General features: G+C 66.8%; 86 protein-coding genes and 2 pseudogenes (1 of these 88 running past the window's edge). 66 read left to right on the forward strand and 22 right to left on the reverse strand.

Annotated elements, in window-relative coordinates; translation table 11 throughout:
* Together infB and rbfA are read left to right on the forward strand one after the other, a co-directional pair.
* Nucleotides 1–900: the 3' portion of a translation initiation factor IF-2 gene (gene infB, locus ACR65J_RS02320; protein ID WP_440165675.1), read on the forward strand. 2,022 nt of this gene lie to the left of the window's left edge; 900 of the gene's 2,922 nt are visible here — the last part of the coding sequence; its start codon lies beyond the left edge, outside the window; its stop codon occupies nucleotides 898–900.
* A gap of 254 nt (nucleotides 901–1,154) precedes the next feature.
* Nucleotides 1,155–1,664 (forward strand): 30S ribosome-binding factor RbfA, encoded by a 510-nt coding sequence (gene rbfA / locus ACR65J_RS02325; RefSeq protein ID WP_440165676.1) that lies wholly within the window; start codon nucleotides 1,155–1,157, stop codon nucleotides 1,662–1,664.
* A gap of 91 nt (nucleotides 1,665–1,755) precedes the next feature.
* Here rbfA and ACR65J_RS02330 read toward each other — a convergent pair whose 3' ends face one another.
* Nucleotides 1,756–2,883 (reverse strand): ScyD/ScyE family protein, encoded by a 1,128-nt coding sequence (locus tag ACR65J_RS02330; protein WP_440165678.1) that lies wholly within the window; start codon nucleotides 2,881–2,883, stop codon nucleotides 1,756–1,758.
* 173 nt (nucleotides 2,884–3,056) lie between these two features.
* On the opposite strand from ACR65J_RS02330, the gene ACR65J_RS02335 reads away from it, so the two are divergent.
* Both ACR65J_RS02335 and trxA read left to right on the forward strand, forming a co-directional pair.
* Nucleotides 3,057–3,560, forward strand: coding sequence for a nucleoside deaminase (locus ACR65J_RS02335; RefSeq protein ID WP_440165680.1), 504 nt, complete (start codon nucleotides 3,057–3,059; stop codon nucleotides 3,558–3,560).
* A gap of 2 nt (nucleotides 3,561–3,562) precedes the next feature.
* Nucleotides 3,563–4,000: a thioredoxin gene (gene trxA, locus ACR65J_RS02340; RefSeq protein WP_440165682.1), complete on the forward strand. Its 438-nt coding sequence runs from the start codon at nucleotides 3,563–3,565 to the stop codon at nucleotides 3,998–4,000.
* Nucleotides 4,001–4,018: 18 nt separating this feature from the next.
* On the opposite strand, the gene ACR65J_RS02345 is transcribed toward trxA, so the two are convergent.
* On the reverse strand, nucleotides 4,019–5,173 hold the full coding sequence (locus ACR65J_RS02345) for a pyridoxal phosphate-dependent aminotransferase (protein WP_440165684.1): 1,155 nt from the start codon (nucleotides 5,171–5,173) through the stop codon (nucleotides 4,019–4,021).
* A gap of 137 nt (nucleotides 5,174–5,310) precedes the next feature.
* Between ACR65J_RS02345 and truB the strand changes: the two genes are divergently transcribed.
* From truB to ACR65J_RS02395, 10 genes are all read left to right on the forward strand, one after another.
* Complete coding sequence (gene truB, locus ACR65J_RS02350; RefSeq protein ID WP_440165686.1) at nucleotides 5,311–6,243, forward strand: tRNA pseudouridine(55) synthase TruB; 933 nt, start codon at nucleotides 5,311–5,313, stop codon at nucleotides 6,241–6,243.
* A 2-nt stretch (nucleotides 6,244–6,245) separates the two neighbouring features.
* Complete coding sequence (locus ACR65J_RS02355; RefSeq protein ID WP_440165688.1) at nucleotides 6,246–6,599, forward strand: hypothetical protein; 354 nt, start codon at nucleotides 6,246–6,248, stop codon at nucleotides 6,597–6,599.
* A 19-nt stretch (nucleotides 6,600–6,618) separates the two neighbouring features.
* Nucleotides 6,619–7,071 carry a hypothetical protein gene (locus ACR65J_RS02360; RefSeq protein WP_440165690.1) on the forward strand — a complete coding sequence of 151 codons (453 nt, stop codon included), beginning with the start codon at nucleotides 6,619–6,621 and terminating at the stop codon, nucleotides 7,069–7,071.
* 135 nt (nucleotides 7,072–7,206) lie between these two features.
* Entirely contained in the window at nucleotides 7,207–8,190 is a 984-nt protein-coding gene (locus ACR65J_RS02365; protein WP_440165692.1) for a bifunctional riboflavin kinase/FAD synthetase, read from the forward strand.
* A 54-nt stretch (nucleotides 8,191–8,244) separates the two neighbouring features.
* Nucleotides 8,245–9,099, forward strand: coding sequence for a tryptophan 2,3-dioxygenase (gene kynA / locus ACR65J_RS02370; protein WP_440165693.1), 855 nt, complete (start codon nucleotides 8,245–8,247; stop codon nucleotides 9,097–9,099).
* On the forward strand, nucleotides 9,096–10,355 hold the full coding sequence (locus tag ACR65J_RS02375) for a kynureninase (RefSeq protein WP_440165695.1): 1,260 nt from the start codon (nucleotides 9,096–9,098) through the stop codon (nucleotides 10,353–10,355). Before kynA ends, ACR65J_RS02375 begins: the two co-directional genes overlap by 4 nt.
* 200 nt (nucleotides 10,356–10,555) lie before the next feature.
* Complete coding sequence (rpsO, locus tag ACR65J_RS02380; RefSeq protein ID WP_285245402.1) at nucleotides 10,556–10,825, forward strand: 30S ribosomal protein S15; 270 nt, start codon at nucleotides 10,556–10,558, stop codon at nucleotides 10,823–10,825.
* A gap of 244 nt (nucleotides 10,826–11,069) precedes the next feature.
* Complete coding sequence (locus tag ACR65J_RS02385) at nucleotides 11,070–13,328, forward strand: polyribonucleotide nucleotidyltransferase (protein ID WP_440165697.1); 2,259 nt, start codon at nucleotides 11,070–11,072, stop codon at nucleotides 13,326–13,328.
* A gap of 113 nt (nucleotides 13,329–13,441) precedes the next feature.
* Nucleotides 13,442–14,785 (forward strand): M16 family metallopeptidase, encoded by a 1,344-nt coding sequence (locus tag ACR65J_RS02390; RefSeq protein WP_440165699.1) that lies wholly within the window; start codon nucleotides 13,442–13,444, stop codon nucleotides 14,783–14,785.
* A gap of 152 nt (nucleotides 14,786–14,937) precedes the next feature.
* Nucleotides 14,938–15,414, forward strand: a complete 477-nt coding sequence (locus tag ACR65J_RS02395) for a DUF1579 domain-containing protein (protein WP_440165701.1) — start codon at nucleotides 14,938–14,940, stop codon at nucleotides 15,412–15,414.
* Between the two features lie 63 nt (nucleotides 15,415–15,477).
* On the opposite strand, the gene ACR65J_RS02400 is transcribed toward ACR65J_RS02395, so the two are convergent.
* On the reverse strand, nucleotides 15,478–15,759 hold the full coding sequence (locus tag ACR65J_RS02400; protein ID WP_440165702.1) for a hypothetical protein: 282 nt from the start codon (nucleotides 15,757–15,759) through the stop codon (nucleotides 15,478–15,480).
* A 140-nt stretch (nucleotides 15,760–15,899) separates the two neighbouring features.
* On the opposite strand from ACR65J_RS02400, the gene ACR65J_RS02405 reads away from it, so the two are divergent.
* Nucleotides 15,900–16,982, forward strand: coding sequence for a helix-turn-helix transcriptional regulator (locus ACR65J_RS02405; RefSeq protein WP_440165704.1), 1,083 nt, complete (start codon nucleotides 15,900–15,902; stop codon nucleotides 16,980–16,982).
* A 13-nt stretch (nucleotides 16,983–16,995) separates the two neighbouring features.
* On the opposite strand, the gene ACR65J_RS02410 is transcribed toward ACR65J_RS02405, so the two are convergent.
* From ACR65J_RS02410 to moaA, 4 genes and pseudogenes are all read right to left on the reverse strand, one after another.
* The gene (locus tag ACR65J_RS02410) at nucleotides 16,996–17,187 is read right to left on the reverse strand and encodes a hypothetical protein (RefSeq protein WP_440165865.1); all 192 of its coding nucleotides are present in this window, start codon (nucleotides 17,185–17,187) and stop codon (nucleotides 16,996–16,998) included.
* Between the two features lie 15 nt (nucleotides 17,188–17,202).
* Nucleotides 17,203–18,666 (reverse strand): annotated as a pseudogene (locus tag ACR65J_RS02415) (HNH endonuclease signature motif containing protein); the annotation flags it as partial.
* 120 nt (nucleotides 18,667–18,786) lie between these two features.
* Nucleotides 18,787–19,053, reverse strand: coding sequence for a MoaD/ThiS family protein (locus tag ACR65J_RS02420; protein WP_440165706.1), 267 nt, complete (start codon nucleotides 19,051–19,053; stop codon nucleotides 18,787–18,789).
* Between the two features lie 5 nt (nucleotides 19,054–19,058).
* On the reverse strand, nucleotides 19,059–20,186 hold the full coding sequence (gene moaA / locus ACR65J_RS02425) for a GTP 3',8-cyclase MoaA (RefSeq protein WP_440165708.1): 1,128 nt from the start codon (nucleotides 20,184–20,186) through the stop codon (nucleotides 19,059–19,061).
* A gap of 118 nt (nucleotides 20,187–20,304) precedes the next feature.
* Here moaA and ACR65J_RS02430 point away from each other — a divergent pair, with 118 nt between their 5' ends.
* The 8 genes from ACR65J_RS02430 (at nucleotide 20,305) to ACR65J_RS02465 (ending at nucleotide 27,467) form a co-directional block, all read left to right on the forward strand.
* Complete coding sequence (locus tag ACR65J_RS02430; protein WP_440165711.1) at nucleotides 20,305–22,008, forward strand: molybdopterin-dependent oxidoreductase; 1,704 nt, start codon at nucleotides 20,305–20,307, stop codon at nucleotides 22,006–22,008.
* A gap of 23 nt (nucleotides 22,009–22,031) precedes the next feature.
* Nucleotides 22,032–23,267, forward strand: coding sequence for a molybdopterin molybdotransferase MoeA (locus ACR65J_RS02435; RefSeq protein WP_440165713.1), 1,236 nt, complete (start codon nucleotides 22,032–22,034; stop codon nucleotides 23,265–23,267).
* Complete coding sequence (gene moaC / locus ACR65J_RS02440) at nucleotides 23,255–23,746, forward strand: cyclic pyranopterin monophosphate synthase MoaC (RefSeq protein ID WP_440165715.1); 492 nt, start codon at nucleotides 23,255–23,257, stop codon at nucleotides 23,744–23,746. The genes ACR65J_RS02435 and moaC overlap by 13 nt, the downstream gene beginning before the upstream one ends.
* Complete coding sequence (locus ACR65J_RS02445; protein ID WP_440165717.1) at nucleotides 23,743–24,267, forward strand: MogA/MoaB family molybdenum cofactor biosynthesis protein; 525 nt, start codon at nucleotides 23,743–23,745, stop codon at nucleotides 24,265–24,267. The genes moaC and ACR65J_RS02445 overlap by 4 nt, the downstream gene beginning before the upstream one ends.
* Entirely contained in the window at nucleotides 24,257–24,721 is a 465-nt protein-coding gene (locus tag ACR65J_RS02450) for a molybdenum cofactor biosynthesis protein MoaE (RefSeq protein WP_440165718.1), read from the forward strand. The genes ACR65J_RS02445 and ACR65J_RS02450 overlap by 11 nt, the downstream gene beginning before the upstream one ends.
* Nucleotides 24,722–24,806: 85 nt before the next feature.
* Entirely contained in the window at nucleotides 24,807–25,577 is a 771-nt protein-coding gene (gene dapB / locus ACR65J_RS02455; protein WP_440165720.1) for a 4-hydroxy-tetrahydrodipicolinate reductase, read from the forward strand.
* Nucleotides 25,578–25,580: 3 nt separating this feature from the next.
* Nucleotides 25,581–26,054 (forward strand): hypothetical protein, encoded by a 474-nt coding sequence (locus ACR65J_RS02460; RefSeq protein WP_440165722.1) that lies wholly within the window; start codon nucleotides 25,581–25,583, stop codon nucleotides 26,052–26,054.
* Nucleotides 26,055–26,495: 441 nt separating this feature from the next.
* On the forward strand, nucleotides 26,496–27,467 hold the full coding sequence (locus ACR65J_RS02465) for a TM2 domain-containing protein (protein WP_440165724.1): 972 nt from the start codon (nucleotides 26,496–26,498) through the stop codon (nucleotides 27,465–27,467).
* Nucleotides 27,468–27,626: 159 nt separating this feature from the next.
* Here the strand turns inward: ACR65J_RS02465 and ACR65J_RS02470 are convergent, their stop codons facing one another.
* Nucleotides 27,627–28,862, reverse strand: coding sequence for a heparan-alpha-glucosaminide N-acetyltransferase domain-containing protein (locus tag ACR65J_RS02470; protein ID WP_440165726.1), 1,236 nt, complete (start codon nucleotides 28,860–28,862; stop codon nucleotides 27,627–27,629).
* 156 nt (nucleotides 28,863–29,018) lie between these two features.
* Here ACR65J_RS02470 and ACR65J_RS02475 point away from each other — a divergent pair, with 156 nt between their 5' ends.
* From ACR65J_RS02475 to ACR65J_RS02505, 7 genes are all read left to right on the forward strand, one after another.
* Nucleotides 29,019–29,513 carry a hypothetical protein gene (locus tag ACR65J_RS02475; protein ID WP_440165729.1) on the forward strand — a complete coding sequence of 165 codons (495 nt, stop codon included), beginning with the start codon at nucleotides 29,019–29,021 and terminating at the stop codon, nucleotides 29,511–29,513.
* 58 nt (nucleotides 29,514–29,571) lie between these two features.
* A complete protein-coding gene (gene dapA, locus ACR65J_RS02480) occupies nucleotides 29,572–30,480 on the forward strand; it encodes a 4-hydroxy-tetrahydrodipicolinate synthase (RefSeq protein ID WP_440165731.1) in 909 nt (302 codons plus the stop codon).
* Between the two features lie 40 nt (nucleotides 30,481–30,520).
* Nucleotides 30,521–32,212, forward strand: a complete 1,692-nt coding sequence (locus ACR65J_RS02485) for a ribonuclease J (RefSeq protein ID WP_440165733.1) — start codon at nucleotides 30,521–30,523, stop codon at nucleotides 32,210–32,212.
* A 140-nt stretch (nucleotides 32,213–32,352) separates the two neighbouring features.
* Nucleotides 32,353–35,241: an FtsK/SpoIIIE family DNA translocase gene (locus tag ACR65J_RS02490; protein WP_440165736.1), complete on the forward strand. Its 2,889-nt coding sequence runs from the start codon at nucleotides 32,353–32,355 to the stop codon at nucleotides 35,239–35,241.
* A 17-nt stretch (nucleotides 35,242–35,258) separates the two neighbouring features.
* Nucleotides 35,259–35,903, forward strand: coding sequence for a CDP-diacylglycerol--glycerol-3-phosphate 3-phosphatidyltransferase (pgsA, locus tag ACR65J_RS02495; RefSeq protein ID WP_440165738.1), 645 nt, complete (start codon nucleotides 35,259–35,261; stop codon nucleotides 35,901–35,903).
* On the forward strand, nucleotides 35,900–36,379 hold the full coding sequence (locus tag ACR65J_RS02500) for a CinA family protein (RefSeq protein WP_440165740.1): 480 nt from the start codon (nucleotides 35,900–35,902) through the stop codon (nucleotides 36,377–36,379). The genes pgsA and ACR65J_RS02500 overlap by 4 nt, the downstream gene beginning before the upstream one ends.
* A gap of 167 nt (nucleotides 36,380–36,546) precedes the next feature.
* Nucleotides 36,547–36,999: a helix-turn-helix domain-containing protein gene (locus ACR65J_RS02505; RefSeq protein ID WP_018771597.1), complete on the forward strand. Its 453-nt coding sequence runs from the start codon at nucleotides 36,547–36,549 to the stop codon at nucleotides 36,997–36,999.
* 74 nt (nucleotides 37,000–37,073) lie between these two features.
* Here ACR65J_RS02505 and ACR65J_RS02510 read toward each other — a convergent pair whose 3' ends face one another.
* A complete protein-coding gene (locus tag ACR65J_RS02510) occupies nucleotides 37,074–37,616 on the reverse strand; it encodes a MarR family winged helix-turn-helix transcriptional regulator (RefSeq protein ID WP_440165742.1) in 543 nt (180 codons plus the stop codon).
* Nucleotides 37,617–37,657: 41 nt separating this feature from the next.
* Here ACR65J_RS02510 and ACR65J_RS02515 point away from each other — a divergent pair, with 41 nt between their 5' ends.
* The 6 genes from ACR65J_RS02515 (at nucleotide 37,658) to dapF (ending at nucleotide 43,235) form a co-directional block, all read left to right on the forward strand.
* Nucleotides 37,658–37,882 (forward strand): DUF3046 domain-containing protein, encoded by a 225-nt coding sequence (locus ACR65J_RS02515; protein WP_224025609.1) that lies wholly within the window; start codon nucleotides 37,658–37,660, stop codon nucleotides 37,880–37,882.
* Nucleotides 37,883–38,109: 227 nt separating this feature from the next.
* Nucleotides 38,110–39,165, forward strand: coding sequence for a recombinase RecA (recA, locus tag ACR65J_RS02520; RefSeq protein ID WP_440165858.1), 1,056 nt, complete (start codon nucleotides 38,110–38,112; stop codon nucleotides 39,163–39,165).
* 72 nt (nucleotides 39,166–39,237) lie between these two features.
* Nucleotides 39,238–39,786 carry a regulatory protein RecX gene (locus ACR65J_RS02525; RefSeq protein ID WP_440165744.1) on the forward strand — a complete coding sequence of 183 codons (549 nt, stop codon included), beginning with the start codon at nucleotides 39,238–39,240 and terminating at the stop codon, nucleotides 39,784–39,786.
* A 3-nt stretch (nucleotides 39,787–39,789) separates the two neighbouring features.
* Nucleotides 39,790–41,346, forward strand: coding sequence for a tRNA (N6-isopentenyl adenosine(37)-C2)-methylthiotransferase MiaB (gene miaB, locus ACR65J_RS02530; RefSeq protein ID WP_440165746.1), 1,557 nt, complete (start codon nucleotides 39,790–39,792; stop codon nucleotides 41,344–41,346).
* A gap of 3 nt (nucleotides 41,347–41,349) precedes the next feature.
* Complete coding sequence (gene miaA, locus ACR65J_RS02535; RefSeq protein WP_440165748.1) at nucleotides 41,350–42,246, forward strand: tRNA (adenosine(37)-N6)-dimethylallyltransferase MiaA; 897 nt, start codon at nucleotides 41,350–41,352, stop codon at nucleotides 42,244–42,246.
* A gap of 44 nt (nucleotides 42,247–42,290) precedes the next feature.
* The gene (gene dapF / locus ACR65J_RS02540; protein ID WP_440165750.1) at nucleotides 42,291–43,235 is read left to right on the forward strand and encodes a diaminopimelate epimerase; all 945 of its coding nucleotides are present in this window, start codon (nucleotides 42,291–42,293) and stop codon (nucleotides 43,233–43,235) included.
* Here dapF and ACR65J_RS02545 read toward each other — a convergent pair.
* The gene (locus ACR65J_RS02545) at nucleotides 43,207–43,830 is read right to left on the reverse strand and encodes a class I SAM-dependent methyltransferase (protein ID WP_440165752.1); all 624 of its coding nucleotides are present in this window, start codon (nucleotides 43,828–43,830) and stop codon (nucleotides 43,207–43,209) included. The genes dapF and ACR65J_RS02545 overlap by 29 nt on opposite strands.
* Nucleotides 43,831–44,266: 436 nt before the next feature.
* Here ACR65J_RS02545 and hflX point away from each other — a divergent pair, with 436 nt between their 5' ends.
* Nucleotides 44,267–45,844: a GTPase HflX gene (gene hflX / locus ACR65J_RS02550; protein WP_440165754.1), complete on the forward strand. Its 1,578-nt coding sequence runs from the start codon at nucleotides 44,267–44,269 to the stop codon at nucleotides 45,842–45,844.
* Nucleotides 45,837–47,894 (forward strand): ATP-dependent DNA helicase, encoded by a 2,058-nt coding sequence (locus ACR65J_RS02555; protein ID WP_440165756.1) that lies wholly within the window; start codon nucleotides 45,837–45,839, stop codon nucleotides 47,892–47,894. The genes hflX and ACR65J_RS02555 overlap by 8 nt, the downstream gene beginning before the upstream one ends.
* 62 nt (nucleotides 47,895–47,956) lie before the next feature.
* Here ACR65J_RS02555 and lexA read toward each other — a convergent pair whose 3' ends face one another.
* On the reverse strand, nucleotides 47,957–48,688 hold the full coding sequence (gene lexA / locus ACR65J_RS02560) for a transcriptional repressor LexA (RefSeq protein ID WP_440165759.1): 732 nt from the start codon (nucleotides 48,686–48,688) through the stop codon (nucleotides 47,957–47,959).
* A gap of 355 nt (nucleotides 48,689–49,043) precedes the next feature.
* On the opposite strand from lexA, the gene ACR65J_RS02565 reads away from it, so the two are divergent.
* From ACR65J_RS02565 to ACR65J_RS02600, 8 genes are all read left to right on the forward strand, one after another.
* A complete protein-coding gene (locus ACR65J_RS02565) occupies nucleotides 49,044–49,394 on the forward strand; it encodes a LysM peptidoglycan-binding domain-containing protein (RefSeq protein WP_440165761.1) in 351 nt (116 codons plus the stop codon).
* A 165-nt stretch (nucleotides 49,395–49,559) separates the two neighbouring features.
* Nucleotides 49,560–50,678, forward strand: coding sequence for a histidinol-phosphate transaminase (locus ACR65J_RS02570; RefSeq protein ID WP_440165763.1), 1,119 nt, complete (start codon nucleotides 49,560–49,562; stop codon nucleotides 50,676–50,678).
* A 61-nt stretch (nucleotides 50,679–50,739) separates the two neighbouring features.
* Nucleotides 50,740–51,366, forward strand: a complete 627-nt coding sequence (gene hisB, locus ACR65J_RS02575) for an imidazoleglycerol-phosphate dehydratase HisB (RefSeq protein ID WP_440165765.1) — start codon at nucleotides 50,740–50,742, stop codon at nucleotides 51,364–51,366.
* Nucleotides 51,363–52,124, forward strand: coding sequence for an imidazole glycerol phosphate synthase subunit HisH (gene hisH, locus ACR65J_RS02580; RefSeq protein ID WP_440165767.1), 762 nt, complete (start codon nucleotides 51,363–51,365; stop codon nucleotides 52,122–52,124). The genes hisB and hisH overlap by 4 nt, the downstream gene beginning before the upstream one ends.
* On the forward strand, nucleotides 52,125–52,283 hold the full coding sequence (locus ACR65J_RS02585; protein WP_440165769.1) for a CG2302 family histidine operon protein: 159 nt from the start codon (nucleotides 52,125–52,127) through the stop codon (nucleotides 52,281–52,283).
* A gap of 84 nt (nucleotides 52,284–52,367) precedes the next feature.
* Nucleotides 52,368–53,114 carry a bifunctional 1-(5-phosphoribosyl)-5-((5-phosphoribosylamino)methylideneamino)imidazole-4-carboxamide isomerase/phosphoribosylanthranilate isomerase PriA gene (gene priA, locus ACR65J_RS02590; RefSeq protein WP_440165771.1) on the forward strand — a complete coding sequence of 249 codons (747 nt, stop codon included), beginning with the start codon at nucleotides 52,368–52,370 and terminating at the stop codon, nucleotides 53,112–53,114.
* Nucleotides 53,115–53,135: 21 nt separating this feature from the next.
* Nucleotides 53,136–54,020, forward strand: coding sequence for an SseB family protein (locus tag ACR65J_RS02595; RefSeq protein WP_440165773.1), 885 nt, complete (start codon nucleotides 53,136–53,138; stop codon nucleotides 54,018–54,020).
* Between the two features lie 57 nt (nucleotides 54,021–54,077).
* A complete protein-coding gene (locus tag ACR65J_RS02600) occupies nucleotides 54,078–55,376 on the forward strand; it encodes an MFS transporter (protein WP_440165774.1) in 1,299 nt (432 codons plus the stop codon).
* Nucleotides 55,377–55,467: 91 nt separating this feature from the next.
* On the opposite strand, the gene ACR65J_RS02605 is transcribed toward ACR65J_RS02600, so the two are convergent.
* Nucleotides 55,468–55,854 carry a DUF1844 domain-containing protein gene (locus ACR65J_RS02605; protein WP_440165775.1) on the reverse strand — a complete coding sequence of 129 codons (387 nt, stop codon included), beginning with the start codon at nucleotides 55,852–55,854 and terminating at the stop codon, nucleotides 55,468–55,470.
* 400 nt (nucleotides 55,855–56,254) lie between these two features.
* On the opposite strand from ACR65J_RS02605, the gene infC reads away from it, so the two are divergent.
* From infC to ACR65J_RS02625, 4 genes are all read left to right on the forward strand, one after another.
* Entirely contained in the window at nucleotides 56,255–57,277 is a 1,023-nt protein-coding gene (infC, locus tag ACR65J_RS02610) for a translation initiation factor IF-3 (RefSeq protein WP_440165777.1), read from the forward strand.
* Between the two features lie 118 nt (nucleotides 57,278–57,395).
* Entirely contained in the window at nucleotides 57,396–57,590 is a 195-nt protein-coding gene (rpmI, locus tag ACR65J_RS02615) for a 50S ribosomal protein L35 (protein ID WP_009358635.1), read from the forward strand.
* Nucleotides 57,591–57,708: 118 nt separating this feature from the next.
* Nucleotides 57,709–58,098 (forward strand): 50S ribosomal protein L20, encoded by a 390-nt coding sequence (gene rplT, locus ACR65J_RS02620; protein ID WP_018763610.1) that lies wholly within the window; start codon nucleotides 57,709–57,711, stop codon nucleotides 58,096–58,098.
* 69 nt (nucleotides 58,099–58,167) lie between these two features.
* Nucleotides 58,168–59,094 carry a TrmH family RNA methyltransferase gene (locus ACR65J_RS02625; RefSeq protein WP_440165780.1) on the forward strand — a complete coding sequence of 309 codons (927 nt, stop codon included), beginning with the start codon at nucleotides 58,168–58,170 and terminating at the stop codon, nucleotides 59,092–59,094.
* Nucleotides 59,095–59,234: 140 nt separating this feature from the next.
* Here ACR65J_RS02625 and ACR65J_RS02630 read toward each other — a convergent pair whose 3' ends face one another.
* Entirely contained in the window at nucleotides 59,235–59,510 is a 276-nt protein-coding gene (locus ACR65J_RS02630) for a GlsB/YeaQ/YmgE family stress response membrane protein (protein WP_159632311.1), read from the reverse strand.
* A gap of 170 nt (nucleotides 59,511–59,680) precedes the next feature.
* Nucleotides 59,681–60,889, reverse strand: a complete 1,209-nt coding sequence (locus ACR65J_RS02635; protein WP_440165781.1) for an MFS transporter — start codon at nucleotides 60,887–60,889, stop codon at nucleotides 59,681–59,683.
* Nucleotides 60,890–61,052: 163 nt separating this feature from the next.
* Between ACR65J_RS02635 and ACR65J_RS02640 the strand changes: the two genes are divergently transcribed.
* Nucleotides 61,053–61,508, forward strand: coding sequence for a (deoxy)nucleoside triphosphate pyrophosphohydrolase (locus ACR65J_RS02640; protein WP_440165783.1), 456 nt, complete (start codon nucleotides 61,053–61,055; stop codon nucleotides 61,506–61,508).
* Between the two features lie 30 nt (nucleotides 61,509–61,538).
* Here ACR65J_RS02640 and ACR65J_RS02645 read toward each other — a convergent pair whose 3' ends face one another.
* The 3 genes and pseudogenes from ACR65J_RS02645 to ACR65J_RS02655 all read right to left on the reverse strand — a co-directional run bounded on the left by ACR65J_RS02645 (nucleotide 61,539) and on the right by ACR65J_RS02655 (nucleotide 63,863).
* Nucleotides 61,539–62,657 carry an Rv2578c family radical SAM protein gene (locus ACR65J_RS02645; protein WP_440165785.1) on the reverse strand — a complete coding sequence of 373 codons (1,119 nt, stop codon included), beginning with the start codon at nucleotides 62,655–62,657 and terminating at the stop codon, nucleotides 61,539–61,541.
* Between the two features lie 107 nt (nucleotides 62,658–62,764).
* A complete protein-coding gene (locus tag ACR65J_RS02650; RefSeq protein ID WP_440165787.1) occupies nucleotides 62,765–63,421 on the reverse strand; it encodes an SIMPL domain-containing protein in 657 nt (218 codons plus the stop codon).
* Nucleotides 63,421–63,863: pseudogene (locus ACR65J_RS02655) on the reverse strand (hypothetical protein). Before ACR65J_RS02655 ends, ACR65J_RS02650 begins: the two are co-directional and overlap by 1 nt.
* Before the next feature lie 201 nt (nucleotides 63,864–64,064).
* On the opposite strand from ACR65J_RS02655, the gene pheS reads away from it, so the two are divergent.
* Nucleotides 64,065–65,126 (forward strand): phenylalanine--tRNA ligase subunit alpha, encoded by a 1,062-nt coding sequence (gene pheS / locus ACR65J_RS02660; RefSeq protein WP_440165789.1) that lies wholly within the window; start codon nucleotides 64,065–64,067, stop codon nucleotides 65,124–65,126.
* 2 nt (nucleotides 65,127–65,128) lie between these two features.
* Nucleotides 65,129–67,672, forward strand: coding sequence for a phenylalanine--tRNA ligase subunit beta (gene pheT / locus ACR65J_RS02665; protein WP_440165791.1), 2,544 nt, complete (start codon nucleotides 65,129–65,131; stop codon nucleotides 67,670–67,672).
* Nucleotides 67,673–67,751: 79 nt separating this feature from the next.
* Here pheT and ACR65J_RS02670 read toward each other — a convergent pair whose 3' ends face one another.
* From ACR65J_RS02670 to ACR65J_RS02680, 3 genes are all read right to left on the reverse strand, one after another.
* Nucleotides 67,752–68,606 carry an IS3 family transposase gene (locus ACR65J_RS02670; protein WP_440165793.1) on the reverse strand — a complete coding sequence of 285 codons (855 nt, stop codon included), beginning with the start codon at nucleotides 68,604–68,606 and terminating at the stop codon, nucleotides 67,752–67,754.
* On the reverse strand, nucleotides 68,603–68,929 hold the full coding sequence (locus ACR65J_RS02675) for a helix-turn-helix domain-containing protein (RefSeq protein ID WP_440165795.1): 327 nt from the start codon (nucleotides 68,927–68,929) through the stop codon (nucleotides 68,603–68,605). The genes ACR65J_RS02670 and ACR65J_RS02675 overlap by 4 nt, the downstream gene beginning before the upstream one ends.
* A gap of 261 nt (nucleotides 68,930–69,190) precedes the next feature.
* On the reverse strand, nucleotides 69,191–70,156 hold the full coding sequence (locus ACR65J_RS02680) for a quinone oxidoreductase family protein (protein WP_440165797.1): 966 nt from the start codon (nucleotides 70,154–70,156) through the stop codon (nucleotides 69,191–69,193).
* A gap of 155 nt (nucleotides 70,157–70,311) precedes the next feature.
* Here ACR65J_RS02680 and argC point away from each other — a divergent pair, with 155 nt between their 5' ends.
* From argC to ACR65J_RS02730, 10 genes are all read left to right on the forward strand, one after another.
* Entirely contained in the window at nucleotides 70,312–71,343 is a 1,032-nt protein-coding gene (argC, locus tag ACR65J_RS02685; RefSeq protein ID WP_440165800.1) for an N-acetyl-gamma-glutamyl-phosphate reductase, read from the forward strand.
* Entirely contained in the window at nucleotides 71,340–72,506 is a 1,167-nt protein-coding gene (argJ, locus tag ACR65J_RS02690) for a bifunctional glutamate N-acetyltransferase/amino-acid acetyltransferase ArgJ (protein WP_440165803.1), read from the forward strand. The genes argC and argJ overlap by 4 nt, the downstream gene beginning before the upstream one ends.
* 55 nt (nucleotides 72,507–72,561) lie before the next feature.
* Nucleotides 72,562–73,521 carry an acetylglutamate kinase gene (gene argB, locus ACR65J_RS02695; protein ID WP_440165805.1) on the forward strand — a complete coding sequence of 320 codons (960 nt, stop codon included), beginning with the start codon at nucleotides 72,562–72,564 and terminating at the stop codon, nucleotides 73,519–73,521.
* Complete coding sequence (locus tag ACR65J_RS02700) at nucleotides 73,518–74,771, forward strand: acetylornithine transaminase (protein WP_440165807.1); 1,254 nt, start codon at nucleotides 73,518–73,520, stop codon at nucleotides 74,769–74,771. The genes argB and ACR65J_RS02700 overlap by 4 nt, the downstream gene beginning before the upstream one ends.
* A gap of 26 nt (nucleotides 74,772–74,797) precedes the next feature.
* Complete coding sequence (gene argF, locus ACR65J_RS02705; RefSeq protein ID WP_440165861.1) at nucleotides 74,798–75,799, forward strand: ornithine carbamoyltransferase; 1,002 nt, start codon at nucleotides 74,798–74,800, stop codon at nucleotides 75,797–75,799.
* On the forward strand, nucleotides 75,799–76,329 hold the full coding sequence (locus ACR65J_RS02710) for an arginine repressor (protein ID WP_440165809.1): 531 nt from the start codon (nucleotides 75,799–75,801) through the stop codon (nucleotides 76,327–76,329). The genes argF and ACR65J_RS02710 overlap by 1 nt, the downstream gene beginning before the upstream one ends.
* 45 nt (nucleotides 76,330–76,374) lie before the next feature.
* Entirely contained in the window at nucleotides 76,375–77,580 is a 1,206-nt protein-coding gene (locus tag ACR65J_RS02715; RefSeq protein WP_018763590.1) for an argininosuccinate synthase, read from the forward strand.
* Between the two features lie 5 nt (nucleotides 77,581–77,585).
* Nucleotides 77,586–79,013 carry an argininosuccinate lyase gene (gene argH / locus ACR65J_RS02720; protein ID WP_440165811.1) on the forward strand — a complete coding sequence of 476 codons (1,428 nt, stop codon included), beginning with the start codon at nucleotides 77,586–77,588 and terminating at the stop codon, nucleotides 79,011–79,013.
* 95 nt (nucleotides 79,014–79,108) lie between these two features.
* Entirely contained in the window at nucleotides 79,109–79,657 is a 549-nt protein-coding gene (locus ACR65J_RS02725; protein ID WP_440165813.1) for a pyridoxine/pyridoxamine 5'-phosphate oxidase, read from the forward strand.
* 21 nt (nucleotides 79,658–79,678) lie between these two features.
* Nucleotides 79,679–80,416, forward strand: coding sequence for a maleylpyruvate isomerase family mycothiol-dependent enzyme (locus ACR65J_RS02730; protein ID WP_440165815.1), 738 nt, complete (start codon nucleotides 79,679–79,681; stop codon nucleotides 80,414–80,416).
* Nucleotides 80,417–80,511: 95 nt separating this feature from the next.
* Here ACR65J_RS02730 and ACR65J_RS02735 read toward each other — a convergent pair whose 3' ends face one another.
* Both ACR65J_RS02735 and ACR65J_RS02740 read right to left on the reverse strand, forming a co-directional pair.
* Complete coding sequence (locus ACR65J_RS02735) at nucleotides 80,512–81,006, reverse strand: methylated-DNA--[protein]-cysteine S-methyltransferase (RefSeq protein WP_440165817.1); 495 nt, start codon at nucleotides 81,004–81,006, stop codon at nucleotides 80,512–80,514.
* The gene (locus ACR65J_RS02740) at nucleotides 81,003–82,481 is read right to left on the reverse strand and encodes a DNA-3-methyladenine glycosylase 2 family protein (RefSeq protein WP_440165819.1); all 1,479 of its coding nucleotides are present in this window, start codon (nucleotides 82,479–82,481) and stop codon (nucleotides 81,003–81,005) included. The genes ACR65J_RS02735 and ACR65J_RS02740 overlap by 4 nt, the downstream gene beginning before the upstream one ends.
* Nucleotides 82,482–82,610: 129 nt before the next feature.
* Here ACR65J_RS02740 and ACR65J_RS02745 point away from each other — a divergent pair, with 129 nt between their 5' ends.
* Genes ACR65J_RS02745 through tyrS form a run of 3 tightly spaced genes read left to right on the forward strand, consistent with a single transcriptional unit; the run spans nucleotide 82,611 to nucleotide 86,928 of the window.
* The gene (locus ACR65J_RS02745; RefSeq protein WP_440165821.1) at nucleotides 82,611–83,300 is read left to right on the forward strand and encodes a DNA-3-methyladenine glycosylase; all 690 of its coding nucleotides are present in this window, start codon (nucleotides 82,611–82,613) and stop codon (nucleotides 83,298–83,300) included.
* A 51-nt stretch (nucleotides 83,301–83,351) separates the two neighbouring features.
* Nucleotides 83,352–85,580 (forward strand): HelD family protein, encoded by a 2,229-nt coding sequence (locus ACR65J_RS02750; RefSeq protein ID WP_440165823.1) that lies wholly within the window; start codon nucleotides 83,352–83,354, stop codon nucleotides 85,578–85,580.
* A gap of 34 nt (nucleotides 85,581–85,614) precedes the next feature.
* Entirely contained in the window at nucleotides 85,615–86,928 is a 1,314-nt protein-coding gene (tyrS, locus tag ACR65J_RS02755; RefSeq protein WP_440165825.1) for a tyrosine--tRNA ligase, read from the forward strand.
* Nucleotides 86,929–87,323 lie beyond the last annotated feature (395 nt).

Genomic DNA, 87,323 nt, shown 5'->3' on the forward strand with positions numbered 1-87,323 from the left:
GTCGGCGACACCATCGTGGCAGGCACGGCCCACGGCCGCGTCCGTGCGATGTTCGACGACGACGGCAGCGCCCTGACCGAGGCCGGCCCGTCCCGCCCCGTCCAGGTGCTGGGTCTGTCCAACGTGCCGCGCGCCGGCGACACCTTCTTCGTGACCGCTGACGAGCGCACCGCCCGCCAGATCGCGGAGAAGCGTGAAGCTGCCGACCGCAACGCCGCCCTGGCCAAGCGCCGCAAGCGCATCAGCCTGGAAGACTTCGACCAGGCCGTCGCCGAAGGCAAGATCGACACCCTCAACCTCATCCTCAAGGGTGACGTGTCCGGTGCCGTGGAAGCCCTCGAAGACGCACTGCTCAAGATCGACGTTGGCGAAGGCGTGCAGCTGCGCGTCATCCACCGCGGTGTTGGTGCCATCACGCAGAACGACGTCAACCTGGCAACGGTCGACTCCGCCGTCATCATCGGCTTCAACGTCAAGCCCGCCGAGCGGGTTGCCGAACTGGCAGACCGCGAAGGCGTGGACATGCGCTTCTACTCCGTCATCTACGCAGCAATTGATGACATCGAGATGGCACTCAAGGGCATGCTCAAGCCGGAATACGAAGAAGTCCAGCTCGGCACCGCCGAGGTCCGCGAAGTCTTCCGCTCCTCCAAGTTCGGAAACATCGCCGGCTCGATCGTCCGCTCGGGCATCATCCGCCGCAACGCCAAGGCCCGCATCAGCCGCGACGGCAAGATCATCGGTGACAACCTCACCGTTGAGACGCTCAAGCGGTTCAAGGACGACGCCACTGAGGTCCGCACGGACTTCGAATGTGGTATCGGTCTTGGGTCGTACAACGACATCACCGAAGGCGACATCATCGAGACCTTCGAGATGCGCGAGAAGCCGCGCGTCTAAGCTGGTTCTCAAACCAGTGGCTGGGCGCCTCCGAGTTTTGGGGGCGCCCCGCCCCTACGCTGGGCGGCAAAGGATCTTGCGATCCTTTGCCGCCCAGCTCCGGTAGGCCCGATGCCACTCCCGGGCGCCCCCAAAACTCTCCGGCATCTTCCTTGGCTCACCACGGCGAGCAGCACCTTAGGCGACCTTATCCGCCCAATTTGCTGCGCCGTCGTCGTAGGTCCCTAATTTTTTTCTTCTTATAGGAGTTGTTCATGGCTGATCCGGCACGTGCTGCCAAGTTGGCGCAGCGGATTAAGGTTGTTGTTGCTGAGGCTCTGGGCCGGAAGGTCAAGGATCCGCGGCTGGAGGGCATTACTGTCACCGATGCCCGCGTGACCAATGATCTGCAGCATGCCACTGTTTACTACACCGTCCTGGGCGACCAGACCGTCCAGGCTGATGCCGCCAAGGGGCTTGAGAAGGCCAAGGGTGTGCTTCGGCAGGAGGTGGGCCGGAACATCACCGTTCGCCTTACCCCCACCCTCGAGTTCGTGGCCGACCAGATTCCGGTCAACGCCTCCAACCTGGAGGAGCTGCTCCGGGAGGCCCGCAAGCGGGACGCAGAGGTTGCCGCCCTGGCAGCCAACGCGCAACACGCCGGCGACGCCGACCCGTACAAGACCGATGCATCCGGTGAGGTGGATATCGACGAAGACGACTTCGACGAAGAGGACCTGGACCTCACCGACGACGAGGACCTCGACGAGGACGGCAACAAGTAAAGACGCAAACAAGGGCCCGGGAGCCAGTCCCGGGCCCTTGGCATTTAATTCCTGTTGCTCCTATGGCTCCTGACTCCTGCTTGGCCTGGCGCTACCGGAGGTCCGCCTTGATCACCTTGCCCGCGGGCGGCTGGGACGGGTCACCCAGGGCGTCGATGGTCGCGTAGAGGGTATGGTCGCTGATGTCCACATCCGCCGGCATGTTCACCGTCAGGAACCGGGAGCGGTCCCCGTTACAGGTGAACTTCAGGATTTCGCCGCCGAACAGCGACGCCACATAGACATCGCCGTTGCCCGCAATCGCCAGGCCCGTCGGGCTGAGGATGTCCTCTGCCCAGAGGTCGGTGTCGCCGTTCCACGGATTGATCCTGAAAATGGCACCGCGGGCCCCGAGCTCAGGTCCTTCCGGGCCACCCGGCAGGGACGTCACGTACAGCATCCCGTCAGGTCCGATCCCCACATCCGTGGGAACCGGTTCAAAGGCATACTCATGGCCAACCACGCACGCGGGCACCTCCACCGTGTTTCCCATCATGTCCGTCGGAATCCGCAGGCCTGCCGGAACCACGGCCGGCCGCGGGGGCAGGACCGCGACGGTGTCGATGTCACCGTTCTTCAGGTTCACCTTGAGCACGGCGTTCATGCCTGCATCCGCAACATAGGCTGTGTTGCCACGTACCGCCAGTGCATACGGATGGGAATCCACGATGCCCTTGTAGGTGGCGGGAGGGAACTTCGGCCACGCCGCGAGGCACCGGGCGCTGACATCGTCGCCAAATCCGTAGTGCTGGTCTCCGTCGGGGTTGTGGCGCCGCTCGTAACCGGCAAAGTCGGCGATGGTGTCCACATCACCCCCGGCGTCGATGGACTTCAGGTATCCGTGCAGCCCGGCGGGGTCGCCCTGGCCGGCCCCCACGCTCTCCAGGAAGTACGTCGTGTTCCCGCGGGTGTCAGCGCCTGCTACCTCCCAGCCCTGGGAGGTACCGCTGGAAAGGTCTTCGGTGGTTCCGTCGCGGGCGATGCGGGTGAGCTTCCCGGCGAAATCCTGGGACACCTGGACCGATTTTCCGTGTCCGGCCGTGACGTGCAGCGGCGAGACGAAACCACCCGCCAGAACGTCATAGTCCGGCGTCTTCGAGGAAGCTGCGGCAGGGCCTGCGGACGCTATGGCAGCGGCCGAGGCCGCCATACAGGCTAAGAGTGCGAGTCTTTTCTTCATGGGGTACTCCGGGGTGCGGGGCCCTTGCGGGCTGGATATGGAAGCCTCGGTAGAGGCGAAATACATCCCCGGGCGCAAGCGTAGGCCCCTACCGGCTGGTAGTGGTTACGGGCATCCCCCTTTTTGGCCCCCTTTCCATCCCCCCATGGGGCTCCCGTGGCTAGGATCGTGCTATGAGTTCCGAGGATGCCAGTATCAGCCCGCCTGACCACCCTGAGTTGAGCCGATACCTTGAACAGGCCGTGGACCTTGCCACGCAGAACGTCGGCGAGGGCGGCGGCCCCTTCGGCGCAGTGGTGGTAACGCCTGACGGGCGCGTCCATGCCGGCGTTAACAGGGTGACCCGGGACAACGACCCCACCGCCCACGCCGAGGTGGTGGCCATCCGGGCAGCGGCGGCGGCAACAGCGGACTTCGACCTCACCGGCTCTGTCCTGTACGCAAGCTGCGAGCCGTGCCCCATGTGCCTGGCCTCCGCACTGTGGGCCAGGATCGGCCACGTCTACTTCGCCGCGGACCGGCACGGGGCCGCAGCTGCAGGCTTTGATGACGCGCTCTTCTACGACTACTTCAGCGGCGCCGCGCCGGAGCTGATGCCGGTCACCAGGGGTGACATCCCGACGTCGGACGTCCCCTTCCAGGCGTGGCGCGCCTTTGACAGCAGGAAGGAATACTAGCCATGGAACCTACACTCCTCAGCTGCCCCGCGTGCGGGAAGACCAACCGGGTGCCGGCGCAGGCTGCGGGCCACCCCCGCTGTGGCAACTGCAAGGCGGACCTGCCGTGGATAGTGTCCGCAGGCGACGCTGACTTCGCTGCGGTGGCGGAGCAGTCGTCAGTTCCGGTGCTGGTGGATTTCTGGGCAGCGTGGTGCGGACCCTGCCGGATGGTCAGCCCGGTCCTCGACAAGCTGGCCCGGGAGCGGCCAGGGAAGATCAAGCTGGTGAAAGTGGACGTGGACAAGTCGCCCGGCCTGTCGCGGCGGTTTGACGTGCAGGCCATCCCCACGCTGATGGTGCTCGTGGACGGGAAGGTCGCGGCACGCCAGGCCGGCGCCGCCCCGGCGGAGGCCCTCCGCACGTGGCTGGACCGGGCACTGGCCGGCGCACGCAGCTGACCCTGGCCGCCGCCGGTTTTACCGGGCGGCAGGAAGCCGGGACAGCCCGTCCAGCAGGTCCTGCTTCCGGCCGCACAGCGCGATCCGGACCCACCCCTCGCCGATGGATCCGAAGGCGGTTCCGGGGGCCAGCGCCACGCCGGAGTCGGCAAGGAACCGCCGGACCCAGCTCCGGACATCGCCGCCGGCCACGTGGGACATGTCCGCCCACAGGTAGAACGCGCCCTGCGCCGGCAGGTAGCGGATCCCCTTCGAAGCCAGGACCGCGGAGGCGGCATCCCGGTTCTCCCGGTAGTGCTGGTGCGCGTGCCGCACGTAATCCTGCGGGCCGGTGAGGGCCGCGAGCGCCGCATACTGCGGGGCAGACGCAACGCAGGAAACGATCGATTCCATGACGTTGTCCATCTTCTGCTCAAGCCCCGGCGGGCAGACGAGTGCCCCGATCCGCAGCCCCGTCAGCCCGTAGGTCTTGGACAGCGTCAGCGACGTGAAGACGCGGGCATCCTCTGCGGTGCCGCCATCGAACCTTGCCGGACTGACGTGGGGCACATCGTAGGTAAACGCCTCATAGCATTCGTCCGAGATCACCCAGATGTCGTGCCGCCGGGCCAGGTCCACCAGCTCCCGGACCAGGTCCTTGCTCAGCACAGCGCCGAGCGGGTTGGACGGGGAGTTAAGAACCAGCACCCGGGTGCGGCTGGTGATGAGGGCCTCGACGTCGGCAACCCTGGGCTGGAAGCCATGGTCCGGGTGCAGCGGATAACCTACCGGAACGGCATTCAGCAGCCGGCTGGTCATGGCAAAGGTGGGGTAGCCCGGGTTCGGGATCAGGATCTCGTCACCGGGGGAGAGCAGCAGGCTCATGGCGAAGTGCAGGCCCTGCTGGGCGCCGGACACCACATACACCCGCTCCGCGCCGACGTCCACGCCCTGCTCCTCCCGGAACCTTGCGGCGAACGCTTCCCGCAGGGCCGGGATCCCGGCGTTGGGCGTGTAGTTGGTCTCGTCCCGGTCCAGGCACGCGATGCCCGCGTCCAGGACGTGGCGGGGGAGGGGAAAGCCGGGCTCCCCGATGCTGAGCACCACGGCGCCGGGAGTTCGCCAGGCGGCCTCGGTAATCTCGCGGATCTGGTTGACGGGCACGTCGCGGACATGGGCGGCAAGCTCAGGCATGCCAGCCATCCTAGCCGTCCCCTGCCCTGCCTCCGCCCCGCCCGGTGACGTGGCCGCCGTGGTGGGCCGCCGCCGTCGTCCACGCCCGGCTCCATGCCTGGACAGGGGCCCCAACCTGCGCCGATATACTGGGAGGCGTGCTTTCTGGACTGGTGATAGTGGACAAGCCGCAGGGATGGACCAGCCATGATGTGGTTGGCCGGATGCGGCGCCTCGCAGGGACCCGGAAAGTGGGGCACGCAGGAACCCTTGATCCCATGGCCACCGGAGTCCTGGTGCTTGGCATCAACAAGGCCACCCGGCTGCTGACCTACATCGTGGGCACCTCCAAGACCTACACCGCCACCATCCGCCTGGGCCAGTCCACGGTGACCGATGACGCGGAGGGCGAGGTCACGGCCACCGCCAGCGCGGCCGGCACCACCGAGCAGGAGATTTACGACGGCGTCGCGGCGTTGACCGGCGATATCCAGCAGGTGCCCAGCAGCGTCAGCGCGATCAAGGTGAACGGCGAACGCGCCTATGCCCGTGTGCGGTCCGGCGAGGACGTCAAGCTCGCCGCGCGCCCCGTCACCATCCACCGGTTCGACGTGCACGGCGTCCACAGGGACGCAGCGGCAGGCGTGGTGGACCTGGACGTGACGGTGGAATGTTCTTCCGGGACGTACATCCGCGCCCTGGCCCGGGACCTGGGCAATGCCCTTGGCGTGGGCGGCCACCTCACAGCGCTCCGGCGGACCCAGGTGGGCCCCTACTCACTTGACCAGGCGCGCACCCTCGAACAGCTCGCCGACGAGCTCGACGTCCTGGACATGTCCCTCGCTGCCAGGGCACTGATGCCCAACCGCGAGCTCACCGCCGAAGAAACCACCGAAATCTCCTTCGGCCGGCGGATCGCAGCAGGCGCGGCAGCCGGCACTCCCGGTGCCGCCACCGCCGAGCACCCTGCCGCGGCCTTCGCGCCCGATGGCAGCCTGGTGGCCCTGCTGGCCGACGCGGGCAGTTACGCCAAGCCGGTCCTCGTCTTCACGCCGGGCAACGGTGCCGCAACCGCACCCGCGGAGGCGTAGGCATGGACGCATATTTTTGGATCATCCTGGTGGTCGGCCTGGTGTCCACGGTGGTGTGCCTGGGCACGGGAATCCTGAAGAAGGCACCGAATGACGTCACCATCCTGTCGGTCGTGGCCGTTGAGGTGGCCCTGGTGGTCTACCTGGTGGGTTCGATCGTCCGCGTGATCGCCGGCGAACCGATCGCCGGGGAGGCCTGGGAGTTTTGGGGCTACATGGCCACCGCCATGCTCCTGCCGCCCGCGGCCATTTACTGGGCCATCCTGGAGCGCACGCGATGGAGCAACTTTGTCCTGGCCGCCGTCGGCGTCACGGCGCTGGTGATGGCTGCCCGAATGAACCAGATCTGGTACTGAAGTGGAAGAAGCAGCAGAAATGAAAGACCAGCAGGCCCAGGCGGCCACCGGAAGAACACCCGTCCGCAACACCCGCAACACCGGACCCGGCCGCCTCCTGATCGCGGTGTACGGCGTGTTCGCCATCTCGGCCACTGCCCGTGCCGGCTACCAGATCCTCACCAAGTTCTCCGAGGCGCCCCTGGCCTACCTGCTGTCCGCCTTCGCCGCCCTCGTGTACATCCTGGCCACGGTGTCACTGGCCAAGGCCGGAACCACGTGGTTCAAAGTCTCGGTTGCGGCCGTACTGGTTGAACTGGCCGGCGTCCTGGTAGTGGGGACCCTGAGCATCCTGGACTCCGTGCAGTTCCCGCACGAGACCGTCTGGTCGCTGTTCGGCCGCGGCTACGGCTTCATCCCCCTGCTGCTGCCCATCCTGGGGTTGGTGTGGCTCTACCGGCGCCGGCCATCGCAGGCAAAAGCTGCGCAGTGACGGGCGACGCCATGCAGCAACGGGCAACGCTGCGCAGTGAATAAGCTGCACAGTGAATCCGGGTAACCTTGAAGAGTTCCGCGGCCGGAAGGGTCCCGGAACGTTGATGCTTTCAGGCAGCTTAAGGCGAGGGTGATGGTTTACATCTGGAACGATCCGTCCGATGTCCCGGCGGACTTCGGCCCATCTGTTGTCACTTTCGGCAACTTCGACGGCGTTCACCGCGGACACCAGCAGGTGCTGTCCCAGCTGATCCGGTCGGCCCGCCTGGCCCATGCCAAGGCTGTGGCCGTCACGTTCGACCCCCACCCGGCAGTCATCCACCGGCCGGAGGCCGCGCCGGAGCTCATCATGGGCCTGGACGACAAGCTGGAGGCCCTGGGGGAGCTGGGCCTGGACGCCATCCTGGTGGTCAAGTACTCGCTGGACCTCGCCAGCCTCACGGCCGAAGAGTTCGTGGAGCAGTACCTCGTGGACTGCCTGCACGCCAGCCATGTGGTCATCGGCCATGATGCCCGCTTTGGACGGGGCAATTCCGGCGACCTGGACACCATGAAGGCACTGGGTGAAAAATTCGGCTTCGATGTGCAGGTGATCAGCGAATTCGGGGCCGAAGGCTACCCCCTCCACGACGACGACGGCACGGACCGCCGCTGTTCCTCCACCTGGGTGCGCGAAGCCCTGCAGGCCGGAGACGTCACCACCGCAGCGTCGGTCCTGGGCCGGCCGCACCGGATGCGCGGCGAGGTGGTCCACGGCGCCGCCCGGGGCAGGGCACTGGGCTTCCCGACGGCAAACCTCGCCTCCAACGCGACAGGGTTGATCCCCGCCGACGGCATTTACGCCGGGTGGCTGGTGGACCAGGCCGGCAAGCGCTGGCCGGCAGCCATCTCCGTGGGCTCGAACCCCACCTTCGACGGCGTCAGCCGCCAGGTCGAGGCCCACGTGATTGACCGGCCCAAGGAAGCCGTGGAGGACTTCGATCTGTACGGCCAGACGGTGATCGTCGAATTCGTGGAACGGCTTCGCGGCATGGTGGCCTACCGTGGCCCTGAGGCCCTGGTCGATCAAATGCGGCTGGACGTAGCCCAGGCCCACTTGCTCCTGGGCGGCCGCTGACTGCAGCGCCCGCCGGGTTCGCAGCAACCGGGTGACAACAACGAAAGGCAGGACGTGTCCGTCGAGAAGAACACCCGCAAGCTGGATGAGGGGATTGTCCGCGACTTCAGCTCGCGGATGAGCTACGCCTCCTACCTGCAGCTTCCCACCCTGCTCAGTGCACAGCAGCCGGTCAGCCAGCCCGAACACCATGATGAGCTGCTGTTCATCATCCAGCACCAGACCACGGAGCTGTGGTTGAAACTGGTCCTGCATGAACTCCGCAGCGCATCCGCCTGGCTCCGCGGCGACGATCTCGGCTCGGCGCTCAAGGGCATCGCCCGGGTCAAGCACATCCAGAAGACCCTCACGGAACAGTGGTCCGTGCTGGCCACCCTGACACCCACCGAGTACGCGCAGTTCCGCGGCTTCCTGGGCAACTCGTCAGGTTTCCAGTCGGCGCAGTACCGGGCCGTCGAATTCGTCCTGGGGAACAAGAACCGCAAGATGCTGCCGGTCTTCGAGTCCGATCCTGAAGCCCACGCCATGCTCGAGGAACTGCTCGCTGCTCCCAGCATCTACGACGAGTTCCTGGCCTACCTCTTTCGGCAGGGGTTCGATGTGCCGCGTTCCGTCCTTGACCGGGACGTCACCCGGGCCCATGAGTTCGCCCCGGAACTGGTCCCGCTCTTCAAGCACATCTACGAGAACGCTTCCGATAACTGGGCGGCCTACGAGGCGTGCGAGGAACTGGTGGACCTGGAGGACAATTTCCAGCTCTGGCGGTTCCGGCACCTGCGGACCGTCCAGCGGACCATTGGCATGAAGACCGGCACCGGCGGATCCAGCGGTGTGACCTTCCTGCAGAAGGCCCTGGAACTGACTTTCTTCCCGGAACTATTCGCGGTCAGGACGGAGATCGGACAATGAGCATCCACCAGGAAAACGCCACCGGCGTGACAGCGGAAACGCTCCGGCAGCGCGCCGGGGAGCTGGACCGGAAGGATGCACTGGCGCACTACCGGGACCATTTCATCGGCACGGACACGCCCCTGTCCTACCTGGACGGCAATTCGCTGGGCAGGCCCCTGAAGCGGACCGCGGACGATGTCGCCGCCTTCATCCGCGATCAGTGGGGCGGCCGCCTGATCCGCGGCTGGGACGAACAGTGGCTGAACATGCCGCAGGCCATCGGGGACCAGCTGGGCCGGTCCGTCCTGGGGGCAGCGCCGGGACAGACCATCATCGCCGACTCCACCACCGTGGTGCTGTACAAGCTGATCCGTGCTGCCCTCGCCGCCGTGGCGGACCCTGACCGGAACGAACTGGTGCTGGACACCGAGAACTTTCCCACGGACCGCTACCTGGTGGAGGGCATCGCCCTCGAAGAAGGCCTGACCCTCCGCTGGATCGAACCGGATCCCGCCGGCGGGGTGACCCTTGAACAGGTGCGCCAGGCCACCGGGCCGCGCACCGCCGTCGTCCTCCTCAGCCAGATTGCCTACCGCTCAGGCCACCTTGCGGACCTGCCGGGCATTACCGCGGCAGTGCACGACGCCGGGGCCCTGGTGGTGTGGGATCTTTGCCATTCGGCCGGGTCGGTGGAGATCGACCTGGACGGCGCGGACGTGGACTTCGCAGCGGGCTGCACCTACAAGTACCTCAACGGAGGCCCCGGCTCCCCGGCGTTCGCCTACGTCAACGCCCGGCACCTGCCCTCGCTGAACCAGCCGATCTGGGGCTGGATGGGCCGTAAAGACGCTTTCGAGATGGCCGCCGGCTACGAACCGGCCACGGGCATCCGCGGGTTCCTCAGCGGCACTCCCGCAATCTTCGGCATGATTGCCATGCAGGGCACCCTGGACCTCATCGAAGAAGCCGGCATGGCCGCGATCCGGTCGAAGTCCGAAGACCTCACCGCCTTCGCCGTGGAGGTCTTCGACGCGTGGCCGGCACCCCTGGGAGCCGAACTGGCCACGCCACGGAACCCGGGTGAGCGGGGCGGGCACATCACGGTGGACCACGCGGACTTCACCAAGGCCACCGTCGAGGCCCTGTGGGACGGGGACGTCATCCCTGACTTCCGCTCGCCGCACGGTATCCGGGTGGGCCTGTCACCCCTGAGCACCAGCTTCGCCGAAGTGCTTCACGGCATGGCCGCCATCCGGGACAGGCTGCAAGGCTGAGCGCCCGCAGTGATCCTGCCGCGCGTGTTTCGACAAGGTTAGGGCCGGCCCGGTAAACTGGACGATGGATCCGGCTGCAGTCCGTGGCGGCTGGTTCCTGTTGGTGGCGGCCCCTTCCGGATTACCGGGGCGGACGATCACGGCAGACCCGGCAGTGAGTTACTGACCTGGGCCCTCACGGCACATCCCAAGGAGTTATTGTGGCACTTGACGCCGCTGTAAAGCAGTCCATCATCAAGGAATACGCAACCGCCGAAGGCGACACCGGTTCACCCGAGGTCCAGGTTGCCGTCCTGACCCAGCGGATCAAGGATCTGACTGAGCACATGAAGGAGCACAAGCACGATTACCACACCCAGCGCGGTCTGCTGGGCATGGTTGGTCGCCGCAAGCGCATGCTTGGCTACCTGAAGAAGACTGACATCGCCCGCTACCGTTCGCTCATCGAGCGCCTCGGCCTGCGCCGCTAGTCTGGCTTTGGGGCAGCCCGGCGCCATCCTGGACCGGGCTGCTCCGTAACAACCAAAAACTAAACAGGAGGATCAACCGCATCACGCATTCGCGGTCCTCGGTAGTGATCCCCGGGAACGGCTTCGTTGACAGAAGCCCGGCCCGTGGGTCTCGACTGACGACCGGGTGCAGGGCCAGTAGACAGATGCTGGCCTGGGTTGATGCGGCTGGACTTCCGTAAACCAGAAACGGAGGTGACTCTCTATGGAGGGTCCCGAAATCCAGTTCTCAGAAGCCGTCATTGACAATGGCCGCTTTGGCAAGCGTGTAATCCGCTTCGAAACCGGCCGCCTTGCCAAGCAGGCGGCCGGCGCAGCAATGGTGTACATCGACGAAGACACCGCCCTGCTGTCAGCAACCACCGCCGGCAAGCACCCGCGTGAAGGCTTCGACTTCTTCCCGCTGACGGTCGACGTCGAAGAGCGCATGTACGCCGCCGGCCGCATCCCGGGCTCGTTCTTCCGCCGCGAAGGCCGTCCGTCCACCGAAGCCATCCTGGCCTGCCGCCTGATGGACCGCCCGCTGCGTCCGGCCTTCATCAAGGGCCTGCGCAACGAGGTCCAGATCGTGGTCACCGTCCTGGCCATTAACCCGGACGAGCTCTACGACGTGGTGGCCATCAACGCCTCCTCCATGTCCACCCAGCTGTCCGGCCTGCCGTTCTCCGGCCCCATCGGCGGCGTCCGCGTTGCCCTGGTTGCGGACGAGAACGGGTCCCAGTGGGTTGCTTTCCCCAAGCACTCCCAGCTGGAAAACTCCGTGTTCAACATGGTGGTCGCAGGCCGCGTAGCCGGTGACGACGTCGCCATCATGATGGTCGAGGCCGAAGCCACGGACAACTCCTGGAACCTCATCAAGGAACAGGGCGCCACCGCCCCCACCGAAGAGGTCGTGGCCGAGGGCCTTGAGGCTGCCAAGCCGTTCATCAAGGCACTCTGCGACGCCCAGGCTGACCTGGCCGCACGTGCTGCCAAGCCCACCGTCGAGTTCCCGGTCTTCCTTGACTACGAGGGCGACGCGTACGCCGCCGTCGAATCCGCTGCCGCTGACAAGCTCGCCGCCGTCTTCCAGATCGCCGACAAGCAGGAACGCGACAACGCTTCCGACGCACTGAAGGACGAGGTCCTCGCCGGCCTCGCCGGCCAGTTCGAAGGCCGCGAGAAGGAACTGTCCGCAGCATTCCGCTCGGTCACCAAGCACGTGGTGCGCCAGCGCATCCTGAAGGACCAGGTCCGCATCGACGGCCGTGGACTGACGGACATCCGCCAGCTCACCGCCGAGGTTGAGGTCCTGCCCCGCGTCCACGGTTCTGCCATCTTCGAACGCGGCGAGACCCAGATCATGGGTGTCACTACGCTGAACATGCTCAAGATGGAACAGCAGATCGATTCGCTGTCGCCGGTGACGCGCAAGCGCTACATGCACAACTACAACTTCCCGCCGTACTCCACCGGTGAAACCGGCCGCGTGGGCTCGCCCAAGCGCCGCGAAATCGGCCACGGTGCCCTGGCCGAACGTGCACTCGTGCCCGTCCTGCCGTCCCGCGAGGAATTCCCCTACGCCATCCGCCAGGTATCCGAAGCCCTCGGTTCCAACGGTTCGACGTCGATGGGTTCCGTCTGTGCCTCCACCCTGTCCCTGCTGAACGCCGGTGTGCCCCTGAAGGCCGCCGTCGCCGGCATCGCCATGGGCCTGGTTTCCGACCAGGTGGACGGCCAGACCCGCTACGCAGCCCTGACCGACATCCTCGGTGCCGAAGACGCCTTCGGTGACATGGACTTCAAGGTTGCCGGTACTTCCGAGTTCGTTACGGCCATCCAGCTGGACACCAAGCTCGACGGCATCCCGGCCTCAGTCCTGGCCGCAGCGCTGAAGCAGGCCCGCGAGGCCCGCCTGCACATCCTCGAGGTCATCAACTCGGCCATCGACACCCCGGACGAGCTCTCCGAGTTCGCGCCGCGCGTCATCGCCGTCAAGATCCCCGTGGACAAGATCGGCGAGGTCATCGGTCCCAAGGGCAAGATGATCAACCAGATCCAGGAAGACACCGGCGCCGACATCTCCATCGAGGACGACGGCACCGTCTACATTGGCGCCACCAACGGTCCGTCTGCCGACGCAGCACGTTCCGCCATCAACGCCATCGCGAACCCGCAGGTTCCGGAAATCGGCGAGCGCTACCTGGGTACGGTCGTCAAGACCACCACCTTCGGTGCCTTCGTATCGCTGACTCCGGGCAAGGACGGCCTCCTGCACATCTCGGAACTGCGGAAGATCGCAGGCGGCAAGCGCGTGGACAACGTTGATGACGTCGTTTCCGTGGGCCAGAAGATCCAGGTGGAGATCACCAAGATCGATGACCGCGGAAAGCTTTCGCTTTCCCCAGTGGTAGCCGAGGAAGAGGCTTCGGCCGACTCCGAGCGCGTCCACGCCACGGAGCCTGCTGAAGGCGCTGAGGTCTAACAAGCCCGGGCTTCCCGGCACAAGCATGGAACGGCGGGACCGGTGGATGATCCACCGGTCCCGCCGCTGTTACGATGGCAGCCAGATCCGGCTGCCCGTCCTGAAAGGCATCAATGACTGTTGTACCCCTGCCGCTTGAGCAGAACCACGCCGGCGACACCCTGGTCCACGGCTCCGACGGCGGGTCCGAGGTCCGGCGTTCCGTGCTGCCGGGAGGGGTGCGGGTACTGACTGAAGCGATGCCGGGCCAGCGGTCAGCCACCATCGGGTTCTGGGTGGGCGTAGGTTCCCGCGACGAAGCTCCGGGCCAGCACGGGTCCACCCACTTCCTTGAACACCTGCTGTTCAAAGGCACCAAGCGCCGCACGGCCCTGGAGATCGCCTCCGCCTTTGACGAGGTGGGCGGTGAATCGAACGCGGCCACCGCGAAGGAAAGCACCTGCTATTTCGCACGGGTCCTCGATTCGGACCTGCCCATGGCCATCGACGTGATCGCTGACATGATCACCGGCGCTGTGCTGGATCCTGCCGAAATGGAGCAGGAGCGGGATGTCATCCTCGAGGAAATCGCCATGGACAGCGATGACCCCACCGATGTTGCCCACGAGCACTTCGTGGCCAAGGTCCTGGGCAGCCACCCGCTTGGCCGCCCCATCGGCGGCACCCCCGCGGCCATCAAAGCCGTTGCCAGGGACTCCGTATGGGAGCACTACCGCCGGTACTACAAGCCGGAGGAACTGGTCATCACCGCCGCGGGCGGGCTGGACCACGACGTCGTCTGCAGCCTTGTGGTGGATGCACTCCAAGCCGCGGGGTGGTCGCTGGAGCCGGATGCGGCGCCGGTACAGCGGCGTCCCACCGAACGTGCCCTCATCACGGGAACCGCCGGCCTGCACGTGGTCAAGCGTGCGGTGGAGCAGGCAAACATCATCATGGGATGCCCCACCATTGTCGCCACCGACGAACGCCGCTACGTCATGAGCGTCCTGAACGCGGTGCTGGGCGGCGGCATGTCCTCCAGGCTGTTCCAGGAAGTGCGCGAGAAGCGCGGCTTGGTGTACTCCACCTACTCCTTTGCCTCGTCCTATGCCGACGCGGGCTACTTCGGCATGTATGCGGGCTGCACGCCGTCAAAGGTCCGGCAGGTGCTGGACCTGCTGGCGGTGGAGCTGGACAAGCTCGCCGAACACGGAATCTCCGACGACGAGCTCCGCAAGGCCGTGGGACAGCTCGGCGGCGGCATCGTCCTGGCCCTGGAAGACACGGGCTCCCGGATGTCCCGGCTGGGCAGGGCCGAACTGGTGTCCGGCGAATACCAGGACATTGACGAGACGCTGCGCCTCATCAAGTCGGTTACGGCAGAACAGGTCCAGGAATTGGCTGCCGAACTCGCCGCGGCCCCGCGGACCGTCACGGTGGTTGGCCCGTTCGAGGAGACCGAGACGTTCGGACTGTAGCGAACCGGCGTTCCTGGACACCCGGCGGTGCAGGAAGCTGGGGGTGCCGGAAGCTGGCGCCGCCACCCCTAAGAGTCCATCCTGAGTTTCAGGAGATTGTTTCGGCAGGGGTGGCGATGGGCGGTTCAGGCATGGAGCAAGGACATCCGGGCTTGTCCGGCTTTCTGGGCCACTGGCGGGGCCGGACGCAGGTCGCTGCAGGCCCTTGGGGGCCCGCACGCAGCGTTGACGCGGAGGTGACCTACAGCCGGGTGGCCGGGGGACTTGGCGTGGTGCAGAGCTACCGACACGTTGAACCTGATGGCAGCCATTTTGAAGGCCACGGCATCTTCACGGTGGACCCGGTCCACCATGATGTGCTCTGGTACTACGTGGACAGTACCGGCGTGCCGCCCGGCACCGCCGCGCGCTGCACCTGGCGCAACGGCGTCCTCCGCGTCGAACGCCACAGCGACGCCGGCTGGACACGCCACTCCCTCGTGGTGGACCACGATGTGCTGACCCACGTCACCGAGTTGCGTTCAGTTGCCAAGGACGACGACGGCGGCGCGGCAGGTGGGAACGCCGCTGCGGACGGACGAAGCGCGGCCTACAGGCCGTTCATGCGCTCAGTCTTCCAGCGGGCCTGAGCTATTCCGCCTGGTCTGAGTTATTCCGCCTGGGCTGGGCCGCTTCCACGGGGCAGGCGCGGTTCAGTGCGCAGCCTCGATGATGCGCGTCCTGGGTGCTCCAGCGAGGGCAGGGGCGTTGGCAGGGGAGCGCCAGACATGCTCATGGAGGTTCGCCAGCAGCCGCTCTGCCTTGTCCAGGTCCGCGAAGTCCAGCTCCACCACAATGTAGTGGGGGTCTCCGACTGGCTGGCCAATCCTGTGTGCCAGCACGCCCGAGGCGGCCCGACCCACCGGATCCCGGTCGAATGCCGATTTCCAGGTGGGGAAGTCGGTGATGGAGTGTTCGATCTGCAGTGTGTACATGGAATAGCCCTTCTTCCGTTAGCCAAGACGAGATGTATGAGACTGCCCAAGGTAGGCGGACGCGCGTCCACCGGGTATCCCAGAATTCTGGGTGGCCCGTCCACCAGTATCGTTGCGGCAGGCCGGTGCATACTGGGGGCATGAAGAGGGCCGGGGCGGTGGATCGCAGCCTGGAACGCATGCGGGTTCTTTCCGGTTCCGGCCTGGACCACCAGGCCCTCCGGGGGACCGTGCTCGCAGAGCTGGCCAGGATGATGCCCTTCGATGCGTTCGTATGGCCGCTCTGCGACCCCCGCACCACGGTGGGAATGGCGCCCCGCGCCAGGATTCCCTGCCCCCGGGAGTTGCCGGCACTCATCCGGCTCAAATACCTCTCCGGGCCCGCGCGGTGGACTGCGTTGATGGGCTCGTCGTCCCCGGCACAGAGCCTTCAGCATGCAACCGAGGGCGACCCCGCGCGCCACCTGGCATGGAGGGGAGTGATGAAGGACTACGATGTCCGGGACGTGCTGTCAGTTGTCTTTGCCGACAAGCATGGGTGCTGGGCATGGCTCGATCTGTGGCGGACGGGCCGTGCGGCTCCCTTCACCGGGGACGAAACCACGTACCTTGCCCAGGTGGCAGCGGAATTGACTCCGGGACTGCGGCGCTCCATCGCCCGGCAGTTCCAGGCAGGAACCGGCCAGTCGGAACTGCCGGAACAGGCCGTCCTGACATTGGATGAAGATCTGTCAGTGGCCGGCCAGACCGCATCGGTCGCCGGATGGCTGCGGTTGCTGCAGCCCGGGCCGTCCCCCCACCATCATGTGCCTGCCGAGGTGTTGAATGTTGCGGCCCAACTGCTCGCAAGGGAAGCCGGCGTGGATACCCACGACGCGAAATCAAGGGTTCATATCGGCCAAGGCCGCTGGGCCCTGTTGCGTGCAACCCGGATGGACCCGGGACAGCGCGATTCCGTGCCGCCGCTTGCTGTAACCGTCCAGGGCTGCCCACCGTCGGAACGGCTGGACATGTTTGCCAGATCGTTTGGCCTGACACCCCGTCAGTGGGAGCTGCTGCTGTTGGCCGCCGCCGGCGTGGACACCGGAACGATGGCGGACGTCCAAGGGGTGACCCCCTACACAGTGCAGGACCAGTTCAAGCAGATCTTCCAAGGCTGCGGAGTCCATAGCCGGGCGTCACTGCTGGCCATGGCGTTGGGAACCCGTGGCGGGAGGGCGTAGGGGCGGACGCCCCCTATGGCCAGGACTGCATCATGTTCCAGCAGTCCTTCAACGGATCAGGCGGGAGCACGAACGGGCGCGAGTAGAACTCCTCCCAGAGGGGATCGTCGACCGGGATGTCGTCCGCCTCAAGGAACTCTTCCGGGGCCGGTTCGCTGCCATGCGGGTCCATGTCAAGTAGTGCGGCGTCGGCATCCGGAAGCACATCCACAAGGTCCAGCGCTGGTGGCCAGAGTGGTGGTTCGGGGTCGGGGTGCTCTGGGTTGTAGTGGCGTCCTGTTGGTGAGGTCCAGCCGGGTGGTTCATTCTTGTTGGCCGGGTCGGGTGTCCATCTGCTGTGGTGTTTGAGTCAATGGTGTTTGGCGCAGAGCTGTGCGAGGTTGCTGGTTCCGGTGGTGCCGCCGTGTTCCCAGGCGGTGAGGTGGTCGGTGTCGTTGTCGCTGGTCTTGTTGTTGCAGCCGGGGAAGGTGCATTTGGTATCCCGCATCCTGATCCAGCGTTTGATGGCCTCGGTGAGCCGGTAGTTATTGCGGCCGATCTCCAATGGTGCCCCGTCCCTCGGGTCGACCAGGACCCGGTAGAACGACTCGGCCCCGTCCGCGACCAACTTCCTGGCCATGGAGGCCGGGACGGGTCCGAAACCATCCAGTGTGGCGGGTTCGTCGGTGAGGCCGAGGAAGGAGAATACGGGCACCATCACCAGGACATCGGCCCGCGGGGCAGGGACGTGCCCGATCCCGGTGACAGCCTGTGTGCCCTGAAGGCCGGGACTGGGCCCGTCTTCTTCGGGGTGGGCGGCGGTGTCCCCGGTTCCTGGCTTCATGCCGGCCCCCAGGAGCAGGGAGGCGGCGATGTCGGGGCGGAGCTGGGTGAGGGTGCGCTCTTCGTCGGGGCCTTGGAGGCCGCGGGCGGTGGCGGTGGTCCGGTTCCAAATGGCGCAGGCGGTGTCCCCTGGCAGGTAGAGCGAAACCCAGGCCATGCCATCCCGGTCGGGGGTGTATTCCATCCGCCGGTCCGCGACGCCTTTGGCGTGGCGTTTCTCGATGGAGTCGGGGTGGTGGCGTTCCCTCCAGGCACTGACCTTGGCCCGGAACCGGGACGGGACGAGCTCGCCGGGGGCGGCGCCGCGGGCGGGGTGGGGTGCGTTGGGGTCGAAGAAGTGCGCCACGAGTGACGCCGCACCCTCACCGGTGAGGCCTTCGGTCTCATCGGCCACGATTCGGGCGTGCTGCCAGGACACCGCCCCGGCCGACAGTGCCTCAAACACGGGCGGCAGGGAGCAGATCCGCCGGGACTGGCCCACGAACGCGCCTGCTGCGGCGGAACTGATGGTTAGGACCCCTGCGATCTCCTCGACAACTGACATTTCGGCGTAGGTGCCGTCCTGAACGGAGGCGTCCGGCGGAGTCATGGCCTGCTGGAACCCCGCGGCGTCGGCGGCGTCCTGTGCCTGTCCGGCCGCGAGTTGCGCTGTGAGCCGGGACCGGAGTTCCATCCGTTCCAGCCGGATCTCATACCGTCGCTGCAGCACATCAACACCGGGACCTACACCGGCGCCGACGGCCAGGAATGCGTCCTCCCGATCCAGTGCGTTAAGGGCATCGAGGGCATTCAGACCATCGGGGGCGGCAACGCAGGCGTGAACGCCCTCCGAAGCCACCCCCATCCCGCTGCCGATTCCCATGGAAACATCATCCAACGGGGGTCTGACATTCAAAGCCCAAACAATTTCAGCCGGAACAATCTCAGCCGGAACAGTCAAAGCCGGACAATCAGGCCGGGGCCGCCCAAGGGCCCTTGACCATCAACCGCCGGCGAAAGGCGGCAGCACGTCCACCACGTCGTCGGGACCCAGCACCGTTGCCTGGTCCCGCACGGCCACCTCATTGAGCAGGAAGCTGCTCCGGGAAAGGAGCCGGGGCAGCGGCGGGGTGCCGGCCGGGGGCTCGGCGCGCTGAACGGCGGCGACGGCTGTCAGCAGGTCCGCCACAGTGGCGCCCTCGGGCAGGTGGAACTTTTCTTCCTCGAAACCCGCGGCGGCGCGTGCGGCAGCGAAATAACGTACCAGCATCCGTTTCAGCCCCCGATGGCGCTCATGCTGCGGTCCGGCTGGACGAAGTCCGGAGCGTCCAGTCCCACGTGGTCCATGCCGTGGGCCTTTGGTTTGATCCACATGGCGTCCTGCCACCGCTGCGCCAGCTCGTCATCGCCGGCGCCCGCGCGCAGCAGGCCGAGCAGGTCGAACTCCTCGCGGGAAAACAGGCAGCTCATGATCTGGCCCTCGGCGGTGATCCTGGTGCGCCGGCAGTCTGAGCAAAATGGCTCGGTAACTGAGGCGATAATCCCTACCGTCCCCAGGACGGGACCTTCCGGACCCGCAGAGCCGGCCGCCCGCCGTCGTACTTCAAAACGCTCCGCAGGCGCGCCGTCACGCGCCCGGGGATCGGGGGTGAGGACGTAATCCCGGGACAGCAGTCCGCGGATCTCGGCCGCGGTGATCATATTGCGGCGCGTCCAGCCATGGTCCGCGTCGAGCGGCATCTGTTCGATGAACCGCAGTTCGTACCCGCGCTCCAGCGCCCAGGCCAGCAGCTGCGGCGACTCCGCGTCGTTGATGCCCCGCATCAGGACAGCGTTCAGCTTGACCGGACCCAGGCCCGCGGCCCAGGCGGCGTCCACCCCGGCCAGGACCTGGTCCAGGAAGGGGCGCCGGGTCAGCTTGGTGAACGTTTCCTCGTGCAGTGAATCCAGCGACACATTGATGCGGGTCAGCCCGGCATCCTTGAGCGCGGCCGCCTTCTTGGCCAGGCCAACCCCGTTGGTGGTCATGGAGATGGGCAGGTCCGGGTGGTTGGTTCGCAGGGCCGCGATGATGTCCACGAGGTCATGCCTGACCAGCGGCTCGCCGCCGGTCAGCCGCAGTTCCCGGACCCCCAGCTGCGCCACGCCAACCTTGACGATCCGCACGATTTCCGCCGCGGACATCACGGCCTGCTTGGCGAGCCACTCCAGTCCTTCGGCAGGCATGCAGTAGGTGCAGCGGAGATTGCACTTGTCCGTCAGGGACAGCCTCATGTCCGTGGCGCGGCGGCCATACCGGTCCGCCAGCCCCGCCGGGGCATCCGCGGGCCGTCGTGCGGGAACACCCGGCAGCGGCGATGCTGCTTCCTCCCGCGGCTGCGGCATGCCTAGCTGGACACTCATGAATTCAGGCTACGCCACGTTGCGCCGCTCATCACACCTGTGACCGGCGCGGAAGCACCGAAGAGGATTTCTTGACAGCTTCCACGCCGGAACCGCCTGCGAATCTATGCTGGAAGTTGTGAGGAGTTCCCGGCAAAAACACGGGGCGGACGACGCCGGCGCCGGCCTTGGGGAGCGTGCGCAGAGTCCCGTCCGGCACCAGGCAGTCCGGCGCACCGGGACATGGTGGGCTGCGGCTGCCGGGATCGTTGCGGCGGCCGGCGGGGTAGCGGTCGGTGAGCTGCTGGCGGGGTTTGCCAGCCCCTCCCTTTCGCCGCTGACCGCGGTGGGCGGGGCTGTCATCGACGCCGTCCCGCCCGGCGTGAAGGACTGGGCCATCTCCCTCTTTGGCACGGCCGACAAAGCTGCGCTCCTGGCGGGCATGGCGCTGGCCATTGCCGTGCTGGCAGCACTTGCCGGCGTCCTTGAACGCCGCCGGCGGTTCTCCGGGGCTGCCGTGATGGGCATCTTCGGCCTGGCCGGAGTCGCAGCGGTCCTGACACGGTCCCAGGTGACCCCGGCGGCCCTCATGCTTCCGCTCCTGGCCGCGGCAGCCGCCGTCGTGCTGTTGCGTTTCCTGGCCAGGCGGCTGCAGGCATGGGAAGACGCAAGACCCGAAAACGCAGGCCATGAAGACGCAGTGCCTAAAGCCGTACTGCCTGAAGACGCAAGACCCGAAGACGGAGTGCTGGCGGGAAGCGCCGCGGCTGCCGGTTCCCGCCGCAGCTTCCTCCAGGCCCTTGGCGTCGCCGCCGGAGCCACTGCAGTGGGCGGAGCGCTGGCGGGAGCCTGGCGCGGAGCCGCCGTCGCGGTCAGCGAAGCCAGGGCACGCCTTGTCCTTCCGGGGCCTGCTTCCCCGGCGCCGCCAATTCCGCCCGGCGCAGCCCCGGGCGTGGCCGGCATGCCGCCGCTGGTTACTCCGAACCCGGATTTCTACCGGATCGACACAGCCCTCGCGGTCCCGGCGGTCAACCCGGATACCTGGTTCATTAAAGTCACGGGAATGGTGGCCCGGGAAGTCCAGCTCTCCTTCGCCGACCTCCTGGCGAAACCCCTCACCGAGCGCCACATCACCATCGCCTGCGTTTCCAACGGGGTGGGCGGGGACCTGATCGGCAATGCCCGCTGGTTGGGCTGGCCGGTGCGCGAACTGCTGGCCCTTGCCGTGCCCCAGCCGGGGGCGGACATGGTCCTCTCCCGAAGCACCGATGGCTGGACTGCCGGAACGCCACTGGACGTCCTTACCGACGGCAGGGACGCCCTGCTTGCCGTGGGCATGAACGGGGAACCGCTGCCGCTGGAGCACGGGTTCCCGGTCCGCCTGGTTGTTCCCGGCCTTTACGGCTACGTTTCGGCCACGAAATGGGTCACCGAACTCAAGGTGACCAGGTTCGCTGACGACGCCGGCTACTGGACGCCGCGGGGCTGGTCAGCGCGCGGGCCCATCAAGACGTCGTCGCGCATCGACGTGCCACGCAGCGGGCGCCCGGTCAGCGCAGGAACAGTGGTTCTGGCGGGCGTTGCCTGGGCCCAGCACACCGGCGTTGGGAAGGTGGAAGTGCGGATCAACCGGGGACCGTGGCGGGAAGCAGAGTTGGCCCCGGGCATCTCCGTTGACACGTGGTACCAGTGGAAGCTGGCCGTGGACCTCACCCCGGGGCAGTATGAGGTCCAGGTCCGCGCCACCGACCTGACGGGTGTGCCCCAGGACGAAACGGCGCGGCCACCCGCACCCGACGGAGCCACCGGATTCCACACCGTTAGAGTGGACGTGACATCCTGACGGCCGCGACCAAAGGCGTACCCATGACCAGCCACCCCCACGGCAACGCCGAACGTGCGCGGCCGGTCGCCGACCATGCCGCCGCCGTCGCAGAACTCCTCCAGTCGGTCCGCCTGGCCGGGCGCACCGAGACCCTGCCGCTCAGCCGGGCCCTGGGTCGCGGCCTGGCGCACGATGTCGCCGCACCGCTCAGCCTTCCCCCTTTCGCCAATTCCCAGATGGACGGTTATGCCGTCCGTTCCGTGGACATTCCCGACGGCGGTGCGGACTTGCGCGTCATGCCGCCGGTACCCGCCGGCTCAAGCCCGCAGCCGCTTGCAGCGGGAACCGCCGCCCCCATCATGACCGGTGCCATGATTCCGGCCGGGGCTGACGCCGTCGTGCCCATTGAAAAGGCGGTGCCGGACCGCTTCCTGGAGCCTGGCCAGGATGGCCGGGTGACACTGCCGGCCACCGCCCGGGGAACGTTCGTGCGCGCTGCCGGCACCGATATTGCGGCGGGGGAGCGGGCCCTGGCCGCCGGGACCTGCCTGGGGCCGGCGCAGCTGGGGCTGCTCGCCGCCTTTGGCATGGCCGAGGTCGAGGTGCACCGGGCGGTGGCCGTCCTGCTGGTCACCACCGGCGACGAAGTGGTCGCACCGGGCCGGCCACTGCCGGAGGGCAAGATCTACGACTCCAACGGGACCCTCCTGGAAGCGGCCATGCAGCAGGCGGGGCTGGTAGTCCGGCGCGCCGGGGTCTCCTCCGACAACCCCGCGGAACTGCTGGCGCTGCTGCGCGATCAGGGCCAGGACGTGGACCTGATCGTGACCACCGGCGGGGTCAGCAAGGGCGCCTATGAGGTGGTGCGCCAGGCCATGGCGGACCAGCCCGTCGACTTCCTGCACGTCGCCATGCAGCCCGGCGGCCCCCAGGGTATAGGGACGTTCGACGGCGTCCCCTTCCTTGGGTTTCCCGGCAATCCGGTCAGCTGCCTCGTGTCTTTCGAGATGTTCCTCCGGCCCGCACTCTCGGCGATGCTCGGGGCGCCTGCGCCCAGGCTGCCGTTGCGCGCCCGCCTGGCCCAGCCCCTGGGATCTCCAGGACACAAGCACCAGGTCCGGCGTGGAAGCCTGCAGCCCGACGGGACCGTGAAGCTGGAGGGCGGCGAGGGCTCGCACCTGATGCATGCCCTGGCGCGGTCCAACGTCCTGGTCCACGTCCCTGCCGGCGTAACGGAGCTCGCCGCCGGCGACGAGGTGGAAGTATGGATGCTGTGAACGCAGAACAGACCCCAGCACTGACGCACCTGCGCCAGGATGGCAGCGCCCAGATGGTGGATGTTTCCGCCAAGGCAGAAACTACCCGCGAGGCCACAGCCACCGCCACCGTCCGGACCACCGTCGAGGTGATGCAACTCCTGGGTACCGGCGGGCTCCCCAAGGGTGACGCGCTGGCCGTCGCACGCGTGGCCGGCATCATGGCCGCAAAGAAGACCCCGGAGCTGGTCCCGCTCTGCCACCCGCTGCCGCTGTCAAAGGTGACGGTTGACTTCGACCTTGGTACGGAGGCCGTCACCATCCACGCCACCGTCAAGACCCGGGGAGTCACCGGAGTGGAAATGGAAGCACTGACCGCCGCCTCCGTGGCGGCCCTCAGCGTCTACGACATGATCAAGGCAGTGGACAAGCATGCCGTCCTGACAGACATCAAGGTCCTGTCCAAGAGCGGCGGAAAGAGCGGAGACTGGGCACTGTGACCTCACCCTTCAGCGCGGCCGCACCGCATGTGCACGGCGACGTTCAGGGGCGGAAGGCGGGCGTCGTCATCGCCTCGACCCGCGCCGCCGCCGGCATTTACGACGACGAAACCGGCCCCGTGATCGCGGACTGGCTTACCGAACATGGCTTCGACGTGTTCCCGGCCATGGTGGTGCCCGACGGTGAGCCCGTGGGGGCTGCCATCCGCGCGCTCCTCACCCAGCGCCCCGCCGTCGTGATCACCAGCGGCGGCACCGGCCTCAGCCCGGACGACCGGACGCCGGACGTCACGCTGCCGCTCCTGGACCGGGAAATCCCCGGGATCATGGAGGCGGTTCGCCGTGCCGGGGCTGCCAAGACCCCCTTGGCTGCCCTGAGCCGGGGATACGCCGGCGCCGCCGGAAAGACCTTTATTGTGAACCTGCCCGGTTCGCCCAAGGGCGTCATGGACGGGCTCTCCGTCCTTGACCCGCTGATCGGGCACCTCTGCGACCAGCTGGAAGGCGGACATGGGCACTGAAGCATTTGAAGTAGTCAGCGCGGTCCTGAGTGCGGAGCCCATCTCCGTGGACCAGGCCATCGCAGCGGTGGAAAGCGATACTGCCGGAGCGGTGGTCAGCTTCAGCGGCGTGGTGCGCAACCACGACGGCGGCAAGGCCGTCGAGCGCCTCAGCTACAGTGCGCACCCCACGGCACACCAGGTGATGGCCGACGTCGTCGCCCGCCTGGTTGCCGAGCAGGACGCTGAGGGGGAGGCCGGCACCGGCCAGCCTGTCCGCATCTGGGCGGCCCACCGGATCGGGATGCTGGAGATCGGGGATCCGGCACTGGTATGCGCGGTGTCCGCGGCGCACCGCGGGCAGGCTTTCGCTGTGTGCTCCGAACTGGTGGACCGGATCAAGGAACAGGTTCCCATCTGGAAGGAACAGTTCTTCTCGGACGGCACGGTGGAATGGGTGGGCGCAGGCAGCTGATGCTTGCGCTCGCCGCACTTCTCTGCGAGGTAACGCACGCCGCCCGGTTCCTGCCCCAACCCGTCCCGCCGGTAGGGTTAATGCCATGACCGAACAACACTCCGTTCCCAAGCTGGTGGCCGTCCTTGGAGCCACTGGACGCATGGGCGCCGAGGCCGTCAAGGCCATTGACGCCGCCCCCGACATGAAACTCGTAGCAGCCCTGGGACGGGGTGATTCGCTGGAGCAGCTGACTGCCGCAGGTGCCCAGTACCTGGTGGACCTCACGGTCCCCGAAAGCACCGAAGCGAACGTCCGCTTCGCCGTCGAGCACGGCATCCACGCCGTGGTGGGCACCACCGGATGGGATGCCGGACGGCTGTCTGCGCTGGAAGCCCTCCTGGCGGAGCATCCGGATACCGGTGTTCTCATCGCCCCCAACTTCGCCCTCGGCTCGGTGCTGGCCTCTGCCTTCGCCGCGAAGGCGTCCAAATACTTCGAGTCGGTGGAGATCATCGAGCTGCACCACCCGGACAAGGTGGATGCCCCTTCCGGCACTGCGGTCCGCACCGCCCAGCTCATCGCTGCCGAACGCAGCGCGGCCCAGGTGCCGCCCAGCCCGGATGCCACCACCAGTGAACTTGCCGGCGCCCGCGGTTGCGAGGTGGACGGCGTCCGCGTCCACAGTGTCCGGCTCCGCGGCCTCGTGGCGCACCAGGAAGTCCTGCTGGGCGGTCCGGGCGAGCAGTTGACCCTCCGCCACGATTCCTTCGACCGGGCCTCGTTCATGCCCGGCGTGCTCCTGGGCGTGCGCAACGTTGCGGCACACCCGGGCCTGACCGTCGGCCTGGACGGTTACCTGGACCTGGGGCTCTAGGCCGTGGACGGGTTCCTTGCAGGCTTCAGGAAGAACCGCACCAAGATCTGGGTAGGCGCGGTGACCCTGCTGCTGGTCTTCTACCTGGTTGTGTCCTTCCAGCGATCCCTCCTGCTCCTGGCGGACAGCAACCTGACAGCCAAGGCCATTGGTGCCGCCTACCTGGTGCTGCCCGTGGTTGGCGCCTGGGCCCTGATCCGCGAGCTGATGTTCGGTGCGCGGACCGAGCAGATGGCCAAGGTCCTGGAAGCCGAAGGCGGGTTGCCTGTAGATGAGCTCCCACGCACGCCCGGCGGCCGGATCGTCCGGGCCGCGGCGGATGCGGAGTTCGAAAAGTACCGGGCCGAAGCCGAGGCCGCTCCCGACGACTGGCGTTCCTGGTTCCGGCTGAGCTGTGCCTATGACGCCGCCGGGGACCGCAAGCGTGCGCGGGCATCCATGCGTGACGCCGTGAGGCTCTTCACCGCCGCGTCCTGATACCCCGCGGCGCCGGCCCTGCCCCGCGGCGCCGGCCCTGCTCCGGGAAGACCTGGGGGCCGCGGTTTCCTGCGCGTTCATTCGCCGTGGACTGCGATGGGCATTTCTCCCCATCGCAGTTCCCTGCTGTCCGCGGTAGGTTGATTTAGTAAAGACTCTTTAGCTTTGGGGGAAAGCATGAGGTTGCCCATGTCCATGCCATGGGCGTGGAACAGCAGCACCCCAAAACCTGAACCATAAAACCTGCATCCCACGGACTGCTCGCTGTCAGCCGCTCCCACTCCCGCGGCGCCGCACCCCTCTCTTACGGCGGCCCTGGACGCGAAGGTTCCTGATACTGCTCGACGCCGCCGTGGGCCCACCGGCGTACCTGCCCCGTGCGCCCCTGCACCCGCACCCTTACCTGCACCCTTTCTCGCACCCTGGACAGAAGGACCATCAATGAGCCATCCGAATTTCCCCCATCCGCCCCAGAGCGGACCGGCCGCCCCGCCCATTCCGCCGGCGCCGTCCACCTTCGGGGGACAAAGCACCTTTGAGGGGCAGTACCCGGCAGTCCCGCAGGGGGAGTATCAGCCCGGCCCCTATGGCAGTGCCCCCTACTCCGACAGGCCACGGAAGTCCTTTATGACCACCTGGATCCTGTCACTGTTGCTGGGCACCTTCGGCGCGGACCGCTTCTACCTGGGCAAGATCGGCTCGGGCGTCGCGAAGCTGTTGACTGCGGGCGGCCTTGGTATCTGGGCCATCGTGGACCTGATCATCACATTGACGGGAAACACCAGGGACAGGGATGGACGCCCGCTGGAGGGCTACCCGGAGAACAGGAAGAAGGCCTGGATCATCACCGCCGCCGTCTGGCTCGTGGGCATCATCACCGGGATCCTGCTGACCATCATGTCCATCGCCATGATCGGTGCTGCCCTCGACAACCGCAAGATCCCCGTGGCTCCCGAACTTCCGTCGGCTTCCCAGGCTGCGCCCGCACCTTCCAGTGGATCCGCCCCCGCCAACGGATCCGCCGCCGGTGCAAACTCCTTCGTCGCCACTGTGTCCGAAGGCAACACCGTGAAGGTCAGCGTCCTCGATTCCATTTACACGGCTGAAATTCCGGGCATGACCTACATGCAGCCGAAGAACGGCGGTTTCCTGGCGGTCAAGGTGTCCTGGGAGACGCTGACCGGAAGCAGCTTCTCCAGCCCCTCGAACTTCGAGGTCTATGACGCCGAGGGCAAAGAGGGCGAACTGGTTTATCTCGACGATGGACTGGGGGCGCTGCCCACCGATGAGGTCGGTGCCGGCGACGCCCGCCAAGGTGTCATTGCGTTCGACGTGAAGAAGGGTCCCGTCAAAGTGGTCATCAATGACGACTACGGCGACCCCGCCGGTACTCTCACCCCCACGGTGAACTAGCCGGACCCAAGCGACGGCAGGACACGCCAAGCAGCCGGTTCCGACCCACAGCATGCAAGGTAACCCGCGGCGCCACCCACATGGTGGTTCCGCGGGTTCCTTGTCGTTTCCACGGAAGCTGCCCGGCGAGCTGCGCGCAGTTCCCGTCGCTGGGACGGCTCACTGCAGGGCTTTGAAGCCGCCCCGGCCCACCAGGCTGGCCGCATGGCTCGCCCATTCCAGCGGTCCGCGCCACGACAGCCGTGCAAACACAATGCCCAGAGTGATGGCGGTGGCTGCCTGGGCAAAGTACATCCCGTCCTCGGTCCAGCCGGCGGGCAGGGGTTTCAGGTAGAAGCCGGAAACCACCCATACGTGGATGGTGTACAAGGTCAATGTCATGGCGCCGGCTCCCCTCAGAGGCAACAGCAGGTCCAGGTCCACCCACTCGGCGAGGCGCCCCAGGAGCAGGCACGCGCCAATGGCGGCCGCCGCCACTGCCGAGGTGTGCAGCAGGTCAAGCGGAGTTCCCGAATGCGGTGCGGCCGACGCCAGCCACCACCAGGAGTCCTGTTGGGAAATGCCGGTCAGGTTCACCTGCAGCACGCTGCCCAGTGGGTAGCCCGGTGAATTGAGCACCTTTTCCAGCGCTGCCCGGCCGCCCCAGTCCTCCATGGCCGCTGTCCCCAGGGTCTTTGCTGCCACGGCCACCACGGTCCCGCCGACCAACAGCACTACGGGGACCAGCGCCTTGGAGAAGACCAGGCGGCCGATCGCCAGCCCCACCAGCAGGTAGGACAGCCACTGGAACACGGGGTAGTAACCGGTGAAGAACACGTCGGCGAGCAGCCTGGAAGGCGTTGCGAGGTCTTCCCAGCCCGGGTTGTGGCCCAGCTTCAGGGGTGGTTCGGGGGCAAGGAGCCAGGGGCGCAGAAGATATGCCAGGACAGGCGAGGCAAGGATCCAGCCGGCCGCCCATGCACAGAGCGGCTTCACGCCCAGCCCCAGGAAGGGGAGGATGCACAGGAACAGCACGGCGTAGTGGACCAGGATGATGGCAACGTTCACCTCCAGGCCACCCAAGGTAAGTCCGACGGCGGCAATCACCAGGGCCCGCAGCGCTACGCCGCGCCGGGCGGCAGAGAGCCCGGGGCCCTCCAACGGCTTGTCCTTTCCAGTGGAGAGGGCAAGCCCCACGCCGGCCAGCACGGCGAAGAGGGCAGCGGCGCGCCCCGAGAAGGTGAGGCCAATCCACGTTGGCGTGAGGTTTGCATTCGATTCGAACGTCGGCAGGAGGTGGGTGGCCATCATGCCCAGCAACGCCACGCCCCGGGCGGCGTCGATTCCCCGGAGACGCCCCGGTTGTTGCCTGCCTGGGGCCTTGCGGGACCGGGTGGCCGGGGTGCGGGACGTCATGACCAGATCGTCTCACACGCGCTTGCACGGTGGCTTGTCACAGCAGGGCGCACCCTCGGGCAGGGTCCGACGCGCCAGGCCCTCCCGCACCGCGCTCCTGTCGAAAGCGCACAAGACCTCCTTGTGTTCGAATATATGTTCGAATACCATGGCCGTATGGAGATGATGTCATCCGGAGCCCCCGCGCCCCGGGGAGGAGCCCCTGCATCCAACGGGCAGGGACGCCAGCAGTCGGGACCCGCCCAGGCAGAACGCCCGCAGCCGGGCGATGTGCGGGCCGGGAGCCTCCCGGGAGGTTTCGGTCCGGCCGGCTTGCCGTCAGGAGAACCTGACGCCGGGGGTGGGCCCCTGAAGGCGATGAGTCCGGGAGTGGTGGACTACCTGTTCCGGCAGCTGGTCTCCGGGCGTCCGGCGGAGGACGTCGCGTGGGAACGGGAAGGCATCAGCCTGGCGGCCCAGCCGGAGGGGGCGGAGCTGGCGCGCAGGCTCTCGGAGACGGACCTCGATGCCCTGACCCCCACGGAGTTGTTCCATTACGTGCGGGCGGCGCAGAGGCTCGCCGCCTGGGCAGAGGACCTGCGGCAGTCCGCAGTGGGCCGCTATTGCCATGCAGGGGCGGACGCTCCACGGCCAGGGCGGCATCGTATTTGACGCTCGTCACGTCCGTGGCATTGTCCTAACCAGCCGGGGACAGGGTAACGTTTTTTCCATGGCTGACTCTTCCGCGCACATCCCTGCCCTCGGTACCCTCCTGACCGCCATGGTCACGCCGTTCACCAAGGACGGCGCAGTGGATTACGACCAGGCAGCAGCACTGGCCAGCAAGCTGGTCGACGACGGCTGCGACGGGCTGGTGGTCACCGGCACCACCGGTGAAACGTCCACGCTGACGGACGAAGAGAACCTTGGCATGTTCCGCGCCGTCAAGGACGCTGTGGGCGGCCGTGCGGCCATCATTGCCGGTACCGGCACCAACGACACCGCGCACTCGGTCCACCTTTCCCAGCAGGCTGCTGCCCTCGGCGTCGACGGCCTCCTCCTGGTGACCCCTTACTACAACAAGCCCAGCCAGGCCGGTGTCCGCGCCCACTTCGAGACCATCGCCTCCGCCGTGGACGTGCCCGTCATGCTGTACGACATCCCCGGCCGGTCCTCCATCGCGATCGAACCCGACACGATGATCCGGCTGGCACAGCATCCAAACATCGTCGCCGTCAAGGACGCCAAGGCAGACCTCACTGCGGCCACCCGCGTCATGGCGGAAACCGACCTCCTGTTCTACTCGGGCGATGACGGGCTGACCCTTCCCTGGATGGCGCTGGGCGCCGTCGGCCTGGTGGGTGTCACCACCCACGTCGCCACCCGCCGCTTCCGCGAACTCATCGACGCCGTCAACGCCAACGACCTTGGGACTGCCCGCAAGATCAACTTCGAGCTGCAGCCCGTGGTCCGCGCCACCATGACCCGCGTCCAGGGTGCCGTGGCGGCCAAACAGATTCTTAAATGGCAGGGAGTCCTGCCCAACTCGATTGTCCGTTTGCCCCTCGTGGAGCCGGACGAAACCGAGATCGAAACCATCCGCGGGGATTTGGCGGAAGCGGGGCTGGTCTTCTCCTGAGGCTAAGACCGGCACCCTTCCGCCTGGAAAGAAGTGCACTATGACCCAAACTGCCCTTACCGGCCTCGTCACCCCTCCGCGCCTGCCCCAAGGCACGCTGCGGATCGTTCCGCTTGGCGGGCTGGGGGAGATCGGCCGGAACATGGCCGTGTTCGAAATCGACGGCAAACTGCTGATCGTGGACTGCGGCGTCCTCTTCCCTGAGGAAACCCAACCCGGCGTTGACCTGATCCTCCCCGACTTCTCGTACATCGAGGACCGGCTGGACGACGTCGTGGCCGTGGTCCTCACACATGGCCACGAGGACCACATCGGCGCAGTGCCGTACCTGTTGCGCCTGCGGAATGACATCCCGCTGGTGGGCTCCCAGCTGACACTGGCCCTGATCGAGGCGAAGCTGCAGGAGCACCGCATCCGGCCCTACACGCTGACCGTTGAAGAAGGCCAGGTGGAGAAGTTCGGGCCGTTCGAATGCGAGTTCGTTGCCGTCAACCACTCCATCCCCGATGCCCTTGCCGTGTTCATCCGTACTGCCGGCGGCACGGTCCTGCACACCGGCGACTTCAAGATGGACCAGCTGCCGCTGGACGGACGCATCACCGACCTGCGCCACTTCGCCAAGCTGGGCGAGGAGGGCGTGGACCTCTTCATGTCCGACTCCACCAACGCCGACGTGCCCGGGTTCACCACGGCCGAGAAGGAAATCGGGCCCACCCTGGAGCGGCTTTTCGGCCAGGCCACCAAGCGCATCATCGTGGCGTCCTTCTCCTCCCACGTCCACCGCGTACAGCAGGTCCTCGACGCCGCGGCCAAGCACAACCGCAAGGTTGCCTTCGTGGGCCGCTCCATGGTCCGCAACATGGCCATCGCGGAGAAGCTGGGCTACCTGGACGTCCCTTCCGGGCTGATCGTCGACATCAAGAACATCGACAACCTGCCGGACAACCGCGTGGTCCTCATGTCCACCGGCTCCCAGGGCGAGCCCATGGCGGCCCTGTCCCGGATGGCAAACGGCGACCACCGCGTGGTGGTGGGCGACGGCGATACCGTCATCCTGGCCTCCAGCCTCATCCCGGGCAACGAAAATGCCGTGTTCCGGATTATCAACGGCCTCCTCAAGCTCGGCGCCGACGTGATCCACAAGGGCAACGCCAAGGTCCACGTATCCGGCCACGCAGCAGCCGGGGAACTGCTCTACTGCTACAACATCCTCGAGCCGCTCAATGCGATGCCCGTGCACGGCGAGACCCGCCACCTGATCGCAAACGGCAAGATCGCCATCGAGTCAGGCGTGCCGGAAGCCAGCGTCATCCTTGCCGACAACGGCACGGTCATCGACCTCCGCGACCACCAGGCGGACATTGTGGGCCAGGTGGAGGTTGGATTTGTCTACGTTGACGGCTCCAGCGTGGGCGAAATCACCGACGCGGACCTCAAGGACCGCCGCATCCTGGGCGACGAAGGCTTTATCTCCATCATCACGGTCATCCACCGGGCCACCGGCAAGGTGGTGTCCGGGCCCGAGATCCACGCCCGCGGCGTTGCCGAGGACGACTCCGTCTTCGACGACATCATCCCCAAGATCAACGCGGCACTGGAAGAAGCAGTCCAGAACCACGCCGACCACACCAGCCACCAGCTCCAGCAGGTGGTGCGCCGCGTCGTGGGCACGTGGGTCAACCGCAAGCTGCGCCGCAAGCCGATGATCATCCCGGTGGTGCTCGAGGCCTGACGGTCCTTGCCAACGGCTCCGGCCCGCACCCCCGCCGCAGGCAGGAGTACGGGCCGGAGGTTTTTAACGGCGGGCACCAGGGGGCCGTTCCGGCCCCGATATCCCCGGAATCACAGCATGCTTCCGGTAGCGTGGCTACTATGGCCACACGTACTACTTCCGCGCCCAAAGGTACCGGCAGGGGCAGCTCCGGCAGCAAATCCGGAAGCTCCACAGCCCGCGGAACCGGGTCCACTGCCGGCAAGGCAGGGCGCGGCGGCTCATCCAGCACCGCACGCACCCGCCAGCTTCCCGCCGTCGAACACCACCAGCCGTGGCTGCTGCGCGTGGTAGGCGGAGCATGGCTGGGCGTGGGCCACCTGGTGGGCGGGGGAGTGCGCCGCATCGGCCACGATGTCAGTGACCTTCCGGCCGAGGAACGCCGCGACGGCGCAGCGCTGTTCAACTTGGCGCTGGGCGTTTTCATCGCCACCTTCGCCTGGTGGGGCCTGACGGGCTGGTTCCCCGACGCCGTCTACGCCGTGGTGAACGGCACCTTCGGCTGGATTTCCCTGCTGCTTCCGCTCATGCTGTTCGTCTGCGCATTCCGGTTGTTCCGGCAGCCCTCCGATGGCCGGGGCAACAACAGGGTGGGCATCGGCTTCCTGATCATGACGTTCGCCGGCTGCGGCCTGGCGCACATCCTGGGCGGCCAGCCCACCGTGGCCGACGGCTTCGACGGTCTCCGCAAAGCGGGTGGCATGCTCGGCTTCCTGGCCGCCACGCCGCTGGCCGCCATCCATCCCGCCGTGCCCGTGGCCCTCTACGGCCTGCTCGCTTTCGTCTCCCTGCTGATCATCACGGCCACCCCGTTCACGGCCATTCCGCGCCGCATCCGCGGAGCCTACGAGCACCTTATGGGCATCGACCTGATGGACCAGGAACGCGCCGACGTCCACGACCGCAGCTACCTCGAACGGACGGCCCCCGCCGCGCCCCGGAAGAAGAAGCGCAAGTTCTTCGGGAAGGACGAGGAGTCCGAGGCAGGACTTGAGGGCTACGTGGGCGACGAAGCGTTTGAGCACGCCGTCGTTGACGACGACGAGCCGGAACCTGCCCGGCCCGCGCCCGGGATGCGGCGGCCCACCCAGGCTGAGATCGCCGTCGAAAAAATCAAGGCGGCCCAGGGCCTGGGCGCCGCTTCCCAGGCGCCACCGCCGGACAACGCCACCGAGGCCATCCCGCTGGTCATCCCCGGCGCTGCTGCTCCCGGCAAGCCGGCAGCCGCGCCCACCGTGCCCTCCAACCCCGTGGCCCCGGCGCCGCCCCCCGTCCCCATCCCGCAGCGCACCGAGCAGCTCTCCCTCGCCGGCGACGTCACGTACACCCTCCCTGCCTCGGACTTCCTGACCCCCGGGTCCATCCCCAAGGAGCGCACCGAGGCCAATGACGCCGTCGTCGCTGCCTTGACCGATACCTTGACGCAGTTCAACGTTGACGCCACCGTCACCGGCTTCAGCCGCGGCCCCACCGTCACCCGGTACGAAATCGAACTGTCGCCCGGCACCAAGGTGGAGCGCGTCACCGCCCTGTCCAAGAACATCTCCTACGCTGTTGCCTCCAGCGATGTCCGCATCCTCAGCCCCATCCCGGGCAAGTCCGCCATCGGCATCGAAATCCCCAACACGGACCGCGAAACCGTCTCCCTGGGCGATGTCCTCCGCAGCCAGAATGCACGCCGCACGGACCATCCGATGGTGATGGGCGTGGGCAAGGACGTGGAGGGTGGCTACGTGGTGGCCAACCTGGCCAAGATGCCGCACCTCCTGGTGGCCGGTGCCACCGGTGCCGGTAAGTCATCGTTCGTGAACTCGATGATCACGTCCATCCTGATGCGTGCCACGCCCGATGAGGTGCGCATGGTCATGGTGGACCCCAAGCGCGTGGAACTGACTGCCTACGAGGGCGTCCCGCACCTGATCACGCCCATCATCACCAACCCCAAGAAAGCCGCCGAAGCACTGCAGTGGGTGGTCCGCGAAATGGACGCCCGCTACGACGACCTCGCCAACTACGGGTTCAAGCACATCGATGACTTCAACAAGGCCGTGCGGGCCGGCAAGGTTATCCCGCCTGAGGGTTCCAAGCGCGTCATCCGGCCCTACCCGTACCTGCTGGTGATCGTGGATGAACTTGCCGACCTCATGATGGTGGCACCGCGCGACGTTGAGGACTCCATCGTCCGCATCACCCAGCTTGCCCGCGCCGCGGGCATCCACCTGGTGCTGGCCACCCAGCGTCCGTCCGTGGACGTGGTCACCGGCCTCATCAAGGCCAACGTGCCCTCGCGCATGGCCTTCGCCACGTCCTCCGTCACCGACTCCCGCGTGGTCCTGGACCAGCCGGGCGCCGAAAAGCTCATCGGCCAGGGTGACGCGCTCTTCCTGCCCATGGGTGCCTCCAAGGCGATGCGTGTCCAGGGCGCCTGGGTCACGGAGTCGGAGATCCACAAGGTGGTGGAGCACGTCAAGGGACAGTTGCAGGCCGTCTACCGTGACGACGTTGCGCCTGAAGCGGAAAAGAAGCAGATCGACGACGACATCGGGGACGACCTCGAAGTGTTGCTGCAGGCCACGGAACTGGTGGTCACCACGCAGTTCGGCTCCACCTCCATGCTGCAGCGCAAGCTCCGTGTCGGGTTCGCGAAGGCCGGCCGCCTCATGGACCTCCTTGAATCCAGGGGAGTGGTGGGACCCTCCGAGGGTTCCAAGGCGCGCGACGTGCTGGTCAAGCCGGACGACCTCGCCGCCGTCCTCGCCGCCATGAAGGGCCAGGAAGCCCCCGCAGCGCCGGACTCGCAGACCGCCGCGCTGAGCGACAACGCCAACGCCAACATCGCCCAGGGCGGCTACGCCGAGGACCTCGTGGCTGCCGACCTGGACAAGAGGAAGCAGAACGTCGAATACTACGACGGCTCGGGCTCCGCTCCCGGCGGATACGGCGAAGACGACGACGGCTCCGAAGACGCCTGGTCCCTCACCGGGCGCTAGGCCGGTAGCCTAGAAACGTGACTAGTACCGATGCAACCGCCGCCGGCCAGGGCCGTGCCGGGGTCTGGAACCTTCCCAATGTCCTGACCATGATCCGCATCGCGCTGGTCCCGTTTTTCGTGTGGTTCCTGGTGGCAGACGCCCCCGGACTGCACAGCACCTCCGGTCCGTGGCGCTGGGCGGCGGTGGCGGCTTTCGCCGTCGCCATCTACACAGACAAGCTCGACGGCGATATCGCCAGGAGCCGGAACCTCGTCACCGATTTCGGCAAGATCGCCGACCCCATCGCCGACAAGCTCCTCACCGGCTCCGCGCTGGTCATGCTGTCCCTGCTGGGCGAACTGCCCTGGTGGGCAACCCTGGTGATCCTTGTGCGCGAATGGGGCATCACTGCCCTGCGCTTCTTCGTTATCCGGTACGGCGTCATTCCTGCCTCCCGCGGCGGCAAGCTCAAGACCGTGGTGCAGACCGCAGCGATCTTCCTCTACCTCCTGCCGTTCGGGGCGTTCGCGCCCTGGATGTCCTGGGTGGCGTTCGCCGTCATGATGGCCGCGGTGGCGATCACGCTGTGGACCGGCGTCGAATACGTGGTTGAAGCCCTGCGCCTGCGTGCCAATGGCAAGCGCCAGGCAGGGACCGCGGAAGGGCGGGAACAGGCATGAGCAATCTTCACCAGCTGGCCGCGCAGGCCGTCCGGCAGGCCCTCGAGTCGGGACGGACCGTTGCCACCGCTGAATCTTTGACCGCCGGTATGGTGTCCGCGGTCCTGGCCGACACACCGGGAGCCTCCGGAATGCTGCAGGGCGGCGTGGTGGCGTACCAGAACTCCGTGAAGGACGCGGTGCTGCACGTCCCCGCCGACCTGCTGGCCCGCGTTGGGTCTGTCGACCCGGACGTCGCCCGGGCCATGGCAGCCGGCGCGCGCTCTGCCCTCGGTGCCGACGTCGGGCTTTCCACCACGGGCGTCGCCGGCCCTGAGGCCCACGACGGCAAGCCTGTTGGGCGGGTCTACATCGGAATTGCCACAGCTGCCGGCACCGCCGGTTTCGAGTACTCCTTCACCGGCAGCAGGCCGGACATCCGCGCCGCCGCCTGCGCCGCAGCCCTGGAAAGACTCCTCGAGGCCTTGTCCGCCTGACCCCGGCAGACTGCCAAGTTACCGCGCGTAAAGTTGCCGGGAACAAAAGCCGGTACCGATTAGTTATTACATTGTGTCGCTTCCGGAGAGCGGAGGCGCCTAGGATGAAATGACCAAGACGGGTTCGCCGCGGCGGACCTGACCAATGAGGGAGCAAGGCGATACAGATGGTAAAGCAGCCCGTATCCGTAAACGGCGTTGTCCGCTGGAAGGATGTGGGCCTCGCCGAACAGGCTAAGAGCGAACAGAAGGAGCGCAAGATGGTAGTACTTCGTCACGAAATCGGTGATGTCCTGCGCGATGTCCGCCAGCGTCAGGGGCGCACGCTCCGTGAAGTTTCGCACAGCGCCCGTGTCTCCCTGGGATACCTCAGCGAAGTGGAGCGCGGCCAGAAGGAAGCATCGTCAGAGCTTCTGTCTTCGATCTGCTCGGCACTGGATGTTCCGTTGTCAAGCATGCTCCGCGAGGTCAGTGACCGCGTGGCAGTAGCCGAAGGCGTCGCAGTTCCGGACACCGTACCGCAGGAATTCTCCCAGCGTTACGGCCGTGACCTGGAACGGGACCTCAACACTGAACTGAACGACGAACTGTCCACAGGCCTCCTCTCCGGCGCCCGATAAAGGCAGCCCCACCTGAGGGTGGCCCTGGAGACACGAGGAAGCCCCCGGCCACGCCGGGGGCTTCCTGCTGTTTCCTAGTCCTCCTGTGCGTGCTCCTGTGCCGAAGATGCGTCCGCGCCTTCCCTGGCGAACCCGTCACGTTCATAGGTGGAGTTCAGCTTGGCCATGCAGCGGGCCAGTTCCTGCAGGTCCTCCACCGGCCACTCGCGCAGCCGCTCCTGGAAGACCTGGCGCCGGGCGTCCTGCACCTGGTGCATCTTTTCTTCGCCTTTCGGCGTCAGCCGGATGGACTGCGCCCGGCGGTCCAGGGGGTCCGCCTCCTTGGATACCAGGCCCAGGCTCTCCAGGAACGCAATCTGCCGGCTGACCGACGGCTTGCCCACCCCGATGTTCATGGCAAGCTCGGTGAGCCGGATGGGTCCTTCCCTGCGGATAACCGTCAGGAGCCCGTACGCCGCAGGCTCCATGTCCGGGTGGACCTCGCGCGAAAGCTGGTTGGAAATGGCCCGTGCCCGCCGCCAGAAGAGGCTGATCTGGTGTTCGACATTCTGCAGCGCGGTGTCGGCGGCATCGTTGCCTGTGTCCTGCAGCGGCGGGAGATCCGGGGAGTTGCTCATGGCAACAATTCTAGGGTCCACAGTCATGAGAGGATTTACCGATGCGAATCAGCGAGTACTGGCGTCTCATGGATGACGAGTTCGGCGCGGGGTACTCCCGCGTGCTGAGCAGTACCCTGGTCCTTGCCGGCGTGGGCGGGCGCACCGCCGACCAGGCCCTGGCCGCCGGAGTCGAACCCCGCAGGGTGTGGCTTGCGGTCTGCGATGTCCAGGATGTGCCGGCGGAACGGCGCCTTGGCCGCGACATCGCCCCACGCCGCGATTAGCAGCGGGGCGCCGCCCTGATCCGGTTGGCCTTGATCCTGCCGCCTGACACGCCGCAGGAGCTCCACTCTTCGAATACCTGTTCGGATAACGCTATGCTTTTTCCATCGGGTTTATCCACATAGCCGTCGTCCTCCGGCCGGAATGTCAGTGGGTCCCCTTAGCGTCAGAGATGACCAATACAACGGCCGCGAAGGCCACCATCGAGAAAGCATTAGAGGTGTCAACCATGGCGGCAGCCCCGGATCGTGCAAAGGCGCTGGAAGCAGCGCTTGCCCAGATTGACAAGCAGTTCGGCAAGGGCTCGGTCATGCGCCTGGGCGACGAAGTCCGCGCGCCGATCGAAGTCATCCCCACCGGCTCCATCGCCCTGGACGTCGCCCTTGGCATTGGCGGGCTCCCGCGCGGCCGGGTCATCGAAATCTATGGTCCTGAATCCTCGGGTAAGACCACCGTTGCCCTGCATGCTGTGGCAAGTGCCCAGCGCGCCGGCGGGATCGCGGCCTTCATCGACGCCGAGCACGCCCTTGACCCGGACTACGCCGCCAAACTGGGCGTGGACACCGATGCCCTCCTTGTTTCACAGCCGGACACCGGCGAGCAGGCCCTGGAGATCATGGACATGCTGGTCGGCTCCGGCTCGCTGGACATTGTGGTCATCGACTCCGTTGCCGCCCTGGTGCCGCGCGCCGAAATCGAAGGCGACATGGGCGACAGCCACGTCGGCCTCCAGGCGCGGCTCATGAGCCAGGCCCTGCGTAAGATCACCGGCCGCCTGAGCCAGACCAAGACCACCGCCATCTTCATCAACCAGCTCCGTGAAAAGATCGGCGTCTTCTTCGGTTCCCCGGAAACCACCACCGGTGGTAAGGCCCTGAAGTTCTACGCGTCGGTCCGCATTGACGTCCGGCGGATCCAGACCCTCAAGGAAGGCGCCGATTCGGTCGGCAACCGGACCAAGGCCAAGATCGTCAAGAACAAGATGGCTCCGCCTTTCAAGGTGGCCGAGTTCGACATCATCTACGGCCAGGGCATCTCCCGCGAAGGCGGCATCATCGACATGGGTGTGGAGCACGGCATCATCAAGAAGTCGGGCTCCTGGTTCACCTACGATGGCGACCAGCTGGGCCAGGGCATGGAGAACTCGCGCCGGTTCCTCCGCGACAACCCGGAGCTGGCTGCCGAGCTTGAGCGCCTTATCAAGGAGAAGCTCGGTGTCGGGGTCAAGCCCGCCGATGATGAATCCAAAGATGCGCCCAAGCTGAAAGCCGTCGACGGGTTCTAGCCCTTGACCGGACCACGAACACGGCGGGCCCGTTCCGGCACCTCTTCAACAGGGGTGTCGGACGGGTCTTCCGTGCCTGAGGACCCGCAGGCCGCGGACGCCGAACCGGACCCGTTCACGGTCGCGCAGGCAATCGTGTACCGACAGTTGACTGCGGCGCCCAAGAGCAGACTGCAGCTTGCCCGGAAGCTGGCCGAACGGAACATCCCGGAACACGTCACCGAGGCTGTACTGGACAAGTTCCAGGAAGTCCGCCTGATCGACGATGCAGAATTCGCTGACATGTGGGTCCGGAGCCGCGCCCAGTCCCGAAAGCTTGCCAAGGGTGCGCTCCGGCGCGAGCTGGCTGAAAAGGGCATCGACCAGGAGACTGCTGCTTCGGCCCTGGAACAGCTGACGGACGCCGATGAGGAAGCTGCCGCCCGTGCCCTGGTGGAGCGCAAGCTGCGGCCCGGGACCGACCTGTCCGTCCCGGGGGAACGGGACAAGGCCGTCCGACGGCTGGCATCCATGCTGGCAAGGAAGGGTTACCAGCCTTCCCAGGCATTCCGGATCGTCAACGATATCCTCGATTCCCGGCAGGAACCCGACAGCGACCCCGTCCAAAGCCGGTACCCTTAACGGGTGAGTTTGACCATTCCTTCCCCCCAAGCCGGCGCCACCCCCTCCGTCGAAGCCGGGGCCGTGCCGCAAGCCGGAACCCTGCCCCGCACATACCAGGTGCGGACCTTTGGCTGCCAGATGAACGTCCACGACTCCGAGCGGATGGCCGGCATGCTCGAGGACGCCGGCTACGTCCCGGCCGCGGGTGAGCATGCCGACGTCGTGGTGTTCAACACGTGCGCGGTCCGGGAAAACGCGGACAACAAGCTCTACGGCAACCTGGGCATCCTGGCCCCCGTGAAGGCAGCCAACCCCGGCATGCAGATCGCCGTGGGCGGTTGCCTGGCGCAAAAGGACCGCGAAACCATCCTCAAGAAGGCGCCGTGGGTGGACGCAGTCTTCGGTACCCACAACGTCGGTGCCCTGCCCGCCCTCCTGGACCGGGCGCGGCATAACAATGAAGCGCAGCTGGAAATCCTCGAGTCCCTGGACGTCTTCCCGTCAACACTGCCCACCAAACGCGACTCCGTTTACTCGGGCTGGGTGTCCATCTCGGTCGGCTGCAACAACACCTGCACCTTCTGCATCGTTCCGGCGCTCCGGGGCAAGGAAAAAGACCGCCGGCCCGGCGACATCCTCGCCGAGATCCAGGCGCTGGTGGATGACGGTGCCATCGAAGTGACCCTGCTCGGCCAAAACGTCAACTCCTACGGGGTGGAGTTCGGGGACCGGCAGGCCTTCTCCAAACTCCTGCGTGCGTGCGGAGAGATCGAGGGGCTGGAACGCGTCCGCTTCACCAGCCCGCACCCGGCTGCCTTCACCGATGACGTCATCGACGCCATGGCAGAGACGCCCAACGTCATGCCTCAACTGCACATGCCGCTACAGTCGGGGTCCGACCGCATCCTGCGGGAGATGAAGCGTTCCTACCGGTCCACCAAATTCCTGGGCATCCTGGACAAGGTCCGCGAGAGGATTCCGCACGCCGCCATCTCCACCGACATCATCGTCGGCTTCCCGGGCGAAACGGAAACGGACTTCAAGGCCACCCTGGACGTGGTGGAAAAGTCCCGCTTCGCCACCGCCTTCACCTTCCAATATTCAAAGCGCCCCGGCACGCCCGCGGCCGACCTGCCCGACCAGCTCCCCAAGGCCGTGGTCCAGGAACGCTTCGAACGCCTCACCGCCCTGCAGGACCGGATCGCCGCGGAGGAAAACCGGAAACAGTTGGGCCGCCGGCTCGAAGTCATGGTGACCGCACAGTCCGGACGCAAGTCGGAGGAAACGCACCGGCTGTCCGGCCGGTCGCAGGACCAGCGGCTGGTCCACTTCTCGGTTCCCCAGGGTGCACCCGCTCCCAGGCCCGGGGACCTCGTCACTGTCACCATCACCGAAGCCGCGGCCTTCCACCTGGTCTCCGATCCCACCCTCGAGGACTACAGCCTTCGCCGGTCACGGGCAGGGGACGCGTGGGACCGGTCCCAGGCCGACTCGTGCGGGGCACCCGCACCCGGCTCCGGGGAGGCACGCAAGGGTGTCTCCCTTGGCATGCCCTCCCTGCCGCTGCGCACCCGCTGACAGGTGGCTGCCCCGCCCGTCATCTCCGTCGTCGGTCCCACCGGCTCCGGCAAGTCCGACCTTGCCGTCAACCTCGCCCTCGAGCTCGACGGCGAGGTCATTAACGCCGATGCCATGCAGTTCTACCGCGGCATGGACATCGGCACTGCCAAAATCACGGTGGCCGAGCGCAGGGGAGTGCCCCACCACCTCCTGGACATCCTTGACGTCGCCCAGGAAGCCAGCGTTTCAGACTTCCAGCTCCAGGCCCGCGAAATCATCGACGACATCCATGGGCGGGGCAAGCGCGCCATCCTGGCCGGCGGATCCGGGCTGTATGTCCGGGCCGCGCTGGACGTCCTGGAATTTCCGGGGACCGACCCCGCGCTCCGTGCCCGGCTTGAGGAGGAGCACGCGGAACTCGGTACTGAGGCACTCCTGGCCAGGCTCCGGATGGTGGATCCCACATCTGCCGCCCGGGTCTCCGATGCCCGGCGCATCATCCGTGCCCTTGAGGTAAAGGAGCTCACCGGCCGGCCCTTCAGCTCCTTCATGCCCCGGCGGGAGTACCACCGGCCAGCCGTCCAGGTGGGCCTCAGCGTGGACCGCGAAGTGCTGCGGGACCGGCTGGCGGCACGGGTGCACCGGATGGTGGACGCGGGCCTGCTGGACGAGGTCCGGATGCTCGACGCACAGGGACTGCGCCGCGGCAAAACCGCGTCCCGCGCCCTGGGTTACTCGCAGTTCCTGCGGGTCGTCGACGGCGCCTCCACCGTCGAGGCCGCCGCGGAAGAAACCATCGTGGCCACCCGGCAGTTCGCCAGGCGGCAGCTGACATGGTTCCGTGCCGATCCACGCATCACCTGGCTCGACTGGCAGGATCCGGAGCTCGTGGACAAGGCAGCGGAGTTGTGCCGGTAGCTGCGGTTTCAGGACCGGCAGCCTCCGCCGCTACGCTTGGAATCATGAATGCAACCCCCGCAGAAGCTCCCGGATCCGCCCTGCGCACCCTGAGCGGGCTCCGCTTTTCCAAGGGGCACGGCACCGGCAACGACTTCGTCCTGGTGGCTGATCCCGAGGGGACGCACGTCATCGACGCCGACCAGGCCGCGGCGCTGTGCGACCGGCACCGCGGGATAGGGGCCGACGGCCTGATCAGGGCCGTCCCCTCCCGCTTCCTCGCTGAAGGCCGGGAACTGCTCGGCGGCGCCCCGGACGCGGAATGGTTCATGGATTACCGCAACGCGGACGGCTCGCTCTCCGAAATGTGCGGCAACGGGGTCCGGGTATTCGTCCACTTCCTGCAGGCCGAGGGCCTCATTGACCTGCCCGACGGCGGATCGCTCACCATCGGCACCCGCGGCGGCGTCAAGACTGTGGTCCGGACCGGAGAAGGCTACGCGGTGGACATGGGACCCTGGGAGTTCATTTTCCCCGGTGAGGCCAGCGCCAAGGCCATGGATTCCCTGGTCACCGCCGACGGGTTGGAGGTTCCCCGGCCGGCCCTCTCCGTGAGCATGGGCAACCCGCACACCGTGGTGGCCCTCGCTGAACTGGCGGAGCTCACGGGCACCAGGCTCTTCACCGCGCCGACAGTCGATCCGGTACCCGCGAACGGGACCAACGTGGAATTCGTCGTTCCGGCAGAACCGCTGGTCCATGAGGGCGTGGGCTCCGTGACCATGCGGGTGCACGAGCGCGGCGTGGGGGAGACCCAGTCCTGCGGGACCGGTGCCTGCGCCGCCGCCGTCGCCATCAGGCATTGGGCGGGGGCAGAAGCCCCCGACGCCTGGCAGGTCCACGTTCCCGGCGGAGTGGTGGGCGTGAAGTTCTTCGCGGGTCCCGCCGGCCACGAGCATGTGGAGCTCAGCGGGCCGGCCGTCATTGTGGCGAGTGGGACGCTTTCCTGACCTTCAGGATCCGAAAGGACTTTGACGTGGACTCTCGGGTCACGGTGAAGGAGCTGTCCAGTTCGGCCGCCAGCCAGCGCTGCAGGGAATCAGAACCCAGGTTCTTCTGCACCACCAGCCAGGCCGTTCCGCCCTCTGCCAGGCGCGGCAGCCACAGTTTGAGCAGGGCGTGCAGTTCATCCTTGCCGATCCTGATGGGCGGGTTGGACCAGATGGTGTCGAAGCGGATGTCCGGATCGACAGCCTCAGGGGTGCTGGCGGCGACGTTCGACAGTCCCAGCGCGGCGGCGTTCTCGTTGGTCAGGGTAATGCAGCGCTCGTTGACGTCCACGGCATAGACCTTAGAAGCGGGGGCCAGCAGAGCCATGGTGAGCGCCACCGGACCCCAGCCGCACCCGATATCCAGGAGGTTGCCCTGGAGATGCGGGCGCGGAACTTCGGCCAGGAGCACCGCGGTGCCCTTGTCGATGCCGTCGGGGCTGAAGATGCCCGTGGAGGTCTGGAGCCGTCGCGCCTCACCGGCCAGTTCCACCGTCAGGGGCTTCCGGGTAAAGGGGCCGGCAGGGGACGTGCTGAAATAGTGTGCGGACTCCATAACTCGCCAGAGTAGTTCCCCCCGCAGCGTAATGGGAAACCGGCCTGGAGGCCCTCTGCTAGGCTGGAAGGCATGTTCCTGATCTTCGAGTAGCCGGTACGGGCCGCGCCCGTCCCGCAGCCTGTCCTCCAGCGACAGTCCGTCCCGCAGCGACGCAGGTTTCCATGCCTTCCGCTTTTGCGCACCGGCCAGACCATTCCGTCTGCCCGGCCGCCGGACAATACTCGAAAGTCAGCCCATTGCTGCATTTCCCGCCATTCTCCGGCCTTTCCCAGCCCTGCCGCGCCCTGACGCGGCATCCGTGCCCCGGCATCGCAGCCGGCGGCGAAACAACCAGGAGAACTGCATGACCGCAGGCCGTCAACCCAGCGCGAATACTTACCAACTTCCAGCCAATCAGCACTATTCTGGAACTGCCGAATCTTCAAAGGAGACCATGACCAGCCAGCCCAACACCGGTTCCGATCCAGCCGCCCAGGACATGAGTCCGCAGGAGATCCAGGCTGTCATCGACCGGATCCTCGCCAAGGACGTTCCCGCCAGAAATGCCGGCACGCCCGGCAGTGAAGGCGGCAGTGGAAAAGCGGTGCTTGGCAAGGCGCAGGCCATTTCCCGCCTTGACGAGGAACACTCAACGTACGACGGCGACCAGCAGGACCTCGAGGAACGGCGCGCGCTGCGCCGCAGGGCGGGCCTGTCCACCGAGCTTGAAGACGTCACCGAGGTCGAATACCGGCAGCTGCGCCTGGAGCGCGTCGTCCTGGCCGGACTCTGGTCCGAGGGCACCCTTGCCGACGCGGAAAACTCGCTGCGTGAGCTGGCCGCCCTGGCCGAGACCGCCGGGTCGGAAGTCCTTGACGGGTTGGTGCAGCGCCGCGACAAGCCGGACCCCGGGACCTTCCTCGGCTCCGGCAAAGCCCTGGAGCTGAAAGACATCGTCACGTCCACGGGCGCGGACACCGTGGTGGTGGACGCCGAACTGGCGCCTTCCCAGCGCCGTGGCCTTGAAGACATCGTCAAGGTCAAGGTCATTGACCGCACGGCCCTGATCCTGGACATCTTCGCCCAGCATGCCAAGAGCCGCGAAGGCAAGGCCCAGGTGGAACTGGCGCAGCTGGAATACCTGCTTCCCCGCCTGCGCGGCTGGGGCGAGTCGATGTCCCGCCAGGCCGGTGGCCAGGTGGGCGGCGCTGCTGCCGGCATGGGCTCCCGCGGTCCCGGTGAAACCAAGATCGAACTGGACCGGCGGCGGATCCGTACCCGCATGGCAAAGCTGCGGCGCGAAATCGCCGCCATGAAGCCGGCACGCGAGACCAAACGGGCCAACCGCCGTCGTAATGAAGTGCCCTCCGTGGCAATCGCCGGATACACCAACGCCGGCAAGTCCTCGCTGCTCAACCGGCTCACGGACGCTGGGGTCCTGGTGGAGAACGCGCTGTTCGCCACGCTGGATCCCACCGTGCGCAAGGCCGAAACCGCTGACGGCCTGGGGTACACCCTGGCCGATACCGTCGGATTCGTCCGATCGCTGCCCACCCAACTGGTGGAAGCCTTCCGCTCCACCCTGGAAGAGGTGGCGGACTCTGACCTGATCCTGCATGTGGTGGACGTTTCGCACCCCGATCCCGAAGGGCAGATCGCTGCGGTCCGGAAGGTTTTCAGCGAAGTTGATGCCCGCAAGGTGCCGGAGATCATCGTCTTGAACAAGGCTGATGCTGCCGACCCCTTCGTGGTGGAGCGGCTGAAGCAGCGCGAGCCACGGCACGTAGTGGTCTCGGCCCGGACAGGGGAGGGCATTCCGGAACTGCTGAAGGCCATCAGCGAATCCATCCCCCGGCCATCCGTGAAGATGGAGTTGCTCATTCCGTACGACCGCGGAGACCTGATCAGCAAGCTGCACGAGTCCGACGCCGAAATCCTCAGCCTGGACCATGTTGAGGCGGGTACCAGGGCGGCGGTGATGGTCCGGGAGGGCCTCGCGTCCGAGCTGGAACCATTCATCGTCAATGACTGACGTCGCGGCCGGCGAGGCTGCGCAGACGGCCGGCGAGCAGTTCGTCATCGAACTGCTCGACCGGGCCGTTGCCGGCATGGGTGGACAAAGCCGCACCGGACAACATGAAATGGCCCGCCAGGTGGCCCGGGCCATCGAAACGGGCAACCACCTATTGGTCCAGGCAGGCACCGGCACCGGCAAATCGCTGGCGTACCTGGTGCCGCTGATCGCCCATGCCCTGGAAAGCAACAAGCCGGCCCTGGTGTCCACGGCCACGCTTGCCCTCCAGACGCAGATTGTGGGCAGGGACCTGCCCCGGCTCCTGAAGAACATCACGCCCGCCCTGGACCGGCCGGTCAAGGTTGCCCTGGTCAAGGGTCGGTCCAACTACGTTTGCCGCCACAAGCTCGAGGGCGGGTTCCCGTCGGAGGAACCATCGGAAGGGCAGCTCTTCTCCCTGGGAGAGGACACCAGCGTTCCACATTTCGCCGCCTCCGTGGGCGGGCCGTCGTCGCAGCTTGGCAAGGAAGTAGTGCGGCTCCGTGAGTGGGCCGAAAAGACAGCCACCGGCGACCGGGACGAACTCCTGCCCGGCGTGACCGACCGTGCCTGGCGGCAGGTTTCCGTGACGTCGATGGAGTGCCTTGGGGCCCAAAAATGCCCCATGGCCGCCGAGTGTTTCAGCGAGCTCGCCCGGCAGGACGCCGCCGAGGCCGACGTGGTGGTGACCAACCACGCCATGCTGGCCGTCAGCGCGTTCGAGGGACTCGCAGTCCTGCCCGAATACGACGTCGTGGTGGTGGACGAAGCGCACGAACTGCAGGACCGTGTCACCGGGGCCGTATCCGGACAGTTGTCCGTGGCCATGGTCCACGCTGCCGCTTCGGGCGCCCGGAAACATACAGCCATCACCGTCGATGCCCTGAACGCCGCAGCGGCGAACCTTGAGCTGGCCCTCGCCGGCGCGCCGAACGGCCTGCTTCCCAACGGCCTGAACGATGAACAGCTGGACTGCGTGGACCAGTTGCGTGAAGCGTGCCGGGCTGCGTTGTCCGATTCCAAAGGGGACAGCAACGCCACAGCCGACGGCGGCCGGCAGCTGGCCCGGTCGCGCCTGATGCTCATCCTGGAACTGTGCGAGCGGCTCATCGCCGCCCGGGAAAACCGGGAAGTGGTGTGGTTTTCCCGTGCCAGCACCTTCGATCCCGGCCAGGGATACTCACCGCCCGACGACAGCGCGCCGGTGCTGATCAACATAGCGCCACTGTCCGTCGCCGGCAGGCTGCGGGAAGGGCTTTTCGCCGATCACACTGTTGTGCTGACCTCCGCCACCCTGGCCATCGGCTCCGCCTTTGAACCTGCGGCAGGGGGACTTGGCCTGATCGGTGACGGCGCGCCCAGCTGGACGGGCGTGGATGTTGGGTCGCCTTTCGACTATCCCAAGCAGGGCATCCTGTACGTGGCAGGCCACCTGCCCAAGCCCGGCCGCGGCGTTTCCCCGGAGGCCCTGGCAGAACTCGAAGCGCTCATCAAAGCCTCCGGTGGGGGTGCCCTCTGCCTGTTCTCTTCACGGCGGGCCGCCGAAGAAGCTGCCGATGCCCTCCGGCCCAAGCTCGATGTGACTGTCCTCTGCCAGGGCGAGTCGACCATGACCGCACTGGTCAAGCAATTCGCCGACGAACCCGACACCTGCCTCTTCGGAACCATGTCCCTGTGGCAGGGCGTCGACGTTCCTGGAGGATCCTGCCGGCTGGTAGTGATAGACCGCATTCCGTTCCCGCGGCCGGATGATCCACTGATGACGGCGCGTTCGCGTGCCGTGGCGCAGGCAGGGGGCAACGGCTTCATGTCCGTTTCGGCCACCCACGCTGCCATCCGGCTGGCCCAGGGTGCCGGACGGCTGATCAGGTCAACCGGAGACAAGGGTGTGGTGGCCGTCCTGGACTCGCGGCTGGCCACCGAACGCTATGCAGGATTCCTGCGCGGCGCACTGCCCCCGTTCTGGGCCACTACGGACCGCGCCAAGGCGCTGGCCGCGCTTACCCGGCTTGGTGCCGACGCATCCTGAGAACTGTGGCGCACGGCCGGCATGAATGCTGGCTGTGGAACCCAGGCTAGAGCGAACGCTGGCTAGAGGGAACGCAGGACTGAGACGACCTTGCCCATGATGGTGGCGTGGTCACCCAGGATCGGTTCGTACTGGGTGTTCTGGGGGAGCAGCCAGGTATGGCCATCGCGCTGGCGGAAGGTCTTCACGGTTGCCTCGTCGTCCAGGAGTGCAGCAACAATGTCGCCGTTGGCAGCGTCAGCCTGGCGCCGGACCACCACCCAGTCGCCATCGCAAATGGCGGCGTCCACCATGGAGTCACCGGCCACCTTGAGCATGAAGAGCTCGCCCTGGCCGACCAATTGGCGTGGCAGCGGCATGACATCTTCCACAAGCTGTTCGGCGAGGATGGGCCCGCCGGCGGCAATCCGGCCCACCAGGGGAACCATGGCCGTATCCAGTGCCGTGGGCAGTTCCGTCACCGTGGCGCCGCCCGTGGCCTGCGGTGCAGGAGACGTGCCGGCACCTTTACCGCCGCCGTCGAGCGTGAGCGGCATCAGTACTTCCATGGCGCGCGGCCGCTTGGGGTCGCGCCGCAGGTAACCCAGCTTCTCCAACTGGGAAAGCTGGTGGGTCACGCTGGACAGGCTGGCAAGACCAACCGTGTCGCCGATCTCGCGCATGGAGGGCGGATACCCGTTCTCATTGACCGAGCGCTGGATGGTCTCGAGGATCTTCTTCTGCCGGGGGGTCAGGCCCTTGGCGGTCCTCTTGGATTGCGGGGCGGTCCTGCCCCCGGCGGCTGCTGCTGCCATGTTCGCCAATGCCTTTCGCTTGCCGCCGGATCCTCCGCGGGCGGCTGTTCCACAGTGCCGCCGGAAGGACTCCCACTGTCATTGTCAGACCCTGCTGATCAACTGCAGTAGTGGTTGTTCTTTCGTTTCAAAGCTAGGCCAGCCACATTGCTTTTTCAAACATTTGTTCTAGCGAGTCTCGACATTGTTCGTTGATAGGTGCTAAAACTTAACCAGCAAAGTTCGAACATGTGTTCTAACCAGCAGATGACCCATTCGAATACGCGGCCGGGATAGGTTCCCGGCGCAGTATGAGCGGTGGGGCAGCAGTCGGCGGGCACCCGGGCAGCACGGCAAGTCCAGGAGGGCTTAGTTCATGTCAGCTTTATCTGTTCACCAGGTTTCACACTCGTCCGCACCCCTGCGGCTGACCCGCCGGGGGAGGATCGTCCTGATCGGAGTACCGCTTGTACTGGTGGCCGTACTCCTGCTGTCGCTTTCGGGGCTCTTCCACTCCCCGGCCAAGGCATCGGACTCCGTGGCGGATCTTGCAGTGACGCCCACGGTCACGGTGACGGTGCAGTCGGGTCAGTCGCTCTGGGCCATTGCCGGCGCCGTAGCTCCCGACCGGGACGCCAGGGACGTTGTGGCGGACATCGTCCAGCTCAACAACCTTGCCGCGGGCACCGTCCTTCCGGGCCAGCAGCTCTTCGTCCCCACTCACTGACCGTCCCCGCCCACTGACCGGCGCCAGCCCTGAGTTCGTGGCCTCTGCCAGGGCGGCCTGCCTGGCTGGCTGGCAAGCCCTGGAGCGGGCGGTCGCGGGACATGCCGAGGGCGAACAGGAACCGTCACATTTTCCGGTGGTTGCCGCGGCCACTAAACTGTTCAGGTGAACGACCAGCTAGAACGTCTGAACCGGCTTCCCCTCCGCAGCAACCTCCGCGGGCTGACCCCCTACGGCGCGCCCCAACTGGACGTCCCCATCCTGCTGAACGTCAATGAAAACACCCATGGTGTTCCCGCTGACGTGCGTGCCGCCATCAGCGCAGCCGTCACTGAGGCCGCTGCGGGCCTCAACCGCTATCCGGACCGCGAGTTCACCGCACTCCGGAAGGCCCTGGCCGAATACCTCGGGCATGGGCTCGACGAAACCAACCTGTGGGCAGCCAACGGCTCCAACGAGGTCCTGCAACAGATCCTCCAGGCCTTCGGCGGTCCAGGCCGCACCGCCCTCGGTTTCCCGCCCACGTACTCCATGTACCCCCTGCTGGCCAGTGGAACAGACACCCAGTACATCACCGGTGAACGGGCGGAGGGCTATGACCTCAGCGCAGAGTCCGCCGCCCGGCAGGTCAAGGAACTGCAGCCGAACATCGTCTTCCTCTGCTCGCCCAACAACCCCACCGGGACGGGACTTGGGCTGGACGTCGTGGAAGCCGTCTATGACGCCGGGGCGGACAGCCAGTCCATCGTGATCGTTGATGAGGCCTACCATGAGTTCGCGCACGACGGAACGCCCAGCGCGCTGACCCTGTTGCCCGGCCGGGAGCGGCTCATCGTGTCCCGCACCATGAGCAAGGCCTTCGCCCTGGCGGGGGCCCGGCTCGGCTACATGGCTGCAGCCCCCGAGGTCACTGACGCCCTGCGGTTGGTCCGCCTGCCGTACCACCTGTCCGCCATCACCCAGGCCACCGCCCTCGCCGCCCTTGAGCACCGCGAAGCGCTGATGGCCGACGTGCAGGACATCAAGAAGCAGCGGGACCGCATCGTGGCCGAGCTGACCAGGATGGGACTCAAGCCTGCCGCGTCGGACTCCAACTACGTGTTCTTCGGCGGCCTGGAAAATCCGCACCAGGTCTGGCAGGAACTGCTGGACGCCGGCGTACTCATCCGCGACGTGGGCATCCCCGGCCACCTCCGCGTCACGGCAGGCACTGAGGCGGAAACCACAGCCTTCCTTACCTCCCTGGAACGCATCCTTGCGGGCCACGCTGCGCTGCACGCCTAGACTTGATACTGCGGCGCTGGACGCCTTGAACCACTTCTTCTCCCACTAAGGATCCTTCACCATGAGTTCAACCGGATCGAATACGGCTGCAGCCCGGACCGCCCGCATGGAGCGTGCCACCAGCGAGTCCTCCGTACTCGTGGAGATCAACCTCGACGGAACCGGAGTGTCGGACATCGATACCTCCGTGCCGTTCTACGACCACATGCTGACGGCCCTGTGCAAGCACTCCCTGATCGACATGACGGTCAAGGCCACCGGCGACACGCACATCGACGTCCACCACACCGTGGAGGACGTCGCCATCACCTTCGGCGAGGTCCTGCGGACCGCCCTGGGCAACAAAGCCGGAATCCGCCGGTTCGGCGAAGCCACCGTGCCGCTGGACGAGGCCCTGGCCAACGCCGTGGTGGACGTGTCCGGCCGCCCCTACCTGGTGCACGGAGGTGAGCCGGCCGGCCAGGAATACCACCTGATTGGGGGCCACTTCACCGGGTCCCTGACCCGCCACGTCTTCGAAGCCATCACGCTGCACGCCGGCATCTGCCTGCACATGAACGTGCTGGCAGGCCGGGACCCGCACCACATCGTCGAGGCACAGTTCAAAGCTTTTGCCCGCGCCTTGCGCGCCGCGGTTGAACCGGATCCCCGGGTTGAGGGCGTCCCCTCCACCAAGGGGGCGCTGTGAGCGGGCAGGTACTGAAGGACGGGGCAATCATTGACCCGTCCGCGTCGCGCAGGCTGCCGTCGCCGCAGGGCAAGCCCACCGTCACGGTGCTGGACTACGGATCCGGGAACGTCAGGTCCGCAGTGCGTGCCCTGGAACGTGCCGGCGCAGAAGTCATCCTGAGCGCCAAGCCGGAGGACGTACTGAACGCAGACGGCCTGGTGGTGCCCGGCGTCGGCGCGTTCGAAACCGTGATGCGCGAACTCAAGGCCGTGGACGGCATCCGGCTCATCGGCCGGCGCGTGGCAGGGGGCCGGCCGGTCCTCGGCATCTGCGTGGGCCTGCAGGTCCTGTTCGAAGCCGGTGTGGAACACGGGACCGAGGCCGAGGGCATCGGCGAATGGCCCGGCAAGGTTGAGGCACTCCGCGCTGAAGTTGTTCCGCACATGGGCTGGAACACGGTCAAGGTCCCCGAAGGCTCCAAACTCTTTGCCGGCGTCGAAAACGAACGGTTCTACTTCGTCCACTCGTACGGCGTGCAGGAATGGAACTTCGACGTCATCCAGCCACGGATGGCGCCGCCCCTGGTTACCTGGTCCGAGCACGGCGGACCGTTCATCGCCGCCGTCGAAAACGGCCCGCTCTGCGCCACCCAGTTCCACCCCGAAAAGTCCGGCGACGCCGGTGCGCGGCTCCTGCGCAACTGGGTGGAAGGCCTGCGCAAGCCGGCCGCCGCCGACCCCGGCGCCCCGGCGGCCGACGCCGGCAGTGACGCCTAGATGTGGCCCGTACTTCTGACCGGCCTCGCCGGCCTGCTGATTGGCGGCGGCATCTCGTTCCGGCAGCAGCGCAAGCCCCTCTGGACCCAGGTGGCCTTTTATGTCCTGGCCGCCATGTCGCTGGTCGCCGCCTACCTGCTCACGCTGCCGGCCAGCTGATGCAGGGGCTCCGCGGCACTGCCTGAACGCGCCGAATTCCACCCGCCTTTGCCCGAAACCCAAGAACCAACACCGAGGATGAGTATGACCACCGCACATGACCTGCCGGTACTAGAGCTCCTGCCAGCCGTCGACGTCGTCAACGGCCAGGCCGTCCGGCTGGTCCAGGGCGAGGCGGGCAGCGAAACCAGCTACGGAACCCCCCTCGAGGCGGCACTGAACTGGCAGCAGCAGGGTGCCGAATGGGTTCACCTGGTGGACCTTGACGCAGCTTTTGGGCGCGGCTCCAACGCCGACCTGCTCCGCGAGGTGGTGGGCAGGCTGGACATCAAGGTAGAGCTCTCGGGCGGCCTCCGCGATGACGAGACCCTGGAAGCAGCCCTCGACCTGGGCGTGGCACGCGTCAACCTGGGGACCGCAGCATTGGAAAACCCCGAGTGGACAGCCAGGGCCATCGAGCGCTTCGGCGACAAGATCGCCGTCGGCCTTGACGTCCGGGGGACCACCCTGGCCGGCCGCGGCTGGACGAAGGAAGGCGGGGACCTGTGGGACGTGCTGGGCCGCCTCGAAGACGCCGGCTGCGCCCGCTACGTGGTGACCGATGTGACCAAGGACGGCACCCTGCAGGGCCCGAACGTTGAACTCCTGCGCCAGATGGTGGAGAAGACCGGCAAGCCCGTGGTGGCCTCCGGCGGCATCTCCAGCCTGGACGACCTCAAAGTCCTCCGCTCGCTGGTCCCCCTGGGCGTCGAAGGTGCCATTGTGGGCAAGGCACTCTACGCCGGAGCGTTCACGCTGCCCGAAGCCCTCGACGTCGCCGGCCGCCGCTAGGCCCCGGAAAGCAGCCCGGCCATGCCCAGCTCCGAAGAACCGGTAAGCCCTCCCGCCCGCCAACTGCCCGGACACATCGCGGCGGCGCTGGCCGGCGCCGGTGGTGCCACGGATTCCGCGGGACAGTCATGGGCCGGCCGCAGCCTCGCCGGTGAGGACGCGAAGATCCATAACTTCGAGGACGACGACGGAACGGCCGACGCCGGCTACCTCGCCGCAATTGCCGCGCTCCGCGGGGGGCGGGGCGACGAGGCGGATGTCGTTGCGTCACTGGCCACGGCCCGGGTTTTCATTCCCATCGTGGCGCAGCTTGCTGAAGAGGCAGAAACAGAACACGGGCTGCACGCCGACAAACAGGCGGACATGGCGCTGGTGACGCTGAAGGCCGCCGACGGCAGGACCGCGCTGCCGGCTTTTACGTCAGCCGCCGCATTGTCCGCCTGGCACCCCGAGGCGCGGCCGGTAGCGGTCTATGCTGCCCGGGCAGCGCTCTCGGCCGTTGCCGAGGGTGCCGAACTCCTGGTCCTGGATCCGGGCGCCGACGTGACGTTCGTGGTGCGCAGGCCCGGCGTTTGGGCCCTCGCCCAGCAGCATGACTGGACCCCCTCCTACAGTGACCAGGAGTTGGCCGCCGAGATGGGCAACGCTGCCGCCGGCTTCGCGGCCGTCCGCGGCATCGAGCTGCTGCCGGGCAGGGGAGTGGCCGCCAGGGCCGCTGACGGCTCAGTGGTCCCCGGCGGAGGTGCCGGTCCTGAACTGCAGGTGGTGCTCTACCTTGAAGACGGACTCGACGCTGCCGGTGTCCAGGAGCTGGTGGCCGGCCTGCAGTCCGAGTGGTCACGGAATGTATTGTTTGGAGAGCGCGTCGACTCCCTTGAAATCAAGCTGAGGCGCGCTCCCGACTAACCGCTGCAGGGTGGGTGATCCCCGCCGGTACAGCGGAATACCCTGAAGGACCGCTTCGTGAATTTCGCTCTCTACCGGGAGTTGCTCGCCATCCGGCCAATCCGGCGGCTGCTGCTGGTGGGCATGGTTGCCCGCATCCCGCATTCAGCCGCAGGGGTCCTGCTGACCCTGCACATCGTCCTCACCCTCGGCCAGGGCTACGCCGCAGCCGGCGCTGCAGCGGCGGTCATGACCATCGGCATCGCCCTCGGGGCGCCGTGGCGGGGGAGGCGCGTGGATACCGTGGGACTGCGGACCGCCCTCATCCCCTCGGTCATCTCAGAGACCGTGATCTGGTCCATCGTGCCCCACGTGTCCTACCAGTGGCTCCTGCCGCTGGTCTTCGTGGGCGGCCTGCTCACGCTGCCAATCTTCAGTGTGGTGCGGCAATCCCTGGGGGTCCTGGCCGAGGGTGACCAGCGGCGCACCGCATTCGCCCTCGATGCCATCACCACGGAATTCGTGTTCATGATCGGCCCGGCCGCCGGCGCCGTCGTAGCCACCAGCGGCCACACTACTGCGGGCCTGACAGTGGTGGGCGTGGCTACGTCCCTCGCCGGGCTGTTCCTCATGTGGTTCAACCCGCCCACCCGCAGCCGGGACCAAACGGTCGAATGCGTCGAGGACGAACAGCACGCTGCGGAAGTCGCCGTCGTCTCCACTGCTCCGGCGCATGCCCAGGAAGCGGTCGCGGAGCTGGCCCCTGCCGGCGCGGCCACCAGCGCGGCACAGCGCGGCCTGCGGGGAAGGCTGGCCGGCGGCTTCGCCTGGTTCACCGCCACGGTCGCGGCACTCTTCGCCGTCGCCGCGGGCGCGGGCATGGTCCTCAGCGGCACCGACGTCGGCATTGTCGCAGCCCTGGAAACCGGCGGCCACCAGAGCGAAATCGGGATCGTCTTTGTCTTCTGGTGCGCTGCCTCCGTGCTGGGCGGCCTAATTTACGGCGCCATGCACCGGCCCATTCCACCTGTCTTCCTGCTGCTGGGCATGGCCGCGCTGACCCTGCCCATGGCCTTCGCCCACGACACCTGGACGCTTTCCTTCGTCTCCGTCCTTCCGGGCCTGCTCTGCGCCCCCGTGCTGTCCGCGGCCTCCGAGAAGGTGGCGGACCTGGTATCGGAGGAGCGGCGCGGGGAGGCGATGGGCTGGTACGGCTCCGCGCTGACCGCCGGTGTTGCGCTGGGTTCGCCCCTCGCCGGGGTCTTCATCGACATCATGGGTCCCTCCGGCGGCTTCGTGTCCGTCGGTGCCGCCGGCGTGCTGCTCTGCCTGGTGGGCCTGGCGCTCCAGCAGCGCCGCCGCCGCGCCGCCGCGTGAGCCTCCCCGTCCACCGGGGAGTTAAAGCGCGACGGCGGGACGACCTGCAAAGGCCGTCCCGCCGTCGGACGCTGCTTGGGGGAGTTGCTCCCTAGTTCACGGCTCCGGTGTACTTTTCACCCGGGCCCTTGCCCGGTGCGTCAGGAATCAGCGACTCTTCACGGAAAGCCAGTTGCAGGGACCGCAGGCCGTCGCGCAAGGGTCCGGCGTGCTGGGATCCGATCTCCGGAGCTGCCGCGGTCACCAGGCCGGCCAGTGCGGTGATCAGCTTCCGGGCCTCGTCGAGGTCCTTGAGTTCCGCTGCGTTGTCCTCTGCGGCCAGGCCAAGCTTTACCGCGGCCGCGCTCATCAGGTGCACGGCGGCCGTGGTGATGACCTCGATGGCGGGAACTTCGGAGATATCGCGGATCTGTTGTGAAACGTCTGCGCCTGCTTCGCCCGGCTCGAAGACGTATGAATTACTGTCTGGGGTGCTCATACTGGTAAGCTTGACACAGACCGACTGGATGTCGTTATTTCAGGGATTGTCCCGGACGATCAGGTTCCCAACAGCGCTTCGCAGCGTTGACGGGAATTTTTTCTGTAGAATGGCATCCAGTTTGCAAGCGGAGTTCTCTCCCACCCGCGTCAGCCGTTGTCCCACCTGTTCCCTTGGAACCTGCAGGGACGCAAGGTTGCCGGGTACCTGGTTGGGCATGGGCCGGCATTTGCCGGGACTGTGCACGTGCAGCCCTTTGCGGGGTTGCCGGTCCAACCTCTCTGAGGCCTTCGATTGCTCCGGCAATTGGGGGCCTTCTTCATTTGCCGGACTCCACATCAAACACAGGAGCTTTAACATTAGCGAGCCAAGAATCAATGAGCGTATCCGCGTCCCCGAGGTGCGGCTGGTCGGCCCTGCAGGTGAACAGGTAGGAATCGTCCGTATTGAGGATGCCCTGCGCCTGGCTGCCGAGTCCGACCTTGATCTCGTTGAAGTTGCACCTCAGGCGAAGCCTCCGGTGTGCAAGCTGATGGACTTCGGCAAGTACAAGTACGAGGCCGCGGTCAAGGCACGTGAGGCCCGGAAGAACCAGACGAACACTGTTCTAAAGGAAATCCGCTTCCGCCTGAAGATCGACACCCACGACTACGAGACCAAGCGCGGCCACGCCCTGCGCTTCCTCGGCGCCGGGGACAAGGTCAAGGCCATGATCCAGTTCCGTGGCCGTGAGCAGCAGCGTCCGGAGATGGGCATCCGCCTGCTCCAGCGCTTCGCCGACGACGTCGCCGAAGTCGGCGTGGTGGAGTCCAGCCCCCGTATCGACGGCCGCAACATGGTCATGGTGGTTGGCCCGCTGAAGAACAAGGCTGAGGCCAAGGCGGAAGCACGCCGGGCAACCCAGCGCGCCGAGGCCAAGGCCCAGAACGAAGCCAAGGCTGCGGGACGCGTCGACACCTCCGGCCAGGACCAGGCCCCCATGACCCAGTCACTGGCGGACCTCCTGCCGGAAGGCTTCACCGTGTCCACTGAACCGGAGGCCACGGCCGCGGACAGCGCCCCGGTTGAAGCGCCTGCTGCCGCTCCTGAGCAGGAAGCCCCCAAGGCTCCGGCACCGAAGCAGGAAGTTCCGAAGCAGGAGGCCCCGAAGGCTCCCGCTCCCAAGCAGGAAGCTCCCAAGCAGGAGGCTCCGAAGCAGGAAGCCCCCAAGGCCGCAGCTCCCAAGGCTGCTGCACCGAAGGCGGCCGCTCCGGCGCCCAAGCCTGCAACTGCCGCAAAGCCGGAAGCAGCCGCACCGGCTGCGCCGAAGCCCGCCGGTGTGCCTGCGCCGCCGAAGCCGGTGGCCAGGCCTGCTGCGCCGAAGCCTGCTGCCCGCCCTGCCCCCAAGGCAGTGCCGAAGCCGGCCGGTAAGAAGACCAACTAGTTCACCGCTGCCGGGGCACGTCCCCGGCAGTCAGCAACCAGCATGCTGCCCGCAGGGGTGGCTGCGCGATAGAACTGCCGGCCTCCGGGCCCGCAGAAACGTAAGGAGATCGGTTCCCATGCCGAAGATGAAGACCCACAGTGGTGCTAAGAAGCGCTTCAAGCTGACCGGCAGCGGCAAGCTGCGCCGCCAGCAGGCCAACCGCCGCCACTATCTGGAGCACAAGTCCAGCCGCCTGACCCGCCGCCTTGCCGGCGACAAGATCGTCTTCAAGGGCGACGCCAAGGTCATCCGGAAGATGCTCGGCATCTAGTTTCCAAGTTTATTGATGGACCGCTTACCGGTGGTCCGTCACCTGCCAAACAGCCTTCTCAGGCCGCCGGAACACCGGCAACAGATGCTTGGGATCAGATTTTCGAAGGAGTACGCACGTGGCACGTGTGAAGAGGGCGGTCAACGCCCACAAGAAGCGCCGGGTTGTTCTTGAACGGGCGAAGGGTTACCGCGGACAGCGTTCGCGCCTGTACCGCAAGGCCAAGGAACAGCTGCTGCACTCGTTTGTGTACAGCTACGGTGACCGCAAGAAGAAGAAGGGCGACTTCCGCCGCCTGTGGATCCAGCGCATCAACGCTGCGTCCCGCGCCAACGGCCTCACCTACAACCGCCTCATCCAGGGCCTGAAGGCCGCTGAGGTCGAGGTTGACCGCCGCATGCTGGCCGAGCTTGCCGTTTCTGACGCCAACGCCTTCGCCGCACTGGTCCAGGTGGCCAAGGACTCCCTGCCGGCAGACACTTCCGCCAAGAAGGTTGCCGCAGCCTAGCAGCCGCTGCCGCCCCTCGCCGAAGGGGCCAGTTCAGGAACTGGAAGCGTCAGCTACTACAGTTCTTGTATGAACGAAACCGGGCGCCCGCAAGATCTTCCATTGTCCAACCCCCGAGCCGATCGGGTCAGGGACGTGGCAAAGCTTGCAGGGCGCCCGGCCCGTTTAAAGCGCGGCCAGTTCCTTGCTGAAGGGCCACAGGCCGTCCGGGAAGCCCTCAAGCTCCACCAGCAGCGCCTCGCGGCGGGAGCGCCCGGAGTGGTCACCGAGGTATTCGCCAGCGAAAGCTGCCTGGGCCGCTTCCCCGAATTCGATGAGCTCGCCGAAGGCACCAACGCGCGACTCGCCACCGATGAGGTCCTGGCGGCCATGGCGGACACCGTCAACCCGCAGGGGATCGTGGCAGTCTGCAGGTTCGTGGACGTTGCCTTGGCGGATGTGCTCGACGCCGGCCCACGCCTGATTGCTGTGCTGTGCCAGGTCAGGGACCCGGGAAATGCAGGCACCGTGCTGCGGGCGGCTGATTCGGCCGGCGCCGACGCCGTCATTTTCACAGCGTCCAGCGTTGACATCTACAACCCCAAGGCCGTCCGCTCCACCGCGGGGTCGCTCTTCCACCTTCCGGTCGTCCTGGCCGCAGATCCCGCGGAACTGGCTGCCGCCTGCAAGGCCCGTGGCATCGGCGTCCTCGCAGCCGACGGTTACGGGCAGCTGGACCTGGATGTCCTGCAGGACGAGAACGCGCGCCGCAGGCTCACCGGTGCAGGCCCCGAACCCGCCTTTGACCTCGCTGCACCGACCGCGTGGTTCTTTGGGAACGAGGCCCAGGGACTCTCCGATGAGGAGCTTGGCCTGGCGGACCACCGGGTTGCGGTTCCGGTGTACGGTGCGGCCGAGAGCCTCAACCTTGGAACGGCAGCCACCGTGTGCCTCTACGCCAGCGCCCGTTCCCAGCGCCGTCCCGAGACTGCCGCCGGGCAGGTCCGCGCCGGGTAGCGAAGCCCGACGGCGGCCGGCGGCCCGCGCCCACACGGATTCCCGGTTCGTCCCTGGACGTCCGCGGGGCAGCATTGCTGCCGGCCACAAAGAAAGGCCCCGGAAATCCGGGGCCCGATGGTTGTTGCTGGACAGAGTTATCAGGGAGCGCGGCTGGCTTTTCCGCGTCCGGTGACGGCCCCGTAGATGCCGGCGACAACCAGGCCACCGACGATAGCGAGAATCCAGGTGCCGAGGTCGAAGAAGGCAAGATCGCCCTTGTTGAACAGGAGGCTGCCAATCCAGCCGCCAACGATGGCTCCAACGACACCCAGGATGAGGCTGGTGACCCAGCCGCCGCCGACCCGTCCGGGCATAACGGCTTTAACGATGGCCCCGACTATCAGGCCCAGAATAATCCAAGCAAGAAAACCCATGTCTCCTCCTCATTGTGACCGGGATTAATAGTCCCGATGAGCCTCAAGCTAACATAAGCACCCGGCAAAGTCAGTAGCCCCAAAAAGGGCGTTGCCGCATCGTTAGGAGCCTTAGCCGGCCGGGAGTTTGGTTGCTGCCGTGGCCGCGGAGACACGCGGCGGCCGCCGGCTTAGCCCGCCAGCGGCCTCTTGCGTTCCAGCAGGCCGCTGAGGAGGGCGACGCCGAAACCGAGGACGGCCAGGACGGCGCCGACGAGTGCCGGGGCAACAAAACCCCACCCGAGGGCGATGACCACTCCACCAAGGAACGCGCCGAGTGCGTTGGCGACGTTCAGCGCGGCATGGTTGAGGGACGATGCCAGCGACGGTGCATCCGGCGAGGCGTCGAGCAGCCGGGTCTGCAGGGCGGGGATCAGCATGGAACCGGAAGCTCCCACCACGAACACCATCACCATGGCGCTCCACGGCCAGTGGGCTGCCACCGCGTAAACCACCAGGGCAACGGCAATTGCCGGGAGGACACGGTAGAGGGTGCCCATCACCGATTTGTCGGCCAGCCTGCCCCCGACGATGTTCCCGGCAACCATGCCCAGCCCGTAGAGCGCCACCACCAGGGGAAGCAGCCCCGACGGGATGCCGGCCACGGCCGTCATGGTGTGCGCGATGTACGTGTAGGTGGCGAAGAAGCCGCCGAAGCCCACGATGCCCACCAGGAGGGCAAGCCAGACCTGGATCCGCCTGAGGGCGCCAAGTTCGCGGCGGATGCTGGCATCGGGGTGGGCGTGCTGGAACGGGACGAACTTCCACACCATGGCCAGGGCCAGCAGGCCGATGGCGCCCACCAGCACAAACAGCAGGCGCCACCCGAAGGTTTGGCCCAGCCACGTGGCGAACGGTACGCCCACCACATTGGACACGCTGAGCCCGGCCATGACCATGGAGATGGCCCAGCCCCGCCGGGTGGGGGGAACCAGGGATGCGGCGATGACTGCTGCAACTCCGAAGAACGCCCCGTGCGGCAGCCCGGCGGCAAAACGGGACACGAGCATCGACCCGTAGTCAGGGGCGATGAACGAGGTCAGGTTGGCCACGGTGAAGAACAGCAGGAGGCCCAGTGCCAGTTTCTTCCGGGGCAGCCTGGCGCCAACGGCGGCGAGGAGGGGAGCGCCTACGACTACTCCCAGTGCGTAGGCGGAGATCAGGTGGCCCGCCTCGGGAGTGCTGATCCCCAGGCCCTGTTCCACTTCCTTCAGCAGGCCCATCATGGTGAACTCGGTGACGCCGATGCCCACCCCGCCCATGGCCAGGGCAAAGATGGCCATGCCGACGTTGGGGGTCTTGGTGCGGGCTGCCGTGGACGGGGAAAGGACGCTGCTCATATGCCTGCTTCTCAAACGGTGGAACTGGAAAGGGGACGGGACGCCACGGCAATGGGGCAGGAAGGTCCGGACAGTGAGGCCAACCCCAGACGGGCAGGACCTATTCCCTGGGGATGGGAATACTGTTCCGGGCTATTCCCATTGTGGCCCATAGAATGGGCCGGTGACTGGACTGATTCAGGTAGTGGGCGGAGCCGTGGTGGACACGCTGGCCAATCCAACGGCACTGCTGGTGGCGCGGCGGAGCGCTCCGGAGCACCTGGCCGGGCTGTGGGAGTTCCCCGGGGGCAAGGTGGAACACGGCGAGGCTCCCGAAGCAGCGCTGGTACGGGAACTGGTGGAGGAACTGGGAATCCGCGTCCGGCTGGGGGCAGAGCTGCCCGCGGAAACACCGGCCGGCTGGGCCCTCAATGACCGGGCCAGCATGCGGGTCTGGTTCGCCGAGGTAACTCATGGCGAAGCCGCGCCCCTTGAGGACCACGACGAACTGCGCTGGATCCAGCTGCAGGACCGCGGGGCGGTGCTTGGCCTGGCGTGGATCCCGGCCGATTATCCGATTGTGCATGCGCTCCTGGACGCCGTAGCGGCGCTGGTGCCTGGGTCGCCGGCGCTGGATTGAACCCCTGACACCACCAGGCCCTGAAGCCGGCTAGAAGAGCGCGTCCTGCACCGCGGGCCGGGATGCCGAAGTAGACGCTGCCGGGGAACCAGCAGGGGAGCCTCCGGTAACCGTGGTGGGAATGATCCCGGCCGGGTACTCCGCTTCCTCGACCCGGGGATCGTCCAGGTCCCGGTGGCTGAAGCCGGAGGAATGCGAGAAGCCGTGGCGTGCCTTGAAATAGCGGACCTTGCCGGCAAGCCACATCCGGTACTCCTTGGACGCGTAGGAGCCGGTCCCGTAAAGCCGCCGGTAGCGCCCGGCCAGTTCGGGGTGGTGGGTGGCGATCCACTTCATGAACCATTCCCTGGTGCCCGGCTTCAGGTACAGCGCGCCCGCGGTGACGCCGGTTGCGCCGGCGGCAGCGAGCGAACCGAACAGCGCATCGAGGGCTTCGTCGCTGTCGGAGAGCCACGGCAGGATGGGCATCGCCATGACCCCGCAGGGGAGTCCGGCCTCGCGAAGGCGGGACACCAGTTTGAGCCGGGCCCTGGGTCCCGGCGTGCCGGGCTCAATGGCCTCGGACAGATCTTCATCAGTCATCGCCAGAGAGATGCCAAGCCCTACCGGTACCTGCGCAGCAGCGCTCTTGAGCAGCGGGATGTCGCGCGCCAGCAGGGTCCCTTTGGTGAGGATGGACAGGGGAGTTCCGGACTCCGCGAGAGCGTTGATGATTCCGGGCATGAGCTTGTACCTGCCCTCGGCCCGCTGGTAGGGATCGGTGTTGGTGCCCAGGGCCACCTGTTGGCGCGTCCAGGAGGCCTTGTTCAGTTCCTTCCGGAGGATCTCTGCTGCGTTGACCTTCACCACCACCTGGCTGTCAAAATCCATGCCGGCGTCGAAGTCCAGGTAGGTGTGGCTCTTGCGGGCAAAGCAGTACACGCAGGCGTGGCTGCAGCCGCGGTAGGGATTCACTGTCCATTCGAACGGCATTTTCGATCCCGCAGGGACCCTGTTGAGCACCGATTTGGCAGTGACCTCGTGGAACGTGATCCCGGCGAACTCAGGGGTGGTGACGGAACGGACCAAGCCTGCCAGCGGCAGCAGCGCCGGACCGGGTCCACCAGGGGCGTCCGGTGTGGGCACCAGTGCTTGCGCTTCCCATCTCATGACACCCATTCGAAAACATGTTCGAATTTAAGTCAAGGCGCCGCGCACTCCAAACCAGTCGAAACAACGCCTCGACGCGGCGGATACAGCTGCAGGCGGCAAGGGGGCTAGGGCCGCAGTTCCCACGTGACGGTAACGGCTGCCTCAACCCGGTTCACGCCCGGTTCCACCGAGGGCCCTTCCGTGGCGGATGCCCGCTGGATCCCGGCCAGCGGGAGCGGCCCCGGTGCCGGGCGCGTGTCGGTGACAGTGAGCACCCGCCCTAACGTGGCTGAGGCCAACGCGGCATACTGCCCGGCAGAGCTGAGCGCGTCCTTCCATGCGGCGTCACGGGCCTGCGCCCGGACCACGGAATCGTCCGAAAGGACCAATTGCAGGCTGTTCAAACGGACATCGTCTCCGGCGGTGCGGACAGCCTCGGAGACGACTGCGGACGCGCTGCCGAGGTCCCGTAGCCTGCCCGCCACGCTGCTTGACGCCACGTAGCCCACAAGCCGTTGGCCTTCGCCGTCCCGCCAGGCCAGGTCGGCCCGGACGGCCAGGCCGGCCGAGCGGATGTCGTCCGCGGCAACGCCGCGGCTGCGGAGGACCGAGGCAACTGCCGCCAGGCCCTGTCCGGCTGCCTCATACGCTTCCGCGACCGATTCGGCGCGGCATTCCACTCCGACGGAAACCAGCATCAGGTCGGGGGCTGCTTCCGCCCATCCGGTCCCTGTGGCGGTGACGGTCCCCGGCTCGGCCCGGACATGCGCTTCACGCTCCATCAGGCACCCCTCTCCGCGGTGAGCGGGTAGCCGCCGGCGGCCAGGCCTGCCCGCCGCTCGAAGATGTTCGCCGTCCCCGGATTGCCGGTGCGCAGCACGGACCAGCCGGCGGCTACCAGGTACAAGGGGATGAAGGGCAGCCCCAGGCACCACGCGTACTGGCTGCAGTGCCGTTCCTCGTGTCCCAGGAGCGCTGGCCGGGACAGCAGGTCCGCAGCCGTGCTGCGGCACAGCACCACGTTGCCCAGGGTGTAGGCGCCGGCAAAAGGCAGGCGCCAGCGGCGATGATTAGTCCGCGGGGACCGCGGCAGATGCTCGTCCTGGCGGCGAGGGCGACGGCGAGCCCGGCCAGGGTGCTCCCGTTGAGGAGGTTTGCTGCCCGCCTGAGCCGCTGGGCCGTCGTCGGGCCATCAAGGGCACCCGCGCGCTGCCGCAAAGTCATGAGGCCATGGTAGCCGGAGGGTTCTACTAGACTGGAGGGCAGTGGCCGCCGGTCCTGCCGGCGAGCCCTGACCTGGTCATTGAATGACACTGACGTTCAGCGCATTCATCCATGACCTGCCAGCGACGGACGCGCCGCGCGGGAAACCGCGCATGGCTGCCCCGGCCGCCGGCAGCCACGACTCGTAGCTAAGAACAGTAGATGACTGAAACTTTGCCGGGCGCCGCCATCCCGAACCCCACGGATGAGGCCGCCATCAACGCCGCTGTAGACCAGGCCATCACCGCCATCGCCGGTGCGGCCACCCTTGACGAGTTGAAGGCGGTGCGGCTTGCCCACAGCGGCGAGAAATCACCGCTCAGCCTGGCCAACCGCGAAATCGGCCGCCTGCCCAAGGACCAGAAGGCGCTCGCCGGAAAGCTGATGGGTGCTTCCCGCGGCCGGGTCAACAAGGCGCTCGCCGAGCGGACCGCGGTGCTCGAAGCCGAGAACGACGCCCGGATCCTGGTCGAGGAAACCGTGGACGTCACGGCCGCCCCGCGCCGCCGCCGCGCCGGTGCACGCCACCCGCTGTCCACGCTGCAGGACCGTGTGGCGGATATCTTCGTGGGCATGGGCTGGGAAATCGCCGAAGGCCCGGAGGTCGAATCCGAGTGGTTTAACTTCGACGCCCTGAACTTCAAACCGGACCACCCTGCCCGCGAAATGCAGGACACCTTCTTCGTGGAGCCGCCCGAAGCCCACCTGCTGATGCGTACCCACACCTCCCCGGTGCAGGTCCGTTCCATGCTGGAGCGCGAGGTGCCCATCTACGTGCTCTGCCCGGGCAAGGTGTTCCGCACGGACGAGCTGGACGCCACCCACACCCCGGTGTTCCACCAGTTCGAAGGCCTGGCCATCGACAAGAACCTGTCCATGGCGGACCTGCTCGGCACCCTGGAACACTTCACCCGCCAGATGTTCGGCGAGGAGGCAAAGGTCCGCCTGCGCCCCAACTACTTCCCGTTCACCGAGCCGTCCGCCGAGCTGGACATCTTCCACCCGGGCGCCAAGGGCGGCCCGCGCTGGATCGAATGGGGCGGCTGCGGCATGGTCAACCCCAACGTCCTGCGCGCCGCCGGCATCGACCCGGACGTCTATTCAGGTTTTGCCTTCGGCATGGGCATCGAGCGTGCCCTCATGTTCCGCAACGAGGTTGCTGACATGCACGACATGATCGAAGGCGATGTACGGTTCAGCGAGCACTTCGGGATGGAGATCTAACAGTGCGTATCCCACTTTCCTGGCTGCGGGAATTCGCAGCAGTACCGGCCGGTGCAACGGCCGAAGACGTCATGGAAGAACTGGTCAAGGTCGGCTTTGAAGAGGAAGCCGTCCACCGTCCCACGGACACCCTCCAGGGCCCCGTGGTGGTGGGCCAGGTCCTGAGCCTGGTCAAGGAACCGCAGACCAACGGCAAGACCATCAACTGGTGCCAGGTCCGCGTTGTCCCCGAAGGCAAGGAACAAACCCTCACCGGGGACGGGATCGACCCGTCCGGCGTCCAGGGCATCATCTGCGGCGCGCACAACTTCGTTGAGGGCGACAAAGTGGTGGTCACGCTTCCGGGCGCCGTGCTGCCCGGCGACTTCCGCATCTCCGCCCGCAAGACGTACGGCCACCTTTCCGCCGGCATGATCGCCTCCGTCCGCGAACTGGGCATCGGCGAGGACCACGACGGCATCCTGGTGCTGTCCCGCATCGGGCTGGACCCCGAGGTGGGCACCGACGCCATGGAGCTCCTGGGCCTGTACGACCAGGCGGCCGAGATCAACGTCACCCCGGACCGCGGCTACGCCTTCTCCATCCGCGGCGTGGCCCGCGAGTACGCGCACGCCACCGGCACCGCGTTCACGGATCCCGCATCCAGGGTCCAGGCACCGGCTGAACTTTCCGGCGGTTACGGCGTCAAGATCAACGACGACGCCCCCATCTACGGCAAGGCCGGCTGCGACCGCTTCGTGGCCCGTACCGTCAGGGGCGTGGACGCCACCCGGCCCACCCCGCCATGGATGGTGTCGCGGCTCCGGCTCGCCGGCATCCGCTCCATCTCGCTGCCCGTTGACATCTCCAACTACGTCATGCTCGAACTGGGCCAGCCCACGCACTGCTACGACCTGGACAAGCTCTCCGGCGACATCGTGGTGCGCCGCGCGTCCGCAGGGGAGAAGATCACCACCCTGGACGGCAAGGAGCGCACCCTTGACGCCGAGGACCTGCTCATCACCGACGACTCCGGTGCCATCGGCATCGCCGGCGTCATGGGCGGTGCGGCCACCGAGGTGTCCGATTCGACGTCGAACATCCTGGTTGAGGCGGCGCACTTTGACGACGTGTCCATCGGCCGCTCCCGGCGCCGGCACAAGCTGCCGTCCGAGGCGTCCAAGCGCTTCGAGCGCGGCGTGGACTGGCAGGTGGCCGGTATCGCCGCCCAGCGGGTGGTTGACCTCCTGGTCGAACTGGCCCGCGGCACCGCGGATGACGCGGGAACCGACGTCGGAACCGCCCCGGAGACCGTCACCATCGAGCTGCCCGCCGGCTTCGCTGCCGCGCGGATCGGCATCGACTTCACCGAGGACCAGATCGTCACCTCCCTTGAGGACCTGGGTGCCATAACAGTGAAGCACGACGCCGGCTGGACGGTTACGCCGCCGAGCTGGCGCAGCGACCTGGAGACCAAGGAAGACCTCACCGAGGAAATCGCCCGGCTGGTGGGCTACGACAAGATCCCCGCCACCCTGCCGGTGGCCCCTCCGGGCCGTGGACTGACGCGCGTCCAGCAGCAGCGCCGCCGGCTCATCCAGGCCCTGGCGGACGCCGGACTCACCGAGGTGCTGTCGTACCCGTTCGTGTCCAAGGCAGCCAACGACACCTTTGGCGTGGCCGACGAAGGAGGGGAGCGGACCGCCCTCAAGCTGGCCAATCCGATCAGCGAGGAGCACGGCTACCTGCGCACGTCCATCCTGCCCGGACTGATCGAGGTGGCCAAGCGCAACCACTCCCGCGGCTTCCGGGACCTTGCCCTGTTCGAATCCGGCCTGGTGTTCCTGCCCGAGGAGACAGTGGGCACTGCCTCCATCCCGCCGCTGGGCGCCAAGCCTGCCGATGAGGTGCTCGACGGACTGTACGACGGCGTCCCCAACCAGCCGTTCCACGTCGCGGCAGTCCTCACTGGCCACGATTCCCCGGCCGCCGCCTCCCACACGCCCCGCGTGTGGGACTGGGCCGACGCCCTGGACGTTGCCCGGCTTGCCGGCGACGTGCTGGGCGTGGACTTGGTGGTCAGCCAGGGCAGCCACCAGGCGTTCCACCCCGGCCGCACCGCCCGGCTGGCGCTGCGCACGGGGGAGACCGTTGGCTACGCCGGTGAGCTGCACCCCAAGCTGCTGGCAGCCTCGGACATGCCCGCCCGTTCGGTGGCACTGGAACTTGATGCGGACGCCTTGTTCGAGGCCGCACCTGACGTGATCGTGGCCCGCCACATCTCCACGTTCCCGGTGGCCACCCAGGACGTCGCACTCGTGGTCCCGGCCGAGGTGCCCGCAGACGACGTCCTCGCCGCCCTGCGTGAAGGCGCCGGCGAGCTGCTGGAAGACGTGGCGCTGTTCGACGTCTACGCCGGCAAGGGTATTGAGGACGGCAAAAAGTCGCTGGCCTTTGGCCTTCGGTTCCGGGCAGCCGACCGCACGCTGACCGCTGACGAGGCCTCGGCAGCGCGTGAAGGCGCAGTAGCCCTGGCCGCCGAACGCTTTGGAGCTGTCCAGCGCTAGCTGGGCTTTCGGAAAGCCAAAAGTCCCCGCAACCTTGAGATGAACTGGTCCCCGGAAGTTGGACTGGCTAAATAAGAGCCTAAGCCGCGAGGGTTTGGGTCCGGTATTGCACCGGGCTCAGGCCCTTGAGCTTTGTCGAGATTCTTTCGGTGTTGTACCAGCGGATGTATTCGTGCAGTGCCGCTGCCAAGGCGTCGGTGCTGAGGTATCGCACGTGATGGAAGAGCTCTTCCTTGAGGTGGCCGAAGAAGTTTTCCATCACGGCGTTGTCGTAGCAGTTGCCCTTGCGTGACATCGACTGGCTCGCGCCGGCTTCCTGTAAAAGTTTTCGCCACGAGACGTGCTGGTACTGGAAGCCCTGGTCCGAATGCACGAGTGGCTGCTGGTTATCCTCAAGGCAGGTAAGGGCCTGGCGCAGCGAATTATTGGTGAGCTCCAGATTCGGAGACGGGCTGATCGAGTAGGAGATGATCTGTCGGTCGAAAAGATCCATGACCGGCGAGAGGTAGAGCTTACGGTCGCCGACGCTGAACTCCGTCACATCCGTTACCCACTTCCGGTTCGGGGCATCAGCCTCGAACTCCCGGTTCAACACGTTTGGAGCAACCCGGCCCTGCCCGCCCTGGTAGGAGTTGTAACGCTTCTTCCGCCGGACCTTGCACACCAGGTCCAGGGACCGCATGAGCTTCAGAACTGTCTTTTTCGCGACCGTCCACCCTTGCTTAACCATCTCGGTGTGGACCCGCCGGTGCCCGTACCGGCCATGGTTCTTCTCGAAAATTTCCGTGACAGCGGCCTTGATGGCCTCCTGCGGATCAGGGCCTTGGATGCGTGCCTGATGATAGAAGAACGTCGATCTGGCAAGAGCTGCTGCCTGCAGCAGGACCGGAAGCGGGAAGTCAGCCTTGAGAGCGATGAGGGCTTGGACCTTCACCGTCGTTCCTGCGCCCTCAAGGCCCGCAATTTTCCCAGGTAAGCCACTTCCGCCCGCAAACGCTCGTTCTCCCGCCGCAACCGCTCCAGTTCCGATACCTCGGCCGGCCGAGGGGCATCAGGTGCCTTAGGCCTGCCCTTGGGCTTGGACCGCAACGCGTTCGGTCCCTCGCGGCGATACGCCCGGGCCCACGTCTTCAGTAGCGTGGGCGAGGACAAACCAACCTCCGCCGCGAGATCCGGGGCAGTCTCACCGGCGATAAACCGTTCAACCAGCGCGAGCTTGAATTCGAACGAGTACACCTGTTTCGTCGGCTTGGCCACCAGCGCTCCTCGACCATGGATCTTCCACCGCCGATAGAGAACCCTTACCGGCGGGCGGGACACCCCCAGCAACGTCGCTGCCGCACTATCCGCGATGCCCTTCTCAAACCACGCTACAGCGGCCTCACGCTGAACCTCAGACAAAGAACTACGTGCATGCATAGAACTGCTCCCCGGAAGTCGGAACTGAATTTCTCAGTCCAACTTCCGGGGAGCAGTTCAGAGAGGTTGCGGGGACTTTCTGTTGGTCCGTAGGTCCTGTCAGGGCACCAGGAGGACCTTGCCGGTGGTCTTGCGGCCCTCGAGGTCGCGGTGCGCCTGCCCGGCCTGGCTGAGCGGGTAGCGTGCGCCGATCCGGACCTTGAGGCTGCCGTCGGCAGCGGCGGCAAAAAGTTCGTCTGAGCGCCAGCGCCGCTCCGCAGCATCCCGCAGATAATTGCCAATGGTGGGGCGCGTGAGGAAGAGGGAGCCCCCGGAGTTGAGGCGCTGCGGGTCAAACGGCGGGACGGGGCCGGAGGCAGCGCCGAAGAGCACCAGCATCCCCCTGACACGCAAAGCGGACAACGAGCCGTCGAAGGTATCCTTTCCCACGCCGTCGTAGACGACGTCGACGCCGGTTCCGCTGGTGATGTCCCTGACCCGCTCCGCGAAGCCGTCGTAGCGCAGCACGTGGTCCGCGCCGGCGTCGAGCGCAAGCTGTTCCTTCTCGTCGGTGGAGACCGTGGTGATGACTTCCGCACCACGTGCCTTGAGCAGCTGGGTCAGCAGCAGCCCCACGCCGCCGGCGCCGGCATGCAGCAGGACCTTGTGGCCGGGCTCCACCTTGAACGTGGAATTCATCAGGTAGTGGGCGGTGATGCCCTGCAGGGGGAGGGCGGCGGCGGTGAAAACATCCACGCCTTTCGGTACCGGCAGGGCGGCATCCTCATCCACCAGGGCATAGTCTGCGTAGCAGCTGACGCCTTCCGCGGTAGCTACCCGGCTGCCCACGGCGAAGCCGGTCACGCCCTCGCCTACTGCCTCGACCGTGCCCGCGGCCTCCGAACCGGGGGTGAAGGGGTAGTCGACTTTGTACGTGCCGCTGCGCTTGTAGGTGTCGATGAAGTTGACGCCGGCCGCCCCGACCTTGACCAGCACCTGCCCCGGGCCTGGAGCAGGTGGCTCCACCTCCGTGTACTCAAGGACTTCCGGTCCGCCTGCCTGCCGTGCGACGATTGCGTGCGTCATGGCTCTCCTTTCGCGGGTCCCGGCGTCTCCGGCCCCGGCTGCCGAAACCATCCTAGGGACACCCACGGCCGGCGCGACAAGTGCCGCGATGCCCGGACGTGTTCGCATGCATAATTATCAGTGCCGATGCATAACTATTGCTGTATAGTCGGAGTATGACTATTTCTGTTGCGGTTTCGGGAGCCAGCGGCTACGCCGGAGGAGAGGTCCTCCGCCTCCTCGCCGGGCATCCCGGTGTGACCATTGGCGCAATCACAGCCCACAGCAACGCCGGTTCCCGCCTTGGTGAACTCCAGCCCCACCTGCACGGACTGGCCAGCCGCATCCTCGAGGACACCACGGTGGAAAACCTCTCCGGACACGACGTCGTCTTCCTCGCGCTGCCGCACGGTGCCTCCGCAGAGATCGCCGCCCAGCTGCCGGACGGGACTGTGGTCATCGACGCCGGCGCCGACCACCGCCTCGAAGATCCCGCCGCCTGGGAAAAGTTCTACGGCTCCGCCCACGCCGGCACCTGGCCCTACGGGCTTCCCGAACTGCCCGGCCAGCGCGAAGCGCTCAAGGGCGCCAAGCGCATCGCCGTCCCCGGCTGCTACCCCACGTCCGCCCTGCTGGCCCTGACCCCCGGGTTCGCCGCGCACCTGCTGGAGCCCGACGACGTCGTGATCGTTTCCGCATCCGGCACCTCAGGCGCGGGCAAGGCGGCCAAGGTCAACCTGATCGGCTCCGAAGTGATGGGTTCAATGAGCCCTTACGGCGTAGGCGGCGGGCACCGGCACACGCCGGAAATCGAACAGGGCCTGTCCAACGCGGCGGGGGAACAGGTCACCGTTTCCTTCACGCCCACCCTTGCACCGATGGGCCGCGGCATCCTCACCACCGCCACCGCGAAGGTCAAGCCCGGCACCACGGCCGCGCAGCTGCGCCTGGCCTGGGCCGAGGCGTATGAAGACGAGCCGTTCGTCCACCTGCTGCCCGAAGGCCAGTGGCCGACCACTAAGTCGGTCCAGGGGTCCAACTATGCAGTCATGCAGCTGGCATTCGACGCCCACACGGGCCGTGCCATCGTCACCTGCGTGATCGACAACCTCACCAAAGGCACCGCCGGCGGCGCCGTGCAGTCCATGAACATCGCACTCGGCCTGCCGGAAACCGCCGGCCTCAACCTGCAGGGAGTAGCCCCGTGACCATCACAGCACCCCAGGGATTCCGCGCCGCCGGAGTCACTGCCGGACTCAAGGCCTCCGGCAACCCGGACCTCGCCCTCGTCGTCAACGACGGCCCCTCCAAGGCCGCCGCCGCCGTCTTTACCAGCAACCGCGTGGCAGCAGCCCCCGTGCACTGGTCCCGCCAGGTGGTCTCCGACGGCCGGGTGGACGCCGTCATCCTCAACTCCGGCGGCGCCAACGCCTGCACCGGCCCCACCGGGTTCCAGAACACCCACAGCACAGCGGAAAAAGTGGCGAAGGTCCTCGGCATTTCTGCCACCGACGTGTTCGTCTGCTCCACCGGCCTGATCGGTGAGCAGCTCCCCATGGACAAGATCCTGCCAGGGGTGGAGGCTGCCGCGGCCGAGCTCAGCACCGACGGCGGTCCGGCCGCCGGCACCGCCATCATGACCACTGACAGCGTGCCTAAGTCAGCGCTCTTCATCGGCACCGACGCCGACGGCCAGGAATTCAGCATCGGCGGCATCGCCAAGGGAGCCGGCATGCTGGCTCCCGGCCTGGCCACCATGCTGGTGGTGCTCACCACTGACGCCGACGTGCAGCCGGAAATGCTCGACGTCGTCCTCCGCGATGCCACCCGCGTCACGTTCGACCGCGCCGACTCAGACGGCTGCATGTCCACCAACGACACCGTGGTCCTGCTGGCCTCCGGCGCCTCCGGGGCCGTGCCCTCCGCCGAGGTTTTCGGCGCAGGACTGACACAGGTCTGCGCGGAGCTGGCACGCAAGCTCATTGCGGACGCAGAGGGCGCCAGCCATGACATCGCCATCCGGACCTTCAACGCGGCCAGCGAAGCGGACGCAGAGACGGTCAGCCGCTCCGTGGCCCGCTCCAACCTCTTCAAGGCCGCCATCTTCGGCAAGGACCCCAACTGGGGCCGCGTGCTCTCCGCCGTGGGCACTACCGACGCCGCCTTCGAAGCGGACAAACTCAACGTGGCCATGAACGGGATCCAGATTTGCCGCAACGGCAGCATCGGCGATGACCGCTCCCTAGTGGACCTGGAACCGCGCGAAGTGCTGGTGGAAATCGACCTCCAGGCAGGCGACGCCGAAGCCACCATCTGGACCAACGACCTCACCCACGACTACGTGCACGAAAACAGCGCCTACTCCAGCTAGGAATCCCTGCCAACGCGGGATCCGCCGGGCCCAAACCGCCGTGGAAAGTGACACCATGAACACCCAGACGCGTGAAACCACCAGCATGTCCGCTGCCCAGGACAAGGCAGGAACCCTGATCGAGGCCCTGCCCTGGATCCAGCGGTTCGCGGGCACCACCATGGTGATCAAATACGGCGGAAACGCCATGGTCAACGACGAACTCCGGCGTGCCTTCGCAGAGGACATCGTCTTCCTCCACCACGTGGGCATCCACCCCGTGGTGGTCCATGGCGGCGGCCCGCAGATCAACGCCATGCTGGGCCGGCTGGGCATCGAATCCGAATTCAAGGGCGGCCTGCGGGTCACCACCCCTGAGGCGATGGACGTGGTCCGCATGGTCCTCACCGGCCAGGTGGGCCGCGAACTGGTGGGCCTGATCAACTCCCACGGCCCCTACGCCGTCGGCATGTCAGGCGAGGACGGCGGGCTGCTCCGCGCTGTCCGCACCGGGACCGTGGTGGACGGCGAAGAAGTGGACCTCGGGCTGGTAGGCGAGGTGGTCGGCGTCGACCCCGCAGGCATCATGGACATCCTCGCCGCGGGCCGCATACCCGTGATTTCCACGGTGGCACCTGAAATCGTCGACGGCGGTGAGAGCGTGGTGGGGACCGCGCGGTTCCAGCCCACAGGCCAGGTCCTGAACGTCAACGCGGACACCGCAGCGGCCGCGGTGGCCTCGGCCCTTGGCGCTTCCAAGCTGGTGATCCTGACCGACGTCGAAGGCCTCTACGCCAACTGGCCGGATAAATCCTCCCTGATCTCCTCGCTCACGGCGACGGAGCTGCGGGAGATGCTGCCCCGCCTCGAATCCGGGATGATCCCCAAGATGGCCGCGTGCCTCAAAGCCGTCGACGAGGGCGTGGAACAGGCACACATCGTGGACGGGCGCCTGCCCCACTCCATGCTTCTTGAAACATTTACGACGGCGGGCATCGGCACCCAGGTCGTCCCGGACGAGGAGATCAACGCATGAACACCGTGGAAAAATCATCAGTGAACGAGTTGGTGGAAACCACAGGCCACGCCGGCTCCGAGTGGCTGTCCCGCTACTCCAGCTCGCTGATGAACGTGTTCGGCACGCCGCAGCGGGTCCTGGTCCGCGGCGCCGGCTGCCTGGTGTGGGACGCCGACGGCAAGGAATACCTGGACCTCCTGGGCGGTATTGCCGTGAACGCACTGGGCCACGCCCACCCGTTCGTGACCTCAGTCATCGCCAGCCAGCTGGCCACCCTGGGCCACGTGTCCAACTTCTTCACCAGCCCCACCCAGGTGGCGCTGGCCGAAAAACTCCTGGAACTGGCCCACGCCCCCGCCGGCTCCAAGGTGTTCTTCAGCAACTCGGGCACCGAAGCGAACGAGGCCGCCTTCAAGCTGGCCCGCCGCAACACCGGCGAAGGCCAGGTCAAGCGGACCAAAATTATCGCCCTTGAAGGCGCCTTCCACGGACGGACCATGGGGGCTTTGGCACTGACCGCGAAGGAAGCCTACCGGACTCCGTTCGAGCCGCTTCCCGGCGGCGTGGTGCACATCCCCTTCGGTGACATCGCCGCGCTGGAGGCAGCGGTGGATGACACCGTCGCCGCCGTCTTCCTGGAGCCGATCCAGGGCGAGGCAGGCGTCCGTCCGCTGCCGCCCGGATACCTGAAGGCCGCGCGGGAAGCTACCAGCAACGTGGGCGCCCTACTCATCCTGGACGAGGTCCAGACCGGCATCGGCCGGACCGGAAAATGGTTCGCCAGCGAGGATGCGGGCATCGTCCCCGATGCCATCACCCTGGCCAAGGGGCTGGGCGGGGGCTTCCCCATCGGTGCCATGATCACCTTTGGTGAGCAGACGTCGTCGTTGTTGTCCGCAGGCCAGCACGGCACCACCTTTGGCGGAAACCCGGTGGCTACCGCGGCGGCCCTCGCCACCCTCCACGCCCTCGAAAGCCAGAACGTGCTGGCCAACGCGGCGGCGGTGGGGGAGCACCTGCGCTCATCGCTGGCCGCCGTCCCCGGCGTCACCGAAGTCCGCGGCGAAGGACTCCTGATCGGCTTCGACCTGGACGCTGATGTCGCCCCGGCCGTGGTGCAGGCCGCCCTCGACGCCGGCTTCATCATCAACAGCCCGGGCCCGCGCACCATCCGCCTGGCCCCGCCGCTGATCCTCACCACGGCACAGGCCGACACCTTCCTCGCCGCTTTCCCGGCAATCCTCCAAGCAGCTAAGGACGCCCAGTGAACCCCACAGCTTCATCCCTTGGTACCGTGCCTGGCAGCACCCGTCACTTCCTCAAGGACACCGACCTCTCCCCGGCCGAGCAGGCGGAGGTCCTGGAACTCGCTGCCCGCATGAAGGCTGCCCCTTACAGCGTCCAGCCGTATGCCGCGGAGGGCAGCGGCCGCAAGACCGTGGCCGTGATCTTCGACAAGACCTCCACCCGGACCCGGGTCTCCTTCGCCACCGGTGTCGCCGACATGGGCGGCAACGCCCTGATCATCAACCCGGGAGAAGCGCAGATCGGGCACAAGGAATCCGTGGAGGACACCGCCAAGGTGCTTGAGCGGATGGTCTCCACCATTGTGTGGAGGACGGGTGCCCACGCAGGCCTGGTGGCCATGGCGGAGAACTCCAAGGTGCCGGTCATCAACGCCCTGTGCGACGACTACCACCCGTGCCAGCTGCTGGCGGACCTGCTCGCCGTCAAGGAACACAAGGGCGACCTCAAGGGGCTCACCATGAGCTACCTTGGCGATGCGGCCAACAACATGGCGAACTCCTACCTGCTGGCCGGGGTCACGGCCGGCATGCACGTCCGCATCGCCGGGCCGGAGGGTTACCTGCCGGCTGGGGAGATCGTGGCGGCCGCCGAGGAGCGTGCGGCGGAAACCGGCGGCTCCGTGCTCATCACCAGCGATGCCAAGGAAGCGCTGCAGGGTGCAGACGTCGTGGCCACCGACACCTGGGTGTCCATGGGCCAGGAAGCCGAGAAGGAAGCCCGGATGCAGTTGTTCCGGGACTACTCCGTGGATTCGGACGCCATGGCACTCGCCGCGGACGACGCCGTCGTGCTTCACTGCCTGCCCGCGTACCGCGGCTACGAAATCTCCGCCGACGTCATCGACGGCCCGCAGTCCATCGTCTGGGACGAGGCCGAAAACCGGCTGCACGCCCAGAAAGCGCTGATGGCGTGGCTGATGCACCGCTCCGGCCTGGCCTTCGTGGAGGGCCTTTCCCCCGTTGAAGGTACAGGGGAGAGCACGTTCTAGTGTCCGCCCAGCCGTCCTCTCCGGGCACCAGCCCGGCCACCAAGACCGCCCGGCAGGCGCGCATCACCGCCATCCTTACCGGGCAGTCCGTGCGTTCCCAGGCGGAGCTTGCGGCGCTGCTGGCGGACGACGGCGTCCAGGTCACCCAGGCGACGCTGTCCCGCGACCTCGTGGAGCTGGGCGCCGTCCGCGTCCGCGGGAAGGAGGGCGTCCTGGTGTACGCCGTCCCCGGCGAGGGCGGGGAACGGGGCGCCAAGAGCGGCGTCACCCAGGAGATCCTGGATGCCCGGCTCGCCCGGCTGTGCAGCGAACTGCTGGTCACCGCCGAAGCGTCCGCCAACATCGCAGTCCTCCGGACGCCGCCTGGAGCTGCGAACTTCCTGGCCCTGGCCATCGACCATTCGGTGATGCCGTCCATCCTGGGCACCATCGCCGGTGACGATACCGTCCTGCTGGTCTCCCGCGACCCGCTGGGTGGCCCGGACCTCGCCGCCCGCTTCCTGCAACTCGCCGATGAAGCCGGGCAATAAGCTTGAAGACAACGAACCAAACAACCCCAACAAGGAGCATTTAAAGTGACTGAACGCATTGTGCTGGCCTACTCCGGCGGCCTGGACACGTCCGTCGCCATCGGCTGGATCGGTGAAGCCACCGGTGCCGAGGTCATCGCCGTGGCGGTCGACGTCGGACAGGGCGGCGAATCGCTGGAAACCATCCGCCAGCGCGCCCTGGGCTGCGGCGCCGTCGAAGCCTACGTCGCGGACGCATCGGACGAGTTCGCCAACGAATACTGCGTGCCCACCCTGAAGGCCAACGCCCTCTACCAGGGCCACTACCCGCTGGTTTCCGCCATCTCCCGCCCGGTCATCGTCAAGCACCTGGTGAAGGCTGCCCGCGAATTCGGCGCCACCACGGTTGCACACGGCTGCACCGGCAAGGGCAACGACCAGGTCCGCTTCGAAGTGGGCATCCAGACCCTGGGCCCGGACCTGAAGTGCATCGCACCGGTCCGCGACCTCGCCCTGACCCGCGACAAGGCCATCGCCTTTGCCGAGGAAAAGGGACTGCCCATCGAGACCACCAAGAAGAACCCGTACTCCATCGACCAGAACGTCTGGGGACGCGCCGTCGAAACCGGCTACCTCGAGGACATCTGGAACGCCCCCACCAAGGACATCTACGACTACACCGCCACCCCGGAGTTCCCGCCGGCACCGGATGAAGTCACCATCTCCTTCGAAGCCGGCGTGCCCGTCGCGATCGACGGCGTCAAGGTCACCCCGCTGCAGGCCATCAAGGAACTGAACCGCCGCGCCGGTGCACAGGGCGTAGGCCGCATCGACGTCGTCGAAGACCGCCTGGTGGGCATCAAGTCCCGCGAAATCTACGAGGCCCCGGGCGCCATGGCACTGATCACGGCACACAAGCACCTCGAGGACATCACCATCGAGCGCGAGCAGGCCCGCTTCAAGGCCACCGTTGGCCAGCGCTGGGCCGAGCTGGTGTACGACGGCCAGTGGTTCTCCCCGCTGAAGCGCTCCCTGGATGCCTTCATCGAGGACACCCAGAAGTACGTCTCCGGCGACATCCGCATGACCCTGCACGGCGGCCAGGCCATCGTCAACGGCCGCCGCTCCGACACCTCGCTGTACGACTTCTCGCTGGCCACCTACGACACCGGTGACACCTTCGACCAGTCCCAGGCCAAGGGCTTCATCGAGCTGTGGGGCATGTCCGCCAAGGTTGCCTCCGGCCGCGACATCCGCGTCGCAGGGAAGTAGCCCGCGTGGCTGAGCAAAAAACGGAGGCAACCAACGCAGGTGCCCTGTGGGGCGGCCGGTTCGCCGGCGGCCCCGCGGACGCCCTCGCAGCGCTGAGCAAGTCCACGCACTTCGACTGGCGGCTGGCCCGCTACGACATCGCCGGTTCAAAGGCGCACGCCCGTGTGCTGCACAAGGCCGGGCTGCTGGACGACGCCGAGCTGGAAGGCATGCTCGCGGCCCTGACGCAGCTGGACGAGGATGTGGCCTCCGGTGCGTACCTGCCGGCGGAATCCGATGAGGACGTGCACGGTTCGCTGGAACGCGGCCTGATCGAGCGCGCCGGCGCCCAGCTGGGCGGCAAGCTCCGCGCAGGCCGGTCCCGCAACGACCAAGTGGCAACCCTGGGCCGGATGTTCCTCCGCGACCACGCACGGATCATTGCCCGTGGTGTCCTGGCTACCGTGGACGCGCTCGTGGAGCAGGCCAAAGCACACCACGGCGTCGCCATGCCGGGCCGTACCCACCTGCAGCACGCCCAGCCCGTCCTGCTCAGCCACCACCTCCTGGCCCACGCCTGGGCCCTGCTCCGCGACGTGCAGCGGCTCCAGGACTGGGACAAACGGGCAGGCGTTTCGCCCTACGGTTCAGGCGCACTGGCCGGATCCTCGCTGGGCCTGGACCCGGAAGCAGTGGCTGCCGACCTCGGATTCTTCTCCGCCGTGCACAACTCGATCGACGGCACCGCATCCCGCGACGTCTTCGCCGAGTTCGCGTGGGTCTGCTCGATGATCGGCGTGGACCTGTCCCGGATCTCCGAGGAAGTCATCTTCTGGGCCACCAAGGAGTTCTCCTTCGTGACCCTGGATGATTCGTACTCCACGGGGTCCTCGATCATGCCGCAGAAGAAGAACCCGGACGTCGCCGAGCTGGCCCGTGGCAAGGCGGGGCGCCTGATCGGCAACCTGACCGGGCTGCTGGCCACGCTCAAGGGACTGCCGCTGGCGTACAACCGGGACCTGCAGGAGGACAAGGAGCCGGTGTTCGATGCCGCCGACACGCTGGAGCTGCTGCTCCCGGCCGTGTCCGGCATGATCGCCACCCTGACGTTCAACACGGAGCGGATGGAATCGCTGGCCCCGCAGGGCTTCGCGCTGGCAACGGACATCGCCGAATGGCTGGTCCGCCAGGGCGTGCCCTTCCGCGAGGCCCACGAGCTGTCCGGTGCCGCCGTGAAGCAGGCCGAGTCCCGCGGCGTTGAGCTGTGGGACCTGACCGATGAAGAGTACGCCGCGATCTCGGAGCACCTCACCCCCGAGGTCCGCACCGTGCTCTCCACGGAGGGTTCGCTCAACAGCCGCAACTCCCAGGGCGGTACGGCACCGGCCGCCGTCGAACGCCAGCTGGCAGCGCTGGAAGGCGAACTGGCCGGGGTCCGCGAGTACGCCAAGTAGTCCCCCGCGAGATGGCACTTCGCAGCAGTATTCTTCATTAACACTGGCGCGAAGTGCCCTCTCGCGGCGTTTAATGAGGCCGCTAGGCTGGGGCCATGAGCGAAACCTTCCGCAAGTTCCTTCGCACGCTGCCCGACTTTCCATCCGACCTGCCCGGTTTCGATCCGGACAACGCACCGCAGGACCCGGCATTGCTCTTCAAGCAGTGGCTGGACGAGGCACTGGACGCGGGGGAGCAGCAGCCGCACGCATTCAGCCTGGCCACGGTAGGTTCGGGGTCCGGCAGCGGGGCACAGCCTTCTTCGCGGATGCTCATCCTGAAGAACATCGACGACGACGGCTGGCACTTCGCCACGTCCCGCACCTCCCGCAAGGGCCGCGAACTGTCGGAGTCCCCACGCGCGGCGATGAATTTCTACTGGCCCGCCTTGGGCCGGCAGGTCCGCGTGGCGGGGGCTGTGACCGAACTCTCCGCCGAGGCCTCGGCCGTCGACTGGCACGAGCGGCCCAGGGCCGACGGCAGCGACAATCCGGACTGGCAGCTCTACGCTGTCCAGCCGGCCGAAATCGAGTTCTGGCAGGCCAGCAACGACGGCCGGCACGTCCGCCACCGTGTCGGGCCGGACGGAAGCCCGCTGGATTGACCGCTCGGCTAGGCTGGCCGCATGACCTCACCTTCGCCTGCCGAACTCCTCGCCGAACTGCACAAGGCCGCGGACACGCTGTCCGCCGGGCTGGACCGGATTCCGGCCGGCGGCGTGAAGGCTCCCTCCACCCTTCCCGGCTGGAGCCGGGGGCACCTCCTGGCCCACATCGCCGGAATCTGCAATGCCTTGGCCCGCCAGGTGGAACACGGCCGCCGCGGCGAGACGCTGGAGCTGTACGACGGCGGTGTGGACGGCCGCAACAGGGCCATTGATCTGGCCGCAGGGCACAGCCTTGAGCAGCACCGGGAGGACGTCGCGGCCGCGTTGCAGCGGGCACTGGCGGCCTTCGATGCGCTGGGGGAGGACGAATGGCAGACGCGCATCGCCTTCCGCGACGGCGTGATCTTCGACGCCGGCCTGGCGCTCTGGCGTGAGCTGGTCATCCATACCGCGGACCTGGACACCGGTGCGGGACCCGAAACATGGAACAGGGCATTCTGCTCCCACCTCTTCGACTTCCTCGCCGCCCGCGTGCCGGCGGAAACCCGGCTGGTCCTGCAGCCCGTGGCACTCCCGCCGCTGACCCTCGGAACCGGCGGCAGCACCGTCGTCGTCAGCGGAATGGTGACGGACATCGCCGCCTGGCTCGCGGGCCGGCAGCCGTCCCTGGACAGCCTGCGGGCCACGGCCGCCGGGGACGGCACCGATCTTCCCGGCCTGCTGCCCTGGCCGTCGGCCATGCCGGACCCCAAGTAGCGGTTCGGCCTCCCTCCGCGAGATGGCGCTTAACCGCAATGCGGGCGCCCCATACTGCGGCTAAATGCCAACTCGCGGGCAGGGGGCGGGAGCGGTCAGGCGGCCTCGCGGGCCAGCAGGCTCTCCTTGATGCGCAGGCCCCAGCGGAAACCGCCCAGCGAGCCATCAGTCCGGATGACGCGGTGGCAAGGCACGAACAGGGCAGCCGCGTTGAACGCGCAGGCACTGGCGGCGGCCCGCACGGCGCGCGGATTGCCGGCCAGGGCGGCGTACTCCGAGTAGGTGACGGGTGAGCCCGGCTTGACCTGCCGCAGCACATCCCAGGCGTGGGCGCGGAACGGTCCGGACTGCTGGCGGACCGGCACCGCCATGGCCGGGGCGGGGTCACCGGCGTAGAAGGCCTCCACGGCGGATGAGATCCCGCCGAGGTCCGTTGCCTCTTCCACGGCGTCAGGCCGCAGCGCAGGATGGACCTGGCCGGTCAGTTCAGACAGGCTGGCCGTCCATCCGGACGCAAGGACCACGCCGTCGTGGGCGAGGACAGTAAATGGACCGTCCGGCGTGGACAGCTGCAGCAGTTGGGCTTTCATGGCGTCCCTTTCGCGGGAATGGTGGTTCTTGCGGCGGGCCGGGCGGCGGCACGCCAGAGGTGCATGGTGGCGTAGGAGCGCCACGGGCTGGTCTCCCGGAAGTCCGGGCTCAGGTCGTTGGTCCCATTATCGAGGGTGCGGATCCCGTTCCGCACGGCGGCGTCGTTGGCAAGGAAAACGTCCGGGGCGCCCAGGACCCGCATGGCGACGTACCCCACGGTCCAAGGCCCGACGCCGGGGAGCGGCAAAAGTGCCGCGGTGAGGCTTGGGAGGTCGCCGCCGTAGCCGAACTCCAGGCGCCCGTTGGCCATAGCGTCCGCAGCGTGCAACAGCGACTCGGTCCGGCGCTTTGGACCGCGAAGCAGGTGTTCCGCCGCCGAGATTTCCGCCGAAGTGGGAAACAGCCGGTCCAGGCCGTCGCCGGGTGCGCTGCTGGGACCGCCCGCCGCCGACAGTTGGGTCAAGGCCGTCCGGGCTGCCGCCACCGTGATCTGCTGGCCCACCATGGCCCGGATCAGAAGTTCCTGCGGATCCACAGCGCCAGGCAGGCGCATCCCTGGTGCGGCGGCAACGGAGCCGGTAAGCCTGGAATCGGCGGCAAGCGTGCCGTCGATCGCCTCCGGGTCCGAGTCCAGGTCGAACAGCCTGCGGACGCGGCTGAGCAGCGCCGGAAGGTCGCGGAGGTCCACCGCGCCGATGGTGAGGGTCAGCGGCCGTTCCCGGGCGCCGTCGTCGTACTCCACCCTGAAGCGCGCGTCGCCGTGGGGGAGCCGCAGCGTCCGGGCATAGGAAGTGGATGTGCCGTCCTCGACGCCAGGGATGGCGCGGACCGCCAGGAAGGAGAAGATGCCCGGGTCGAAAGGCGGCCGGTAGGGCAGGCCCAGGGTCAGGGCTGTGGCACCAGTGCCGGGCGAAGGGTGCCGGACCGTCCGCCGGAGCGCAGTGGGAGTCATATCGAACACCTCGGCGATGGTCTCGTTGAACTGCCTGACGCTGCTGAAGCCTGCCGCAAAGGCGACGTCGGCGAGCTTCATCGATGTTGAAACCAGCAGGGTGCGGGCAGTCTGGGCCCTCGCGGCGCGGGCCAATGACAAGGGGCCGGCGCCAAGTTCCTGGCCGAGGATCCGGTTCAGCTGGCGCGGCGAATACCCCAGGCGGGCGGCAAGGCCCGACACCCCGTCGCGGTTGATGACGCCATCGTTGATCAGGCGCATCGCACGGCCCGCCACGTCCTGCCGCACGTTCCAGGCCGGGGTGCCCGGCACCGCCTCCGGCAGGCAGCGCTTGCAGGCGCGGTAGCCTGCCTCGTGCGCCGCGGCGGACGTCTCGTAAAACGTCACGTTCGATGCCTTGGGGGTACGGGCAGGGCATGACGGGCGGCAGTAGATCCCCGTGCTGCGGACGGCCGTAAAGAACTGGCCGTCGAAGCGGGTATCGCGGGCATCGATTGCCCGGTAGCGCTGCCAGAAGTCCATTCCTCCATCCTGCCAGCCGCCGGACACTGCTACTAGCGGAAATCGGACATGGCCGTGGGAGTGAAAAACCAGCGCGGGGCCCGGTTCAGGGTTCGGATGAAACGGGCGCCATCTGGGTAAGGTCAACCAATGAACCAAAGCACTGGGGCAATGGAACGACTGCGGGACTTCCTGTCCGCGGACGCCCGCGAACTCGCACCGCAGCTGCTCGGTGCCGTGCTCACCCACGAGTCCCGGGACGGCACCGTGTCCATCCGGCTCACGGAGGTGGAGGCCTATATGGGGCCCGAGGACTCCCTGCATCCGGACCCGGGCTCCCACACCTACCGCGGCCCCACGCCGCGCAACGCCCCCATGTTCGGGCCGGCCGGGCACCTCTACGTCTACTTCACGTACGGGATGCACCACTGCACCAACATCGTGTGCGGTCCGGCCGGCGTCGCGTCCGCCCTGCTGCTCCGGGCAGGAGAAGTAGTGGACGGGCTGGAGCTGGCCCAGCGGCGCCGTCCGACGTCGAAAACTCCCGCTGACCTTGCCAGCGGGCCGGCCCGCCTTGCCAAAGCCCTGGGATTGACGACGGCGGACAGCGGCCGCGACGCGCTGGTTCCGCCTTTCGGACTGGAGCTTCCCTCCGTTCCCGCCGGGGCGGTCAGTTCCGGTCCCCGGGTGGGGGTGGCCGGCGCCGGAGGCACGGACGAATACGCCTGGCGGTACTGGCTCACCGGCGATCCCACCGTGTCCAAATACAAGGCAGCGAAGCCGCGGACCCCGAAGCAGGCAGCCGGTGGGCCGCCCGGTGCCGCGTTTCACCAGCGTTAACGGAAATGGTTGTAGAATGGACGGTCTGTCTTTTGCGATAGGGGAACGTTAATGCTTGACGCCGAATTGGCCCACGAACGGGAGTATGTAGCCGGCCTGTACGCCCGGCTGGAGGAACTCCGGGAGGAAAAGCGCCGCCAGCTGGCGCAGGTCCGTCGTGCCGGAGCCGTGGGCACCATGCAGAACGTTTCGGAACGTGACGCCTTCGCGGCACTGTATGAGGACCGCCTGGCGCAGCTGGACGCGGTGGATGACCGGCTGGTTTTTGGCCGCCTGGACCTGGACTCCGGCGAAGCGCAGTACATCGGCCGCATCGGCTTGACCACGGAGGACCTGCAGCGGCTCATGGTGGACTGGCGTGCCCCCGAAGCCGGACACTTCTATCAGGCCACGGCCTTTGACCGGCAAGGCGTGCGCCGACGCCGGCACCTGATCCTCCAGGGCCGCGAAGTGAAGGCCATCGAGGACGACGTCCTGGATGCCGGGATGCTGACGGACGATGAATCCCTCCAGGGCGAAGGCGCCCTCCTGGCCGCGCTGAACTCCAAGCGGACCGGCCGCATGTCGGACATCGTCAGTACCATCCAGTCGGAGCAGGACCGGATCATCCGCTCCTCGATCTCCGGCGCCGTCGTCGTCCAGGGCGGGCCCGGCACGGGCAAGACCGCCGTGGCCCTGCACCGCGCCGCCTACCTGCTCTACACCCACCGTGACCGCCTCAAAAGTGCGGGCGTGCTGCTGGTGGGGCCGTCGTCGTCGTTCATGAAATACATCGAACGGGTGCTGCCCTCGCTGGGTGAGACGGGCGTGGTCATGGCCAGCGTCGGCCGCCTGATGCCCGGCATCCACGCCGTGCCCGAAACAGACGCCGACGTCGCCGCCATCAAGGGGCGCCTGGACATGGCCGCCATCGTGGCCAACGCCGTCTCCAACCGCATGCGCGTCCCCGCCCAGAACCGGATCCTTGAGGTGGATGGCCGCAAGCTCACCCTCACGCCCCGGCAGGTCCGCCGCGCCCGGGAACGCGCCCGCGCCACCGGCAAGCCGTACAACGAGGCCCGCGTGACGTTCGTGAAGATCCTGCTGCGCGAACTGACAGAGCAGATGACCGAACTCGTTGAGGCCGGGAACATCGGCAATAACGCGGATCGTTCGTACCTGGCCGAAGACGTCCGGACCGCCCGCGACGTGCGGATCGCCCTGAACCTGTGCTGGATGCCCATGACGCCGGAGAAGCTGATCTCGGATCTCTTCAGCAAGCCGGAAATCCTGGAGTTCTGCACCCCCAACATGAGCCCGGCCGAGCGGGCCCTGCTGCAGCGCCCCGCCGATGCTCCGTGGACCGAATCCGATGTCCCGCTGCTGGACGAGGCCGCCGAACTGCTCGGCGAGCTGGACCCCGCGGCAGGGCGGGGGCTGGCACAGCAGGAGCACGACCGTGTCCGCGACCTGGCCAATGCAAAGCAGACCCTGGTGAACATGGAGGCCGCCGGCGTTGATCCGTTGATGTCCGCTGAAGAACTGGCGGAGCAGAACCGCGAGCAGGAATCCCGGCAGACGGCGGCCGAACGCGCCACGAGCGACCGCACGTGGGCCTTCGGGCACATTGTGGTGGATGAGGCGCAGGAGCTCTCGCCCATGCAATGGCGGCTGCTGGTGCGCCGCTGCCCGCTGAAGTCCTTCACCATCGTGGGCGACATCGCCCAGACCAGCTCCGTTGCCGGCGCCAATTCCTGGCAGGGGGCGCTGGCCCCGATGTTCGGTGACCGCTGGCAGCTGGAGGAATTGACCGTCAACTACCGCACGCCGTCGCAGATCGCCGAGGCCGCCGTCCGTATGGCCAACGCCGCGGGCCTGGTGGTCTCAGCGCCCAAGGCCGTCCGCGAGGGCCGCTGGGAGCCCATCATCGACGAAGTCTCCGCCGGCGGCATCGTGGACCGGCTGGTCGAGGTTCTTCCGGAGGAACTTGAAGCGCTCGACGGCGGCCTGCTCGCCGTGATTGCCGACGGTGACCTCCTGCCCCAGGCAACGGCGGCCCTCCGTGCCGTCTACGGTCGCAGGATCGGAACCGGTGCCGGCAGCTACGAGCAGGACATCGTGGTCATCAGCCCGCGCGAGGCAAAGGGCCTGGAGTTCGACGGCGTCGTGGTCCTGGAACCGTCCGTAATGCTCAACCACGAACACGGCAAAGTGGGGGACCTCTACGTGGCAATGACCCGCGCCACGCAACGGCTGCGGCTGATTGCGGCGCAACCCGTGCCCGCCGGAATTGCCGGCTGACAGGGCCACCGGCGTTACTGCTAACTTAGGAAGCGTGCCAGAACTGAACAACCTCGAACCGCAGCGCAACGACCCCACTTTCGCCAACATTTGGCAGGAACTGAAGTGGCGTGGGCTCGTCCATGTCTCCACCGATGAAGCCGAGCTCGAAAAGCTCCTCGCCAACGGGCCGGTCACGTACTATTGCGGCTTCGACCCCACCGCGCCGAGCCTGCACCTGGGCAACCTGGTACAGCTCCTGGTCATGCGGCGGCTTCAGCTGGCTGGACACAAGCCGCTCGGCCTGGTGGGCGGGTCCACCGGCATGATCGGGGACCCGCGTCCGACGGCGGAACGCACCTTGAACACCAAGGACACCGTGGCGGAGTGGGTTGGCTACCTCCAGGCCCAGGTGCAGCGCTTCCTCAGCTTCGACGGGGACAACGCTGCCAGGATGGTGAACAACCTGGACTGGACGGCGCCGCTGAGCGCCATCGACTTCCTGCGTGAAGTGGGAAAGCATTTCCGCGTGGGCACCATGCTGCGCAAGGACGCCGTGGCATCCCGCCTGAACTCGGATGAAGGCATCAGCTACACCGAATTCAGCTACCAGATCCTGCAGGGCATGGACTACCTGCAGCTGTACCGCGACTACGGCTGTGTGCTGCAGACCGGCGGCTCGGACCAGTGGGGCAACCTGACCAGCGGCACGGAACTGATCCGGAAGGTGGAGGGCAAGAGCGTCCATGCCCTTGGAACGCCGCTCATCACGAACTCCGACGGAACCAAGTTCGGCAAGAGCGAGGGCAACGCCATCTGGCTCGATGCCGGCATGTGCAGCCCGTATGCGTTCTACCAGTTCTGGCTCAACACCGCGGACGCCGATGTGGTGGACCGGCTTAAGGTGTTCACGTTCCTGACCCGCGCCGAGATCGAAGAGATTGCCGTTTCAGTGGCGGAGCGTCCGTTCGCCCGTGAGGGGCAGCGGAAGCTTGCCTTCGAAGTGACGTCATTGGTGCACGGCGTTGAAGCAACGGAGAAGGTGATTGCCGCCTCGGCAGCGCTGTTCGGCAACGGGGACCTGACCGCCCTGGACAAGGCCACCCTCCAGGCTGCAACCTCCGAACTTCCCTCCACCACTGTCCAGGTGGATGAGATGGGCATTGTGGACCTGCTGGTGGCGTCCGGCCTTTCCGAAAGCAAGTCCGCCGCACGCCGGACCGTGGGTGAAGGCGGAGCCTACGTGAACAACGAGAAAGTGTCGGATCCGGAAGCTGTGATTTCCGAGTCGGAGCTCCTGCATGGCCAGTACCTGCTCCTGCGCAGGGGCAAGAAGAACCTTGCCACCGTGGAGGTACTGGTCCCGTAACCGCGGGAGCGAAACCTACCACCTGCACGCCCCTCGGCGGCCGATTTGCGCGGCCGCGGAGGGGCGTGTATTGTTTTCTGAGTCGCCGCCGCTGAGTGGTGACAAACCCCCAACTGATATTGAGAAGCAATTCTCGGCCATGCGGTGCATGGAACGAAGAATGCTTCCCATTCTGCTGGGCGGATTCATTCTACTGAGTGAATTCCGGGAAAACAACCGGATTTGCAAAAGCGAATATGAATGAAATAAGATAAAAACATCGCAGCGAAGAAATACGGAAAACGAAATTCTTTTTGAATTGTTCCGGGAATATTCGAATGTGTCTGTTGTTTGAGAACTCAATAGTGTGCCAAGTTTGTTGATACCGATTATGTATGTAATTGGTTGATTGTGCC

It is taken from the genome of Arthrobacter sp. SAFR-044 (assembly GCF_059414985.1).

Bases quoted from the DNA above. Each gene is read 5' to 3' on its own strand.
- rbfA (WP_440165676.1), top strand. From the start codon at position 1,155: ATGGCTGATCCGGCACGTGCTGCCAAGTTGGCGCAGCGGATTAAGGTT.
- ACR65J_RS02330 (WP_440165678.1), bottom strand. From the start codon at position 2,883: ATGAAGAAAAGACTCGCACTCTTAGCCTGTATGGCGGCCTCGGCCGCT.
- ACR65J_RS02335 (WP_440165680.1), top strand. From the start codon at position 3,057: ATGAGTTCCGAGGATGCCAGTATCAGCCCGCCTGACCACCCTGAGTTG.
- trxA (WP_440165682.1), top strand. From the start codon at position 3,563: ATGGAACCTACACTCCTCAGCTGCCCCGCGTGCGGGAAGACCAACCGG.
- ACR65J_RS02345 (WP_440165684.1), bottom strand. From the start codon at position 5,173: ATGCCTGAGCTTGCCGCCCATGTCCGCGACGTGCCCGTCAACCAGATC.
- ACR65J_RS02355 (WP_440165688.1), top strand. From the start codon at position 6,246: ATGGACGCATATTTTTGGATCATCCTGGTGGTCGGCCTGGTGTCCACG.
- ACR65J_RS02360 (WP_440165690.1), top strand. From the start codon at position 6,619: ATGAAAGACCAGCAGGCCCAGGCGGCCACCGGAAGAACACCCGTCCGC.
- ACR65J_RS02365 (WP_440165692.1), top strand. From the start codon at position 7,207: ATGGTTTACATCTGGAACGATCCGTCCGATGTCCCGGCGGACTTCGGC.
- ACR65J_RS02375 (WP_440165695.1), top strand. From the start codon at position 9,096: ATGAGCATCCACCAGGAAAACGCCACCGGCGTGACAGCGGAAACGCTC.
- ACR65J_RS02385 (WP_440165697.1), top strand. From the start codon at position 11,070: ATGGAGGGTCCCGAAATCCAGTTCTCAGAAGCCGTCATTGACAATGGC.
- ACR65J_RS02390 (WP_440165699.1), top strand. From the start codon at position 13,442: ATGACTGTTGTACCCCTGCCGCTTGAGCAGAACCACGCCGGCGACACC.
- ACR65J_RS02400 (WP_440165702.1), bottom strand. From the start codon at position 15,759: ATGTACACACTGCAGATCGAACACTCCATCACCGACTTCCCCACCTGG.
- ACR65J_RS02405 (WP_440165704.1), top strand. From the start codon at position 15,900: ATGAAGAGGGCCGGGGCGGTGGATCGCAGCCTGGAACGCATGCGGGTT.
- ACR65J_RS02420 (WP_440165706.1), bottom strand. From the start codon at position 19,053: ATGCTGGTACGTTATTTCGCTGCCGCACGCGCCGCCGCGGGTTTCGAG.
- moaA (WP_440165708.1), bottom strand. From the start codon at position 20,186: ATGAGTGTCCAGCTAGGCATGCCGCAGCCGCGGGAGGAAGCAGCATCG.
- ACR65J_RS02435 (WP_440165713.1), top strand. From the start codon at position 22,032: ATGACCAGCCACCCCCACGGCAACGCCGAACGTGCGCGGCCGGTCGCC.
- moaC (WP_440165715.1), top strand. From the start codon at position 23,255: ATGGATGCTGTGAACGCAGAACAGACCCCAGCACTGACGCACCTGCGC.
- ACR65J_RS02450 (WP_440165718.1), top strand. From the start codon at position 24,257: ATGGGCACTGAAGCATTTGAAGTAGTCAGCGCGGTCCTGAGTGCGGAG.
- dapB (WP_440165720.1), top strand. From the start codon at position 24,807: ATGACCGAACAACACTCCGTTCCCAAGCTGGTGGCCGTCCTTGGAGCC.
- ACR65J_RS02465 (WP_440165724.1), top strand. From the start codon at position 26,496: ATGAGCCATCCGAATTTCCCCCATCCGCCCCAGAGCGGACCGGCCGCC.
- ACR65J_RS02470 (WP_440165726.1), bottom strand. From the start codon at position 28,862: ATGACGTCCCGCACCCCGGCCACCCGGTCCCGCAAGGCCCCAGGCAGG.
- ACR65J_RS02475 (WP_440165729.1), top strand. From the start codon at position 29,019: ATGGAGATGATGTCATCCGGAGCCCCCGCGCCCCGGGGAGGAGCCCCT.
- dapA (WP_440165731.1), top strand. From the start codon at position 29,572: ATGGCTGACTCTTCCGCGCACATCCCTGCCCTCGGTACCCTCCTGACC.
- ACR65J_RS02485 (WP_440165733.1), top strand. From the start codon at position 30,521: ATGACCCAAACTGCCCTTACCGGCCTCGTCACCCCTCCGCGCCTGCCC.
- ACR65J_RS02490 (WP_440165736.1), top strand. From the start codon at position 32,353: ATGGCCACACGTACTACTTCCGCGCCCAAAGGTACCGGCAGGGGCAGC.
- ACR65J_RS02500 (WP_440165740.1), top strand. From the start codon at position 35,900: ATGAGCAATCTTCACCAGCTGGCCGCGCAGGCCGTCCGGCAGGCCCTC.
- ACR65J_RS02505 (WP_018771597.1), top strand. From the start codon at position 36,547: ATGGTAAAGCAGCCCGTATCCGTAAACGGCGTTGTCCGCTGGAAGGAT.
- ACR65J_RS02510 (WP_440165742.1), bottom strand. From the start codon at position 37,616: ATGAGCAACTCCCCGGATCTCCCGCCGCTGCAGGACACAGGCAACGAT.
- ACR65J_RS02515 (WP_224025609.1), top strand. From the start codon at position 37,658: ATGCGAATCAGCGAGTACTGGCGTCTCATGGATGACGAGTTCGGCGCG.
- recA (WP_440165858.1), top strand. From the start codon at position 38,110: ATGGCGGCAGCCCCGGATCGTGCAAAGGCGCTGGAAGCAGCGCTTGCC.
- dapF (WP_440165750.1), top strand. From the start codon at position 42,291: ATGAATGCAACCCCCGCAGAAGCTCCCGGATCCGCCCTGCGCACCCTG.
- ACR65J_RS02545 (WP_440165752.1), bottom strand. From the start codon at position 43,830: ATGGAGTCCGCACACTATTTCAGCACGTCCCCTGCCGGCCCCTTTACC.
- hflX (WP_440165754.1), top strand. From the start codon at position 44,267: ATGACCAGCCAGCCCAACACCGGTTCCGATCCAGCCGCCCAGGACATG.
- ACR65J_RS02555 (WP_440165756.1), top strand. From the start codon at position 45,837: ATGACTGACGTCGCGGCCGGCGAGGCTGCGCAGACGGCCGGCGAGCAG.
- lexA (WP_440165759.1), bottom strand. From the start codon at position 48,688: ATGGCAGCAGCAGCCGCCGGGGGCAGGACCGCCCCGCAATCCAAGAGG.
- ACR65J_RS02565 (WP_440165761.1), top strand. From the start codon at position 49,044: ATGTCAGCTTTATCTGTTCACCAGGTTTCACACTCGTCCGCACCCCTG.
- hisB (WP_440165765.1), top strand. From the start codon at position 50,740: ATGAGTTCAACCGGATCGAATACGGCTGCAGCCCGGACCGCCCGCATG.
- ACR65J_RS02585 (WP_440165769.1), top strand. From the start codon at position 52,125: ATGTGGCCCGTACTTCTGACCGGCCTCGCCGGCCTGCTGATTGGCGGC.
- priA (WP_440165771.1), top strand. From the start codon at position 52,368: ATGACCACCGCACATGACCTGCCGGTACTAGAGCTCCTGCCAGCCGTC.
- ACR65J_RS02595 (WP_440165773.1), top strand. From the start codon at position 53,136: ATGCCCAGCTCCGAAGAACCGGTAAGCCCTCCCGCCCGCCAACTGCCC.
- ACR65J_RS02605 (WP_440165775.1), bottom strand. From the start codon at position 55,854: ATGAGCACCCCAGACAGTAATTCATACGTCTTCGAGCCGGGCGAAGCA.
- rpmI (WP_009358635.1), top strand. From the start codon at position 57,396: ATGCCGAAGATGAAGACCCACAGTGGTGCTAAGAAGCGCTTCAAGCTG.
- ACR65J_RS02625 (WP_440165780.1), top strand. From the start codon at position 58,168: ATGAACGAAACCGGGCGCCCGCAAGATCTTCCATTGTCCAACCCCCGA.
- ACR65J_RS02630 (WP_159632311.1), bottom strand. From the start codon at position 59,510: ATGGGTTTTCTTGCTTGGATTATTCTGGGCCTGATAGTCGGGGCCATC.
- ACR65J_RS02635 (WP_440165781.1), bottom strand. From the start codon at position 60,889: ATGAGCAGCGTCCTTTCCCCGTCCACGGCAGCCCGCACCAAGACCCCC.
- ACR65J_RS02645 (WP_440165785.1), bottom strand. From the start codon at position 62,657: ATGAGATGGGAAGCGCAAGCACTGGTGCCCACACCGGACGCCCCTGGT.
- ACR65J_RS02650 (WP_440165787.1), bottom strand. From the start codon at position 63,421: ATGGAGCGTGAAGCGCATGTCCGGGCCGAGCCGGGGACCGTCACCGCC.
- pheS (WP_440165789.1), top strand. From the start codon at position 64,065: ATGACTGAAACTTTGCCGGGCGCCGCCATCCCGAACCCCACGGATGAG.
- ACR65J_RS02680 (WP_440165797.1), bottom strand. From the start codon at position 70,156: ATGACGCACGCAATCGTCGCACGGCAGGCAGGCGGACCGGAAGTCCTT.
- argC (WP_440165800.1), top strand. From the start codon at position 70,312: ATGACTATTTCTGTTGCGGTTTCGGGAGCCAGCGGCTACGCCGGAGGA.
- argB (WP_440165805.1), top strand. From the start codon at position 72,562: ATGAACACCCAGACGCGTGAAACCACCAGCATGTCCGCTGCCCAGGAC.
- ACR65J_RS02700 (WP_440165807.1), top strand. From the start codon at position 73,518: ATGAACACCGTGGAAAAATCATCAGTGAACGAGTTGGTGGAAACCACA.
- ACR65J_RS02725 (WP_440165813.1), top strand. From the start codon at position 79,109: ATGAGCGAAACCTTCCGCAAGTTCCTTCGCACGCTGCCCGACTTTCCA.
- ACR65J_RS02730 (WP_440165815.1), top strand. From the start codon at position 79,679: ATGACCTCACCTTCGCCTGCCGAACTCCTCGCCGAACTGCACAAGGCC.
- ACR65J_RS02735 (WP_440165817.1), bottom strand. From the start codon at position 81,006: ATGAAAGCCCAACTGCTGCAGCTGTCCACGCCGGACGGTCCATTTACT.
- ACR65J_RS02740 (WP_440165819.1), bottom strand. From the start codon at position 82,481: ATGGACTTCTGGCAGCGCTACCGGGCAATCGATGCCCGCGATACCCGC.
- ACR65J_RS02745 (WP_440165821.1), top strand. From the start codon at position 82,611: ATGAACCAAAGCACTGGGGCAATGGAACGACTGCGGGACTTCCTGTCC.
- ACR65J_RS02750 (WP_440165823.1), top strand. From the start codon at position 83,352: ATGCTTGACGCCGAATTGGCCCACGAACGGGAGTATGTAGCCGGCCTG.